The 113,982-nt window shown below is 49.5% G+C and carries 112 protein-coding genes, 1 tRNA gene, 4 pseudogenes and 1 riboswitch (2 of these 118 running past the window's edge); of the genes and pseudogenes, 57 read left to right on the top strand and 60 right to left on the bottom strand.

Annotated features, from left to right (window positions below):
• Together cysW and RIF25_RS03265 are read left to right on the top strand one after the other, a co-directional pair.
• Positions 1-359, top strand: the 3' end of a protein-coding gene (gene cysW / locus RIF25_RS03270) for a sulfate ABC transporter permease subunit CysW (RefSeq protein WP_322877128.1). It extends 490 nt beyond the left edge of the window; only the last 359 of its 849 coding nucleotides appear in the window; the start codon falls outside the window, past its left edge; it ends in the stop codon at positions 357-359.
• A 48-nt stretch (positions 360-407) separates the two neighbouring features.
• On the top strand, positions 408-707 hold the full coding sequence (locus RIF25_RS03265; RefSeq protein WP_322877127.1) for an NIL domain-containing protein: 300 nt from the start codon (positions 408-410) through the stop codon (positions 705-707).
• Positions 708-1,172: 465 nt separating this feature from the next.
• Here the strand turns inward: RIF25_RS03265 and RIF25_RS03260 are convergent, their stop codons facing one another.
• A complete protein-coding gene (locus RIF25_RS03260; protein WP_322877126.1) occupies positions 1,173-1,907 on the bottom strand; it encodes a phosphorylase family protein in 735 nt (244 codons plus the stop codon).
• A gap of 227 nt (positions 1,908-2,134) precedes the next feature.
• Between RIF25_RS03260 and RIF25_RS03255 the strand changes: the two genes are divergently transcribed.
• On the top strand, positions 2,135-3,193 hold the full coding sequence (locus tag RIF25_RS03255) for a phytoene/squalene synthase family protein (RefSeq protein ID WP_322877125.1): 1,059 nt from the start codon (positions 2,135-2,137) through the stop codon (positions 3,191-3,193).
• A gap of 276 nt (positions 3,194-3,469) precedes the next feature.
• On the top strand, positions 3,470-4,711 hold the full coding sequence (arsJ, locus tag RIF25_RS03250) for an organoarsenical effux MFS transporter ArsJ (protein ID WP_322877124.1): 1,242 nt from the start codon (positions 3,470-3,472) through the stop codon (positions 4,709-4,711).
• A 291-nt stretch (positions 4,712-5,002) separates the two neighbouring features.
• Here arsJ and RIF25_RS03245 read toward each other — a convergent pair whose 3' ends face one another.
• The gene (locus RIF25_RS03245) at positions 5,003-5,338 is read right to left on the bottom strand and encodes a hypothetical protein (protein ID WP_322877123.1); all 336 of its coding nucleotides are present in this window, start codon (positions 5,336-5,338) and stop codon (positions 5,003-5,005) included.
• Positions 5,339-5,346: 8 nt separating this feature from the next.
• Positions 5,347-5,562, bottom strand: coding sequence for a hypothetical protein (locus tag RIF25_RS03240; RefSeq protein WP_322877122.1), 216 nt, complete (start codon positions 5,560-5,562; stop codon positions 5,347-5,349).
• A gap of 581 nt (positions 5,563-6,143) precedes the next feature.
• Between RIF25_RS03240 and RIF25_RS03235 the strand changes: the two genes are divergently transcribed.
• From RIF25_RS03235 to RIF25_RS03210, 6 genes are all read left to right on the top strand, one after another.
• On the top strand, positions 6,144-6,599 hold the full coding sequence (locus RIF25_RS03235; protein ID WP_407682317.1) for an NADAR family protein: 456 nt from the start codon (positions 6,144-6,146) through the stop codon (positions 6,597-6,599).
• Positions 6,600-6,605: 6 nt separating this feature from the next.
• Positions 6,606-7,880 carry a tRNA nucleotidyltransferase/poly(A) polymerase family protein gene (locus tag RIF25_RS03230; RefSeq protein ID WP_322877120.1) on the top strand — a complete coding sequence of 425 codons (1,275 nt, stop codon included), beginning with the start codon at positions 6,606-6,608 and terminating at the stop codon, positions 7,878-7,880.
• Positions 7,881-7,939: 59 nt separating this feature from the next.
• Entirely contained in the window at positions 7,940-9,463 is a 1,524-nt protein-coding gene (ftsY, locus tag RIF25_RS03225) for a signal recognition particle-docking protein FtsY (protein ID WP_322877119.1), read from the top strand.
• A gap of 33 nt (positions 9,464-9,496) precedes the next feature.
• Positions 9,497-10,897, top strand: coding sequence for a serine/threonine protein kinase (locus RIF25_RS03220; RefSeq protein WP_322877118.1), 1,401 nt, complete (start codon positions 9,497-9,499; stop codon positions 10,895-10,897).
• 173 nt (positions 10,898-11,070) lie between these two features.
• Complete coding sequence (locus RIF25_RS03215) at positions 11,071-12,351, top strand: glutamyl-tRNA reductase (protein ID WP_322877117.1); 1,281 nt, start codon at positions 11,071-11,073, stop codon at positions 12,349-12,351.
• 9 nt (positions 12,352-12,360) lie between these two features.
• Complete coding sequence (locus RIF25_RS03210) at positions 12,361-13,131, top strand: amino acid ABC transporter ATP-binding protein (RefSeq protein WP_322877116.1); 771 nt, start codon at positions 12,361-12,363, stop codon at positions 13,129-13,131.
• A gap of 7 nt (positions 13,132-13,138) precedes the next feature.
• On the opposite strand, the gene RIF25_RS03205 is transcribed toward RIF25_RS03210, so the two are convergent.
• From RIF25_RS03205 to RIF25_RS03175, 9 genes and pseudogenes are all read right to left on the bottom strand, one after another.
• Positions 13,139-13,633, bottom strand: a complete 495-nt coding sequence (locus RIF25_RS03205; protein WP_322877115.1) for a CRR6 family NdhI maturation factor — start codon at positions 13,631-13,633, stop codon at positions 13,139-13,141.
• A 56-nt stretch (positions 13,634-13,689) separates the two neighbouring features.
• Positions 13,690-14,124 (bottom strand): annotated as a pseudogene (locus RIF25_RS17100) (GDP-mannose 4,6-dehydratase); the annotation flags it as partial.
• A pseudogene (locus tag RIF25_RS17095) lies at positions 14,125-15,489 on the bottom strand (LAGLIDADG family homing endonuclease); the annotation flags it as partial.
• Positions 15,469-15,987 (bottom strand): annotated as a pseudogene (locus RIF25_RS17090) (GDP-mannose 4,6-dehydratase); the annotation flags it as partial. The pseudogenes RIF25_RS17095 and RIF25_RS17090, both read right to left, overlap by 21 nt.
• Positions 15,988-16,089: 102 nt before the next feature.
• Complete coding sequence (gene fabI / locus RIF25_RS03195) at positions 16,090-16,866, bottom strand: enoyl-ACP reductase FabI (RefSeq protein WP_322877113.1); 777 nt, start codon at positions 16,864-16,866, stop codon at positions 16,090-16,092.
• A gap of 85 nt (positions 16,867-16,951) precedes the next feature.
• Positions 16,952-17,554 carry a hypothetical protein gene (locus RIF25_RS03190; protein WP_322877112.1) on the bottom strand — a complete coding sequence of 201 codons (603 nt, stop codon included), beginning with the start codon at positions 17,552-17,554 and terminating at the stop codon, positions 16,952-16,954.
• A 396-nt stretch (positions 17,555-17,950) separates the two neighbouring features.
• Positions 17,951-18,622 (bottom strand): global nitrogen regulator NtcA, encoded by a 672-nt coding sequence (gene ntcA / locus RIF25_RS03185; RefSeq protein ID WP_015123278.1) that lies wholly within the window; start codon positions 18,620-18,622, stop codon positions 17,951-17,953.
• Positions 18,623-18,810: 188 nt separating this feature from the next.
• The gene (locus tag RIF25_RS03180) at positions 18,811-19,491 is read right to left on the bottom strand and encodes a DUF2834 domain-containing protein (protein ID WP_322877111.1); all 681 of its coding nucleotides are present in this window, start codon (positions 19,489-19,491) and stop codon (positions 18,811-18,813) included.
• A gap of 36 nt (positions 19,492-19,527) precedes the next feature.
• Positions 19,528-20,514, bottom strand: a complete 987-nt coding sequence (locus RIF25_RS03175) for a glycosyltransferase family 2 protein (RefSeq protein WP_322877110.1) — start codon at positions 20,512-20,514, stop codon at positions 19,528-19,530.
• Between the two features lie 96 nt (positions 20,515-20,610).
• Here RIF25_RS03175 and RIF25_RS03170 point away from each other — a divergent pair, with 96 nt between their 5' ends.
• The 5 genes from RIF25_RS03170 to rfbD are packed head-to-tail and all read left to right on the top strand — an operon-like array spanning position 20,611 to position 24,688.
• Complete coding sequence (locus RIF25_RS03170) at positions 20,611-21,219, top strand: Uma2 family endonuclease (protein WP_322877109.1); 609 nt, start codon at positions 20,611-20,613, stop codon at positions 21,217-21,219.
• 5 nt (positions 21,220-21,224) lie between these two features.
• Positions 21,225-22,292, top strand: a complete 1,068-nt coding sequence (gene rfbB / locus RIF25_RS03165) for a dTDP-glucose 4,6-dehydratase (protein ID WP_322877108.1) — start codon at positions 21,225-21,227, stop codon at positions 22,290-22,292.
• Positions 22,289-23,203, top strand: a complete 915-nt coding sequence (gene rfbA / locus RIF25_RS03160) for a glucose-1-phosphate thymidylyltransferase RfbA (protein WP_322877107.1) — start codon at positions 22,289-22,291, stop codon at positions 23,201-23,203. Before rfbB ends, rfbA begins: the two co-directional genes overlap by 4 nt.
• On the top strand, positions 23,184-23,735 hold the full coding sequence (rfbC, locus tag RIF25_RS03155; protein WP_322877106.1) for a dTDP-4-dehydrorhamnose 3,5-epimerase: 552 nt from the start codon (positions 23,184-23,186) through the stop codon (positions 23,733-23,735). The genes rfbA and rfbC overlap by 20 nt, the downstream gene beginning before the upstream one ends.
• Positions 23,735-24,688: a dTDP-4-dehydrorhamnose reductase gene (gene rfbD / locus RIF25_RS03150; protein ID WP_322877105.1), complete on the top strand. Its 954-nt coding sequence runs from the start codon at positions 23,735-23,737 to the stop codon at positions 24,686-24,688. The genes rfbC and rfbD overlap by 1 nt, the downstream gene beginning before the upstream one ends.
• Here rfbD and RIF25_RS03145 read toward each other — a convergent pair.
• Together RIF25_RS03145 and RIF25_RS03140 are read right to left on the bottom strand one after the other, a co-directional pair.
• Entirely contained in the window at positions 24,685-26,310 is a 1,626-nt protein-coding gene (locus RIF25_RS03145) for an MBL fold metallo-hydrolase (protein ID WP_322877104.1), read from the bottom strand. The genes rfbD and RIF25_RS03145 overlap by 4 nt on opposite strands.
• Positions 26,311-26,336: 26 nt before the next feature.
• A complete protein-coding gene (locus RIF25_RS03140) occupies positions 26,337-26,471 on the bottom strand; it encodes a hypothetical protein (RefSeq protein ID WP_322877103.1) in 135 nt (44 codons plus the stop codon).
• A 97-nt stretch (positions 26,472-26,568) separates the two neighbouring features.
• On the opposite strand from RIF25_RS03140, the gene RIF25_RS03135 reads away from it, so the two are divergent.
• Complete coding sequence (locus tag RIF25_RS03135; RefSeq protein WP_322877102.1) at positions 26,569-27,207, top strand: DNA-3-methyladenine glycosylase; 639 nt, start codon at positions 26,569-26,571, stop codon at positions 27,205-27,207.
• 352 nt (positions 27,208-27,559) lie between these two features.
• Here the strand turns inward: RIF25_RS03135 and RIF25_RS03130 are convergent, their stop codons facing one another.
• From RIF25_RS03130 to RIF25_RS03120, 3 genes are read right to left on the bottom strand one after another with little or no spacing between them, the layout of a single operon-like run.
• The gene (locus RIF25_RS03130; protein WP_322877101.1) at positions 27,560-28,333 is read right to left on the bottom strand and encodes an ABC transporter ATP-binding protein; all 774 of its coding nucleotides are present in this window, start codon (positions 28,331-28,333) and stop codon (positions 27,560-27,562) included.
• 25 nt (positions 28,334-28,358) lie between these two features.
• Entirely contained in the window at positions 28,359-29,207 is an 849-nt protein-coding gene (locus RIF25_RS03125; RefSeq protein ID WP_322877100.1) for an ABC transporter permease, read from the bottom strand.
• A gap of 49 nt (positions 29,208-29,256) precedes the next feature.
• Positions 29,257-30,285: an ABC transporter substrate-binding protein gene (locus RIF25_RS03120; RefSeq protein ID WP_322877099.1), complete on the bottom strand. Its 1,029-nt coding sequence runs from the start codon at positions 30,283-30,285 to the stop codon at positions 29,257-29,259.
• 424 nt (positions 30,286-30,709) lie between these two features.
• Here RIF25_RS03120 and RIF25_RS03115 point away from each other — a divergent pair, with 424 nt between their 5' ends.
• The 3 genes from RIF25_RS03115 (at position 30,710) to RIF25_RS03105 (ending at position 32,134) form a co-directional block, all read left to right on the top strand.
• Entirely contained in the window at positions 30,710-30,937 is a 228-nt protein-coding gene (locus RIF25_RS03115; RefSeq protein ID WP_322877098.1) for a DNA-directed RNA polymerase subunit omega, read from the top strand.
• A 12-nt stretch (positions 30,938-30,949) separates the two neighbouring features.
• The gene (locus RIF25_RS03110; protein ID WP_322877097.1) at positions 30,950-31,573 is read left to right on the top strand and encodes a hypothetical protein; all 624 of its coding nucleotides are present in this window, start codon (positions 30,950-30,952) and stop codon (positions 31,571-31,573) included.
• 183 nt (positions 31,574-31,756) lie between these two features.
• Entirely contained in the window at positions 31,757-32,134 is a 378-nt protein-coding gene (locus RIF25_RS03105) for a DUF1818 family protein (protein WP_322877096.1), read from the top strand.
• Here the strand turns inward: RIF25_RS03105 and RIF25_RS03100 are convergent.
• Both RIF25_RS03100 and RIF25_RS03095 read right to left on the bottom strand, forming a co-directional pair.
• Positions 32,105-33,079 carry an aspartate carbamoyltransferase catalytic subunit gene (locus tag RIF25_RS03100; RefSeq protein ID WP_322877095.1) on the bottom strand — a complete coding sequence of 325 codons (975 nt, stop codon included), beginning with the start codon at positions 33,077-33,079 and terminating at the stop codon, positions 32,105-32,107. The genes RIF25_RS03105 and RIF25_RS03100 overlap by 30 nt on opposite strands.
• A gap of 3 nt (positions 33,080-33,082) precedes the next feature.
• Complete coding sequence (locus RIF25_RS03095; RefSeq protein ID WP_322877094.1) at positions 33,083-33,652, bottom strand: phosphoribosyltransferase; 570 nt, start codon at positions 33,650-33,652, stop codon at positions 33,083-33,085.
• A 132-nt stretch (positions 33,653-33,784) separates the two neighbouring features.
• Between RIF25_RS03095 and RIF25_RS03090 the strand changes: the two genes are divergently transcribed.
• Positions 33,785-34,153 carry a hypothetical protein gene (locus tag RIF25_RS03090; protein ID WP_322877093.1) on the top strand — a complete coding sequence of 123 codons (369 nt, stop codon included), beginning with the start codon at positions 33,785-33,787 and terminating at the stop codon, positions 34,151-34,153.
• Positions 34,154-34,176: 23 nt separating this feature from the next.
• Positions 34,177-34,356 carry a hypothetical protein gene (locus RIF25_RS03085; protein WP_322877092.1) on the top strand — a complete coding sequence of 60 codons (180 nt, stop codon included), beginning with the start codon at positions 34,177-34,179 and terminating at the stop codon, positions 34,354-34,356.
• 6 nt (positions 34,357-34,362) lie between these two features.
• Here the strand turns inward: RIF25_RS03085 and prfA are convergent, their stop codons facing one another.
• Both prfA and rpsD read right to left on the bottom strand, forming a co-directional pair.
• Complete coding sequence (gene prfA / locus RIF25_RS03080; RefSeq protein WP_322877091.1) at positions 34,363-35,457, bottom strand: peptide chain release factor 1; 1,095 nt, start codon at positions 35,455-35,457, stop codon at positions 34,363-34,365.
• 25 nt (positions 35,458-35,482) lie between these two features.
• A complete protein-coding gene (rpsD, locus tag RIF25_RS03075; RefSeq protein ID WP_322877090.1) occupies positions 35,483-36,091 on the bottom strand; it encodes a 30S ribosomal protein S4 in 609 nt (202 codons plus the stop codon).
• A gap of 323 nt (positions 36,092-36,414) precedes the next feature.
• Between rpsD and recA the strand changes: the two genes are divergently transcribed.
• The gene (gene recA, locus RIF25_RS03070; protein ID WP_322877089.1) at positions 36,415-37,476 is read left to right on the top strand and encodes a recombinase RecA; all 1,062 of its coding nucleotides are present in this window, start codon (positions 36,415-36,417) and stop codon (positions 37,474-37,476) included.
• Here recA and RIF25_RS03065 read toward each other — a convergent pair.
• Positions 37,458-38,411: a glycosyltransferase family 2 protein gene (locus tag RIF25_RS03065; RefSeq protein WP_322877088.1), complete on the bottom strand. Its 954-nt coding sequence runs from the start codon at positions 38,409-38,411 to the stop codon at positions 37,458-37,460. The genes recA and RIF25_RS03065 overlap by 19 nt on opposite strands.
• 246 nt (positions 38,412-38,657) lie before the next feature.
• Positions 38,658-38,957: a DUF3155 domain-containing protein gene (locus tag RIF25_RS03060; protein ID WP_015123303.1), complete on the bottom strand. Its 300-nt coding sequence runs from the start codon at positions 38,955-38,957 to the stop codon at positions 38,658-38,660.
• Positions 38,958-39,208: 251 nt separating this feature from the next.
• Between RIF25_RS03060 and RIF25_RS03055 the strand changes: the two genes are divergently transcribed.
• Complete coding sequence (locus RIF25_RS03055) at positions 39,209-39,382, top strand: hypothetical protein (RefSeq protein ID WP_322877087.1); 174 nt, start codon at positions 39,209-39,211, stop codon at positions 39,380-39,382.
• A 61-nt stretch (positions 39,383-39,443) separates the two neighbouring features.
• Complete coding sequence (locus tag RIF25_RS03050) at positions 39,444-39,839, top strand: hypothetical protein (RefSeq protein WP_322877086.1); 396 nt, start codon at positions 39,444-39,446, stop codon at positions 39,837-39,839.
• Positions 39,840-40,253: 414 nt separating this feature from the next.
• On the opposite strand, the gene RIF25_RS03045 is transcribed toward RIF25_RS03050, so the two are convergent.
• Both RIF25_RS03045 and RIF25_RS03040 read right to left on the bottom strand, forming a co-directional pair.
• Complete coding sequence (locus RIF25_RS03045) at positions 40,254-41,222, bottom strand: heme o synthase (protein ID WP_322877085.1); 969 nt, start codon at positions 41,220-41,222, stop codon at positions 40,254-40,256.
• Between the two features lie 36 nt (positions 41,223-41,258).
• Positions 41,259-42,221, bottom strand: a complete 963-nt coding sequence (locus RIF25_RS03040; protein ID WP_322877084.1) for a COX15/CtaA family protein — start codon at positions 42,219-42,221, stop codon at positions 41,259-41,261.
• A 387-nt stretch (positions 42,222-42,608) separates the two neighbouring features.
• Between RIF25_RS03040 and RIF25_RS03035 the strand changes: the two genes are divergently transcribed.
• A tRNA-Cys gene (locus RIF25_RS03035) sits at positions 42,609-42,680 on the top strand.
• 2 nt (positions 42,681-42,682) lie between these two features.
• On the opposite strand, the gene RIF25_RS03030 is transcribed toward RIF25_RS03035, so the two are convergent.
• Together RIF25_RS03030 and RIF25_RS03025 are read right to left on the bottom strand one after the other, a co-directional pair.
• Positions 42,683-44,947 carry a heavy metal translocating P-type ATPase gene (locus RIF25_RS03030; protein ID WP_322877083.1) on the bottom strand — a complete coding sequence of 755 codons (2,265 nt, stop codon included), beginning with the start codon at positions 44,945-44,947 and terminating at the stop codon, positions 42,683-42,685.
• Positions 44,944-45,141, bottom strand: a complete 198-nt coding sequence (locus RIF25_RS03025; RefSeq protein WP_322877082.1) for a heavy-metal-associated domain-containing protein — start codon at positions 45,139-45,141, stop codon at positions 44,944-44,946. Before RIF25_RS03025 ends, RIF25_RS03030 begins: the two co-directional genes overlap by 4 nt.
• A 166-nt stretch (positions 45,142-45,307) precedes the next feature.
• Here RIF25_RS03025 and RIF25_RS03020 point away from each other — a divergent pair, with 166 nt between their 5' ends.
• The 3 genes from RIF25_RS03020 to pyrF all read left to right on the top strand — a co-directional run bounded on the left by RIF25_RS03020 (position 45,308) and on the right by pyrF (position 47,491).
• Complete coding sequence (locus RIF25_RS03020; protein WP_322877081.1) at positions 45,308-45,898, top strand: DUF3611 family protein; 591 nt, start codon at positions 45,308-45,310, stop codon at positions 45,896-45,898.
• A 260-nt stretch (positions 45,899-46,158) separates the two neighbouring features.
• On the top strand, positions 46,159-46,539 hold the full coding sequence (locus RIF25_RS03015) for a hypothetical protein (protein ID WP_322877080.1): 381 nt from the start codon (positions 46,159-46,161) through the stop codon (positions 46,537-46,539).
• A gap of 226 nt (positions 46,540-46,765) precedes the next feature.
• Positions 46,766-47,491, top strand: a complete 726-nt coding sequence (gene pyrF, locus RIF25_RS03010; protein ID WP_322877079.1) for an orotidine-5'-phosphate decarboxylase — start codon at positions 46,766-46,768, stop codon at positions 47,489-47,491.
• A gap of 18 nt (positions 47,492-47,509) precedes the next feature.
• Here pyrF and thiL read toward each other — a convergent pair whose 3' ends face one another.
• From thiL to RIF25_RS02975, 7 genes are all read right to left on the bottom strand, one after another.
• Entirely contained in the window at positions 47,510-48,508 is a 999-nt protein-coding gene (thiL, locus tag RIF25_RS03005) for a thiamine-phosphate kinase (protein WP_322877078.1), read from the bottom strand.
• A gap of 80 nt (positions 48,509-48,588) precedes the next feature.
• The gene (locus tag RIF25_RS03000; protein WP_322877077.1) at positions 48,589-49,041 is read right to left on the bottom strand and encodes a hypothetical protein; all 453 of its coding nucleotides are present in this window, start codon (positions 49,039-49,041) and stop codon (positions 48,589-48,591) included.
• Positions 49,042-49,113: 72 nt separating this feature from the next.
• Positions 49,114-49,377 (bottom strand): DUF3143 domain-containing protein, encoded by a 264-nt coding sequence (locus RIF25_RS02995; protein ID WP_322877076.1) that lies wholly within the window; start codon positions 49,375-49,377, stop codon positions 49,114-49,116.
• A gap of 71 nt (positions 49,378-49,448) precedes the next feature.
• Positions 49,449-49,901, bottom strand: coding sequence for a J domain-containing protein (locus RIF25_RS02990; RefSeq protein WP_322877075.1), 453 nt, complete (start codon positions 49,899-49,901; stop codon positions 49,449-49,451).
• 146 nt (positions 49,902-50,047) lie between these two features.
• On the bottom strand, positions 50,048-51,268 hold the full coding sequence (locus RIF25_RS02985; protein ID WP_322877074.1) for a type II secretion system F family protein: 1,221 nt from the start codon (positions 51,266-51,268) through the stop codon (positions 50,048-50,050).
• 70 nt (positions 51,269-51,338) lie between these two features.
• Entirely contained in the window at positions 51,339-52,436 is a 1,098-nt protein-coding gene (locus RIF25_RS02980; RefSeq protein ID WP_322877073.1) for a type IV pilus twitching motility protein PilT, read from the bottom strand.
• Positions 52,437-52,510: 74 nt separating this feature from the next.
• Positions 52,511-54,523 carry a GspE/PulE family protein gene (locus RIF25_RS02975; protein WP_322877072.1) on the bottom strand — a complete coding sequence of 671 codons (2,013 nt, stop codon included), beginning with the start codon at positions 54,521-54,523 and terminating at the stop codon, positions 52,511-52,513.
• A 247-nt stretch (positions 54,524-54,770) separates the two neighbouring features.
• Here RIF25_RS02975 and grpE point away from each other — a divergent pair, with 247 nt between their 5' ends.
• From grpE to rsgA, 5 genes are all read left to right on the top strand, one after another.
• Entirely contained in the window at positions 54,771-55,502 is a 732-nt protein-coding gene (gene grpE, locus RIF25_RS02970) for a nucleotide exchange factor GrpE (RefSeq protein WP_322877071.1), read from the top strand.
• A 262-nt stretch (positions 55,503-55,764) separates the two neighbouring features.
• Entirely contained in the window at positions 55,765-57,705 is a 1,941-nt protein-coding gene (dnaK, locus tag RIF25_RS02965; RefSeq protein WP_322877070.1) for a molecular chaperone DnaK, read from the top strand.
• A gap of 17 nt (positions 57,706-57,722) precedes the next feature.
• Positions 57,723-58,859 carry a molecular chaperone DnaJ gene (dnaJ, locus tag RIF25_RS02960; protein WP_322877069.1) on the top strand — a complete coding sequence of 379 codons (1,137 nt, stop codon included), beginning with the start codon at positions 57,723-57,725 and terminating at the stop codon, positions 58,857-58,859.
• Positions 58,856-59,098 (top strand): sulfurtransferase TusA family protein, encoded by a 243-nt coding sequence (locus RIF25_RS02955; RefSeq protein ID WP_322877068.1) that lies wholly within the window; start codon positions 58,856-58,858, stop codon positions 59,096-59,098. Before dnaJ ends, RIF25_RS02955 begins: the two co-directional genes overlap by 4 nt.
• A complete protein-coding gene (gene rsgA / locus RIF25_RS02950; RefSeq protein WP_322877067.1) occupies positions 59,095-60,126 on the top strand; it encodes a ribosome small subunit-dependent GTPase A in 1,032 nt (343 codons plus the stop codon). The genes RIF25_RS02955 and rsgA overlap by 4 nt, the downstream gene beginning before the upstream one ends.
• A 26-nt stretch (positions 60,127-60,152) precedes the next feature.
• On the opposite strand, the gene RIF25_RS02945 is transcribed toward rsgA, so the two are convergent.
• The 9 genes from RIF25_RS02945 to rlmB all read right to left on the bottom strand — a co-directional run bounded on the left by RIF25_RS02945 (position 60,153) and on the right by rlmB (position 69,438).
• Positions 60,153-60,773 (bottom strand): cation transporter, encoded by a 621-nt coding sequence (locus tag RIF25_RS02945; RefSeq protein ID WP_322877066.1) that lies wholly within the window; start codon positions 60,771-60,773, stop codon positions 60,153-60,155.
• A gap of 109 nt (positions 60,774-60,882) precedes the next feature.
• Positions 60,883-62,391 carry a UbiD family decarboxylase gene (locus RIF25_RS02940; protein ID WP_322877065.1) on the bottom strand — a complete coding sequence of 503 codons (1,509 nt, stop codon included), beginning with the start codon at positions 62,389-62,391 and terminating at the stop codon, positions 60,883-60,885.
• A 235-nt stretch (positions 62,392-62,626) separates the two neighbouring features.
• Positions 62,627-63,100: a Tic20 family protein gene (locus RIF25_RS02935; RefSeq protein WP_322877064.1), complete on the bottom strand. Its 474-nt coding sequence runs from the start codon at positions 63,098-63,100 to the stop codon at positions 62,627-62,629.
• A gap of 40 nt (positions 63,101-63,140) precedes the next feature.
• On the bottom strand, positions 63,141-63,380 hold the full coding sequence (locus RIF25_RS02930) for a hypothetical protein (RefSeq protein WP_322877063.1): 240 nt from the start codon (positions 63,378-63,380) through the stop codon (positions 63,141-63,143).
• Between the two features lie 77 nt (positions 63,381-63,457).
• Complete coding sequence (locus RIF25_RS02925) at positions 63,458-65,527, bottom strand: N-acetylmuramoyl-L-alanine amidase (RefSeq protein ID WP_322877062.1); 2,070 nt, start codon at positions 65,525-65,527, stop codon at positions 63,458-63,460.
• A 56-nt stretch (positions 65,528-65,583) separates the two neighbouring features.
• Positions 65,584-66,231 (bottom strand): ribonuclease HII, encoded by a 648-nt coding sequence (locus RIF25_RS02920; RefSeq protein ID WP_322877061.1) that lies wholly within the window; start codon positions 66,229-66,231, stop codon positions 65,584-65,586.
• A gap of 69 nt (positions 66,232-66,300) precedes the next feature.
• Positions 66,301-67,017, bottom strand: coding sequence for a hypothetical protein (locus RIF25_RS02915; protein ID WP_322877060.1), 717 nt, complete (start codon positions 67,015-67,017; stop codon positions 66,301-66,303).
• Between the two features lie 437 nt (positions 67,018-67,454).
• Complete coding sequence (locus tag RIF25_RS02910) at positions 67,455-67,754, bottom strand: DUF1816 domain-containing protein (RefSeq protein ID WP_322877059.1); 300 nt, start codon at positions 67,752-67,754, stop codon at positions 67,455-67,457.
• Between the two features lie 160 nt (positions 67,755-67,914).
• Complete coding sequence (rlmB, locus tag RIF25_RS02905) at positions 67,915-69,438, bottom strand: 23S rRNA (guanosine(2251)-2'-O)-methyltransferase RlmB (protein WP_322877058.1); 1,524 nt, start codon at positions 69,436-69,438, stop codon at positions 67,915-67,917.
• Positions 69,439-69,604: 166 nt separating this feature from the next.
• On the opposite strand from rlmB, the gene RIF25_RS02900 reads away from it, so the two are divergent.
• The 4 genes from RIF25_RS02900 to RIF25_RS02885 all read left to right on the top strand — a co-directional run bounded on the left by RIF25_RS02900 (position 69,605) and on the right by RIF25_RS02885 (position 73,107).
• Complete coding sequence (locus tag RIF25_RS02900; RefSeq protein ID WP_322877057.1) at positions 69,605-70,252, top strand: DUF3318 domain-containing protein; 648 nt, start codon at positions 69,605-69,607, stop codon at positions 70,250-70,252.
• 88 nt (positions 70,253-70,340) lie between these two features.
• Positions 70,341-70,535, top strand: coding sequence for a 50S ribosomal protein L33 (rpmG, locus tag RIF25_RS02895; protein ID WP_322877056.1), 195 nt, complete (start codon positions 70,341-70,343; stop codon positions 70,533-70,535).
• Positions 70,536-70,608: 73 nt separating this feature from the next.
• Complete coding sequence (gene rpsR, locus RIF25_RS02890; RefSeq protein ID WP_015123336.1) at positions 70,609-70,824, top strand: 30S ribosomal protein S18; 216 nt, start codon at positions 70,609-70,611, stop codon at positions 70,822-70,824.
• 270 nt (positions 70,825-71,094) lie between these two features.
• Entirely contained in the window at positions 71,095-73,107 is a 2,013-nt protein-coding gene (locus RIF25_RS02885) for a ribonuclease catalytic domain-containing protein (RefSeq protein ID WP_322877055.1), read from the top strand.
• Between the two features lie 22 nt (positions 73,108-73,129).
• On the opposite strand, the gene RIF25_RS02880 is transcribed toward RIF25_RS02885, so the two are convergent.
• On the bottom strand, positions 73,130-73,489 hold the full coding sequence (locus RIF25_RS02880) for a single-stranded DNA-binding protein (protein WP_015123338.1): 360 nt from the start codon (positions 73,487-73,489) through the stop codon (positions 73,130-73,132).
• A 165-nt stretch (positions 73,490-73,654) separates the two neighbouring features.
• Positions 73,655-74,560, bottom strand: a complete 906-nt coding sequence (locus tag RIF25_RS02875) for a vitamin K epoxide reductase family protein (RefSeq protein WP_322877054.1) — start codon at positions 74,558-74,560, stop codon at positions 73,655-73,657.
• Positions 74,561-74,743: 183 nt separating this feature from the next.
• On the opposite strand from RIF25_RS02875, the gene aroF reads away from it, so the two are divergent.
• From aroF to RIF25_RS02855, 4 genes are all read left to right on the top strand, one after another.
• Positions 74,744-75,811 (top strand): 3-deoxy-7-phosphoheptulonate synthase, encoded by a 1,068-nt coding sequence (gene aroF, locus RIF25_RS02870; protein ID WP_322877053.1) that lies wholly within the window; start codon positions 74,744-74,746, stop codon positions 75,809-75,811.
• Between the two features lie 74 nt (positions 75,812-75,885).
• A complete protein-coding gene (locus tag RIF25_RS02865) occupies positions 75,886-76,788 on the top strand; it encodes a cation diffusion facilitator family transporter (protein WP_322877052.1) in 903 nt (300 codons plus the stop codon).
• A gap of 185 nt (positions 76,789-76,973) precedes the next feature.
• Positions 76,974-77,297: a DUF1825 family protein gene (locus tag RIF25_RS02860; RefSeq protein WP_322877051.1), complete on the top strand. Its 324-nt coding sequence runs from the start codon at positions 76,974-76,976 to the stop codon at positions 77,295-77,297.
• A 5-nt stretch (positions 77,298-77,302) separates the two neighbouring features.
• The gene (locus tag RIF25_RS02855) at positions 77,303-78,163 is read left to right on the top strand and encodes an aminotransferase class IV (RefSeq protein WP_322877050.1); all 861 of its coding nucleotides are present in this window, start codon (positions 77,303-77,305) and stop codon (positions 78,161-78,163) included.
• Positions 78,164-78,181: 18 nt separating this feature from the next.
• On the opposite strand, the gene RIF25_RS02850 is transcribed toward RIF25_RS02855, so the two are convergent.
• Positions 78,182-78,811: a hypothetical protein gene (locus tag RIF25_RS02850; RefSeq protein ID WP_322877049.1), complete on the bottom strand. Its 630-nt coding sequence runs from the start codon at positions 78,809-78,811 to the stop codon at positions 78,182-78,184.
• 174 nt (positions 78,812-78,985) lie between these two features.
• Here RIF25_RS02850 and RIF25_RS02845 point away from each other — a divergent pair, with 174 nt between their 5' ends.
• Genes RIF25_RS02845 through RIF25_RS02835 form a run of 3 tightly spaced genes read left to right on the top strand, consistent with a single transcriptional unit; the run spans position 78,986 to position 80,690 of the window.
• The gene (locus tag RIF25_RS02845; protein WP_322877048.1) at positions 78,986-79,315 is read left to right on the top strand and encodes a hypothetical protein; all 330 of its coding nucleotides are present in this window, start codon (positions 78,986-78,988) and stop codon (positions 79,313-79,315) included.
• Between the two features lie 40 nt (positions 79,316-79,355).
• Complete coding sequence (locus tag RIF25_RS02840) at positions 79,356-80,309, top strand: NAD(P)H-dependent glycerol-3-phosphate dehydrogenase (protein ID WP_322877047.1); 954 nt, start codon at positions 79,356-79,358, stop codon at positions 80,307-80,309.
• Positions 80,310-80,369: 60 nt separating this feature from the next.
• Entirely contained in the window at positions 80,370-80,690 is a 321-nt protein-coding gene (locus RIF25_RS02835) for an ArsR/SmtB family transcription factor (protein WP_322877046.1), read from the top strand.
• A gap of 252 nt (positions 80,691-80,942) precedes the next feature.
• Here RIF25_RS02835 and RIF25_RS02830 read toward each other — a convergent pair whose 3' ends face one another.
• Positions 80,943-81,746 (bottom strand): 7-carboxy-7-deazaguanine synthase QueE, encoded by an 804-nt coding sequence (locus RIF25_RS02830; RefSeq protein ID WP_322877045.1) that lies wholly within the window; start codon positions 81,744-81,746, stop codon positions 80,943-80,945.
• Between the two features lie 800 nt (positions 81,747-82,546).
• On the opposite strand from RIF25_RS02830, the gene RIF25_RS02825 reads away from it, so the two are divergent.
• Positions 82,547-83,635 (top strand): ATP-dependent 6-phosphofructokinase, encoded by a 1,089-nt coding sequence (locus RIF25_RS02825; protein ID WP_322877044.1) that lies wholly within the window; start codon positions 82,547-82,549, stop codon positions 83,633-83,635.
• A gap of 72 nt (positions 83,636-83,707) precedes the next feature.
• The gene (locus RIF25_RS02820; RefSeq protein WP_322877043.1) at positions 83,708-85,648 is read left to right on the top strand and encodes an ABC1 kinase family protein; all 1,941 of its coding nucleotides are present in this window, start codon (positions 83,708-83,710) and stop codon (positions 85,646-85,648) included.
• 4 nt (positions 85,649-85,652) lie between these two features.
• Here the strand turns inward: RIF25_RS02820 and RIF25_RS02815 are convergent, their stop codons facing one another.
• Both RIF25_RS02815 and RIF25_RS02810 read right to left on the bottom strand, forming a co-directional pair.
• Positions 85,653-86,201, bottom strand: coding sequence for a DUF4126 domain-containing protein (locus tag RIF25_RS02815; protein ID WP_322877042.1), 549 nt, complete (start codon positions 86,199-86,201; stop codon positions 85,653-85,655).
• A 12-nt stretch (positions 86,202-86,213) separates the two neighbouring features.
• Entirely contained in the window at positions 86,214-86,426 is a 213-nt protein-coding gene (locus RIF25_RS02810; protein WP_322877041.1) for a hypothetical protein, read from the bottom strand.
• On the opposite strand from RIF25_RS02810, the gene RIF25_RS02805 reads away from it, so the two are divergent.
• Positions 86,425-88,047 (top strand): ArnT family glycosyltransferase, encoded by a 1,623-nt coding sequence (locus RIF25_RS02805; RefSeq protein ID WP_322877040.1) that lies wholly within the window; start codon positions 86,425-86,427, stop codon positions 88,045-88,047. The two genes, RIF25_RS02810 and RIF25_RS02805, sit on opposite strands and share 2 nt — an antisense overlap.
• Positions 88,023-88,970 (top strand): alpha/beta fold hydrolase, encoded by a 948-nt coding sequence (locus RIF25_RS02800; protein WP_322877039.1) that lies wholly within the window; start codon positions 88,023-88,025, stop codon positions 88,968-88,970. Before RIF25_RS02805 ends, RIF25_RS02800 begins: the two co-directional genes overlap by 25 nt.
• Here RIF25_RS02800 and glgB read toward each other — a convergent pair whose 3' ends face one another.
• Positions 88,971-91,238: a 1,4-alpha-glucan branching enzyme gene (gene glgB / locus RIF25_RS02795; protein ID WP_322877038.1), complete on the bottom strand. Its 2,268-nt coding sequence runs from the start codon at positions 91,236-91,238 to the stop codon at positions 88,971-88,973.
• Between the two features lie 349 nt (positions 91,239-91,587).
• Here glgB and RIF25_RS02790 point away from each other — a divergent pair, with 349 nt between their 5' ends.
• Positions 91,588-91,962, top strand: coding sequence for an Npun_F0494 family protein (locus RIF25_RS02790; RefSeq protein WP_322877037.1), 375 nt, complete (start codon positions 91,588-91,590; stop codon positions 91,960-91,962).
• A gap of 21 nt (positions 91,963-91,983) precedes the next feature.
• On the opposite strand, the gene ppc is transcribed toward RIF25_RS02790, so the two are convergent.
• The gene (gene ppc / locus RIF25_RS02785) at positions 91,984-95,001 is read right to left on the bottom strand and encodes a phosphoenolpyruvate carboxylase (protein ID WP_322877036.1); all 3,018 of its coding nucleotides are present in this window, start codon (positions 94,999-95,001) and stop codon (positions 91,984-91,986) included.
• A 171-nt stretch (positions 95,002-95,172) separates the two neighbouring features.
• On the opposite strand from ppc, the gene RIF25_RS02780 reads away from it, so the two are divergent.
• The gene (locus RIF25_RS02780; RefSeq protein ID WP_322877035.1) at positions 95,173-96,897 is read left to right on the top strand and encodes a CapA family protein; all 1,725 of its coding nucleotides are present in this window, start codon (positions 95,173-95,175) and stop codon (positions 96,895-96,897) included.
• A 95-nt stretch (positions 96,898-96,992) separates the two neighbouring features.
• Positions 96,993-98,201 carry a chromate efflux transporter gene (gene chrA, locus RIF25_RS02775; protein WP_322877034.1) on the top strand — a complete coding sequence of 403 codons (1,209 nt, stop codon included), beginning with the start codon at positions 96,993-96,995 and terminating at the stop codon, positions 98,199-98,201.
• Between the two features lie 325 nt (positions 98,202-98,526).
• On the opposite strand, the gene trpB is transcribed toward chrA, so the two are convergent.
• Complete coding sequence (gene trpB / locus RIF25_RS02770) at positions 98,527-99,738, bottom strand: tryptophan synthase subunit beta (protein WP_407682316.1); 1,212 nt, start codon at positions 99,736-99,738, stop codon at positions 98,527-98,529.
• A 180-nt stretch (positions 99,739-99,918) separates the two neighbouring features.
• Positions 99,919-100,155, bottom strand: a complete 237-nt coding sequence (locus tag RIF25_RS02765) for a hypothetical protein (protein ID WP_015123362.1) — start codon at positions 100,153-100,155, stop codon at positions 99,919-99,921.
• Positions 100,156-100,598: 443 nt separating this feature from the next.
• Here RIF25_RS02765 and RIF25_RS02760 point away from each other — a divergent pair, with 443 nt between their 5' ends.
• Entirely contained in the window at positions 100,599-102,374 is a 1,776-nt protein-coding gene (locus RIF25_RS02760) for a P-type ATPase (RefSeq protein ID WP_322877032.1), read from the top strand.
• A gap of 80 nt (positions 102,375-102,454) precedes the next feature.
• Positions 102,455-102,598 carry a hypothetical protein gene (locus RIF25_RS02755; RefSeq protein ID WP_322877031.1) on the top strand — a complete coding sequence of 48 codons (144 nt, stop codon included), beginning with the start codon at positions 102,455-102,457 and terminating at the stop codon, positions 102,596-102,598.
• An 11-nt stretch (positions 102,599-102,609) separates the two neighbouring features.
• Here the strand turns inward: RIF25_RS02755 and RIF25_RS02750 are convergent, their stop codons facing one another.
• Positions 102,610-103,197, bottom strand: coding sequence for a hypothetical protein (locus RIF25_RS02750; protein ID WP_322877030.1), 588 nt, complete (start codon positions 103,195-103,197; stop codon positions 102,610-102,612).
• Between the two features lie 73 nt (positions 103,198-103,270).
• Positions 103,271-103,699: pseudogene (locus RIF25_RS17085) on the bottom strand (M23 family metallopeptidase); the annotation flags it as partial.
• Between the two features lie 1,783 nt (positions 103,700-105,482).
• On the opposite strand from RIF25_RS17085, the gene lpxD reads away from it, so the two are divergent.
• The gene (lpxD, locus tag RIF25_RS02740; protein WP_322877028.1) at positions 105,483-106,496 is read left to right on the top strand and encodes a UDP-3-O-(3-hydroxymyristoyl)glucosamine N-acyltransferase; all 1,014 of its coding nucleotides are present in this window, start codon (positions 105,483-105,485) and stop codon (positions 106,494-106,496) included.
• Positions 106,497-106,620: 124 nt separating this feature from the next.
• On the opposite strand, the gene RIF25_RS02735 is transcribed toward lpxD, so the two are convergent.
• From RIF25_RS02735 to RIF25_RS02725, 3 genes are all read right to left on the bottom strand, one after another.
• Positions 106,621-107,319, bottom strand: coding sequence for a HupE/UreJ family protein (locus tag RIF25_RS02735; RefSeq protein WP_322877027.1), 699 nt, complete (start codon positions 107,317-107,319; stop codon positions 106,621-106,623).
• Between the two features lie 22 nt (positions 107,320-107,341).
• Positions 107,342-107,487: riboswitch (cobalamin riboswitch) on the bottom strand.
• A gap of 206 nt (positions 107,488-107,693) precedes the next feature.
• A complete protein-coding gene (locus RIF25_RS02730; RefSeq protein ID WP_322877026.1) occupies positions 107,694-108,257 on the bottom strand; it encodes a dihydrofolate reductase family protein in 564 nt (187 codons plus the stop codon).
• A 687-nt stretch (positions 108,258-108,944) separates the two neighbouring features.
• Positions 108,945-109,976 carry a glycosyltransferase family 2 protein gene (locus tag RIF25_RS02725; RefSeq protein WP_322877025.1) on the bottom strand — a complete coding sequence of 344 codons (1,032 nt, stop codon included), beginning with the start codon at positions 109,974-109,976 and terminating at the stop codon, positions 108,945-108,947.
• A 141-nt stretch (positions 109,977-110,117) separates the two neighbouring features.
• Between RIF25_RS02725 and RIF25_RS02720 the strand changes: the two genes are divergently transcribed.
• Entirely contained in the window at positions 110,118-110,783 is a 666-nt protein-coding gene (locus RIF25_RS02720) for a GIY-YIG nuclease family protein (RefSeq protein ID WP_322877024.1), read from the top strand.
• An 85-nt stretch (positions 110,784-110,868) separates the two neighbouring features.
• On the opposite strand, the gene fba is transcribed toward RIF25_RS02720, so the two are convergent.
• Positions 110,869-111,948 carry a class II fructose-bisphosphate aldolase gene (gene fba, locus RIF25_RS02715; protein WP_322877023.1) on the bottom strand — a complete coding sequence of 360 codons (1,080 nt, stop codon included), beginning with the start codon at positions 111,946-111,948 and terminating at the stop codon, positions 110,869-110,871.
• A 212-nt stretch (positions 111,949-112,160) separates the two neighbouring features.
• On the opposite strand from fba, the gene gshA reads away from it, so the two are divergent.
• On the top strand, positions 112,161-113,315 hold the full coding sequence (gshA, locus tag RIF25_RS02710) for a glutamate--cysteine ligase (RefSeq protein ID WP_322877022.1): 1,155 nt from the start codon (positions 112,161-112,163) through the stop codon (positions 113,313-113,315).
• 12 nt (positions 113,316-113,327) lie between these two features.
• Positions 113,328-113,795 (top strand): tRNA (cytidine(34)-2'-O)-methyltransferase, encoded by a 468-nt coding sequence (locus RIF25_RS02705; protein ID WP_322877021.1) that lies wholly within the window; start codon positions 113,328-113,330, stop codon positions 113,793-113,795.
• Between the two features lie 17 nt (positions 113,796-113,812).
• On the opposite strand, the gene RIF25_RS02700 is transcribed toward RIF25_RS02705, so the two are convergent.
• Positions 113,813-113,982, bottom strand: partial view of a DUF29 domain-containing protein gene (locus RIF25_RS02700; protein WP_322877020.1) — the final stretch only. The gene runs 289 nt beyond the window's last position; the window shows 170 of its 459 coding nt (coding positions 290-459); the start codon falls outside the window, past its right edge; the stop codon is at positions 113,813-113,815.

Below are 113,982 nucleotides of genomic sequence, written 5' to 3'. Positions count from 1 at the left end.
AAGTCATCCCGGTCTTAGAAGAAGTGGGGCCTGAGCAGGAGGAAGCCGCCAAAATTCTCGGTGCTAATGAATGGCAAACCTTTTGGCGAGTCACCCTCCCAAATATTCGCTGGGGCTTGCTCTATGGGGTTTTGTTAACCAATGCCCGGGCGATGGGAGAATTTGGGGCGGTGGCCGTTGTCTCCGGAAATATTGCTGGGAAAACCCAAAGTTTACCACTCTTTGTTGAAGAAGCTTACAAAAACTACCAGACTGAAAGTGCCTATGGGGCGGCGGTAATTTTGGGACTATTGGCTGTGTTTACGTTGGTGGTACAAGAACTTCTAGAGCGACGGACTAGAATTAAGGAGGTTGAGTAATCTTGATAGTTTTAAGCCCATTCATCATAAGCAGAAGGAAGAAATTTTATGACTACATTTCCCCTGGAAGCTGAAGATTTACCCTTAGGAGAGGAGCGATTAACCCAAAAACACATTCGGGTTAGGATTGATAAAAACTATGTATCTGATCCGGTGATTTGCGAGTTAATTGTCAAGTTCCAACTCACGATCAATATCAAAGGGGCATTGCTGGCTCCCAACTCTCGGGAAGATGGCTGGTTTGATTTAGAACTGACCGGAAAAGCAACCCAAATTGACAACGCCCTTAGCTATCTCAATGATCTCAATCTAGAAATCATACCCGAGACAGATATTGATGGTTGGTAATGGAGTCGGTCAATGATCATCACCGGCCTGGTTGATTAATATCTAGGAGCTACGTTCCTATGCAACTTTAACAGCCTGATTCAGAAAGCCTTGAACGAGTTCCTATAGCGTTACGCAGATTATTCTAAGAGAGTAGAAATCTTAAAAAGACTGCCCATAGAGCATTTCCTGACTGGTTCCCATAAGAGTCCTCAGTGAGTCGCTCTCAAGGAGATGTGGTGATGGCTGGATCATCAATTAATTGCTCTTTTAATGTTGTAATGTTGCCAGACTGATGTTATTGTTTACTGTTCAAAGATTGATTCAAGAGTACGTCTGTAACTCAACTGAAATCAGGAACTACAGTCATTCCAGTTAATAGTGAGACCATGGAAAGACAAAAGCGATAAACTCAACTGTTGTTGCTAGTCTTCCACGACCGTCATGAGCTACAGCCTAGATTTACGTCAAGTGCCCTGAAGCGAGTCAGACTGTAGGCCGAACCAGGAACCCTGATCGCTCCCTGGCAAGAGCTTGCCCAACTTTTTCTAATTTTCCCAGGCCCCGCAATGAGCCAGTAATTAGATGTCCAGCCGCAATGGGTTTTTGGAGAAAGGCCCAGGTGAGTAATAGGGGATTAAGAGAGCCATCGCCCCCAATGGCCTGGGATAAATTTGGTAAATCCTGGGTCGCCGTATCAGAAATGACCCGCACCATCGCCACGGGCAGATTTAAGCTCGCGCCATAGTCCAGAATTGGCCCCCCTTCCATATCCACCACATCAGCCCCGGTTTTTTGGTGTAATGCGGCCTTGGCCTGGGCGGTGGCGACTAATTCTGGGCTGGTAAAGGCTTTGACTAAAGGCGCTTCCAAATATTGACTCAGGTATTGCCTCCAGGCCGGGTCACAAGTCACTCTCCCCCTATCACCAATACAAGATTCATAGACCACCACTTGCCCCAGGCTTAAGGTGTGCGATAATGCCCCGGCCAAGCCGATCACCAAAATGCCGTGAATTTCCGGGCTGGGTTGCCATTGCTCTAGGAATGCTTGCACCGCCAATACACCCAAAGGAATCGGGATAAGCTGGATCAAGTTCCTTGGCACTTGCTTCAGACCCTTGACAATGGCCTGGTGTTCTTGCCCCTGGGGAACAAGAATCGCAAACTGTTGGGGGGGTAGGTTGCCGCTTGAAAAACTGGCCGAGTCTAAATTTGTCACAGAAAAAAGTTCGGTAAAGTGGTGTGAACCAAGTTATCGCCATTATGGGGGTAAAACAACCCTTAAACTCGGCCCAGTCGGGCAGTAGAGGATCTGTAGAGGGGCTTAATTTCCACTCTCCAACCGGGACTTTACTAGATTAGCGGCAAGGTTTATGGTATCTGTTAATTTTACTTAATATAGTTGTCCCCAAGGCTATATAAATTTGTGTGTAGGAGTTAAACCTTATGGTTCAGATGGCATTGGAATCTCCAGTTAATGTGCGGGCAGCCGAGCGGTTCTGTCAGGAGATTTTGCCGGAAGTCTCTCGTACCTTTGCCTTGAGTATTCGCTTCTTACCAGGAACCTTGGGGCGGGCGGTTTTAATTGCCTATTTAATTTGTCGGATTGCCGATACGGTCGAAGATGATCCCGTTGCCAGCATTGCCACAAAAACCCTCCTCTTAGATGACTTACTGGAGTGCTTTGATAGTCCTCATTTAGCGGACAACTACGGCCGAATTGCCCAAAACTTAGAAGGGGAAGCGGCCCACATTCGGTTAGTTGCCAACACCGGCCTGGTGTTTACCCTGTTTCGCACCTTGCCTGTAACCTCCCAACAGCACGTCCAACGCTGGGTGAGTGAGATGGTCCATGGGATGAAGAAGTTTGTCAATCTCTATCCCACGGGGATTCGGATTAAAACCCTGGATGAATATAAAGAATATTGCTATTACGTGGCCGGAACCGTGGGCTACCTCCTCACCGATTTGTGGCATGAACATTCTTTTTCCATTGGGCAAGATGAATATCAAATTCTCTTAAAACGCTGTGGGGCCTTTGGGGAAGCCCTCCAGACCGTGAATATTCTTAAAGATATTGCCTGGGACGCGGAACATGAAAACTCGATCTATATCCCTGAACAGTCCCTTGCGGCCCAAGGTAGTGGTCATCAATTGCTCCTCAGCCCTGAGCTAAAACCAAATAATCATGCTGCCATTAAAGAATTAGTTGCCCTGGCCTGGCATGACTTAGATGAAGCCCAGGAATACCTCCTCTCAGTCCCCAAAGCCGCCGTCCCAATTCGGTTGTTTTGTGTCCTGCCCCTGTTATTTGCCTATGCCACCCTGCGAGATATTACCCAATCTACGGCGATGCTGGAGTCGGGCGGTACGGTAAAAATTAGTCGGGCGGAAGTGAAGTCCCTGATGTTGATGGGGCCAATCTCTGTCTTGAGTAATCACAGTTTGCGCTGGCTGATTGCCCAAGTTCGTCAGAAGCCGTTTATTTTGGGATCTGCAACTTAGGGCTAACCTCAACCCGCTCTCTCTAAATCCGCCCAATATTCCGGGCTGATCCGCTGGACGAACACCAGGCCGGGGGGGCAATGTTAACTTCCATACATGGGACTAGGATTTTTTAGGTTAGTATATATCAATAAAATTTGATTTGTTTTGCCAATATCCTGGTGGTTTCGGGATCACAGATCTGGGCTAAGCCGATGGCCGGGTGGTGTTGTCTGGGCCGGGTTGGGGATGTATCAGGTGAGCAATCCATTCTAGTCCTAAGTCTGGAGCAAGGTGATGGGAGCAGCTAAAACAGGGGTGGCTAATCTCCGCAATTATGTGCTGGTGACGGTGGCCTACTGGGGCTTCACGATTACTGACGGGGCCTTACGGATGTTGGTGCTCCTCTATTTCAACCAAATTGGCTATTCTCCCCTCGATATTGCCCTATTATTTTTATTTTATGAAATCTTTGGCATCATCACTAACTTTCTCGGGGGTTGGATTGGCTCCCAATTTGGATTGAAACTCACCCTCTACAGCGGCATTGCCCTCCAGATTGTCTCCTTGGTGATGTTGTCCCCCCTCGAACCGAGTTGGCCCATCGCCTTTGCAGTCCCCTATGTGATGGTGGCCCAGGCCTTTTCGGGGATTGCTAAGGATCTGACGAAAATGAGTTCTAAAAGTGCAATTCGCTTAGTCGTTCCCCAAACGGCCCAGAGTCAATTATTCAAGTGGGTGGCGATTCTGACGGGATCGAAAAATGCCCTCAAGGGGGTGGGGTTCTTTGTCGGGGCCTTGTTGCTGGGCTGGGTGGGGTTTCAACAGTCCCTCTGGATCATGGCGGCGGGCTTGGCGATTGTCCTCTTGACGGGGCTGTTATTGCCAGCGGGGATGGGGAAAATCAAAGCCAAAGTGAAGTTCCAACAATTGTTTTCTAAAAGTAAGGAGATTAACATTCTTTCGGCCGCCCGGTTTTTTCTGTTTGGGGCCCGGGATGTTTGGTTTGTGGTCGGCCTGCCTGTTTTTTTGCGGAGTGTCTTGGGTTGGTCGTTCTATCAAGTCGGGGGCTTTTTAGCGATTTGGGTGATTGGCTATGGCCTGGTGCAGTCCTTTGCCCCCACCTTACTCAATCGGTTTAACCAGGGCCAGGCCCCCCAAGCAGCCACGATTCGCTTTTGGACATTTACCTTAACCGCCATCCCCGGATTGATTGCCATGGCCTTAGAAACGGCTCTGAACCCCAATCTTGTGATTATTGTTGGGCTGTTAGTCTTTGGCGTGATTTTTGCCTTTAATTCAGCAGTCCATTCCTATCTCGTATTAGCCTTTACAGACGATGACAAGGTGGCCCTGAATGTCGGCTTTTATTACATGGCCAATTCTGGAGGGAGACTATTGGGGACTGTCCTCTCGGGTTGGGTGTATCAGACGGCGGGCCTGGGAGGTTGTTTATGGGTATCGTTGGTATTTGTTTTGGTGGCAGGCTTAATTACCTTAAAACTTCCGAATCCAGAACCGAGGCCCCTAGGAACCTAAAAAACATTCCTCCTTTCATTCTGTTGTTTTTGTAGGATATGACGATCCTCGCTTGGACTGGTACGCATTCAATTTCTGTATATTCTATCTAGTAAAGGATTGACTGTTTCACATGGATACCGAAAGTGCTATGAGCATCTCTTGATTCTGGTAAGGGGCTTAAATGCAGATCTAATTCTTAAAGGAGGAGTTATGTCTGTAAAAAATTGACATTACTTAGAAAAAACGAGTCAATTATTACCCCTAAAGTTGGTTACTTTACAGAATATGTAAATTTCATTTTCATCTTCTTTAATCATAACGTCCTTTTTTAGATTTGATTATATCAAGTACATCATCATGTTTTTGTCCTTCAATAATATCTTTGAGATAATTTTTTCCATTTAGATATTGAATATGAATACGCCAACCTGATATTTTGTCAATATCCGCCCGATAGATCGCCTGTTTTATCCCTTTAATCTTATGCAGCCTTGTCTTTGGAAAAGTTCTTTTTCTATGACATTCATGATCTTCGAGTTCAGCCAATGCCTCAACAAATCTGATTTTTAATTGATCACTGGGCAAAATTCTCATTACTTGATAAATAATTCCATATTCATCACAAAAAGTTAAGGTTTGAGCCATAACAGATATTATGAAACTTGGGCAATATCTAGATCGTCATGAACTACCTGTTGATATAGAGATTGTGCAATATCCTGACAGGCTTTGCCAAAATCATCATGTTTAACAACTCGAAAAAGAGTAAAAATTACTTGCCCAAAAATTGGGTCTTCGTCAATAGTAAGAATAACTATGAATTTCCGCATAACTCTCAATGCGTAAAGAGATAAATCATAGCGACTCATAACCAGCCAGGGATGAATACGCCGTAACTTCCGATACATCACAGACTTATCATTGAGAAATAGACTAGTGCATTCGTTTATTTTCTTGATCGTAATAGTTCTTTCATTCCCATCCAGCTTGCTAATATCTTTCTCGAAACTCTTGGTTGATTCAATTAGAATATCGAAACTTAGAACCAATAAGCTTTATATCACGATAGTTCTTAATTCTTAGAATACAGCGTTTTTGGTGTCGGCATAACAAAGTAAATCTTTTATTAGATACATGATAAAGCACTTTTAGTATCCATTTGCAGCACCACACTCTTAAATCTTTCTGAAATAGGTTACTTGAGGTTTGTAGCTGTACCAGTCTGGTATCGAATCCTCTCTAAGGAAGTCCAGACAAAATCTCCAGGCCAATGACGACAACTGCTCAAGCATCTGCAGAAAGTTGGTAAATCCTCTAAGAAATCACTCAGGTCTGGCCTTACTAAGCTCGGGTTGAGAGTCAGCTATGGAGATTACGGCCAAAGCAATTTAGGATATGAGGGTGAGAGACTGCTTTGCCCAGGCCTGGCCCGACAGCCGAAAACTATCTAATGACGATTTATTTTTATCACATTGATCATCCCTATGGCTGTTTCTCTAATTTTTCTCGACATGGCTTTAACTTAGGCGGTATTTACTGGCCAACCGCAGAGCATTATTACCAGTCCCAAAAGTTTATCAATACCGGCCACGCCTATCTATCCCAAAAGATTCAATTAGCCCCAACTCCCGGTGAAGCAGCCCAAATTGGCCGAGATCCCCGCCACCCCCTCCGGCCCGATTGGGAACAGGTCAAGCTAGAGGTGATGTATGCGGCCATCAAAGCAAAGTTTCAGGCCCATGCCGATATTCAAGGGGTTTTGCTTGGAACCGGCGACGAATATTTAGTAGAAAATTCCCCTGTGGATAGTTTTTGGGGCTGTGGGGCCAATGGTCAAGGGTTGAATCATCTGGGGCGGTTATTGATGCAATTGCGCCAAGAACTACGTCAGGAAAATTCCCCTTAAAACCCTATGATGAATCCCCTCGATCCCACTGATTGGCCAATTGCGGTTGATGATTTGCCGGCCGGGACTTATTTGGTTGGTGGGGCGGTGCGGGATGGCTTACGGGGGATTGTCCAAGGGGATTTAGATTTAGATTTTGTTACTCCTGCCCCAGCTATTCCCTTGGCCCAACAGTTAGCCCGGAAATATGGTGCTAGTTTTGTGATCTTGGATCAGGTGCGCGCCATTGCCCGGATTGTCTTTCCCCAGGCCACCCTTGACTTTGCCCAACAGGTGGGAGATTCCCTAGAAACCGATTTACACCGGCGCGATTTTACGATTAATGCCATTGCCTACCATCCCCAAACTCAAGAGATTATCGATCCGCTCCAGGGATGTGTCGATATAGCCCAGCAACAAATGCGGATGATTTCTCAGGAAAATTTGCGTGATGATCCGCTGCGGGTGTTGCGGGCCTACCGCCAGGCCAGTCAATTGGGATTTACGATTACACCCGCTACCCGGCAAGCCCTCCAAACCACAGCCCGGCAACTAGCCCAAGTCGCCCCAGAACGGATTAGAACTGAACTGAGTTATTTGTTCGCCAGTCCCCAAAGCCATGTCTATCTGCGCTGGGCCTGGGAAGATGGTGGGTTTGCCCATTGGTTGCCCCAAATTGATGAGACTGGTTTACAAAATCTAGCCCGACTGGAAACATGGCAGCGCGATAAAGCTCCTCAGTGGCAAAATTTAGACTCATTTTTAGCCGAACCCTTGCTGACTAATCCCGGGCCTGGGGAACCTCGCAAACGCACCCTTGGCAACCTCAGCAAGTTGGCCTGTTTACTCCACTCCCAACCGGAACCAACCATCATTCAACAGACCCTCAGCTGCCTCACCTATAGCAACCGCGAAATCAAACTCATTCAAGCCCTTTTAGCCAGTCTGTCCCAATTAACCCCCTGCTTGGCCGATGATCGCCGTTGGCAATTTTTCCTGTTTCGTCAGATTGATCGGGCCTGGCCGGGATTAGTCTTGTTGGCGGTTGGGAGTGGTATTGCCCCAGAAAAGATTGAATCCCTGCACCAGGCCTGGCTTGATCCGGAAAACCCGATTGCCCACCCCCCTTGTTTGTTGACTGGAGCAGATTTAATTCAAGACTTTGGCTTAACACCCGGCCCCCTGATTGGTGAAATTCTTCAGTATGTTCTTGAAGCTCAAGCCCAAGGGAACTTAATGACCCCAATGGAAGCTAGGGCCTGGGTGAGAGCTTATCTGGAGGCGGGGGGAAATCAGGGATAACGGTAATTCTTGTAAGCTAAGGAAACAAAGCTGTTCATCCACCTGAGTTGAGGTTGCTCGTGTTTAACTGGTTTCGCCGTGCATTGGGTAAAACTGAGGAAAATGCGACTGTCGAGAACCAACCGGCATCTTCTGTGACAGAGGCTCCAGAAACACCTGACCCAGAGGCAACAACAAAACTTCCCCCTGACTCTCCGATTGCGCCCCCTGAACCAGAAGCTACACCGGAACCGGAACCTAAAGTGGATTACCTGGCCTGGGCTAAAACAGCCTTTCAGAATATCCAAGCCCGCCAGGCCCCCAGCCTTGACACTCCCACAGCCGCCCCTGAAGCAGTTAATCACCCAACAGAAAATTTTCCTTCCCCGGTTATTGCTCCCCCCCCAGATAATCCTCCAACACCCCAAGACTCAGCCACAAACATCCCTGAAGCCCCCTCACAGCCCGAAATTAGCGTCACCACAGCCCCTGACTCCCCACCCCTCCCTTCTCCTGAAACTCCAGTGGGTGAAATAACCGATTTAACTGTCCCAGCAACACCGACACCGACAACTGAGCCAGACGCAATCCCCTTGGCCCTCGATGAAGGCTTTTTGTGGTCAGCAGAAGTCTTGGCCAGCCAGGGTCGCCGTCCCGAAGATGTGGATCTTGAAGAAATTACTTGGTTGCAAAAACTCCGCCAGGGCTTAGGTAAAACTCGTCGGGGCCTGGTGAATCAACTCAAAGCCGTTGTTGGGCGTGGGCCATTAGGGGCTGATGCGGTTGAAGATATTGAATCCCTTTTGCTCCAGGCCGATGTTGGAGTCGCAGCCACAGACAAAATTATTCAGGCCCTGCAAACCAAAATCCGTCAAGATGCCCTCCCCGCCGACCAGGCCATAGACTACCTCAAACAAATTCTCCGGGATGTCCTCGAAGAACCATTCCAAAATGGCTATGATCCCAACTTTGCCCCCCAAAAACAACGGTTGAATATTTGGCTGATGACGGGGGTGAATGGAGTCGGCAAAACCACAACCATTGGCAAAATCGCCCATGTGGCCAGTACATCGGGTTATCCCTGCTTAGTGGCGGCGGCGGATACATTTCGGGCCGCGGCAGTGGAACAGGTGAAAATTTGGGCCGCTCGCAGTGGAGTCGAGGTGATTGCTAACCCTGGCAAAAATACAGATCCGGCGGCGGTGGTCTTTGATGGCATTAGTGCAGCCCAATCCCGCCACTGTGAATTGCTCTTGATTGATACGGCCGGCCGGTTGCAGAACAAACAAAATCTGATGGAAGAACTCAAGAAAATTCGCCGGATTGTGGATAAGAAAGCTCCCGATGCCCACATTGAATCCCTCTTGGTTTTAGATGCTACCCTCGGACAAAATGGATTGCGCCAGGCCCAGGTGTTTGCGGAAGCGGCTCAATTAACAGGGGTAGTGATTACCAAACTCGATGGCACAGCCAAAGGGGGAGTGGCCCTCGCCGTAGTCCAAGAGCTAGGCTTACCGATTCGCTTCATTGGGGCCGGGGAAGGAATTAAGGATTTACGCCCTTTTTCGAGTTATGAGTTTGTTGAGGCATTATTGAGTAGTTAGTATCCCCAACCGCAAAATTTGGGAGTTGAGGCAATGGCTGAAATCTTGGGGGGGCGGTATGAAGTTATTGCAGAATTGGGCCGGCAACCGGGCAAGCGCACCTATCGAGTCAGGGATATAAAAACCTCTGATGAATGTATCCTCAAGCGGCTGAGTTTTGGCGAGGACATGGCCTGGGAAGATGTGCAACTGTTCGAGCGAGAAACCCAAGTCCTCCAGGCCCTCTATCACCCAGCAATTCCTAAGTATCGGGATGGTTTTGAGATCAGCTTATCTTCGGGCCAGGGGTTTGCCCTTGTGCAAGATTATATTCCCGCCCCATCCCTAGCCCAGTCTCTTACTGCCGGCCGCCTGTGGACAGAACCCCAACTCAAAACCCTGGCCAAACAATTACTGGATATTTTGATTTATCTCCACAGCCATTCCCCGCCCGTGATTCATCGGGATATTAAACCCAGCAATATTCTCTGGGATGAAGCCCGTCAACAGGCCTACCTCGTTGATTTTGGGGCCGTCCAGACGGTAATTTCTGGCTCCACCCGCACCGTTGTTGGTACCTATGGCTACATGCCTCCAGAACAATTTGGCGGCCGATCTGTCCCTGCCTCTGACCTCTATGCCTTGGGTGCAACCCTGATTCACTTAGCCAGTGGCCAAAATCCCGCCGACATAGCCCAAGCAAATCAACGCCTACAATTTAGCAATTTGGTCAACCTTTCCCCTGGCTTGATAATTTGGTTACAACATTTGGTCGAACCCGGCCTGGATAAACGGTTGACTTCTGCCCAGGCTGCACTGAGGGAACTTAACAACAGCCAAAATCAGGGGATATTCCATAGTCAACTGAGCCAGCCAGAGCACAGTAAGGTTATCTGGATAGAAAAAAGTGATGAACTAGAGATAATTATTCCGCCAGTGCGTACTCAAGGGGGGGGAGGAGTTGCAGGGCTAGTCTTTCTGGGGGCTTTTGCCTTGGCCTGGAACTCGTTTATTTTTTTCTGGACTGGGTTTGCGCTTCTGGCTCCTTTCCCGATCAATCTGGCCTTTAGCTTATTCTCGATTCCGTTTTGGGCAGCAGGAATTGGCATGGCCGGCGTAGTTTTGTTTGGTTTTTTGGGCCAAGTCCGCCTAAAGATTACCGCTGACACCATTAGCCAAACCTATGAACTCTTGGGTTTTCGCAAATCAGGCACACCTCCTAGCCCCCGCAGTTCAATCACCAAAATTGAGCACCAAGTTCGCTACTACACCAAAGATAGTGATGGAGATCGCGTCACCGTCCAACCAGAACTGACTATTTGGGCCGGAACTCGTCAGTATAATTTGGGGGGTAAGGGCTTACTCAGTGATCCCGAAATTGAATGGTTAGCCACTGCCCTCAGCCAGTACCTCCAGATTCCCCTTAACGTTAAGGACAAATCTCAGCAACCATAACCAGTCTGGGAAGCTAGTCCTACTGCGGGCCGTTACATCCTGGGGCCATGTTTTGGGGCTAAATCCCTAGGGCTGGCTGTCCTTGAGGTGCTGACTAACGCTATAGGATAAAATTAGGCCATAGGCGCAAAACTTTTAAAATTCCAAAGATTTACACCCTGAGATAAAGACTGATGAATATTGCTGTCATTGGCTTGACCCATAAAACGGCCCCGGTGGAAGTGCGGGAAAAACTGAGTGTGCCGGAGGAAGTGCGGGAAAAAGCCACGAGCCATTTGTGTAGCTATCCCCATATCCAAGAAGCAACCATCCTCAGTACCTGTAATCGTCTGGAAATTTATATCGTGACTTCGGATACGGATAACGGTGTGCGAGAAGTTAATCAGTTCCTCAGTGAGTGGAGTCATTGTCCCCTACGTCAGTTGCGGCCCTACTTATTTATCCTCCTCCACCAAGATGCGATCATGCACCTGATGCGCGTTGCGGCGGGCCTGGACAGTTTAGTACTCGGGGAGGGGCAAATTCTCTCCCAAGTTAAACGGGCCCACCAACTGGGGCAGCAGTATAAAGGCGTCGGGCCAATCCTTAATCGCCTCTTCAAAGATGCCATCGCTGCGGGCAAGCGGGTGCGAACTGATACCAATATTGGCACTGGGGCCGTCTCGATTAGTTCGGCGGCTGTAGAACTCGCGGATTTGCGGATTAATAATTTACCCAACTGTCGAATTGCCATCATCGGGGCTGGTAAAATGTCCCGCTTAGTTGTCCAGCATTTACTCGCTCGCAATGTCCAGCAGATGGTGATTGTCAACCGTACCCTAGAACGGGCCCGCGAGTTAGCGCAACAGTTTCCAGAAGCAGAGTTTGATCTCCACGTCATGGTGGATTTATTGCCCGTTGTTGCCAGTGCCGATTTAGTCTTTACCGGAACAGCAGCCACAGAGCCAATTTTAGAGCGAGATGCCTTAGCGCAGGTCATCAACAATGGGCGGCTCTTATCCATCATTGACATTGCTGTACCGCGAAATGTTCATGCCAATGTTACCGAATTAACTCAAGTGCAGTTGTTTAATGTGGATGATCTGGAATCTGTGGTTGCCCAAAACCAGGAAGCCCGCCGCCTCATGGCCCTCGAAGCTGAAGCGATGCTAGAGGAAGAACTAGCTAACTTTAATGCTTGGTGGCATTCTCTCGCCGCAGTTCCAACTATTCGCTGTTTACGGAACAAAATTGAAACCATCCGCACCCAAGAATTGGAAAAGGCCCTTTCACGGTTGGGGACAGAATTTGCCGAGAAGCACCAAGGGGTAATTGAAGCCATGACCCGCACCATGATTAACAAAATTCTCCATGAGCCAACGGTGCAACTCCAGGCCGATCAGGATTTGGCCAGCCGCCAACGGGCCATTCAAACGCTCCACGAATTATTTAACCTGGATGTGGTGGAAACCTAACCCCAACCCATGCCCGATTCTCCTGAAATTTCTGCTCCAGGCCCAATCATTGTTGCCACAGATGTGCACAAGTGGTATGGCAATTTTCACGCTCTTAAAGGCGTGAGTTTAAGGGTCGAACTGGGGCAAGTGGTGGTGATTATGGGGCCCTCTGGTTCGGGAAAATCCACCTTTATTCGGACATTTAATGCTCTAGAGGAGTTTCAGTCTGGGGAGATTGTCATTGATGGGATGGTCTTGGCTGGGACTGTGGAAAACGGAGAGAATATTGAACACATTCGCCGGGAAGTGGGGATGGTGTTTCAGCAGTTTAATTTATTTCCCCATTTGACGATCTTGCAGAATATTACCTTGGCACCGCGCTGGGTCAGGGGCTGGTCAAAAACAAAACGGGAAGAGATTGCCTTGCAACTGTTGGAGCGGGTGGGAATTTTAGAACAGGCTCATAAGTTTCCAGGCCAGCTTTCGGGAGGGCAACAACAACGGGTCGCGATAGCGCGGGCCTTAGCAATGCAGCCGAAAATTATGCTCTTTGATGAACCGACTTCAGCCCTAGACCCGGAAATGGTGCGGGAAGTGTTGGATGCGATGCGGGGCCTGGTTGCCAGTGGCATGACGATGGTGATTGTCACCCATGAGGTCGGGTTTGCCCGAGAGGTGGCGGATCAGGTGGTCTTTATGGATCAGGGGCAAATTATTGAGATGGCCCCACCCCAAAAGTTTTTTTATCAACCCCAAATGGAGCGCACCCAGCAATTCCTGTCCCAAATCATTCCGTAGGAATTATCTAAACTGGCCCACGATCCCGTAACACCTGAAAAAAATCGTGATCGAGCTCATACCCAAACATTTCCGCCAGCGAGCGAATCCGCCGTTCTCCAGGTAGTTTATGGCTTTCTAACCAGTCCCAGAGGATTAGGGCTTTATGCATCACAAAAATATCCAGGCCTTGGGGGTTAAACTGAATGCCCTGTTGCCGACTAAATTGATGGGGAATCAGCATCGCCGCGTAACGCACCAATTCGCCATTGCGCCAATCCAGAAAAAACGGCAACCAGGGATACCGACTATCGAGGGCAATAAACCACAGCCGCACCGGAGCTAATTCTGACAGTTCCAGGCCGGGTTCTTCCGGGGGGCGGGGATAGGTAATCTCAAGGCCAAGTTGCTGCTCATGAACGGTAATATCTGGACTGGCTAACCAGGCCTGGAGGCAGTTGTTCACAGCCCTTAAGTCGAGAGCATCAATTTCTGGGGGGGCTAAGGAAATAATTTCAGGCACGGGTTCAGAAGAGAGAAAAGAGCAGGGAGGAGCGAGGAGTCAAGTCAAGAAGTATTCTAGCCAGGAATTTTACCTAACTTAATCAGCCGCGACCGAAAATCAGGAATGGTCAAATTTAAGCCCGTTTCTAAGGGGACTTGGGGTTCCCAGCCAAGAAATGTCCGCGCCTTGGTAATATCCGGTTGACGGCGTTGGGGATCATCAGAGGGCAGGGGATTAAACTGAATCGCCACAGTCGGATCAATAATGGCCTGGATCTTTTGGGCGAGTTCTAACACGGTGTATTCATCAGGATTGCCAATATTGATCGGGCCAGGCTGTTCACCATTCATCAGCCGGATCATCCCTTCAACGAGATCTGAAACATAACAGAAACTCCGGGTTTGGGAGCCATCCCCATAGACCGTTAAGGGAATTCCTTGCAGGGCCTGGACAATAAAATTACTGACAACTCGCCCATCATTCACCTGCATCCGAGGGCCATAGGTGTTGTGACAGCAGACGCAGCCAGTTCCGCCAATAAAATTCTCAGCATCGGGAACTGAAAAATCATAAACTGCTTCATCAATCTCAAATTCTTGAATGGTTTTCACCTTTGCCCAGGCCAGATTGCCCGTTATCTTTGCTTGGAGTTTTTGCTGCACCCGTCCCAAATTCAAAATATTATAATCATCCAGGCCCTGAACTGTAATGCGATAGGATTTGAACTGTTTTTCAGCCCCTTTATAAACTGTGGTATAGAACTCTGAAACACTGCCAATAATGCCAAACTTGGCCAAAATCAAGACTAGTTTTTCGATGATCTTAAGGCTGGAACTATTAAAGATCAGCAACGAGCCTGTGGTTTTCGCATCATGATTGCCGTCCCCTTCCCAAAAGCCGTGGAGAAAATGAATCAGTTGTTCAGCAGGGAGTTGCAAAATCCAAGTTGGAATGTCTTTTTCCGGACTGAGTTTTTGGCCAAATTGGAAGGCATTAATGACCAAATCTACGATTACTTTGGAGCGAATGTGAACGCAGGGGGCACGTTTCCCAGATTGATCCAAGCGAATATCACAGTCATAGCCGAAAAGGTCTTGGGTCACATGGACGAGTTTCTGCAAATATTTCAGATTCGAGCTAAACAACAATTGACGATCTTTTTCGCTGTGAATGAGACATCCTTCTGCTAAATAAAACCCTAAAAACCAGAGCAAACCAGGGATATTTTCAATGTAGTTATTGATGACCTTGGTGGACTGATAGCCAACAATCTGCTCTTTGGGGGTAATTGGTAGGTCTAAATAGTGCCAAAGCTCCAGGGGAATGCGATTAAATGTTTCGTAGCGTTTAAGATTGGCAAAGCGTTGACGACTGCTAATCCCTTTCTGTTTGAGATAGTCATAGATTTTGTCACGGAATGTTTCCAAATGTGAGATTACATCCTGACTGACAATGGACAAGCGTTGCGAGCTAAGTTGATCCGAAATATAAAAGGGCGTTAACTCTTGCTCCACAAAGGGAATGTAATGGGGCACAGCTACCAAATCGCCCACATTTAAGTCATGGCCAAACACAGGCTGCGGTAATCCCTGCTGATCACAGGTAAAGAGACTATGATCGGCGGTGATTTTAACTTTCTTGCCCCAAGTAGTTGTAATTTCGTAGCCCTTTTTAGTAACTTTATGCTTCCAGATCGCCGAAATTGGCCGCAGTGACATTGCTCCTGTTTTTTGATCGAAACATGGCACAGAGACTTGAGAAATATCCTCATGGATGCGGTTATAACAGTCAGCAAAGGATTCGTAATAGAGTTTATCCCCTTGATAATACAGAACATTTTGATCCCCAGTTAAGCTGTTAAAAATCCGGATCACCCGTACATCTACATTATTTTGGCGTTGGTAATCAAACGTGAGAGTTTCCGCAACCCGTTTTCCTTCGTCGTAACAACTGCGAATTCCGATGGGATTGACATTGCCCCAATAGTCTTCGGTTTGGGGATGCACTTTTGGATCGCCATAGACTTCCGAGGTGGAAGCTAAGAGAAACCGGGCCTTGATCCGTTTAGCCAGGCCAAGCATATTCAGGGTTCCCATGACATTCGTTTTAATGGTTTTCACGGGATTGTATTGATAATGCACCGGAGAAGCCGGACAGGCCAGGTGATAAATTTGCTCAACTTCCAAGCGAATCGGCTCGGTGACATCATGGCGAATCAGTTCAAAATTGGGATTGCCTAACCAGTGCTGAATATTTGACTTGTCTCCTGTAAAATAATTGTCCAGGCAAATCACTTCATCGCCCGCCTCCATCAGCCGATCAACCAGATGAGAGCCAATGAATCCTGTACCGCCTGTAACTAAAATTCGCATTGTTTTTGATCCAGTTGATTGCCAATTATTATAAGGGGCTATTTGAACCAGGCCAGGTTAATTTTAGGACTGACTTACAAAGATACTCAAATCTGGAGGCAGTTACATCCCCATAATCGAATAACCCGCATCTACATAGATCACTTGTCCGGTCATCCCACTAGACAGATCGCTACTTAAGAAGGCGGCGGTTTGACCGACTTCAGTTTGGGTAACAGTGCGGCGTAAGGGAGCGGTGGCTTCAACGTGATGGATCATGTCTAATATCCCGCCCACGGCAGAAGAGGCTAAGGTCCGAATGGGGCCAGCAGAAATGGCATTAACCCGGACCTGTTGGGGGCCAAACTCGGCGGCTAAGTAACGGACATTCATTTCTAAGGCTGCTTTGGCAATGCCCATGACGTTGTAGTTAGGAATTACCCGGACTCCCCCTAAGTAAGTCAAGGTTATGATCGAGCCGCCACTGGTCATTAAGGGTTTGGCCGCCTGAGCGAGGCTAATCAAGGAATAGGCGCTGACATCAAGGGCAAGGTTAAAACCATCCTGGGAGACAGCACTAAAATCACCCCCCAAATCATCCTTATTGGCAAAGGCAAGACAATGAATCAGGGTATCGAGGCGGCCCCACTTGGCCTGGATAGCTTGGTATAGATTGGAGATTAAGGCTGGCTGTTGGACATCTAGGGGCAAAAGCAAACTGGGATTCAAGGGTTCAACCAGTTCTCGGACTTTTTGTTCACTCCGGCCGCGCTCATCGGGTAAAAAGGTGATTGCCAGTTCAGCCCCGGCCTGGTGGAGTTGTTGAGCAATGGCCCAGGCAATAGAGCGATTATTGGCAATTCCAGTTACTAAGGCAAATTTTCCAGTCAAATCGAGCATAGGGGATTCCGGCCAATGAACAAAAAACAAGCCAACCCCAATTGTACCCCTCGAAGTTGCCGGCTCCGAATCTGGAGGGGCAGGGTTAATCGGTGCCCATTGCGTCCATCAGCATTTGGGGAAATTTGGGTAACACCCGCTGACATTGGTTGATAAAGTTGGCTAACCACTGCTTCAGGTGAGTTTCTTGCTCTGGATGTAATGAACTATTCCGGGTTGACGAATAATTTTGTTTATAGGTAATATAGCCTGCTTCCTCGACCTCAAAGTTCATTAACCAGGCCGAGACCGGTTTTGTCCCCCGCCAATAATTACGGACGATGACTTGACCAAGGTAGTGGTGGGCCAACTGAGTCGTACAGTTGAGGGTCTCTAGCCAAGTTTGCAAGTCTGCTGGGGCGGCAATGAGTTCTTGAGTGGGGGAGTGATCTTCAATTTGTAGCAGGGCTAAGATTTGCAATTCTAAATTCTGTAAAGAGGTTATTGCCTGGCGATTTTTCTGGAGGTCTTGATGAATATTAACTAAGGTGGCCAGTTGTTGCTGTTGAGCGGGAGGCAGGGCTTTGACCCGATTTAAGAGGAGCAGGTCGTGAGTAATCAGGAGATTAATTTCTTCGATCAGTAACGAATTAGTCTGTTGTTGGAGCCACCGCCGAAGATAATAAATTTGGGTTGAAGTCAAGCTCATCTTAATCCCCCGACAATCTTGCATAGAAGCAACTTGAGGCAAATCAAAAATACACAGGGCCTGGAGCCGAAGATTTCCAAGAGTCTCTAGTTCATCAATGGGTGACTAGCCCTACGTCTGATAGCCATCAAATCATAGGCAAACAATAGATAAGTGTAGTCTTTATTACAAGCATGGAAAATTAATAAAGAAGCCCACTTCCTTAAAAACTTTATATTGCTTTTGAGATTTATCCAGAAATATCGCCTTACTCAGTTAGGGCACTGATTGGGATAAGTTAGAAAACGCTTTATGGGCCGTCTTTTTCAGATTTCCCCTCTCTCAAAACAGTCTGCGTAACCCTATCTCAGTAGATTTTGATATTTGCTTTTCCCAAGCTGACGGAATGTAGCAAAGTTATGTGAATTGCTGGCTGAGGGTGAGGGGATTATGAACCGTAATTTTTTTCTTCTGAATGGAGATCATGCCCTGATCCCGGAGTTCCCCCAATAAACGAGTCACCGTCACCCGCGTTGAACCAATCGCCTCAGCAATGGCCTGGTGGGATAACTTCAGGTCAACCATCACCCCGGTCGTAGTCGGAACGCCAAAATCCCGGCAGAGAATCAATAAAAAACTGACTAAACGCGACCCCATATCGCGATGGGCTAAGGTTTCAATCATCATCTCGGTTTGGAGAATTCGTGAGGAGAGGCCTTGGATCATCACCATCGGCAGGTCGGGATCTTCTCGCATTGCTTTTTCGACTTGTTCAATCGGAACAGAGAGCAACTCTAGGGGGGTAAAGGCCACCGCATGATAAAACCGGTCGGAGCGATTCCCCGTAATTAAGGACAACACCCCAAAGACACTATTTTCTCGGAGCAAGGCAACGGTGATTTCTTCCCCTGCTTCATATACCCGTGAGAGTTTAACGGCTCCCTTGAGCAAAAAATAGACTCGCTCGGCTGGATCCCCTGGAAAAAAGATTGTTTTACCCCGCTCATAGGTTTCAGTTGTGGCCGGAAACACACCACTACTCATTTGCCGAAACACTGCTGCTAGGGGCTGATCTTTGGTTGCTAACATAGACTCCTAACTAAACGATCCTGATCACTAGCCCTGACAACAACCGAGATTTACAAGTCTGGAAGGCAAGCTGGAGGATAAGGGGTGATCTAAGGTCATGTAATATTCTACCAACATTTTGAATACACAGGCCAGGGATTGTCGGGTTTCCTGACTCACCGGCCCTAAAAACTACCTTGGCATCATACTTAAACGGATTCTAGGGGAGGGGTTTGTATTTCTGGATACACTTTATCGGTGCGTTGGAGGGGAGGACGGCAACAGAGATAAATTAAGGGGCCAAAAAAGGGAATCAGAGCCACCCAGGCCAGTCCAGTCCACCCCAAGCCCCGCCGCTGGAGATCATCCCCCAAAACAGTTGGAAATAGTAAGGTCAAGAGGCAAAAATCCAGACTCATCACATGGATAAAACGACTGGTGTGCCATTGGTGAACAAAATCGGGCCAATTGCCTTGAGTTATCCCATAGCCCAAGAGGGCCAGACCCCCAAATAATAAACTCACTGCCAGACCCCGCGACTCAGCTAGTTTTAAGCCTTTGTCCATTTCCCCGGTAAAGGTCGGGTTGGGGTTTCTGAGGACAAAATAGGGCAGTAAGGCAAAGGCTCCCAAGGCAAAACTGCCGCCGACAAAGGGCCAAGCCGGAATTTTTTGTCCCCGCCCATCCACCAGCAGCACACAGAGATAAACAAGGGGCCAAATTCCCATGATGTTGAACAGGGCAATAATCAAGGGGTTAATTCCATCCCAGGGGCCACCGACTAAGCGTTGAATTAGGGCCAAGGTATCCGGCTGATCGGGGGGGGCAAAACCAAAGGCATAAATCACAAATCCGAGCCAAAGGGCTAAAAATCCTAACCGCCGCACCATGGTGATCCGTTCCCAATCATTGACAAGTTGAGCTTATTATAGGTGTCCCCTGAGCCACTGCCACAGTTGCCAAACTTGCCAAAACATTCCCAGGCCCCAGCGGAGTCCGCACCATTTCAGAGAGTAACCCACTCCTTCCATCACCTGAGTTGAAAATAAGTTAAAGATTTCTTCCGCAGTGGCCCATTGATGCTGTTTGATCAAGCGTATGGTTCCGGCCAAAATGAATTGATGGAGAAAGTTGGCCTCGGCCTGGTTGAGTTGGGCTGGAGTTAAAAGATTTGTCGCCCGGGCTTGGTTGAAAATTGCGCGAAGTTGCTGCAAAGTCTGAACCTTAAACATTCCCATTGTCAGGGCCTGGGGATGAATTCGATAGGCTGCCGTTGCCCTAGGAACACAATAGACCCCCCGATGACTCATGAGCTTAAGCCACATGGCAATATCTGTTGCTGGGCCAAATTCCTCGGCAAAATAGCCGTAGTCTTGAAACAGTTGGCGTTGAATCACCAGGCCGGGGAAACGAACAAAGGAGGATTGATTCAGGAGTTGATAAATCGCAAGCTGAGGTGATAAATAATGTTCGGAACGCGGGGCCTGGACGCGCATGAGTTTTTCTTGATCCGTAACTAGATGGACACCAAATAAGAACAGTGAATACACTGGATTGGCCTGGATTGTTTTGAGAATTATGGCAAGCCCATTCTGAAGCAAAAAGTCATCATCATGGAGAATTAAAACATAATTACCAGTAGCTAGTTCAAGGCTATAATTCCAATTTTTGACCATTCCCAATCGTGTCGGATTGTTAATATAGTTCCACTGGCCTGGCCAACGGTCTAATAAAGCAGACGCGACTTCTTGGCATTCTAAGCTAGTCGAATCATCGGTAATAATAATTTCCAGTTGCTTTGAATAATCATCATTTCCATCAATAATTGAGGTAATATTGCGCCAGAGCCATTCAGGACGATTGTAAGCCGGAATACAAATACTCAAGAGAGGTTGTTTGGCAATCAGAACCATAAAAAACTATGACAGGTTTGTAAACATGAGAAGTAAATGAAGCGATGTGGGTACAATAAATCTCAGCAGCAATAGCTTAGAACCTCAGGCCAAGCCATGATCGCCAATCCCCTCCCTTCTCAATATAGCCCAGAAGAATATTTAGCCCTGGAAGCAGCCAGTGAGATTAAGCATGAATATTTTCAAGGCCAAATCTATGCCATGGCAGGAGCTAGTCGTGTCCATGTCCTGATTACCGTTAATTTAGTCTCTCTTTTTCGTCAGCAACTCCGAGGACAATCCTGTTTACCGTATAGCAATGATATAAAAGTGAATGTGCCAGCGGCCCAAGCTTATTTTTATCCTGACCTAGTGGTTAGCTGCGATTCTCGAGATAATTCTCCTAATTCTGATATTCTCAACTATCCCAAACTTATCGTTGAAGTCCTCTCACCCACGACAGAAGCCTTTGATCGAGGACGTAAGTTTCAGGCTTATCAAAGCATCCCATCGTTGGATTATTACCTCTTAGTCAGCCAAACAGAAATGCGAGTGGACGTTTATCAGCGACAGGGGCCAAATCAATGGCTGTTAACAACCTATGGAGATTCAGATCAGTTACTACTTTCTACCTTTGACTTTAGATGTGAAATTGAAGACATTTATGAAGATGTTCCTGCATTTCCCGATGTTGCTAATATTGTTCCCGATACAACAGGATACTAAATAAGATGAATCAACTACTGGTCACAGGTGGGGGAGGATTTATTGGCAGTAATTTTGTTTTTCTCACTCAGCTAAACTCGAATACTGCAACCATCAATCTTGATAAGCTCACCTATGCCAGTCATCCCCATACCCTCCAGGCCCTGAGTCAAATACCAAACTATCACTTTATTCGGGGGGATATTGACGATCAAAATTTAGTCACAAGATTACTCCAAGACTATCAACCCGATGCGATTATTAACTTTGCCGCCGAAAGCCATGTGGATCGCTCCATTGCCAATCCCAATGAGTTTATTCAAACCAACGTTGTCGGGACAGCCAATCTCTTGGAGACCACTCGGCTCTATTGGCAAGAACTAGATGCACCCCAAAAGTCAGCATTTCGGTTTATTCACATTTCCACAGATGAGGTTTATGGGAGTTTAGGCCCGCAGGATCCAGCCTTTTCTGAAACCACGCCCTACGCCCCCAACAGCCCCTATGCTGCCTCTAAAGCCAGTTCTGATCATCTCGTGCGGGCCTACTTTCACACCTATGGACTACCGACCATTACCACCAACTGCTCCAATAATTACGGCCCCTATCAATTCCCGGAAAAGCTAATTCCCTTAATCATTGCCCAGGCCCTCAATCAGCAACCCCTACCCATTTATGGCGATGGTCTGAACGTGCGCGATTGGCTTTATGTGGAGGATCATTGTCGGGCAATTTTAACGGTTTTAGAACGGGGCGAGATGGGGGAAACCTATAATATTGGTGGCAATAGCGAAAAAACTAATCTCGCAGTAGTTAAGGAGATTTGTGAGTTACTGAATGAATTAGTCCCGAAACCTGGTTTTGATTATCAATCCTTAATCACCTTTGTCAAAGACCGGCCTGGCCATGATCGGCGCTATGCAATTAACTGCACAAAAATCAAACGGGAATTAGGCTGGCAACCCCAAGAAACCTTTAGTTCGGGTCTCAGAAAAACGGTGCAGTGGTATCTCAAAAACCAGGCCTGGGTCAATGCCGTCAACACGTCCGACTATCAAAACTGGCTCGCACAACAGTATGGGATCAAACCATGAAAGGAATTATTTTAGCGGGCGGTTCAGGAACAAGGCTCTATCCCTTAACGCAGGTGATGAGTAAACAGCTAATGCCAATTTATGATAAGCCGATGATTTACTATCCCCTCTCGGTGTTAATGTTGGCGGGTATGCGTGAGATTTTGATTATTTCCACCCCTGAGCATCTCCATCTTTTTGAAGCCCTCTTAGGGACTGGCCACCAATGGGGATTAGAATTTAGCTATGCTGTCCAACCGGAACCCAAGGGATTAGCCCAGGCCTTTTTAATTGGCGAGTCTTTTCTGGATGGTGATACAGTTTGTTTGATTTTAGGAGATAATTTGTTTTATGGTCAGGGATTGCCAGAGGTCTTGGAACGGGCGACAAAATTAGAATCGGGGGCGTTAATTTTTGGCTATAAAGTGGCCCAACCGGAACAGTATGGGGTGATTGAATTTAATCGAGATGGCCTGGTGATGGGCATTGAAGAAAAACCCAAAGAGCCAAAATCAGCCTATGCAGTTCCTGGTATTTATTTTTATGATGCCCAAGTGTCAACATTAGCGAGTCAGTTAAAGCCTTCTGCTCGGGGAGAATTGGAAATTACGGATTTGAATCAGTTGTACCTAGCCAAAAAACAATTAAACGTTGAACTTTTGGGGCGGGGCTTTGCTTGGCTCGATACGGGAACCCATGACTCCTTGCACCAGGCCAGCACCTTTATTCGCACCTTAGAAACTCGCCAAGGGGTAAAAATTGCCTGTCCCGAAGAAATTGCCTTTGCCCAGGGATATATTAACGCTGAGGAACTCTATGGCCTGGCGAAAAAGTTAATTAAAAGTAGTTATGGAGCCTATTTAATGCAGGTTTGGGAAGAATCACAAGGGGCATTACAAGGGGCCTGGGACAATGAAAGTCACACCTACTAAAATTCCAGATGTGCTGTTGATTGAGCCGCAAGTGTTTGGGGATGAACGGGGTTTTTTCTTAGAAAGTTTTAACCTCAAGAACTTTAGAACTAAGACACAATCGGACATCAACTTTGTTCAAGATAATCACTCCAAATCACAGCAAGGGGTGTTAAGGGGTTTACATTATCAACTCCATTATCCCCAAGGTAAGTTGATTCGAGTCGTGAGGGGGAAAATTTATGATGTGGTGGTTGATTTACGTCAGTCTTCACCAACATTTAAGCAATGGGTCGGGTTGAATTTGAGTCGGACAAGTTTCCATCAACTTTGGATTCCGCCTGGATTTGCCCATGGTTTTTTAGTCCTGTCGGATGTGGCGGAAGTGCTCTATAAAACTACCGATTACTATCACCAAGAAGATGAACATACCCTGCTCTGGAATGATCCTCAGTTAAGGATTGATTGGCCCATCACCAATCTAGATCACCTGATTCTTTCCCCTAAGGACCAGGCCGGTCAATCCTTCAGCCAAATTCCTTATTACCCCTAATGTTAAACCTGCCCACCGCCTCTGCTTTACGAGTGATGATCCTCGGTGTCAATGGTCAAGTGGGTTGGCAACTCCAGCAGCAAGGCTTAAATCTAAAAACATTAGGCAGATTCCCCGTAGAAATGATCCCCATTGCTCGCCAAGGAACACCCCTCACCTTAGACTTAACGGATCCTTGGGCTATTCAAATGCTGATCCAAACCTACCAACCTCAAATCCTGATCAATGGGGCGGCTTATACGGCTGTGGATCGGGCAGAATCGGAACCGGAATTAGCAATTAAAATTAATGGAACAGCACCGGGTATTCTTGCCGAGGAACTGGATAAAATCGGGGGCCTATTGATTCACTATTCTACGGATTATGTCTTTGATGGCCAGAGCACAACTCCCTATTTAGAAACCGATCAAACTAACCCCATCAATGTCTATGGTCAATCCAAACGGATCGGGGAACAGGCCATCCAGGCCAGCACCAATAACTACCTGATTTTACGGACAAGCTGGGTTTATGATTCCAGGGGCAAAAATTTTCTGTTAACTATGGGACAATTAGCTCAAACGCAACCGCAGCTAAAAGTCGTCAAGGATCAAATTGGGTCGCCAACCTCTGCACCTTTGATCGCCAGAATAACCTACCAAATCTTAGGGCAACTTTTGAATACTCCTGATTGGCAAACCTTAACCGGGCTTTATCACCTCACGGCCCAAGGGTTCACCAGTTGGTATGGCTTTGCGGAAAAAATCGTTGCTCACCTGGCAGAATCTAGCTCGCATCCCCTGGCAGCATTAATCCCCATTCCTACCCGTGACTATCCAACTGCGGCCCAACGTCCAGCTTTTTCCCGGCTCAACTGCCAAAAACTCCAAAAAACCTTTGGGATTACCTTACCGGCCTGGGAACGAGAATTTGGTATCGTTTGGCAAACCTGGTTACAGTCGCGCCCGACTTAAGGTTCACGTCTGATAAATTCTGGGCAATAGCCTTCTGGAGCCACCTTAAATGAATACAGGGGCGAACTAGTATTCCAACACCGTTGTTGCCGATAGGCTTCACAGTTATTACAAGCTTCTTGCTCTTGGCTGACGGAATCGGGGAGAGGACGCAATAATTCCCGCTGGCTTAAGCCCCGCAACACTAGACTATCCCCTTGCCAAGTGGCACTGACCAGGCCGGTATCTGCAAACCCTTGCCAACGTTTATCACTCGTTAACTCTAAAGGCAAACTCATCACCACCCGGTCGCCCCATTCCGTTACCTCCCCTTCATAGATTTGATTGGTCAGGGCTTGGCTGGCCTGGAGGGGGAGTTCTCCGAGGGGAAAATCCGTTTGACTGCCAATTTGGGGGGTGTGGATGTGGTAGCGATTACTTAACTCTTCCAGGCCAGCTAAATCAGCTAATTCTTCCGGGCGACCGTGGATCAAGACAACGTGCTGGGGGCGGAGATTGTGGATTAACTGGGTTGTCGCGGGGCCGTCGGCATGAAAACTGAGGCTAAATTCCGCTAATTCCAGTTGGTTGCGCGCAATCAGGGGGGCATATTGGGTCTGGGCTGTTCCGATGGGATCTGGATTAACGGGGGTGGCCTGGGGCAAGAGCATTAACCAAGGGCGGCCGGGGGTGGCCATTAACTCCGTAAAATCCCCTTGCCAATCTCCTAAAACAATACTGGGCAAAGTGTTTATGGCTCCAACTGGGGCGGCATGGAGGTGGTGGACATGGGGGCGAATCCGTTCATCCCAAAATAAGGATTGATGTTGGGCAAAGTTCTGCACTGAGGTGGGCAGATGGGACAAAATCGCCAAATAAGCATCACAGGCCTGGGCAATTTCCCGATCCACCCAAATATCAATCGCCTTCCCGGTAAATAGATGATGACTCCGCAGCAAGAGCAACAATTCCTGGGCCATTCCCAACGGCGGCAAGGGCAAGATGACGTTTTGGCCACCCTTGAGGGCCTGGTAAATCATTTCCGCTAATTGGTTTTCCTGTTGACGGCGATGGGGATAGCGCGCTGCGCCTAAACTTCCTTCCAGAATCAACACATCTGGAGCCAACCCCCGCACCGCCTCAAGGGGTAACCCATTCACAAAACGGGCATGGGAAAGAAAAAAGTCACCACTATAAAACACCGTACAGGGGGCCTGGGTTGGATCCTCTGGGGTGTAGGTCAGCAAAAATGCCGCCGCCCCTGGTAAATGTCCGGCTGGAAATAACTCTGCCGTTAAGCCCTCCCCAAATTCCACAGGGGATCGCCAAGGTAAGGCCCGACAAAAACTGGGAACCGCATCCACCTCCAGCCAATTCAAGGGCAGCAGATCAGTCGTGACTTCACTGGCATAGATGGGTAATTGGGGAAACAGTTGATGGAGTTGTAGTAACCCCTGGGCATGATCGGCGTGGGCATGACTACAGAGGACTAAATCTGCAGGGGGGGTGGGCGGGGGGGGCAATCGTTCTAAAGACTTCAGACCACAGTCGAGCAAAATCCGATAGGGGCCCAATCGCAGCCGCAGGCAAACACCTTCCGGGCCACTGCCAATTCCATAGGCTAAACAGTCAAGGGCAACCACTACAGTAATGTCAGGGTTCAGGGAGTTTAGTGGGCCGAGCCATTGCCATGATATTTATCGGTGTCATAAAACCCATTGCGTGTCCCAAAAAATAAGCACATGACAATAAAAATCGGCGTTATCGCTAGCAAAACAGTTTTGACATTAATGACAGCTTCCACAGCAAGCACTCCTGGGGCTTCACCTATAATCAAGGGATGCTCCCAATCGTTGGAACAACCCAAAGAAACCATAACACTTTGCTTTTAATTCGTGCCAATGGCTCAGTCTTGCTCTCAGGATCTTGCAACTAATCTTCAAACTTCCCAACCAGTCCCCCCTCTCTGGTTAGCCCGTCCAGCTCAAGAAGTGGCTCCCGATTTAGTTGGCTGCTGGTTAATCCGGCGCACAGTCATGGGGCAAATGTGGCGGGGCATGATTGTGGAAACCGAAGCCTATGGGCCTGGAGACCCAGCCTGTCATGGCTATCGCAAACAAACTCGCCGTAATCAACCCATGTTTGGCCCCCCTGGCCTGGTTTATGTCTATCTCATCTATGGCATCTATCATTGTCTGAATTTGGTAACGGAAGCTGAAGGGGTTCCCAGTGCGGTCTTAATTCGGGCGGTTAGCTTGGCTCCAGAAACGATCCAACAGTTAGCAGATTCTCCCCACATTGCTCCTTCCCATCAACCAGAACGGTGGGCCGCCGGGCCGGGAAAACTCTGCCGGGTCTTCGAGATTGAGCGGCATCTTTCGGGACAATGGTTGACTCCTCAAACCGGTCTCTGGCTGGAACCTCGGTCACAGCACTGGCAGGGGGATCTGGTTCAAACAACCCGGATTGGCCTGACCCAAGGACAAGATATTCCCTGGCGGTGGTATCAGCAGCAGCATCCGGCGGTCTCTCGTCCCTGAGCAAACCAGGATCAAAGCAGTCCCAGGCCTGGTCAAGATCAACAAGACTGTGGGGAAGATCACAACCCGCTGGTGATTAATGGCTGCGCTTCTCTAAGTTAAGCATCCGAGAATAAAAGTACTAGAAATCAAGAACAATTTGGGGATGGAATGGTTATGTTTGCCGAGAAGTCAATGTCCTTAGCCCTGACAGTGAGTAGCTCAGTTATTCTTCTGATCATAATTTTAGTGCCATTTTTGTGGTTATGCGGTGGATTTCGCGATATCCAATCCAAACCCCCTAGCTCTTTTTCAATCACAATGCCCCCGGAGCAGTTTTAGGACAATCTGGCAGTCACTGGGTTAAGGGGGGTTAAGCGGCCGCTAAGGCTTCTTGACCATGTTGCCGTAATAAATCCATCAACTCATCCCGGTAGTCATGGAAAATCGAGTTCCGTTTAATGGTGTGACCCCGATTGGGCAAATTAATATTCATAATTTTACGCACAGTCCCCGGTCGCGCTCCCAAGGCAAAGATGCGATTGGCCAGAAAAACAGCCTCCTCCACATCATGGGTGATCATGAAAATGGTGATGCCCGTCCGTTGCCAGAGGTCTAACATAAACTCATGCATTGATTCTTTGGTATGGACATCCAAGGCTCCAAACGGTTCATCCATCAGCAACATTTGGGGCTCTGCGGCCAGGGCTCGGGCAATCGCAACTCGTTGTTTCATCCCACCAGACAGTTCCTTGGGCAGAGATTTGGCAAATTGGGTCAAACCAACCACACTCAGATAGTAACTGGCCTGTTCGCGGCGAATCTGTTTTGGAACACCCTGTAACTTCAGGCCAAACTCTGTATTTTGTTGGACATTCATCCAGGGATAGAGCGTGTAATGTTGAAACACCATTCCCCGATCTGGCCCCGGCCCAGTGACGGTTTTTCCCGCAATCCGAACTTCCCCACTGGTGGGTTGATCCAGGCCCGCAATTTGCCGTAGGAGGGTAGATTTTCCAGACCCCGATGCCCCGACCGCACAGACAAATTCCCCTTTTTTTACTCCTAGATTAATATCTTTGAGCACAACCAAGGGGCCTAAACGAGTGGCAAATTCTTTATTGAGGCGATCAACTTCTAAAAACATCAGCTTATCCTTGCAATCCGCAAACTTAACGGCGTTGACTAGCCCAGCGACAACTCAGGCGTAATAGATACTGAAAGAACAAATCAAAACTTAAGCCAATAATCCCAATCACAATTAAACCCACAAAAATTTCATCGGTTTTTAGAAATCGCCCCGCCACACTAATCCGCCGCCCTAAACCTTCAGTCGCCGCAATCAGTTCCGAAACAATCACCAACTGCCAGGCCGCGGCCAAGTTAATCCGACAGGCATCAATCACGCCCGGTAACACATGGGGGACAATCACCTGGGTTAAAACTTCGCGCCGATTTCCCCCCAACATATAGGTGGCTTCAATCAGATCTTTGGGGACAAACTTGACGGTATCCATTGCCATTAAGGCATTAAAGAAAAAAGAGCCAATAAAAATCAGGGCAATTTTGGGTTCCTCCCCAATTCCCAAATACAAAATCAAGAGGGGAATAAAGGCCGGGGCAGGCATATAGCGAATCAGGCCAAACAGCGGCTCCAGGGATGAGCGCACACTGGCAAAACTGCCCATGAGGATGCCAATCGGGACAGAGAAAACAACCGCCAAGAAAAAACCCAGGCCAACCCGTCCCAAACTAGCAAGGGTATCTTTTTGGAGTTCACCCGTTGACCAGAGATGCCCAAAGGCCTCCATGACGCGACCCGGTGAGGGCAAGAACTTGGGATCTATAGGGAAGGCCGCCGTCACTACCCACCACAAAACCAAGGGCAGGAGGACAGAAATAATCACCAGGGTTGTACTCAGGGGCCGGGGAATATCTTCTGCAAGCCGCCAAAAGACTGTAGGACGGAGGGATTGCTGTCTGAGATACCTTTGAATCGGGTGGGGACTGGAGGCGGTCATGAAACTCTCAGCGAAGGGTAATTAACTTAAGACTCTGGCTCCCTAGTCCTTAGGATGGTTGGGCTTTGGCGGCCGCCGCTTTCACAAACTGATCATCAAAGAGTTTACTTAAGTCTGGCTTCTCCTGAATCAGGCCCACGCTCATCAAAAAGTCACTAAACTGCTCAGCTGCAAAGGGAAGATTATTCATGGTGTCTCCAGGTTGGAAGGCGGCAATATTTTCTGTCAGGGTAAATATTTTTGTCCCATCCGCATACTCTTGATATTCAGGAATAGTCACCCCTGCTCGCTTCGCCATGATCTCAGTCGAAACATCAGGGTTTTTAGCCATAAAATCCAGGGTGGCAAACCAAGAATTCACTAAGGCTTGAACTTGTTCTGGGCGTTGCTCCACCATGTCCCGAGTTACGACTAGATGATCAGAAATTGAGCCAGGAAAATCCTTGGAGGTAAAGAGAGTCTTACTGCCGGAACGTTTGAGGGCCTGGGTTGTAAAGGGCGGGAACACCCCCACTGCATCCACCTGACCCCCGACAAATGCCGTAGCAGCCTGTCCTGTTTCCAATGGCACAAATTCAATATCGTCTGGTTTCATGCCCGCTTTCTTCAGGCCTTGGAGGAGGAGAAAATGATCGACAGTGCCTTCTTCCGCGGCCACTTTCTTGCCCTTGAGATCTTGAATCGAATTAATTCCCTCTCGAACAATGATTTTGTCATTTCCGGTGGAGTGATCGTTCACCAAGACAATGACTAAATCCGCTCCACCCGCTAAGGAACTGACTGTATCTCCCAAAGTTTGGCTGTTGGCATCCAATTGCTTGGCATTGAGGGCATTAATGGATTCCAAATACCCATCAAACCATTTGAGATCCACCTTAACTTTGTTATCTACAAAAATTCCCTTGTCAGCCGTGATTTGCCAGGGAAACCAGCCCGGCCAGGCACTAAAACCTAAGCTCACTTTGGGACTGGAGGAGGTGGCATCTGGTGAGGTTTGGGGGCCGGTGGTACAACTGACAATCAACAAAAGACTGAGGCAAAACAGGCCAATGGAAACTAAAAGTGAACGCCGTTTCATGAGTTAGTCCATATAAATACGGGAAAATAATAAAAGCCCTGGAAAGCAAATTGGATTTGGCTAAGTCTGTGGCAGGGGCAGCAGGGTAGAGAGGCAACAACCAGGCCGGGGATAGCATGTCTTTGGCCCTCTAATCTAGGCCAGTATGGAGAGGACTAGGGTCGGCATCTGTTACATTCGCTACATTCTAGACTCTCCTGGGCGTTGGCTTGGGGCCTAAATGTCCCTGAGACGCTTCTCGGTGCGCAAATTTATATCCTGGCAGATCGTGAATCATCGCCTCAAAATCCTAGAAACGTTGCTACAGAAATGCGTTCTAAATTGCCCGATCTAGCCCTAAATAAGTAACCTTAAGGGCAGTGTCTTGGCAAGGCTCAAGTTGATCAACTAAGGTGGAGGGATACCCCTTGAGTCTAGAATCTTCATGCAAAAGCGTCTCACGGAAAACAATGTAGAAGTCATGCGCCGGGCCGAACAATTGGTCGCAGCGTCCTCCAACCGCTATCGAATTACCGTCCAAGTTGCCCAGCGAGCTAAACAGCGCCGAGCCTTGGATAATGAAGAATTTGATGAAGTCACCATTAAACCCATTACTCGCGCCATTCTGGAGATGTCCGATGAACTGACCCAGCCGGAGATTCTCGCTGATTAAGGAGTGTGGCATATGGGGCGGAGGTGGTTTTGGTTAACCGTTGTCTTGGTGGCAGTTGCCCTGATCGGTTTCCACAGTCGGGAGTTGATTCCTAGCAGCCAGGCCCAAACCTATCTTGGCCCCAAACAAGCAGCGAGCCAAATCTATCAAGCTCTCCCGGACTTGCCCCTGGAAAATACCTATCTCCGGCAGGATAGCGGGGCCGTTGCCACAGATAGCACCTTAGTTGAACGGTTTATCCAGTACCACACTAGTGTTAAGGGACGCTCTCCCTTTTATCGCTTCGATTGGCAGTTAACCTTTGCTGATTACTTAGGCTTGAACGATTATTTAGAGCCAGCCGCCTACCCCGGCCGAAACTTTTTAAGCACCAACCCGATGGCCCAGGATATTGCGGCCATTCAAACCCTGACCTATGCCCAACGCCAATCCCTCTTGAAAATCCTGGCCACCTTGTATGGGGATCGGGAAATAATCCTCAGCTCACCTACTCAAACTGCCCCGCCGATCCCCGCTGCGGCACCCCCTACCCGCCAGTTAAAGCCTGCCCCCCGGCCTGGTGAAGCAGATTTATTAGCCCCACCCCCCCAACCCCGCCCCATGCCCACCGGAGATGCCCGATTCTTGCTGCCATAGCTGAAAATAATTTTCAGGATCACTACCTCAAAACTAGAAAATCGTGAGGGAAAGGTTGAAATCCGCGGATGTTCTCAGTGGGGAAGCGGTAATTCCATGGTCTAGGGTTCCAGTTGCTGATTTCTTCCAAGGCCTCTGATTCTTGTAAGCCAACGCTTTGAGCTAGATTTTTCTCAAATACTTATGAGCAGACAAATTCATCAAGGGGCGGGTTGGCGATTGGGCTGGGATCAGTCTGAGCAAGAATTTCAGGGGCTTTTAGGGACAGATGAATGGGCGGTGGAATTAACTCGGAGCGAAATGCAGGATTTTTCTACGCTTTTTCAGCAACTGGCTCGGCAAATGACCGAGATGCAAGCCCATCTGATGCCGGAAGAAACCTTGGCCTGTGAAGCGCAAACGACTCGGGTGTGGTTAGAAGTTGCCGGAAACACCCAGGCCTATGCCTTAAGAATGATCCTGCTGATCGGTCGGAAAGTTGAGGGAGAATGGTCTGTTACCGCGACTCAAGCCCTACTGGCCGCCTGTGACCTATTGCCCGTGACTGCCCATCAAATATAGGAGAGCCATTCGCACCGCTACGCCACTAGTGACTTGGTTTTGAATCAGGCTCAATCCCGGATCATCCATTAAGGCTGAGCTAATTTCCACGCCGCGATTAACGGGGCCGGGATGGAGGATTTTGACCCCTAGCTGACAAAGTTTTAAGCGTTCATGGGTTAATCCATAGGACTGGTGATATTCCCTGAGGCTGGGGATGAGTTGCTGCTCCATCCGCTCCCGTTGCAGGCGTAGGGTCATGATAAAATCAGCATTTTCGAGGGCGGGTTCCAACTGCCAGTGAATTTGTGCCCCGTAGGTCGCAAAACTTTTGGGTAGGAGCGTGGGGGGGCCGGCCAGATGGACTTCGGCTCCAGCGGTTTTCAGGCTATACAAATTTGAGCGCGCCACCCGTGAATGGAGAACGTCCCCGACAATGGCAACTTTTTTTCCCGTGAGACTTTCGGCTTGAGGATTTTCTGGGTTGAGGAGGGTCGAGAGTGTGAATAAATCCAACAGGGCCTGGGAGGGATGTTCATGGCAACCATCTCCGGCATTGAGCACCCCCACCTGCCCCCCTAAGCGATCCATCTCGGCGGCGATTGTGGCGGGAACCCCCGATTGTTGATGGCGGATAACCATAAATTCTGTGCCCATCGCCCAGAAGGTTTTGGCCGTATCGAGAATGGTTTCCCCTTTACTCAGGGCAGAAGTCCCAGGGGCAAAGTTCAAAATATCCGCAGACAGGCGTTTGGCGGCCAGTTCAAAACTATTGCGGGTGCGGGTGGAGGCTTCAAAAAAAAGATTGGCAACAACCCGGGCCTGGAGAGTGGGGACTTTTTTGGTGCGGCGGCTGAGGACTTCTTGGAAACTCTGGGCAGTCTTGAGGACGGTATTGAGTTCCTCCAGGCCAAAGTCAGATAGGGAAAGAATATGGCGGCGATGCCAACTGGTCGGTAAGCTCATAGGTTATTGATTTGAGACCGGAGTAAGGCCTGGCTCAGCGGCAAGTTCCTGGGCAGTCAAGGTTTCGTAGCGTTCAAAGGGTTGATGGATCCAGGGATCATCGGCGAGATACTGGACTACATAATCGGGGCTAAACACCGAACCGGCCTTTTGCCAGAGGACAGCGGTTTTAACTTCCTCCACATAAAAGCCATAACTACGGTCTAACCAGGCTAAGCTTTTTTGCATCGTGATCCCCGAATCCACCAAGTCATCCACAACTAAAACCCGGCTCCCCAGATTTGGGGTAGTCATAGTTAAGTCACGACTAAAGGTGACGGATCCGCGCACCCGATTTCCCTCTCCCCCATAGGACGATACGGCCAAAATCGCCATCGGTTGCTTGAATAAGCGACTCAGTAAATCCCCCACCCGTAAGCCCCCTTTCGCCAAGCAGAGAATCTGATTAAACTCCCATCCCGATTGATAAATTTTGATGGCCAACGCCTCAATCAACTGATGATAATCATCCCAACTCACCCATAGATCGGTTGCTGGGGAGGATAAAGCAGCATTGGTTAAGGCTTGAGACACAAGATCACATCCACGGGAGTGTATAGAGTGAAGCAAAATTAAGCAATTTATCGGTATAGTGCGATTAGAGACCCCAACTGAGTCCAAACCCTCAGCCCTCTTGATTATTTTAGCCAGTTCAGGAACTATCCCATGAGCAATCCAAATCCAGTGGAACTTATCCAAAAAAGCTACTATGCCGCCATTGGAGCCGTCTCTTCCGTGGTGGAATCTGTCCAAGATAGCCAAAAACGGGATGCCACCCTGGCCCAAGTCCAACAACTGATTACCAATCCCTCCAGCGATAAAATTCATGATGTTGCTAAAACTTTGGCCGAAAAAGGTCAGGTGACGGAGCAGCAAGCCCGCAAATTTGTGGACACAATCCTCGATAATCGTTCTGTCCCAACAACCGCCAAACCGGCCTCCAGCACCACCCAACAACTCCAGGCCGAGTTGATTGCCTTGACGCAAACCTTAGCAAATCTGCGCGGACAACTAGAAACCCCCGCCAGCCCTTAGTTTAGAAATCTCAGCCCACGCCGATGCCATTATCAGGAGCCGCACGCCTTTTTTGGGGACTGGCCGGATTGAGCCTAGTCCTTTACCTTCTACGTGGGTTTAATGTTCTGGCCTTACCTGGGGCCTGGTTCATGGGCCTGGGCCTGGTAACTTTTTTTGTGGGTCTGCTGGCTCTGGGCGTTAGTATCCGGCGGCGATATTAATCCGACTTAATTTTGTTCGGCGGCCAGTTGGGCCAGTTGGGCTTGTTGATCTTTGCTAATACAGGCCTGGATGATGGAGTCAATCTCACCCTCTAAGGCAGAACCTAAGCTAAAGTTTTCCCCCAAGCGATGATCCGTTACCCGATCGTCTTTGTAGTTGTAGGTGCGGATTTTTTCAGACCGATCCCCTGTGCCCACCTGTGACCGGCGTAAATCTGTGATCGCCCCCTGCTGTTCTCGGAGTTTGATGTCGTACAACTTGGCCCGGAGAATCTGCATCGCCCGTTCTTTGTTTTTCAGTTGCGAGCGTTCTTCCGTACAAAAAATCCGAATCCCCGTGGGTTTGTGGAATAAATCAACGGCTGTTTCCACCTTGTTCACATTTTGCCCCCCTGCCCCACCGGAGCGAGCCGTACTCATTTCAATATCTTTCGGGTCAATTTGAACTTCCACTTCATCCACTTCCGGCATAATGGCGACAGTCGCAGTCGAAGTATGGACTCGCCCCCCGGCCTCAGTTGCTGGTACGCGTTGGACTCGATGGACACCTGCTTCGTACTTGAGTTTGCTATAGACTCGCTCGCCCTTGATTTCCAAGATGGCCTCTTTGAAGCCCCCCATTTCCGCCAAGGATTCACTGACTAAGCTCACCTGCCAGGCCTGGGTTTTGGCGTATTTAGAATAGAGTCGAACCAAATCCCCGACCCAAATTCCAGCTTCATCCCCGCCGGCCCCGGCCCGAATTTCCAGCATGATGTTTTTGTCATCATTGGGATCTCGGGGCAAAAGGAGGACTTTGAGTTGGCTCTCCAGGCTCTCGACCGTTTGGCTCAGTTCTGTGACTTCTTCCTCCACCAATTGCCGCAGTTCCACATCGGAGGCCGACTCCCGCAGCAGTTGCTTGGCTTCACTGAGTTCTTGGCTGGCTTTTTTCCAGGCCCCATAGGTATCAACGGTTTCCTCTAAGGCCGCCCGATGCCGCGCCACCTTTTGAAACTCATCCGGATTCACAGCCACATCTGGATCGGCCATGCGCTTGGTGAGTTCTTCAAAGGTTTGTTCGACTGACCGGAGTTTATCCAGCAAATAAGCTTCTGCCATGATGACCACCGGAGTTGGGGAGGAATTAAACTTTACGGGAGTAGTATTCTACCACCAGCAGTTCATTGACTTGCAAGGCCACCCATTCCCGCTCGACAACACCATTGACCTTGCCCGTGAAGGTATTTTTATCAAACTCAAGGTGGGTCGGGAGATTAGCCAGGCCAGGGCTTTGGAGATTAGCTTCTACCATCTGCCGTGAGTTATCCCGCTGGCGCACCCCAATCACTTCACCCGGCCGGACTTGGTAGCTGGGAATCGAAACCGCCCGCCCATTCACAGTGATATGGCCATGGTTGACGAGTTGCCGCGCCGCCGGAATTGTCGGAGCCATGCCCATCCGAAATACCGTATTATCGAGGCGCATTTCTAGGAGTTGCAAGAGGGCTGTTCCGGTTGAGCCACTAACCCGCCGAGCTTTGCGGACATAGCGTACCAGTTGCCGCTCCGACACTCCATAGTTAAACCGCAGCTTTTGTTTTTCTTCCAGCCGAGTTGCATATTCTGATTTTTTCTTGCGGGCCTGGCCATGTTGTCCGGGGGGATAAGACCGTTTCGGAGATTTACGGGTCAGTCCAGCTAATTCACCAAGGCGGCGGACAATTCTCAGGCGGGGACCACGATATCGAGCCATGTAACGTTCCTTACTGTGGGTATCCTAAGCAAAAGTTGAGCGATGCCGAGGGCGATAATAACCCTGGGAAGTGCTTAAAACCAGGCCTGGGCTGTGTGAAAAATCCCAATACCGGGTAAGCCTTTCTAGTATAGGGGGCAATGACCACCCAAGCAAGTCCTGAGTTAGGATCACCGTAGAATAGAAGGCCAGCTTGACTTCTGAGGCTAATTCCTGAGTCAGTCCGAGGGCATCGCCCACCCAATTCAGGGAGTCAGTTAGCCTGATGCGATACCTTAAGATAGGTGAATTGACCAGCAATCTAGCAATTGAACGAGGCCCCTATGGCAGATGTGGCAAGCAGTCCTGAGAAGCAAAAAGCCCTCAACTTAGTTGTCAACCAAATTGAAAAAAGTTTTGGCAAAGGCAGCATTATGCGGCTGGGAGATGCTACTCGCATGAGGGTGGAAACCACTCCCACGGGGGCTTTAACCTTAGATTTAGCCTTGGGCGGCGGGATTCCCCGCGGGCGGGTGATTGAAATCTATGGGCCAGAAAGTTCCGGGAAAACAACTCTCGCCCTCCATGCCGTGGCCGAAATTCAAAAAGCCGGAGGGGTGGCGGCCTTCGTAGATGCGGAACACGCCTTGGATCCAACCTATGCTGCGGCTCTGGGAGTAGATATTGAAAACCTCTTGGTAGCCCAACCCGATACGGGGGAAGCGGGCCTGGAAATTGTCGATCAACTGGTGCGCTCAACGGCTGTGGATGTGGTGGTGGTGGACTCGGTGGCAGCCCTAGTTCCACGGGCAGAAATTGAAGGCGAAATGGGGGATACCCACGTTGGCCTTCAGGCCCGATTGATGAGCCAGGCCCTGCGAAAAATTACGGGGAATATCGGTAAAACTGGCTGCACCGTGATTTTCTTAAACCAACTGCGGCAGAAAATTGGCGTCACCTATGGGAATCCCGAAACCACTACGGGGGGTAACGCCCTCAAGTTCTATGCTTCGGTACGCTTAGATATTCGCCGAGTCCAGACCCTGAAAAAAGGCACGGAAGAATTTGGAATTCGAGCCAAGGTGAAAGTAGCGAAAAACAAAGTCGCGCCGCCCTTTCGCGTAGCTGAGTTTGATGTCATCTTTGGGAAAGGAATTTCCAGCCTCGGCTGCATTGTTGATATGGCCGAAGAAACCAATGTCATCACAAGGCGCGGGGCCTGGTACAGCTATGAAGGAGACAATATTGCCCAAGGCCGGGACAACACGATCAAATATCTCGAAGATAATCCCGATTTTGCTCGGAAAGTGGAGAACCTAGTGCGGGAAAAACTGGATAAAGGGGCTGTAGTTTCGGCAAATTCCGTCGCCCATCCCCATGATGAAGCTCAAGTAGAGGAAGATTGAGCTAGTTGCCATTCCCGATAGGCCCCATAAACCCCTTGGACGTTATACCAATTCAGGAAAATCCGGGCTACCTCTAGGGCTAGCTGGGGTTTACCGCGATCAATCAACCATTGCAACAGTGGCCCTAATGTCCGTTCATTGAGTTGCCCACCCAAGGATAAAAGTCCCCATAAAACCCGATGGAGCCAAGTCATTTGAATCATGAGGCGGACATCAAAGGTGGGATGCTTCTGATAAAAAATCACTCCCATACGCCCCCGTTGAATTTCCTGGTCAATCAGGTGGGGAATTTGTTGCAAGCTAAAGGGAGGATGCCAATGGTAGCCAACCGCGGTGGGAGCTTTAATCAGTTTCAGACCCATATTTTTTAGGCGTACCCCCAATTCCAAATCCTCCCAACCGTAGAGGGTAAAGCTGAGATCAAAGAGGCCGGCTTCGATTAACCAATGACGGGCAATGGCAACATTTCCGGTGGCAAAAAAGGCGGCCGAAAAATCCGTAATCTTATAGGGTTCACTGGTTGGATTCTCAAAGTTGCAGGTATTGATCACCCGGCCATAGGTAAAACAGCGATCATCCCCCAACTCTTGTTGGCCTTGGCGGAGAGCCACAGCATGAGCTTGGAGAAAGGTTTCGGTGACAACTAAATCACTGTCAATAAAAATAATTGTGTCCCCCTGGGCCTGGAGCACCCCCAAATTCCGCGCTGCCGCTGGCCCTTGATGGTCTTGCAGGAATAGTCGGACATGGGGGAATTCTGTCGGGTTGGCCTGAAGCCACGAAACGGTGCTATCCGTAGAGCCATCATCAATCACTACCACTTCATAGCCATCAATTCCCAGATTCGCCCCGTAGGATTGGGCTTCCAGGCCCCGCAAACACTTTTCTAAAATTGGCAGACGATTGTAGGTCGGAATGACAACACTGAAAAACATAACGCGCAACCGTGACTATACCTTTAGCCTACAGGCCACCCAGAATAATCAGGTATGAATAATAATTTTCTCTGGGGTAATCTCTGTGAGTAGGTACAAATCTCCACAATAAAATATTGAGCCAGGCCAGGAAATTTCTTGAAACCTCAAAAAACTCCGCAACCGGACTCAAGCAATTTTATTAACATGTTATCAACTTAAAGCGTGCTGGAGAGTGGAGTGAACAGAGACATTAATTCGTAGAAATTAGCCCGCTGCTACCTTTTCTTCTGCTAGCTCTCGGAGACTGGGAAAGAGAAAATGATTCTCTTCGACATACTGAGCCCCAAACAACCCTTTCTCCGCCCAAAAATAGCGATCCGTGGTGTGTTCGTTGCGTTTGACAAGGAGTAGTGCAGGAGGAGGGATTTCCTTTGATTGAATAAACTTGCGGGCCGCCGTTACAGGTTTGTCCTCACCACTTTCAATGCTAAATTGAGGTACACACTCCAAGATTCTCCGTCCCTCAAGACGACGACGACTTTTCCGCTTACGCCTTCTGGCCAAGTTGCTTTACCTCCTTATGCCATGCGAGTTTGTTGTGAGCTATACAAAATTCGACTTCAAGTATATCCGGTCACTCTCGGGAATTTCAACTTTTCTTAATTCTTTGATACACATTTTATTCATTCGACTTATATCTAATAGAATATAAAGACCATCTTAGAGAACTGTTAAGGGATTAGGAGAGCGTTGAGGCGGAGTCGGTTGTGGTTTAGCTGTATTGTTCATTAGAGATTTTGGGGGGCTAGAATTCCATGATGATTCAGCGATTGATTGACCGAGTGCAAAGCACAAAGGTGTTGACATCGTCCCTAACAAACCAAATTAGTCAATTACTCTGGAAGCGAGATTATGATAGTCAGGATATGGAAGCCTTAGCTCAGTTGATGGATGCCCTCGATATGGGTGAAATTCTAGAAAAGTCTTAACTGGGGATCACGGTAAACTTGAATCGTCATCCAGTTTGGAATATTGAGGGGTCATTGATTGATGAATAAGCTGTTCTCGGCCTTGGTTTTATCGGGTTTTGTCTGGATGGGTTCGGCTTCTCTAGCTTTATCCCAATCTGCACCACCGCCCGGCCTGTCTTTAATTGGTTCAGAGGATGCAAACAAACTTGGCCTGACTCCGCCCCAAATCAAGGGCATTATTCAACTCCAAAAACAGATTCATAGCAATATTGAGGGGATTCTAACTCCACCGCAACTACAACAGTTCCAGGCCAGCTTGTCCCAAGGCGCAACCACCCGTGATGCCCTCAAATCCGCTGAGCTCAACATTCGCCAAAAAGTCCGGGTGAAGAATGTGATGGAAGGAGCAATCGCCGAACTGAAAACTATCTTGACCCCAGCCCAATTTGCGGAAATTCAAACCAAATTGCAATAGTTGTTCATCATGGCTAACAACCAGATTAAAATTTCAGCTCTGAAACGCCATCTAAATGATTCATCCAAAGCCGACCTGATCATAGAGATTGTTGATCTTATCTCGACATGGGGGTGAAATCTACCAACGCCTACGGGGACATTGACGAATCTTTTTATAACAGTATGGAGAGTATGTATCTCAGCACAGTTAAGTTTATTGTTAGGCAGGAACTATAGTTTCTATTTCAAGAGAGGTATCAAAAAATAGTCACTGAGACAAGTGGGATTGGTTGGGGCTTCCGTGATATGCGTTCTAAAATTTATGAAGAAGATTTTAACCCCGCATAACACTAGTATCTTTTGAACTGCTTCGTGATGATTGTAGGAGTGGCAATCCGTTTACATGCTATAAAATTAAGAAACAGTCCAGGAACTATAAACAGAGAGCCACAAGGGTTTTTACCTGAGATGTAAGGTTGGCAATGAAAGTTTGGGTGACGGGTAAACTATCCACCACCAGGCCAACACAGAGCAACATCATGTAAAGAATCGAAAACTTAAATAACGCCCGGGCCCGATCCTTATCCCCAGGAGCTTGGATTAAATCCCAGGCCCGGTAGATGAAACCCACACCTAAACCAACGGCCACTAGACCATAAAGCCACCCCGCCACATGACAGGGATACACCAGCAATAGGGTTGTTGGCAGAAGTACAAGAGTGTAGATAAAAATTTGCTTGGCTGTCGGCCCATCCCCATTCACCACCGGCAACATCGGCACATTCACCTTGGCGTAGTCTTCTTGGATCAGCATTGCTAAGGGCCAAAAGTGGGGCGGTGTCCAGACAAAAATGATTGCAAATAAAACCCAGGCCGGCCAACTCAGTTCTCCAGTCACTGCGGCCCAACCCACTAAGGGCGGAATGGCCCCAGCCGCACCCCCAATGACAATATTTTGGGGAGAGGATCGCTTCAGCCAATGGGTATAGACGGCTACATAGACAACTATCCCAGCCATCGCGAGACCAGCACTGAGGAGATTGGCAAAAATGGAGAGGAGGGCAAATGCAGTCACAGCTAAGGCCCCAGCAAATACTAAGGACTCCCAAGGTTGGATTCGCCCGGCGGGTAGGGGACGAGAACTGGTTCGTTCCATGATCTGGTCAATGTCCCGGTCATAGAAGCAATTAATAGTATTAGCCGCCGCCGCCGCCAAAGCCCCACTCACCAAGGTCACTAGCAGGAGTAACGGATCCACAGACCCTTGACTCGCTACTTCCATGGCGGCGGCCGTGGTGATCAGAAACAGCAAAATTAAGCGGGGTTTTGTTAGTTGGTAATAGTCGCCCAAAATGGCAAATAGGTGACGCTGGCCTGGTGTTGTCCAAGTCGTATCTTGCATAGGGAATATCCGTAAAGCTAAATCAGTGAACCAGAGTCATGAGGGAGAAAAAGGAGCCGATTTTTCGAGGGAAGTCGTGGTGAAGTCTCGGGCGACAAAGGTTGTAAAGGCCACTAAAGTTCCTAATAAGGCAGCCCCAACCATTTGATGGGCCACGGTTAGGGCCGGGATGGCCAATTTAAGATTATAAGTCGTACTGCCCAAGAAAATCTGCAACAGCAAACAGAGAAAGATGAGTTGCCCCAGTTTACGCAACAGGGGATGTAGGGCCGCTTGTCGCCAGGCCAGGATCCCCACCACCAAGGAAGCTAAACTTGCCGGAACAACGCCCACTAGATGACTATTCATCACCTCACAAAGCCGCTCACCATAAAGACATTGGTGTAAGGCCCACTGGGAAGACACTAGCCCACCCAAAATGCTTTGACAGTACACCAGAAACACCGCCCCCAGGCCCCAGCCCTTCAACCAGCCCGCTGTACCTACTCCTTGATAGGGCGTTAACCAGGCCGTGAGGACAACCAAGGTACAAAAGAACAACAGGCCGGTTCCAAGGTGAGCCGTGACAATTTCAAAGCGGAGTAATTCTGTCACCGTTAGTCCGCCTAATAGGCCTTGAACAATCACCAGGAGTAAACTAAAGCTCGATAAGACAGCCCAACCCTTGGGAACATGGGCCCGCCAGTACCAGGCCAACCCAGTGAGTCCAATCGCAAACAACCCCATACTGGTGGCAATCAGGCGATGAAACCACTCCAGAAACACTTGCAAGTTCATCTGCTGCTTCGGAATTAACTCCCCATAGCAGAGGGGCCAATCGGGACAGGCTAAACCCGCTTCCATTACCCGTGTAGCACTACCAACCCCCATCAGAAAGAGGGTCATGACAGTCATTAAGACCACAAGGCGATAGAGCCAGGCCTGGGCATTGGTTTTAGCCGCATCTGGGTTTGGGGGTTTAGGAGAAACCGAGGGAGTTAGGGTCAGTCGTTCCAGCATAGGTGGTTAGGCAGTGAGACTCGTCTCGAAATACACTCCCCATAGTAGAGAGGGTTTCCCTGGGGATCAGAAAAATCGTGAAAATCTATAGCTTTTCTTTAAGTTTGAAGCGGAGTATATACTTTTGTAACCAGATTCAAGTTTAGAAATGGGTCTGGCCGAGTTTCTCATCTCTCCAAATGGCCATCCCCCCCATCCTCGGGACTATAGCGTTACTCATTTAGGGCGAGGTGGGGGCAATTCAGAAAATGCTTGATGGTCAATCTTTTTAACAGTTCTACTCTCTCAGAACAGTCTGCGTAACGCTATATATCCTAACTTCTGTGAGTATTTTGCCAGGGCTGTAGAACTGTTATATTAGAGAACCTGAGTCATGAACTCCGGCCTGGCGGCATAGCCAAGTGGTAAGGCAGAGGTCTGCAAAACCTTTATCCCCCAGTTCGAATCTGGGTGCCGCCTTTTCAGGTTAAAGCATTCTTTGATCTTGATGGATATGGGTGGGGTTGGAATCGTTGTAAGCGCAGAGCATTCGTGACAACCGAGACCGAACTGAAGGCCATGGCTCCCCCCGCAAGAATGGGATTTAAGAGCCAGCCCCAGATCGGATAAAACAGCCCCGCCGCAACTGGAATGCCAATGCTGTTGTAGATCAGGGCAAAAAAGAGGTTTTGGTGGATATTCCGGAGAGTGGCTCGGGATAATTGAATCGCGGTGACAATGCCTTGGAGATCGCCGGAAATGAGGGTGATGTCACTAGCGGCAATGGCCACATCAGTCCCTGTTCCAATGGCAATCCCGACGTTGGCCTGGGCTAAGGCAGGTGCATCGTTAATCCCATCCCCGACCATGGCCACAATCTGTCCCTGGGCCTGAAGTTTTTCGATCATGGCCGCTTTGGCAGCCGGTTTGACTTCGGCCAACACCTCCTTAATCCCCACGTCTGCGGCAATGGCCTGGGCCGTATCCCAGCGATCTCCCGTCAACATGACTACTTTTAAGCCCATCCGTTGGAGGGTTTGCACAACTGATGAGGATGAGGGTTTCAGGCTATCGGTAATTCCCACCAGGCCCTGCATTTCGCCGTTAATCGCAATCCCAATCCAACTGTGATCTTGGGTTAAAGCTGGGGGTAAGAACGATGCCGGAATCTGCAGGGATTCTAACCAAGTCAAGCTGCCCACCTGGACAAAATTCTGATTGACGTTCCCTTGCACTCCTTCACCCGGCCAGGCCTGGAACATCTCGGCATAGGGAATAGGAACTGCTTGGGATTGGGCATAGTTGACAATGGCCTGGGCGAGGGGATGCTCAGATAGCCGTTCCACCGCCGCAGTTTGAGCGATCAGGGCTTGAATTTCTGGGGTGGTCAGGCCCGGTCGGGTTAGCCAGTGGGTTACGGTTGGTTTGCCCTGGGTTAGGGTTCCCGTTTTATCCAGAACAATGGTTTGAATCTTGGCAGCCAGTTCTAAGCTATCGGCCCCTTTAATTAAAATTCCATATTCGGCTCCTTTGCCTGTCCCCACCATGATCGAAGTCGGAGTAGCCAGGCCGAGGGCACAGGGGCAAGCAATAATCAGGACTTGAATGAGGGTAAAAATAGCTAAGGTTAGGTTTCCAGTTGCCAACCACCAGGCCAGGAAGGTCAACAGGGCGATGCCGATCACGACCGGAACAAACCAGGCCATAACTTGATCCGCACGGCGTTGAATGGGGGCGCGACTACTTTGGGCCTGCTGCACCAATTGAACCATCTGGGCTAAAAATGTCTCCCGGCCAACTTTTGTCACCTGCACCTGTAAACTACCTGACTGATTGAGCGTCGCGCCAATAACCTCGTCCCCTGACTGCTTCAAAACAGGTTGGCTTTCGCCAGTCACTAGGGCTTCATCAACATTGGATTGCCCCCCTAGAACAATTCCATCTAAGGGAATTTTTTCACCCGGCCGGATCAGGACTACATCCCCCACCTGTACGGCCGTAGTCGCAATTTCAAGGTCTCCCTCAGGACGGACGACTCGGGCTGTTTGCGGTTGTAAGCCAATCAGTTGTCGAATGGCCTGGGAGGTTTGCCGTTTGGCTTGCTGCTCTAAGTACCGCCCCAAAAGCACCAAGGTAATGACAATGGCAGCCACTTCAAAGTAAACATGATGGTCTAGACCCAATTGGGCGGCCCAGGCCGGGAAGAGGGTTAACACGAGGGAATAGCCATAGGCCGCACTGGTTCCCAAGCTGACTAAGGTGTCCATTGTGGCGGTTCGATGTTGGGCCGCTATCCAAGCCTGGCGATAGAATGAACCCCCCACCCAAAACTGGATCGGTGTCGCGAGAAGAGCCTGTACCCAAGCGGATTGTAAGAACTGGGGAATCCCTGGATCCCAACCCAGCATCATCGGCAATGCCCCCAGGACAATCAAAATACTTAAACCACTGCCCCAATACACCTGCTGCCGGAGTTGCCGTTGGGTTTGTCGCCAGGCCTGGTTTTCGGCAGTTAAATCCATGAGCAGGGCGAGGGGGTCTGCGATATAGGTCGCGCCATACCCGACTGCTTGGACGGCCTGTTCTAAATCAGCAATCGTCGTTAAGGCAGGATTCAGTTCCACACTGGCCTGGGTGGTAGCTAAATTGACGTTACATTCTCGTACCCCTGGTAAGGCTTGGATCGCTTTAGTAATGGTTTGGACACAGGCCCCGCAGCGTACCCCAGTGAGTTGGAAGGTGATCATTGGACAACATACCCGGCCTGAATAATTGCCGCCCGAATTGCCAATTCCTCGGCCTGGGAGATCACTCTGACTGCTTTTGTCTCCAAGTCGGCGGCAATTTCGGCATCGGCATCAAGGGCCTGGATGGCCTGGCGAATCAGATCACCGCAACCTTCGCAGACCATATCGGTTACATAAAACTGATAGCTCGGCATGATTCCGCCTCCAGCCTCGAAAACTCCTATTCCCATGCTAGGGCCTTTGACAGGGGGTAAAAACAAGCCAAGGAAATCTACACCAACTAATGTTTTACTTCAGCCATAGGGCGCGGCTATGATCGGGGCAAGAGCTTTACAATTATTGTTTGAGGCAGTTACTAGCATGAATCGTCTGCCAGGCCAAAGGAAAGCAAAAGGCAAGGTCACAGAACCGATCCATCGCTTGGGCCAAGACCTACAGCGAATTGGCTGGATTGGCTTTTGGATTCAGGTAATTTTTGCTTTTTTGTCATTAATTATCATCTTGACGGTATTCTTTGGTCGCAACTTTAATGCCAGTCAAATCCAAGCTCCCAATCGTTCCAATTTTGGCCTGATTTTAGCCTGTATTGGTTTGATTTTTCTCTCCATTGGCATTTATTGTAACTTTCGCTATCCGCAACTGGGCCGTCAAATGGATAACCCGGAAAAACGTCCCGCTAAAGCAGAAGTTCTCAAGTATCTCAAGCTGGGCCTGTGGGTCAATGTCTTGGGAATGGTGTTCACCGTCATTGCTGCAGAATGGAATGTGGGGATGTTGCTACTAAGAGTTCTCTCCCTGCCCCAAGGTGCCGCAGTTTATGCCACAGGGCTATTAGTTGAACCCATTGATATTTTTGTTGTTCAATCCAAAATAAACATTATTGCAGCTCAACTCACGGGAATTATTTCGGCTCTGTGGCTACTCCTACGGGTCAATCAAAATCAACCCTAATTCAATCAAAATCAACTCTAATTCAATCACTAATTTAAATTCAAATCAATCTCTTATTGTAGGGATATTTCACATTAGGGTATTAAGTTACAATGCAAAATTCATTATTATTTCTCATGTCATCTTAAGATAAGAGATACTATCTGAATAAGAGATACTTGCAATGCTTGCGAGATAGCCTTAATCAAAAAGGTTATCAGCTTGCAAACATCCCTTGTTAGAGTGATTCGCTATCAAAAAATACGAGACAAGGGGTATTTATGAAACTTTTAAACTGCTTTGTTTTAACCATAGGAGCTATCCTACTATCTTCCCAGCTTGCAAGTGCGGATATTGGCAATACGGCAACTCAGCAGATGTGTACTCAATCAGGGAGCGATTCGGCCCCGCTGCCACCAAATCCAAATACAGATTGGGCCAATGGGGGACTCAATCGAAACCTTGATCGAATTGTTTACAAGCGTGAAATTATTGCCTATAAAATTAAGTGGAGTTCGGGCTGGAGTGTTTGGTATGTCAAGGGAGTTAATGATCTCTATTCGTTAACCACGCCCAGTGCCTCTCCGCCAGGGGCAGTTAATGCACGTCTCGCATGGATATATTTTGTTGATCACCAGCATCAATTTATTTCCTGCGATTGATAAAAGACTTAGCTGAGGGATAAGCGATGGGGCGAATCCAACTTAATGCGGACAAGCTCTCTATGTTTCTCTATGGGGTATTTTAGTCAAAACAAGAGAATTCACTGTCACTCCGATTATACTATTGAAAAATAAATTTATATCATGAGAGAATTATCTTTGTGGTGTGACGCTTCTATGCTCGACTAATGTCAAAAATCATCTCTGTTAGACATATCTGATATTTATGTCAAAAATAATTCCTCAAATGATTGCCGAAAAAATTATTATTGCCCTTGATGTCCCGACAATCGAGGCTGCATTTAGATTAGTTGACCAAATTCCCCAGGCCAGTTTTTGGAAGGTGGGTTTAGAGTTATTTCTCAAGGCCGGACATGAGGTGCTGCCGGAACTGAAAAAACAACAAAAACGGATTTTCTTAGATCTCAAACTCCACGATATTCCCAATACTATTGCTGCTGCCTGTCGCATCCTCGCTGACTATGGGGTGGACTTGTTAACCATTCATACAACCGTGGGTCGATCGGGCTTAAAAGCGGCTCAAACTGCTCTCAAAGAGTCATCTCAACGGTTGGGAATTGCACCTGCAAAATTGTTGGGAGTCACCCTCTTAACCAGCTTTTCTCCTCGTGAACTAGCCTTTGACTTGAAAATTCCCCTCGAGTTACCAGACTATATTTTGCAAATGGCCCTTTTAGCTCAGAAATCCAGCTTAGATGGGGTGATTTGTTCGCCGCAAGAGGCCGCCCTGATTCGCCAGGCCTGTGGAGAGGATTTTTTATTGGTCTGTCCGGGAATTCGTTTACCCAGTCAAAAGGGAAAAGATGATCAACAACGGACGATGACTCCCCAAGCCGCTTTCCAGGCCGGCGCGAACTACCTCGTGATTGGCCGCCCGATCACTCAGGCCCCAGATCCTGCCCAAGCCTTCCAAGAATTACTAACTGCTTAGAGATTAAGAACAGGTTGATCAGACCTCAAAATGTTGCCAACGTTGCTGGGGATCAAGGGTGATCGTTTCCGTGTCAGATACTAAGGTAATTTCAGTTCCCGATGTAATTTCGCCAATGATCGCTGCCTGAGAGTTGAGGTGTGAAATCAGAGTTTTGGCGGCCGCTGGGGCAAGAGTCAGGACTAGTTCAAAATCTTCACCCCCATAGAACCCCCAGGCCTGGCCTAATTCCGGCGGTAATTCTTGCACTAAAGGAAGCTGCTCAGCCCAAAGTATCGCTCCGGTTTGACTTTGCTGACAAATTTGGATCACCGCATCCGCCAGGCCATCACTGCTATCCATCCCAGCAATTCTTTCTGTTGGTAAATAGCGGCGAATGATCTCAATCACATCTAAACGGGGGCGGGGGCGTTGATGGGTCTGAATCAAGGTTTGGCGTTGATAGGTGGTTAAGAACTCTCCCCAAGCGGGTTTTAACAATAGCTCCAGGCCCGCTCGCGCCGCCCCATGAATGCCTGTTGCCAAAATCACATCCCCCGGCCGGGCCCTATGTCGATAGATTGCCGCTTGCGGATCCACTTCTCCCAAGGCCGTAATCGCTAAACTCAAACTATCTGATTGACAAACATCACCCCCTAAAATTGGCCCACCAGCAAACTCTCTTAAACAGACTGCCAAGCCCTGATAAATCCCCTCAATCCAGGCCACGGGCACATCCGGCGGCAGACTTAAACCAACTGTAATCCCTAAAGGCCTGGCCCCCATGGCTGCCAAGTCGGATAAATTTGCCGCCGCCGCCCGCCACCCCACATCCTCAGGAGTCATCGTCACGATCCCCGGCTGGGCCAACCCTAAGCTAAAATGCACCCCATCGACCAACAAGTCCGTTGTCACCACCACCTGTTGACCGGGGGAGATTGAAACTAGGGCCGCGTCATCCCCCACCAGTTGGCCTGGACAGAACGTTTGGACAATGGCCAGTAGGCCAGCCTCGCCAATATCCTTGACTAGGTGCATGGGAACATCAACCTCAAACTCTCACGATCCAATTAGACCTAAAATGCCAGGCGGACTAAATCATTACTGTTCCAGAATGGCTATTTTCCAGGCACTTCAACAACAACTGTGGCCGCAACAGGTTTACCCTGATAAACAATCTGATCATGGTTATTGCCATTCAGAGTAACCTTAATTTCATTCCGGCCTGGAGCCAACTGGGGGAGAAAAAAGTCTGGACAATAGACACGGGTAAACATCTTGCCATTGATATACAGATGTGCATGACCGGTATTAACGTTACTAGGGGTATTGATTGCCCTGGGCGTAAACTGAAAATTTGTTGTGTTAATCCTGAGGTTATAGCCCCGTTTTTTATCAGGAGTAACTTCCAAGGCAATAGTTGGCGCAGGCTGTCCCGGCGGAACTTCGATAGTTTCATGGCTATGCATTGCCTCATGGCCACCTCCAGAGGTCGGCATTCCGAGAGATGCTAAAGGCAACAATCCTAAACCGAGGATAGTCAACCCAGCTAAACAACTAATTTTATTCATGATCTCAATAATTCAACGACCTCAAATATCTTATATAAACTAGCTAGCTTATGGGCCTCGGCAAGCAAATACTTAGGGGCCGGCAAAGACCGCCGACTCAACATCTTCGCGACTGAGGGAATACTTAAAAGCCCGTTTAACCTGATGCCCCGGTGCTTCATAGAGAACAGTGAGTTCCTCAATATCCAAGCTAATCCAGGCCTGCCATTGGGGTGTTTTAAGCTGCCAACAGTGTAATTGTTCCCGATGTTGGACACAGCCATGCTCCCGTAACCAGGCCTCGATCAGGGGCAGAGGATGATTGTAGAGGGGTGTATCAGGGGCAGGTAGGTTCATCAGGAATTTACTCAGACAAAAGCCAAGACAAAGCTCTCTGTAACCTAGCAAGATTATCTCAGTTCAAGCAACTAACTCCAGGCCTGGAGCATCAACTCTCCCCGACTAATGCCCACGACAATCGCCAACACTAAGCAACCCAAAAACGCCAAGCCCAAGATAAACAAGGCAAAGATTTCCCCAGCGGATAAGGGCCGCTCTACCCCTTGCACCCCCAAGCCACCTCGCCATGAATCCTTTTTATCTTGAGCCTTAGTCCCAGAGGGCGTAGTTTCAGCGTTTCCCCCCAAACGTTCTTGGCGCAGGTCGTATTGCTGCCGTAGGATTGGACTGTTTAAGACGGCATAGGCTTGGTTGAGAGCCTCAAACTTCTCGCGCGCTAAGGACAACGGCAACTGGGTCGTATCTGGGTGATAGAGCTTACTTTTTTCCCGATAGGCCTGCCGTACTTGCACCCCAGATGCCGAGGGCTGAATTCCCAGAACATCATAATAAGTCAGCTTACGGGTAGAGGACTGAGACATATCGCAGTGGACAGAGGAATGCAGGCAATGTGAATAGAATCAGGTTAAATCGGGTCAGTCAGCTTGAGTTGATAGTTTCTCAACATCATAGGCAAGTGAACTCAATCTGTCATGGGCAAACCAAGCCGGGTCAGCTAACCTCCCCCCTATTTAATCAGATCGAAGATCTTGAACATCGGCAAATACATCGCCACCAGAATCGAACCCACCATACCCCCCAAGACCGCAATCATCAATGGCTCCATCACACTCGTTAAGGCTTTGACCGACTGCTCCACCTCATCCTCATAAAAGTCAGCCACCTTCATCAACATCTTATCCAGTTCACCTGTTTCTTCACCAACATTGATCATCTGGGTGGCAAGGACAGGAAACACCCGCGCCCGTTGAATCGCAATACTCAGCATTCCCCCCGTTTGTACCTCTGCTTTGGCCGAGTCGATGGCATTGGCAATAACTTGATTTCCCGCCGTCTGGCTCACAATATCCAAGGAACGTAAAATAGGGACTCCAGAGCGGGATAATGATCCAAAGGTTCGACAAAATCGGGCTACCGCAGTTTTTTCCACCAACTCCCCAAACAAGGGCAATTTCAATAACAATTGGTCAAACATTAACCGCCCAGGGGGAGTTTTATAATAAGCACGAATGCCAATCACCAGGCCAACAATGGAAACAATCAACAAAGCCATGTACTGGGGAGTCCGTAGAAACTCACTCAAGTCCACCATGAACTGGGTAAAGGGGGGCAAATCTCCACCGAGTTGCTTAAAGATGCCGTCAAAAACCGGAATTAAAAAAATCACCATCCCTAGGAAAATCCCCACCGCCAACAGCCCAACCACAACTGGATAAGCTAAGGCTGATTTAATCTGGTTATCCAGCCGGGCCTGGTCTTCCAAGAGCTTAGAAATGCGGTTCAACACCTCATCCAAAACCCCCCCAGTTTCCCCGGCCTGGATCATCGCGACGTAGAGATTATCAAAGGCCTCCGGATGAGCCCGCATCGCATCAGCCAGAGTCCCCCCCTGTTGAATATCGTTATTGACCGCCATCAGGACTTTTTTCAGCTTGGGATTCGTACATTGATCCGCCATTACCCCCAGGCCCCGCACCAGTGCCACCCCCGCATTCACCAGAGAGGCAAACTGGCGTGAGAAAATCGCCTTATCCTTCACTGTAATTTTGCTGAGAAAGGTGAGGTCAAGGTCGGACTTGAGAGTAAGCTTCTGAGCTTCCTTGACCTCTAAAACCTGTAAGCCCTGGCTCTGGACAGTAATCCGGGCATCACGAATCGAATCGGCGGTCTGCTTAACGGTCTTAAACTTACCCTGAGCATCTTTAACCCGTAATTCATAGGTCGCCATGGCTAAATTCCCTTTTTACCCCAGTGATGAATCCGACTTAAACACCCATAACTACAGTTTCAACCTTGACTTAATGCATGCCGGCCGCTGCAACTCCACTGCCAATTAACCGCTGCAACTCATCCGCCCGAGACGACTTGGAAATGGCCGCTTCGTAGCTAATCAGGCCCGATTTATAATAATCCGCCAAGACTTTCTCGAGGGTTTGCATCCCCAATTTGCCTCCAGTTTGAATCGCTGAGTAAATCTGAGAGGTTTTCCCTTCCCGAATCAGGTTAGAAATAGCTGGAGTCGTGATCATAATTTCCTGGGCCATGACCCGGCCGAACTCCCCTGGTTTAGGATTTTTCTTAGGAACCAAGGTTTGGCTGAAGACGGCCACCAAGGAGTTGGATAACTGCACCCGAATCTGAGTTTGCTGGGCCGGGGGAAACACATCCACCATCCGATCCACGGTTTGGGGAGCCGAACTCGTGTGTAACGTTCCAAAGACTAAGTGCCCCGTTTCGGCAGCGGAAATCGCCAACTGAATCGTTTCCAAATCCCGCATCTCTCCCACCAAAATAATATCGGGGTCTTGCCGTAACGCCGCCCGTAAGGCATTGGCAAAATTCTTAGTATCCTCTCCCACTTGGCGTTGGTGAATTAAGCTTTTAATCGGTTCATAGACAAATTCAATCGGGTCTTCCACAGTCAAAATATGCTCGGCTCGGGTTTTATTGATCAGATCGATCATGGCCGCTAGGGTTGTGGTTTTTCCCGATCCCGTTGGCCCCGTCACCAAGATCAGCCCCCTCGGTCGCTCAGTCATTTCCCGAACAATATTAGGTAAGCCCAGTTGCTCAAAGGTAGGAATTTTAGAACTGAGGGCCCGCAAGCAAGCCGCATAAGTGCCTCGGTCTTTATAGACATTGACCCGAAACCGGGCCAGGCCCCGCACCCCATAGGAGCAGTCCAATTCCCAGTTCTGCTCCAGATGCTTCCGTTGAGTATTGTTGAGCATACTAAAGATCAGCCGTTGGCATTGCTCTGGGGTCATCGGCTCGTATTCCGTAGGGGTTAGCTTGCCACTAATCCGAATATAGGGGGGTAGTCCAGCCGAGAGGTGTAAATCGGAACCACCACTGGCGACCACTTGTTCCATCAAGTCTTCAATCATTAATTCCATCGTGTTTATCCTTGCAGTAGTTTTCTAAATGCCTTGCCATCCCAACCAACAGTTCATGCCCCGACTCCCATCACTTAATTCTCAAAACGAGGAGTCATACAGAAAGGACAGTCTAGCCACTCCTGCTGTAACCCAGCCCCACAAACTCGACAGGTCAGAGCACTTTTCCGTTTCGCCTTTAATTCCGACTCCAGGCCGGTATCCGTAAAGGTCACCCGCTCCACTTCTTCAAAGGTGGTATGACCTTCTTGGACAAGTTGCAAACTATAAGCCAGCAAGGTTTTCATCCCCTCTTCAACGGCAGCTTCTTTAATTTGCTCTGTCGGGGCTGCTTCAGTAATCAGAGATTGCAGTCGTTCTGTCACCCGGAGAATTTCATAGACCCCGATCCGCCCCTTATAGCCAATCCCCCCACATTTGCTACACAGTGGTGCACCAGATGCCTTTGCTACCTGAATTTCTTCGGCGGTGAGGCGGTTAGCTTTGTAAATCGTGGCTTGTAAACTCTGGGAACTGGATAAACCAAAGCGGGCCAATTCTTCACGAGTAGGCTGATAGGCAACCCGACATTCTGTACACACCCGCCGCATTAACCGCTGAGCCACCACCCCAATCAACGAAGCCGAGACCATAAACGGTTCTACTTCCATTTCCGAGAGTCGAGCGACGGCACTGGCCGCATCATTGGTATGGAGTGTGGTTAAAACTAAATGCCCAGTCAAAGCAGCTTCAATGGCGGTTTTAGCGGTTTCTTTGTCCCGAGTTTCCCCCACCAGGATCACATCCGGATCTTGGCGCAAGAAGGCTCGGAGAATTTCGGAAAAGTTCATATTTTTTTCCCGAATCACCTGCACCTGGGTCAGACCGGGTAGGGTATATTCAATCGGGTCTTCCGCCGTACTGATGTTGACACCGGGGCTATTACATTCCGCCAAGGCCGAATACAGCGTGGTCGTTTTTCCCGAACCCGTTGGCCCCGTGACCAGAATTAACCCGAAGGGTCGCTTGGTCATATCCCGGACAATGGCTAAACTCTCAGGATCGGAAATCAACTTATCCAGGCCTAATTGGGTCGAGGAGTTATCCAAAATCCGCAGGACGACCTTTTCACCCCAACGACTGGGTAGAGTGTTGACCCGGAAATCAATCCGCCGACCCTGGAATATCTTGCGGATCCGGCCATCTTGGGGGGCCCGCCGTTCTGCAATATCTAAATCGGCCAGAATTTTAAAGCGAGAAACTACGGCTGGGATAATTTTCTTAGGTAGGGGATCAAAGGCCTGTTGAAGAACCCCATCCTTGCGAAAGCGAATCCGTAAAAACTCTTCTTGGGGTTCAATATGAATATCCGAAACTCCATCCTGTAAGGCTTTGGCTAAGACTTTGTTGACCAAGGCAATAATTGGGGCATCTTCAGCACCTTTGAGGGCATCAACAAGGTCAACTTCCTGCTCCCCATCAGCATCCTCCAGGCCCCCAATGGCATCCAAGTCTTCCTCAAGATCAATAGCCCCCAAGGCCGCCGGGCCAGTTTTGACGGATTCCTCTTGGAGTTGCTTTTCAAGAAATGGGGTGATCAGGTGTTGATAGTCTTCAAGAGTGATCACCATCCGCCGGAGGGTGAGGCCCTGGCCCCGTAACGCCTTCCCTAAGTTATCCACCGCTTCCAAATTATCCGGATCGACCATCGCCACTAGCAGATAGGGGGGATCACTTTCCCGGTTCATGGAAATTGGGATGGCCTGGTAGGTGCGACAAATATCAATAGCCAAAACCGTGCCAATTAGCTGCCCAATTTGATCTATCGGAAAGCGATTCAAGTCCGGATCAAGACAGTCAATACCGTAAATGACTTTTAGTTCAAATAATTGCTGCTTTTTATATTGACGCAGAATATCTGGGGGCATCGCTCGCCCAGTGACATCTTGTAGTACCTGTACCAAGGATCGTCCCGATTTCCGACTTTCGGACATCGCCTCCCTGACTTGTTCAGAACTGGCATAACCGGACTCAACCAAAGCTTTTTGGGTCGGGGTATCATGCCGCCGCACGGTTAAAGCACGTCGTTGGGGAGGGGTATTGACCATAGGGAAACCGGGGAATAGGAGCAGTGGGATCGAACTTGCCTCTATATTAAACAAAACTCTCTGAGAAAGTGCCGTTCTATGGGATACTCGGCTGGATTCTTAATGGTTTTCGGATTCCTGGGGCGGCGGTGGGTTAAGCTAAAAATCAAGTGAGTTCAGGGAAATTAAGCAGTGCTTGCTTCAATCCTCCCAATTAGTGAACCCAAAGCATCCAATCTTGATGAGTTCAAGGTCTTCAAGTTTAACTATGGCAGCAGAAGTTACCCCAGCCCAACCTGAACCCGAATCTCCTGAAATGGTCAATCCCCATCATCCCGAAATCTCCGACAACACCCCCCCAGTGGTGAATGCTGATTCAGAATCCCTCACCCCAGAAGCTACGGCTGATGCAGTCGAAAGCATATCTTCAGATAACTCAGATGATCCCACTCCAGAAGTCATCATCGCTCTCCAAGAGGCCATTACCCGGCTGTCCACAGAGGCTGATTCTTTTCGGCAACAATTAGAAGATCGGGATCTTCAATACAAACGTCTAGCGGCAGACTTTGATAATTTTCGCAAACGGACGCAGCGGGAAAAAGACGAGTTAACGGAACAGATCAAATGTTCTACCATCACGGAATTATTACCTGTGGTGGATAGCTTTGAGCGGGCCCGGGCCCATATTACCCCGCAAACCGAGGCCGAAGAGACCATTCACCGCAGCTACCAAGGGGTTTATAAACAATTAGTCGATTGCCTGAAACGGGTTGGTGTGGCCGCAATGCGCCCTGAGGGCAAACCCTTTGATCCCAATCTCCATGAGGCGGTCATGCGGGAAGTTTCCAGTGAATATCCAGAGGGAACGGTATTGGAGCAGTTAGTCCGGGGTTATATTTTGGGAGAGCGGGTTCTGCGCCATGCCATGGTCAAGGTGTCCATCCCTGGGGAAAGTCATCCTCCTGTTGATCCGGAAAACTCAGAAGCCAGTTCTAATTAGCGGCAAAATTATTGCTTTTTGTAATCGTTTTGTTTGCGATTCCCCAGGCCTGGGACAGTCCTAGGTCTGGCTACGGCTTCATAAATTTTTGAGAGTTCCAATGTTAAGATGACCTCATTAATGGGGTATTCTCCATTAGAAGCATGGTTAATTCAAAATAACCCGATTGGGTTTAAGAGTCCTTTCGACAAAGGATAAAAGCCAGCTTTTCATAGTACCAATAGTTCATCACATAATCGTCCTAACATCACAATTTATAGTCATGGGCAAAGTCATCGGCATTGATTTGGGGACTACTAACAGTTGTGTGGCTGTCTTAGAGGGGGGAAATCCAATGGTGATCCCCAATGCCGAGGGAGGACGAACGACTCCGAGTATTGTAGCTTTTGGTAAATCCAGTGAGCGTCTGGTTGGGCAGTTAGCTAAACGCCAAGCGGTGACTAATGCAGAAAATACCGTATTTAGTATTAAACGCTTTATTGGCCGGCGTTGGGATGAAACCCTCAATGAACGGGGCCGAATTTCCTATGGTTGTGTCCAGGGCAAGGATAACACCGTTAATGTCAAGATTCGCGATAAAGAATATACTTGCCAAGAAATATCGGGGATGATCCTGCAAAAGTTAAAACAGGATGCCGAAGCCTATCTGGGAGAAACCGTAACCCAGGCCGTGATTACAGTACCAGCCTACTTCAGCGATGCCCAACGTCAATCAACAAAAGATGCAGGGGCGATTGCTGGCCTGGATGTGATGCGGATTATTAACGAGCCGACCGCCGCCGCCTTAGCCTATGGCATTGATAAGCAAGATCAAGATCAGGTGATTCTCGTCTTTGACCTCGGGGGGGGCACCTTTGATGTCTCCATTCTTCAGTTAGGAGATGGGGTCTTTGAGGTCAAATCCACATCCGGGAATAATCATCTGGGGGGAGATAATTTTGATGAGTGTATTTTAGATTGGCTCCTCGCAGACTTCCAGGCCCGTGAGGGCATTGATCTTTCGCAAGATAAAATGGCTCTGCAACGGTTACGGGAAGCTTCTGAAAAAGCCAAAGTTGAGCTATCTGGGACGTTAACCACAACCATTAACTTGCCCTTTATCACTGCCGATGAAACAGGCCCCAAACATATTGAAGCGGAACTGACTCGCTCAAAGTTTGAAGAATTAGTCGCTCACCTTGTCCAGGCCACGGTCGAACCCATGAATCAGGCTTTGGCCGATTGTGGCCTAAGTGTGGAGGAAATTGATCGGATTTTATTAGTCGGTGGCTCAACCCGGATTCCTGCTATTCAAGAGGCCGTGAAGGCCTTTGCGGGCAAATCCCCCGACCGGGCCATTAACCCGGATGAAGCCGTGGCCCTAGGGGCTGCCATCCAAGGGGGGATTTTAGGGAAGGAAACCACCGTTAAGGATTTATTACTCCTAGATGTCACCCCTCTATCCTTGGGGATTGAAACCCTAGGGGGCGTTTTTAGTAAAATTATTGATCGCAACACCACCCTACCGACTAGCAAAACTCAGAGCTTTTCCACTGCCGCTGATGGGCAAACTGTAGTTGAGGTTTCTGTCTATCAGGGGGAGCGGCCCTTAGTAGCTGACAATAAAGAACTAGCCCGCTTTGAGCTTTCGGGGATTCCGCCAGCCCCCCGCGGTGTCCCTCAAATTGATGTCAGCTTCGATATTGATGCCAATGGCATTGTCAGTGTCTCGGCGGTGGATCGAGGGACTGGGCGACAACAAGCGATTACAATTACCAATCGGGGTGGCTTGAGCAGCATGGAAATTGAACGGATGCGCCAAGAAGCCCAAATTTACGCCCAGTCTGACCAACGCAAAAAAGAGGTAGCCGAACTCCGGAATCAAGCCGATAGTCTGCTTTATAGTTATGAGTCCACCCTCCAAAGTAATGCCGCCCTCTTTACTCCTGAGGTCAAGAAAAACATTGAGCGGGTAATTGCCGGTGTCCAGGCCGCAATGGTGAACCCCGACGTAACCCCAGAGCAAATGAAGCGGCAACTAGAGGCCCTCCAGCAGGCTTTGCTCAATATTGGCTCCATGGTGTATCAGCAGAGTGCTAGCCCGACATCCTCTGGGTCTTTTCCCCTCGGCCATGACCAATCTACTCAAGTCCTTAGCGATGATGCCACGGTGATCAGTGATAATGAAGGCACGGTCGTAACAGACTATGAAGCGGTTGATTAAATTAGGATTAAGGTTTTATGGCCCGTGACTATTACGAGGTATTAGGTGTTTCTCGCAGTGCGGATCAAGATGAACTGAAACGAGCCTATCGCCGATTAGCCCGCAAATACCACCCCGATGTTAATAAGGAACCGGGAGCTGAAGACCAGTTCAAGGAAATTAATCGTGCTTACGAAGTCTTATCCGATGCCCAAACTCGGGCCAATTATGATCGGTTTGGGGAAGCTGGGGTGAGTGGGGCCGCGGGGGGGCCGGGGTTTTCTGACTTTGGCGACATGGGCGGCTTTGCCGATATTTTTGAAACCTTTTTTGGCGGTGGCTTTGGGGGAGTTGGGGGTAGTCAACGCACAGCCCGCCGCCCCGGCCCGACTCGGGGGGAAGATCTGCGCTACGACTTGAAACTGGAGTTCCGAGAAGCTGTTTTTGGTGGGGAGAAGGAAATTCGCCTGACCCATTCCGAAACCTGTGGCACCTGTAATGGAGCCGGGGCCAAGCCAGGCACACGTCCAGTCACCTGTTCAACCTGTAATGGAGTGGGGCAAGTGCGGCGATCTACCCGGACTCCCTTTGGCAGTTTTACCCAGTTGTCCGTTTGTCCCACCTGTAATGGCACGGGGCAGATGATTGAGGAACGCTGCGAAACCTGTGGCGGTCAGGGGCAAACCCAAGTTAATAAAAAGCTGAAGATTACGATTCCGGCGGGGGTGGATACGGGGACGCGCCTGCGGGTTTCCAATGAAGGAGATGCCGGACAACGGAATGGGCCGCCGGGAGATTTGTATGTTTATTTATTTGTCCAGCCGGATCCAGAGTTCCAGCGCGATGGCAATAATATTCTCACGACCCTAAAAATTAGTTACCTCCAGGCCATTTTGGGGTGTCGGATTCCGGTAAACACGGTGGATGGCGAAGAGGAGTTGACGATTCCCCCAGGCACCCAACCCAACACCGTCTTAACTCTGGAAGATAAGGGTGTCCCCCGCTTAGGCAATCCTGTGGCTCGGGGGGATCATTTAATTACAGTCGAGATCGAGATTCCGACCAAAACCAACGCTGAGGAACGGGAACTGCTGGAAAAACTGGCGAAGATGCGCGGCGACCGGATCGGCAAAGGGGGCCTGGAAAACTTCTTAGGTGGGTTGTTTGGGGGATGAGTACACCAGTCGAAACCTTGGATCTGCGGGGAACGCCCTGTCCGTTAAATTTTGTCCGCACGAAACTTCGCTTACAGCAACTGCCACCAGCCCAGATGTTAGAGGTTTGGCTAGATGCGGGTGAGCCGATTGAGCAAGTCCCGGATAGTTTACGGATGGGGGGCTATGTGATTCATGACCTCCAGGCCCAGGATGATTTTTATCGGTTGTCTGTATCTCGCCCTGCTGATTTGGTATGAGTGGGACACCTTCATCGCCACCGATGCGGGAATTAACCGGTACAGTCATGGCTGCCCAGGCCAATTATTACCGCGTCCAACTCCATGCCCCCACCGCCCCGCCTGGTCAGTTATTGTGCTTACGCCGGGGTAAATTAAAAAAACAAGGGCAACAGGTATTAGTCGGGGATCAGGTGATTGTCAGTGAACCGGATTGGCAGTCGCAGCGCGGGATGATTGATCAGGTGTTGCCCCGCCATTGTGCCTTAGCCCGCCCGGCCATTGCCAATGTCAACCAGATTTTATTGGTCTTTGCCCTCCATGATCCGGAGCCGGAGCCTTGGCAAGTGAGTCGCTTTTTAGTCACAGCGGCAGCCAGTGGTTTAGAGATTACCGTTGTTTTAAGTAAGGCGGATCTGGTGGGGCCAGAAATGCACCAGGCCTGGGTGAGTCGCCTAGACCAATGGGGTTATCGGGGGATTTTACTGAGTATTCGGACTGGCCTGGGCTTAGTGGGTATCCAAGCACTGCTTAACCATAAAATCACGGTCATCTGTGGCCCCTCTGGGGTGGGCAAAAGTAGTTTGATTAAACAGTTAATTCCGGAGCAGGAGATTCGGATTGGAACGGTTTCGGAGCATTGGCATAAAGGCAAACATACCACGCGGCATATTGAACTGTTTCCCTTACCCACTGGGGGACTATTGGCGGATACCCCCGGATTTAATCAACCCCATCTGGAGTTCTCCCCTTCTGCTTTAGCTGCCTGTTTCCCGGAAATTCAGACCCGCTTACAAACCCAGGCCTGTCAATTTCATAACTGCCAGCATCTTGCCGAGCCGGATTGTGTTGTCCGCGGGGCCTGGGAGCGGTATCCCCACTATCAACTCTTCCATCAAGAATTAACTGCTGCACAAGACGCGGCGGCAACTATGCCCCATTTAGCCACAAAACACACTCAACGCCTGAGCCAACTCCCCCGCAAAGCCCAACGCCGCCAAAGTCATCAAACCACCCAAGGTCTATGGCTCGATGATGCTGATCGTTGAAAGTTTATATTGGGTACTGGAATTTCTTATCCGACTTGCTGCATCTCCCGCCAGGACTGGGAAAGCACTTTACCCGCCGACTTGGCAAAAACAACGGTTAACAATAAACCAACAGCTAAATCAGGCAAGCTGGAATGAAGTAGGAAAACAAGTGCCGCTGCGCCCAAGACAGAAGTATTGGCAATAATATCGTTACGAGAGCATAACCACACCGAGGACATATTCAGATTGTCGTTGCGATGACGAGTTAAGAGAAACAGGCACAGCAAATTTGCCAGTAACGCGATGACTCCAACCATCCCCATCATGGTCGCTGCCGGACTGGAACCTGTAAACAGTTGATAACTGGCCTGGGAAAAAACCGCAATTGCCGAGCCAAACATCATCAGTCCCTTAAAGAAGGCTGCCCCGGCTTGCGCTCTCACACTCTTGTTAATCACATATAAACTACTCCCATAGGCGAGAGCATCACCCAGCATATCCAAAGAATCTCCCGTCAAGGATAGGGAATTTGCCTGAATACCAGCCCCAAGTTCAACCACGAACATCACAGCGTTAATCAGAAGAACGATCCACAACACCTTGGCTTGTTCTTTTCTGAGTTTTGATAACTCGCAAACCTTGGCCTGGCAGCACTGATCTCCCATGACTCCTCCCTCAGAAAGACATTCCTTCAGTCCTATCACAAACTGGCTTGAGGTATCGGAACGCCGTAAACAACAGAGTCACAGATTGGCTGAGGATCCCACCTGAAAATTAGGGAATTTCATAACCAAAGCAGTTACTATCCACCATTGCCAAGTCAATATCACCCAGGCCATACTCGGCCCAACGCCGCCCCACCATGGCCGCCACATCTGGATCCGACTCGAGGGCATCACCCCAGGCATGATCGGTTTCCGGCGGAATTTTTGTGGTGGCATCAATGCCCATCCGCCCCCCCAGGCCAATTTTTTCACTGGCAAAATCCAGGGTGTCAAAGGGGGTTTCCGGCAAGATAAAGACATCCCGCACTGGATCCACCTTCGAGCTAATGGCCCAGACCACTTGGCGCGGATCTCGGATATTGATACTTCTATCCACGACAATCACAAACTTGGTATAGGTAAATTGCGGTAAGGCGCTCCAAAAGGCTAGAGCTGCCCGCCGGGCCTGGCCGGGGTAGGCTTTGTCAATGGAAATAATCGCGGCTTTATAACTTAGGGCTTCCATGGGCAAAAAGAAGTCCACAATTTCTGAGACCTGTTGCCGCAAAATTGGCGTATAAATCCGGTTTAATACCAGGGCCATCATCGCCTCTTCCTTGGGTGGGCGGCCGCTAAAGGTGGTTAGGTAAATGGGATTTTTCCGGTGGGTCAGGCAATGAAAGCGAATTAGGGGCGAATCCTCTACACCGCCGTAATAGCCCATGTGATCACCAAAGGGGCCATCGGGGAGCATTTCACCGGGGGTAATTGTGCCTTCTAAAACGAACTCGGAGTCAGCCGGAACCTCCAGATCCACAGTTTTACATTTGGCTAAATTAATTCCTCCCCCTCCGTATAACCCGGCAAACAGCCACTCAGACAAATCCACCGGAATCGGCGTTGCTGCTGCTAAAATCACCAAGGGATCCACACCCAAGGCAATCGCTACTTCTAGTTTCTGGCCCCGTTCTGCCGCCTTGCGTAAATGTCTGGCTCCTCCCCGGACAGATAACCAATGTACTGTCATGGTTGTGGGCGATTGTAATTGCAGCCGATAGACACCAACGTTGGGGGTTCCGGTTTCACAGTCTTTCGTAATCACCAGGCCAAGGGTAATAATTTTGCCAGCATCCCCTGGGTAGGGCCGAATCATCGGAATTTGATTGAGATCTAAGTCTTTTCCTTGAATTACCACTTGCTGACAGGGGGGCAGAAGGTCGCGACTGGGTTTGGCCTTCAGGACATCAAATAAGACCTTGCCAAAATCTATGGCCTGGCTAATTTTCTTCGGGGGTTTGGGTTGCTGTAAAAGGGCGAGCTTCTGGCCTAAGGCTTCTAACTCCTGGGGCTGTTCCATATTCATCGCCCAACAGGCCCGCTCAATGGTTCCCAATAAATTCACCGCCACCGGATAGGGAGAGCCTTTCACATTTTCAAACACCAGGCCTGGGCCACCACATTGCAGTAATCGTTGGGCAATTTCGGCAATTTCCAAATCTGGATCAACCAGGGCTTTAATTCGGCGCAGTTGTCCCCGTTTTTCTAATAGTTGAATAAATCCGCGTAAATCTCTGGCCATGATGTTTGATGAGTGAGTTATGTGTGTTAAAAATCTCTGAAAAATCAGCCGTGTTGGATCATACCTTGTCTGTCAAAAAGATGACTTTCGCTAACAATCCCAAGGCCGTTGCAAATCCAGTCAAGACAAATCCGAGTAATTGATTATCTTTAGCCTGCGGCGGTTGGGAGAGGTCTGATACCTCAGTTTTAAGATCATCAAATTTGTTGTTGAACAGAACCCGGTAGATATAAAACTATAAAACCTGGCTTTTAGTCGCGTCTGAAATCGTGGGCAGTTCTGCATAAATGCCCCGTACGGACTGCACGATGGCAAAGATTACCCCTGCCAAGACCCCAATAAAGACAAAGTTTGAAAATACCTTAGTGACAAAATCAAAGGAGCCGAGCAGATTCAAGACCATCATCACTAACTGCAATAGGAAAATCACAATTCCCATCAATAACGCTTGCATGGTGTTATAACGGACAAAGTAACTAATACGGCTATTGCGGACAACCAAGAGATACAGTCCCATAAAAACAATAATCCCAGCCAGGGGAATCGAATAAATAAGGGCAATGGGCAAAATCGGAATCAATAATAACTGCAAGACTGGAAACATCTGCATCAGCGAGCCACCAAATTGCATCCCATAGAACAGGGGAAGTAAATAAGCTAAAGCCCCAAATATCCGATCCCAGACCGTTGCTACTGCACGCCAACTCACAAGCTTGTCCCCATCACGACAACATTAAAACCTGAAATCCTCAGGCCAGCCCCTCGGATTCTGTTTCTAGCCTAACGGGGAGATCATTAATTTGGGCCAAGTAAAATCCCATCTGGCAGCGAAATTTTGGACAACCACTGTCCAGACCACAGACCACCGATTCCCCACAACCGAGTTGTCCCTTTTCCCAGCGGGGCTGCCCCGATCGATTAGCCAAGAGGCAGGATGGGCAAACTTGCTGAGGCATTAGAACTTGACTTTGGGTGAGCATCACTAACATTGGCCACCTCTAGGGATCAACCCATATTCTTTATTTTACGAGGCTGTGGTAGTGAGATTGTGCGTCAGCAAACATCCTTAACCGCCATAACGCAAAAATTGCAAAATACCGCGGGCAATGGCCTGGGACATTTGCGACCGCCAGGCCGGGCTATTAAAATTAGCGGCATCTTCTGCCCCGGTGACAAATCCAGTTTCCACCAAGGCGGCGGGCATGGAGGTATTCCGAATCACATAAAAACGGGCGGCTCGAACACCGCGGTCACGAATATTAACACTCGACAAAATACTATTGTGAATCGCAGCGGCCAACCGACTGGATCTACCCGGAGCGTAATAGGTTTCCAGGCCATTAACATCGGGGCGACTCAGGCTGATGGCATTGGCATGAATACTGACAAAGACAGCCGCTCTGGCCCGCTCAGCCATGGCCACACGAGGAGGTAAGTCTAGCTCAACGTTGGGAGGCAAGTCACTCTTACGAGTCAAAATCACTTGTACCCCTTGTTGTTGAAGAATGGCAGCTACCTGCAAACCAATGTCCAAAACAATATCTTTTTCCCGAATCCCCCCAATCCCAATCGCGCCGGGATCAATCCCCCCATGGCCGGGATCAATCACCACAACATTTGCACCCCGAGGCGTGGGCAAGGGCTGATCTGGCTCAAAAGGGCGCGGGGCCGGAACGCTAACTTGGGATGGGGATGTGGGCGGGGCCTGGCCTGGACGTTGCAGTTGGACCACAATGGAATCCCCAGTGGTTCGGGTTACTCCTAAAACCTTGACATCGGCAGAGGGGGTCAGTAATACGGAAATTGTGCTCTCATTATCTTGGCGAATTTGTAAATTAGCCGGACTCCCCTCACCAGTCCGAGGTGGACGAATATCCCCTAAACGAGCATCTCGAAAGCGAATTCGATAGGCACTACCTTCCCAGCCAACCGTATAAAATAACGTCCGATCCCCCTGAATAAAGAGTTCTTGCCCCCCTAAATCTACCCGTTGAATGGTGGTTAAAGGACGACCAGGGGGCGCAGGGCGAGGAATGGTTTGGGCATTGGCAGGGGGAATGGCGTTGATGGTAATGCTTTCACCGGACATTGGCGGGGGATTTTCTGGGGCAGGAGCGGGGAGTGGATTGGTAGCAATGTTACTAGGAACAACTAAAAACCCGCCGGTAGCACTGGAGCCAATTTGCCAATCGGGGCTATTCGGTTCGACTTGGAGCGTCAGCCGGACTGAGGGAGGATTACGCTGCTGTTGGCCAAAGCGTGCCCGAACCCGCCCAATGCCAAATCGCTCAAACCGGACTTCCCGGTTATTAAAGCCATTACCAAAGCGAATATTAGTCAGGTCAATATCAATCCGGCGGCGATCACGACTGCGCTCAATTCGGGTGACAGTGGGCAATGTCCCGTTAGTAGCGACAAAAAATCCTGTACTCGTACTTTGAATCGCCCTAATCTCGGCCGGTTGGTCGCGGCTGGCGAGGGGTTGGCCGGGGGCGGGGTTGGGGGGGGTGGGTAAACCAGGGTTGGGGGTTGTGGCTGACATCAGAGTCGGCTCCGGAATCTGCACTAGCCAGTTTTGGGCCGTTAGCCCCCGGAACTTGACATCATTGGGATTGAGGGTATAGCCGGGAGCCAGTTCAACGACAATGCGTGTGGTTTGGGGGTCAAATTGGGCCACTCGCACCTGCCGAATCGCTCCAGTCCCGGATTGGTTAATTTGTGGGCGACCAAGAATCACCCCTGGTAAGTCGATCACCAGACGCGTGGGATCAAAAACTAATTGGGCCTGGGGTTGGACAGGCGCATCCGTGCGAATTTCCAGTTGATTCGTCCCGGAGTTAAACCGCCAAGATTGTAATCGGCCGGCTTGGGCTGGTAGCCCTAAGAGAAGAACTCCTAAAACCCCAAGGAGCCAACTTTTAGGAAGCTGAGATTGCCACCGATGTACCATGCTGCTGCTCCAACCGGATGAATCGTGCCCTTGAGTCCCAGTACCATTCTGGAGGCCAGGCCAAGGCCCAAAGGCAAACTTGGGTAGCTTACTCCAGTCTGGGCTATTTCGTAAACTGGCACATACCCTAGGGTTAATCTGCGCTCTCAGCGGGCCTGGGATGCAAAAATTAGCCAGTTTGGTCACTGAGGGCCCGACCAACAGAGCCAGGGAACTCCCCCCCAGACGCAAACCACTATCTCTCAGGTTCCCTGATCTGGGCCGAATCTGATCACTCGCATTGGTGCAAAACTTTGCCGATGCCAAGGGGTCACCCCTAACTGCTGGAGGGCCTGCTGATGTTGACGAGTGCCATAGCCTTTATTTCTTTCCCAACCATATTCTGGATAGCGATGCCCCAACTGGGATAACCATTGATCGCGGGCGACTTTGGCTAAAATGGCAGCGCAGGCAATACTGTAACATTGGGCATCTCCACGGATGATGGCCTGGCAAGCCCCAGCGAACTTGGTTTTGGCGGACAGTATCCCATCCACTAGGGCATAATCCCAAGGTTTGACTTGCCCTAAAGCTCGCGCCATTGCTAAATCGGTGGCCTGTTGAATGTTGAGTTGATCAATTTCTGCCACTGTCCCGAGTCCCAGGCCCCAACGCTGACATTGAGCCATAATTTGGGGCGCAAGAGCCTCTCGTTGCCGAGCATTGAGGGTTTTGGAATCCCGAACGAGGGGAATTTTTGCCGATTCAGCCAGGCCTGGAGGAAGCACTACCGCCGCTGCCACGACCGGCCCGGCCCAACAGCCCCGCCCAACTTCATCAACACCAGCAACCCACGAGAGTCCCTGCTGCCAGAGCCGTGATTCCTGTTCTAACGTTGGCGTAATTGGCACGGATTAGAGCTAGACTCCGAAGATCGGGGTCTCCTAAAGTTGAATTTTAAATTTTGACCAGGCCTACAGTTAACGCCGCCCACCCAACTCATCCATATCTAGGAACGTAGAGCGATTTTGATCAATGAACGTGGCTCGATCTAAGTTCATATTATTGGGAGAAGTTGTTGATTTAACGGGTGTACCTTCAGAACTAGCTTTGGGATGGCGAGAAGTCCGCTCTGGTACCACAACCTTTTCCATAATGAATTCAATGGTGCCAGGCTTAAGCCAACCGCGGGCCACCAAGATATCCCCCAGGCGCGAACCTGTTGCTCGCTGATCTGCTAATGCCACTTCAATTTGGGCCGGCGTGACTAATTCCGCGTCAACTAAATAATTACCGAGCCGCTTCGTAAAACTTTCATCCCCAGGCCGAGGCATAAAAGGGCGAGTCACAGATTGGGGTGGGGTTGTGATCCGAGGTGGCAGGGTTGGCTTACGGCGGGGAACTAAAGATAGTTCACTCTCAGATTGGCGCAGAGCAATGATTGCATCTTTTAATTTAACGAGGCTCTTCGTCGCCTGCTGAAGTTGCCCCCGTTCTGCTGCCTGCTCTAACAACCGGGCTTGAACACCGATCAATGTTTGGTTCCCAGTGTTCGCCAAGACTTGTAACGTCCGAGCATATCCAGCTAAACCCAGAAAATCATGCCCGGCCAAGGCTTCGCGAGCTTGATTAAAGGATGTTGTCAATTGCTTGAGTAGAGACTTGGCGAGTTGCTCATCCGGGGCAGGGTGGGGCATAGGATTTATAGGATTAAATAGAAATTATGGTATGTACAAAAAATTTAAGTCTTTAAACTTTAAATTTAACTGTATTGATGACAGGATGGATTGTCTAATAGACCTCAAAACCATAATTTTGAAGAGTTGTCGCTACTGTGGGGCTAACATCCTCAAAGTCTTTAGACCTAAGTCTCATTTTAAGCATAATCTTTGAGATGGGCAGGTTTAGTTACAATAAACTTCAAGACTACTTCAGCAAAAGTTACAAAAGCTGCCACTGCTCTAAATCTAGATAAATTTCAATGACTTAATTTTAGAGTTACTATTTCTTACTTAGATAGTTTTCTTCCATACGGCTACACAGGCGGCTTTGACTGATTAAAGATCATATAAATCATAGTTAGAAAAAGCTAACCTTGGATTTCCTTAAAACTGCAAGTCCATAATTTTTAGGTTTAACGGAGTTGACCACTGAGGGAACGCCCCACGGATGGACTCTCATCGTAAATCGTGAGTTCCTTGGGTTTACAGCGCTTGACCTCACAGACAATCCCTTTGGCATTTTCTTGTTGCAAGTCCTGAATGTAACCCACTTTTTCAGCTTCAGCTTCTGCTGGACTCAAAAATGGGCCAAAGTAATAAGTGCAGCGGGGGGATTCTGTCTTAATTTCAATCCACCAGGCCAGGCCCACATCATTGACGAGCCCCGCCAACCACTGACTGAATCCTGATTGCGCTGTTTCATGATCCTTCACCGGCACAACCTCCTAAACCACCACCAACTCGTTATGTCTCTGCATTGTGTATAACTGATCCCCCCACAGATGTGTGGACTCGAAGTTCCAAATTGCGAATTGTTACATACCTTAACATTTTGCTGCAATAAGTAACATCTCTCTCCGATATCAGGCTAAATCAAGGAGTGGGGGGTATCCCCAGGTCAATCACCGTGCGGGTTTTCGGGCGTTGGCGAAACACTTCATAGAGGGCAACTCCAGCCGCCACAGAGGCGTTCAGGCTTTCTGTCTCACCCAATAAAGGGATTGAGACCAACTGATCACAATGCTTTTGGGCCTGGAGACTGAGACCATTTCCCTCAGCACCAATGACTAAGACTACGGGGCCGGTCAATTTTGTTTCGGCAAGGGGCTGAGTGCCATTCACCGCCAGGCCATAGAGCCAAAAACCAGCCTCTTTCAGGGTTTCCAGGGTTTGATTCATATTCACAACTCGGGCCACGGCAAAATGATCTAAGGCTCCGGCCGCAACTTTGGCCACGGCTGGGGTAATCCCAACGGCCCGACGCTGGGGAATAATCATTCCTTGGGCCCCAAAGGCTTCGGCACTGCGAATAATTGCCCCTAGGTTTTGGGGATCGTTAATCCCTTCAGCCGCAATTAAGACGGGTTGATTCGTTTTGGCCTGGGCCTGGGCAATCAAATCCGCCAATTCTAGATAGCTATAGGCCGCCACCTGGGCTGCTACCCCTTGATGTCGTCCCTGATCCGTTAAATAGTCCAACCGGGGAGGCAAGACAACATCAATTACCGCCCCATTGGTTTTGGCTTTTTCCAACAGTGTCAAAAAGCGGGGATCATGGCGCAGTGGGGCCGTAATCCAAATCCGATTAAACCGCCGTTCTCCGGCCAAAGCCGTTAACACCGCATGCCGACCATAGATGAGATCAGTTTCCGCATCGGCCCCAAAAGCTGGGTTGCCTGGGGTTTGATCCGCTGCCAAATCATGGGGGAGTGTAGGTATAAGTTCAGAGGGGGCTACAGGGCCAAGCAACTGGGGGGCAAAATCAGCACTTTCACGACTCCAGGCCCCGTTTAACTGGAAAGACTCATCCTCGCTGGAGGGATAAGCCTGCTTCAGTCGGGGTGGGGTTGGAGCAGAACGGGGAGCATAATCCCGCATCGGGGCAGAACGCGGCCCATCTTGCCGATAACGGGGGCGATCTTCATAGCGATCACCTCTAGCCTGTCGATTGTCTGGACGATAACTGGAACGTTCTTGAGACTCAGCACGGCCATAACCACGCTCAGGGCGGAGACGATCTTGGCGGTCTTGATACCGTTCGCCAGGATACCGACTGTCTCCATCAGAGTGACGATCCTGATACCGAGGTTTTTCCCTGGGTTCATAACCGGAACCACGCTCTCGTTCCCCTCGTTCTCGGTTAAAGTTACCCCCAGGCCTGGGGCTAGGTCGTCTGGAACCATAGCTGGCATCTCCCTCAGCTGGCCGGCGCGGACGTGTAAAATCCCGTTGCGGATCCGCTCGGTTTGGCCGATCCCTGTCCTTAAATTCCCCATTATCCCGTTGCCGATCTCGAAACTCTGCATGGCCTGGCCGGGGTTGGGATGACCGTAAACGGGGGGCGGCAGGACGGGAAGGGCGATCACCACCGGAAAAATTACGACGAGCTTTGGGCATAGAAATGGCTTAACCAGGCCAAGGGATGAGGAAAGGCACTTTCGCAATTCTAGTCTTTAATTCTGGTCGGCTGCTGGAGCGGACTGTTCCGGGGTATTAAAGGCACAGATGAGGGGCATTCCATCGGCTAGGTTGCGGCTAATAAGTATGGCACACTGAGGGGGTAATGCAGCACAACCTCAACTCCATGAATCCCGAACCGGAAATTCGCCACCTCTTGGATTTAATGCCTGCCTCGGGCCGGATGCATTGCAAAATTGTCTCCCGCCAGCTCCAATCCCAAGTGATTCACTATAATCCAGCCTTACCTTGGGTAGATCGGGTGATTGAAATTAACTTTAATCTCTGGAGTCAACTCCCGCGCCCCTGCCGAGATTTGCTGCTGTTGCGAGCGGTGGCCTGGTTTAACTTAGGGCAACTAATCAAGCTCGATCTTTATCAAGGCCTGGCGGTGGCAGGGGTGGTGGCAGCCGTTGTCGAATTTGTCCAACTGGATCCCGTGGGTATTGTCGTCTCCGGGGGGTTAGCTGCATTTAGTGGACTCCAGGCCTGGCGGAATACGCGGGGATTGGCCGTTGAGATCGCTGCTGATAAAGAAGGGATTCGCTTGGCCCAGCGGCGCGGCTATGGCGAGGATGAGGCTGCTGATTATCTCCTCCAGGCCATAACCGAAACAGCCGCGTTGGAAAGTCGTCCGACTCTGGAGTTTGCCGAACTAGTACGGAGTCAAAACCTGAAGACCTTAGCGGGGAATCCCCAGACCATACCTATGACCAGTCGCAGTCGGCAACGGGTTGAATCCCGATCTCGATAAATTAAGGGTTTCCTTAAGTCTGATACTTATGGCATAATTAGAGACCGGCCCACTGATTATCACTTTAGGGAAACACTAGGCAGTCACCATGGCAAAGGCAAAAGGAGCCAGGCTCATCATCACCCTGGAATGCACGGAATGTCGCACTAATACCGATAAGCGGTCGGCAGGGGTATCCCGTTACACCACGATGAAAAACCGCCGGAATACGACAGCCCGCCTAGAACTGAAAAAATTCTGTCCCCACTGCAACAAACACACGATTCATAAAGAAATTAAGTAGTTTTTGTTTCTCCTCGTCCGACTTACTCCAGCTTTTTAACCTTTACCTGATCTTAATTACCCAAACTTGACCTATGGCATTCTTTCGGCGGCGTGTTTCTCCCCTCCAACCCGGTGAACCCATTGATTATAAAGATGTGGATTTACTGCGGCGATTTATTACTGAACGTGGCAAAATTCTGCCCCGGCGCGTCACAGGTTTAACCGCTAAACAACAACGTCATCTCACCATTGCGATTAAACGGGCCCGCGTCATGGCTTTGTTGCCGTTCCTGAACCCTGAAGGTTAACTATTCACGGGGATGGCTTTCGGTTTCTCTGAGATTGAGGACAAATGGCTCTATGGGGATTGAACAGTAGGGCCAGGATCGTTAAATTTCTCAATCCCTAACACCCGAATATCGCCCAGAGAGTCCGCAAACCCAGGTAGTTTCTGGCCTATCTTACAGCTATCTATATTTAGTCTTTGTCCCTGCTCACAGGTCCTTTCAAGATTAGAGTTGGCCTGGGACAAGTTCATTTAAGCTAGGAAAGGACTATCAGCCAAGTTGGATTCGCTCGTGGAAAAGGGCACTTTAGTTGAATTTCGGGTCAACAATCAGCGGCGGCTGGGAGTGGTTGAGCGACCCGAAGGGAAAAAGCACTGGATCGTCATTGATAGCAATCACCAGGCCCACACGCTTCATCCCCGGCAAATTACCTATACCGTCACGGGTGAGCGTTACCAGGCCCAGGAAATTCCCCAATTCCAAAAGGCGGTTGAACCATTCCTGGATCCGGAAAGCCTCGAGGTGGCCTGGGAAATTCTCTTAGAAGAAAATCGGTCCGTTAGTCCTGAAAGTCTGGCCCTACTCTTATTTTCTGGACAAACCCCACCCCAATGTTACGCCGCTTATTATCTACTTTCCGAAGACAAGATCTATTTCAAACAAAAGGCTGAACTCTACGAAGCCCGTCCCACCAGCCAAGTTGCCGAAATTAAACATCAACTGGAAAAAGAACTACAGCGTCAACAGGCCAAGGCCCAATTCTTCGCTAAACTTAACCAGGCTCTGGCCCAGGAAACTATCACTTGGGAGCTAGCAGAGCGACATAAGTTTGAACCCTTGGAACGGTTTGCCGCCTTGGGAGACCTGGCCACTCAGAGCCAAATCAATGCTGCTTCCGAACTCTTAACCCAACTTAAACGCCCAACGACGGCCCTAGCTGCTTTTCAACTCTTGGTAGATTTGTCACTATGGAAGCACCATGAGAATTTAGCTCTCCATCGGAGTCAGATTCCGACAGCATTTAAGCCGGAGGTGGTGGACATGGCCCGACACTGTATCAGTAATCCGCCCCCAGATCTGGATGCCCCCATTCGGCAAGATCTGACCCATCTCAAGGTTTATACGATTGATGACGAAAGTACCCAAGAAATTGATGATGGCATTAGTTTAGAAACCTTACCAGACGGTCAAGAACGCCTCTGGATTCATATTGCCGATCCGAGTCGCTGGTTACTGTTGGGAGATGGCCTGGAACTCGAAGCCCGCCGCCGCGCCACCACGGTTTATTTGCCCACAGGCATGATTCCCATGTTTCCCCCGGAACTGGCCACGGGGCCGATGAGTTTAATCGCCGGTCAAACCTGTTGTGCCTTGAGTTTTGGGGTAACGTTGCAACCCGATGGTAGTATTGCGGACTATCAAATTTGCCCTAGCTTGATTAAACCCACCTATCGCCTCACCTATGAGGATGTGGACATGATGTTGGAATTGGCTGTCCAAAATGAACCGGAGTTGTTGGGAATCGGGGCCTGGATGCAGAAACGCCTGACCTGGCGACAACAACAAGGGGCGATTCAGATCAATATGCCAGAACCCGAGATTAAAGTCGTGGATGACGAGGTGGATATTCACCCCTTAGCGGATTCGGGGGCGCGCCAATTGGTTGCGGAAATGATGATCCTCACGGGAGAAGTTGCGGCTCGATTTGGTGAGTCGGAGAATATTCCCCTGCCCTTTCGCTCCCAGACCCAACCCGAATTGCCTCCTGAGGAAGAATTACAACAACTCCCCCCCGGCCCTGTTCGCCAATGTGCCATTCGCCGCTGTATGCCCAAGAGTGAAATGAGTCCAACCCCGAATCGTCATGCCAGTCTCGGCTTAAATGCCTATTGCCAGGTAACTTCTCCAATTCGTCGCTATTCAGATTTGATTGCCCATATGCAGATCAAGGCCCATTTGCGAGGAGAGGCGGTTCCCTTTGCGGCTCCCGATTTAGGAGAACTGTTGTTAGGAGTTGTCTCAGCGGTTCAGGAAACGATTTTGGTTGAGCGACAAACTACCCGTTATTGGTCTTTGGAATATTTGCGGCGACATTCATCCCAAGTGTGGCAGGCCTTGATGTTACGGTGGCTGCGGGAAGATGACCTTTTAGGCCTGGTGTTGCTGGAGGATTTGGGGATCGAACTGGCTGTGCGCTTCCATCGGGTTGTGGGCCTGGGGGAGAGCTTAAATTTGCGGGTGAGTCGGGTAGATCCAAGGGCGGATCAAATTTCATTGGAAGAAGTGATATTAGCCCAGGCCTAGGCAAAAAGATTCAAGCTCAAATCTACCATTCATCCGAGGGTGGAGAACCAGCCGCAGCCTCGTTATCCCGTTTACTGCCCAGCAAATCTAGCTTATCTACCTTGATGGTGGGAGAGGATCGATTTGCACCAGTCGCCCGATCCTGCCAATGGTCAAATTTGAGGGAGCCGGTCACGCCAATTAAACTCCCCTTATGGACATAGTTAGCTGCAACTTCCGCTGTTTTTCCCCAGATTTCTAGGTTAAACCAATCCGGTGGATCGTCTTTTCGCATCCGGTTCACGGCCAGGGTTAAGCGACATTTGACCGAACCCGACTCAAAATATTTGACATCCGGCTCGCCACCAACTCGGCCAACTAGGGTGACAACGTTAATACTCATGGCTGGGGTAGTCCTAGAATTTTGAAGTTAAGCGTATTTACTCAGTTCTGACATTGAGGATAATCCTGGCCAGTCAAACCTTGGACATTAGTATAAAACAGGTTTTAGCGGATGACACCAGGCCAGGACGAGGGCAGCACCAGACCCTAGTGCAATCACCCACAGTTAGTTCTTAAAGTTCATATCCCCTTGATAACCGGATAAATCCGCCAGTTCGGGGAGAGGGCGAGTGCCGCTGTAGTTTTTTTGGGCAATTTCCCAGGTCGGATAACTTTTCACATCCTTAGCCCGACAGAGATCAGGTTGGGGATTTTGCCCCCCCGGATCACATTCCACGTAGTTAATTTGCTTAAAGGCGGTCTTGCCAAATAATTCTTTTTGATCATGGCAATGGGAACACCAATAGGCTCCATACATCACCGCCCCGGACTGGGTTAAATGCTTGGCCAAACTCATTTCTGCCGGGCCTGAGGTGTTGACCACCGGAATCCCCGGCCCTGTAGCCACATCCGCCGTCCGAAAGTTATAAATGCCTAGAGTCCCAATCAGGGTCATGACAATCACAATTAACCCAGTAAAAAATAACTGCCCCCGATCTGGCCAATCACGGCCGGTCAAGGTCAGCCCCAAAAAAGTTAAGCTAAAGGCCGCCGAAGCAATGCAATATAAACAGGCGGCTTTAATGGCTGTGGTCAGAACATACATGAGGTAACCACTAAAGACCGTCATGGCCACGGCCCCGATAAAGAGGAAGAGCCAGGTGATGTTTTCAAGTTTTTGGCGAGTGTCTTTTTGCTCAGGACGACGGAGCGCAAAGGGAGCCAGAGAGAGGCTAAACATCCCGCCATAGGCCATCAAGCCGAATAACGCTAGGGGTAAGCCAAAGACTTTTGCCCAAGGGCTACTCAAAACCACATCACAGTCAGCCGTGGGACAAGCAACCGATTGATCCCCAAAAGCATGAATCGTTAAATATCCAGTCACGATCATGCCCAGGCCAGCAATGATCCCAATTAAAACCCGTGACCAACGGTGTAACCAAGGTGTAGAACGACGACGCGTGACCGGCATAGCACATCTAACCCAATCGCAATAAGTAGCAGTCAGCCCCACCTAAAGCAGAACATCCCGATCCGATTCTAAACGCAATGATCAAATCTCCAACGGCCCAGGCCCGATCCGGATTGGTGGCACAATTTGAAATAGCAGCTTGAATATCGCCAGGCCATCGCAACCAAAATTTGAGGTTGACCCATGATTATTGTTATGAAAAGCGGAACTCCTGAACCAGAAATTGAACAGGTGTGCGAAACAATGGTGGCCTGGGGCTTTTCACCGGAGAAGATTGTCGGTAAACATAAGGTGGTGATTGGCCTGGTGGGGGATACGGTGGATTTAGACCCCTTGCAAATTCAAGAAAATAATTCTTGGATTGAGCAGGTGTTACGGGTGGAGCAACCCTTTAAGCGGGCCAGTCGGGATTATCGCCACGGGGAAGCCAGTGAAGTTGTGATTGAAACGCCTAATGGGCCGGTTGCGATTGGTGAACATCATCCGGTGGTGGTGGTGGCAGGCCCTTGCTCGGTGGAAAATGAGGCCATGATTATTGGGACAGCCCAACGGGTGAAAGCGGCCGGGGCCAAGTTTTTACGGGGAGGAGCCTATAAACCGAGAACATCCCCCTACGCGTTTCAAGGTCATGGGGAAAGTGCCTTAGAGTTGTTGGCAGCGGCCCGAGAAGCAACTGGCCTGGGGATTATTACAGAAGTCATGGATGGGGCGGATCTGGAGAAAATTGCCCTGGTGGCCGATGTAATTCAGGTGGGGGCGCGGAATATGCAAAATTTTTCCCTGCTTAAACAAGTGGGCCAGCAGGATAAACCCGTGCTCTTAAAGCGGGGGATGGCGGCCACCATTGAAGACTGGTTAATGGCAGCAGAATATATTTTGGCAGCAGGCAACTCCCAGGTAATTCTCTGTGAACGGGGGATTCGTACCTTTGACCGCCAATATACCCGCAATACCCTGGATTTAAGTTGTATTCCCGTCTTACGCCAACTCACTCACTTGCCAATCATGATTGACCCCAGTCATGGGACGGGTTGGGCGGCCTATGTACCAACCATGGCCAAAGCTGCCTTAGCCGCCGGAACCGATAGCCTGATGATTGAAGTCCATCCCAACCCCCCCAAGGCCCTTTCCGATGGCCCCCAATCCCTGACACCGGATCAATTTGACCAGTTGATGGCCGAGCTAGCTGTAATTGGTAATGCTGTCGCTCGTTGGCCCGAGAAAGCTCCAGAACTAGCCGGGGTGTTGTAGCGGCTAATCCAGGCCAAGAACTAATCGGGCTAAAATCAAACTGACCATACTCAGGCCAGGTCGGTAAGTCCTTCATGAACCTTGTTGACAATCGCAAGCCGGTGCAACGCGTCCTTTGGCTGACGTTGTGGCTGAATATTTTTGTCATGTTGCTCAAGGCAGGGATCGGAATTGCCACCAACTCCCTCAGTCTCCAGGCCGATGCCCTCCACAGCTTAACGGACGGGGCGAGTAATGTCTTAGGTCTGTTCACCATGCGTTTGGCCAACCCCCATCCGGATCGGGATCACCCCTATGGCCATCAAAAGTTTGAAGCCTTGGGTGCGTTGGGAATTGCCGCATTTTTGGGTATGGCCTGTTTTGAGATTCTCCAAAGTGCGGTGGAACGGATCACTCAGCAATCGAGTCAGGTTAAGCTCTCAGCGTCCGAATTGTGGTTACTCCTCTTGGTGTTGGGGGTGAACATCTTTGTGACAGTTTATGAACGGCGGGAAGGGATCCGCTTGGGCAGTCGGATTTTGGTGGCCGATGCTTACCATACCCTCAGTGATATTTGGGTGACGATTGCGGTTTTAACGGGCTTGGTGGGAATTTGGGCCTTTAACTGGCAGTGGTTAGATATTGCCTTGGCGTTTCCGGTGGCCGGGCTGGTTTTTTATAGCGGCTGGCGGGTGTTACGGGGAAATATTCCTTGGCTTGTGGATGAGATGGCGATTGCCCCAGAGGCGATTCATCAGGTGGTGATGGGCGTACCGGGTGTTGTCAACTGTCATGATATTGCCTCGCGGGGCCTGGTGGGGCGGCAAGTGTTTATTGAAATGCACCTGATTGTCGAGACCAATAGCCTAGAGGACGCTCACGAAATTACCGAAATTATTGAAGCCCGTTTACAAGAGGTTTTTCCCCCAGCCCGGGTCATGATTCATATGGAGCCGCAAAACTACAGTTCAGATCAGATTAGTTACCCAGAGACATAGATTTTTGCTCTGTTTAATTAATTAAACCATCAACCTCTGCCCTCTTTCCACTCTTCTCCTGCAATAGATTCCGAATCACCCAGGCCATCCCCTCAGATTCGGTTTTCCCTCTGGTTTTCCCCCAGGCCTGAACTGGACACTAAGGGTAGGATGAGTCAAGACACATTAGTCATGAGACCAAACCTATGGGATTCTTTGATTCTGAAATTGTCCAACGGGAAGCCCAAGACTTATTTGTTGACTACCAAAGTTTAGTCCAGTTGGGTGGTGATTACGGCAAGTTTGATCGGGAAGGGAAAAAACTCTACATCGAAAAAATGGAAGAGATGATGGAGCGTTTTCGGATTTTCATGAAGCGGTTTGAACTCTCGGAAGACTTTACGGCCCAAATGACGGTCGAGCAACTGAAAACCCAACTCAACCAGTTTGGCGTAACGCCCCAGCAAATGTTTGACCAAATGCATACTACACTAGAGCGCATGAAACGTGAGTTAGAGCAGAAGCCATAAACTGCATGGGTATGTTGATCAATCTCGATGGTGAAATTTCTACTGATGCAACGATTTCGGTCTTAGATCGAGGTTTTTTGTACGGAGATAGTGTCTATGAGGTTGTCCGAACGTTTCAAGGGAAACCCTTTGGCCTGGTTGAACATTTAGCCCGCTTAAGACAATCTGCAACCTATTTGTATCTAAATTTGCCTTGGCCGGATGAGTATTTGATCCAGGAAGTGAATCGGACTTTGGCAGTGGCAGGGCCTGGAGAATATTACATTCGGATCGTGGTGACTCGTGGCGCAGATCCTCGCATTGGCCTGTTACCGCAACCAGAAACGAAGCCGAGACTGTTAATTGCCTTGCAAGCCATTGATCCGGAGCCTAAGCTTTCTGCGGCCGGCCTCAAAGTAACAATTCCGCCCCGGCAGCGAGTTTCTCTGAAGGCCCTAGATCCAGCCGCCAAAACCGGGAATTATCTCAACAATATCTTGGCCCTTTTGGAAGCCCAGGCCAGTGGATGTGATGATGCGATTTTGCTGAATCCCGAAGGCGCGATGACCGAAGCCACCACCAGTAATTTATGGATCGTCCGCAAAGGGATTGTCGAGACACCCACCAAGGAATCAGGAATTTTACATGGAATTACCCGGCAGTTTCTTTTAGATATACTCCATGAACAAGGCATTCCCCACCAGGAGAGCGAGTTATTCCCCGTAGATTTAGTCACATCCGATGAGGCGTTTTTAAGTTCTTCGGTGCGGTTATTGATGCCCATTGCCCAAGTAGATGACTATCCGTTCCCAGAATGCCCAGGCCCCGTTACCCAACTCCTGTGGACGGAACTCCTTGAGAAAATGGCCCAGGCCAGTCAAGTCTGAATTAACAACTCAATTAAATTAAGTCTCAGAATTTGTTTTGTGTTTGGGAAATAATTCACTTAAGGGGCGGAGTTTAGCCGGGGCCTGCAACACTTCAAAATCCCGTAACCAGGCCTGGCCGGGAGCGATAAATTCTAGGGCAAGTTTAATTAACCCTGGCTCAGTTTCGGGGGCGGCTAAATGCACACAAACCTCTAATAAATGCCATTCCCCATCGGCCGGTAACGTAACTCCCTGCGTCCAACCCCAGGCCTGGTGACGACCGAGAGATAATTTGGGGGGCAAGCTGTGGGGATCCGCCTTGGCCCAGGCCCGACAGAGGAGTAATTGATCCCCTTGCCGCATTGAGGGAATTTCTAGCCAGAGATAATGTTCCGGCAACTCTAATAGGGGAATGGTTTGGGGCCAGTGGGCTGTGATTTGCCAGGCATGATCATTGAGAGGCCAAGTACCGCTGGGAAGACTCTCCACCCCGGCCTGGTAAACATAAAGACGTTGCCAAGGGGCCGCTGGTTCCGGAATTTTGATCAGGGGTAAAAGCGTTTGCTCGATGGTGCTATTTAAGAGTTCAATTCCGTGAGCTAACCCCACCTGTAATTCTGTTTCCAGGCCCTGAAGTAGCTCATCCCACCACTGCACGATATTCATAATTGCCCCCTACCTTGATCAGCATTTGCCCCGACTATCTTTTGATCATAGAGGTTGGCTTGGGGCAAGTAGAACCATCAAAATGAGCTAGAGTTAGATCCCCATTCGAGTTCCAAGCTAGGATAAGGGTAATTTTCGGTTTAGTTTTGTTTCAAGTTCGTGCGAGGAAAACCGATGAAATTTCAGCAATCTCTTTCCCTAGTCCTAGGTCTGGCTTCTCTGACTCTGGCTCCGGCGGCCTTGGCCCAACAAGCAGATCCCCTCCAAGGCTGGCAAGAAGGGCAAAAATCCAATGATATTGGTGGCCTGCTCAATGGCGGTGGCCAAGGCGGTAGTCTCTCGTTGCCCAGTCTCATGAACCAAATTCGGAACATGGATGCCCGCAGTTATAGCGAAGTGGCCCAAGATCAAATGGAAAACCTTAACTCGGAAGCGGCCCAGTTCCGACTTCGCCAGCAACAACTCCAGAACCAAACCCAACCGGCAATCACTCCGGCACCCTAATCGGTTTAACTTGGACTTAGGGTTGTTCATGTAAGCATTTATGGTAGCGGCGGATTGGCCGGTTCATTCAGTCCAAGACAAGATCCTGCTGTTGGGCTTAGGGGCTTGGGGCAAAACTATTTTAAGTGTGTTGAATCGGCAAGGGTTTTCCGTCCGCATCTGGCAACGTCACCAAGGCCCTTTGACCCCAGGCCAGCTTGAGCCAATCCAAATTATTATCTCTACCTTGCCCATTCAGGGGGTGCGGGGGATTGCCCAACAAGTCCAAGCCTTAAATCTTCCCCCCGGCCGGGTTTTAATTAGCGCAACGAAGGGACTGGAACCCCAAACAGCGGCCACGGCGACCCAAATTTGGACAGAACTATTACCCCAGGCCCAGATTGTGGTTCTCTCTGGCCCTAATTTAGCGGCTGAAATTAATCAGGGTTTACCGGCCGCCGCGGTGATTGGGGGCGATTTAGAGATTGCGGCCCAGGCCCAGAGTTTATTTGCCATGCCCACCTTTCGGGTTTATACCAATCCAGATCGGCGGGGGGTGGAGTTGGGGGGGGTTTTGAAAAATGTCATGGCCATTGCCTGTGGGGTCAATGATGGCCTGGGCTTGGGGGTGAATGCGCGCTCAGCCTTGATTACACGGGGGCTGTTGGAAATGGTACGGGTGGGAACCCATTGGGGTGGTGATATTCAGACTTTTTATGGGTTATCGGGCCTGGGTGATTTATTGGCTACCTGTACAAGTCCCTTAAGTCGCAATTATCAAGTGGGTTGGCATTTAGCCCAAGGAACTGCCCTCAAAGATGCTTTAGAACGAGTGATTGGGACAGCGGAAGGGGTGAATACGGCCCTAGTTTTAAGCGACTATGCCCAGGCCCATGATCTAGATGTCCCCATTACCCAGGCCGTAACTACCGTATTGCGGGATGAGGTGACTCCCCAACAAGCCCTGACCCAACTCCTGGAGCGGCCCTTCAAAGTGGAAACCTTAGATCACTAATGCACTAATGCAGGGAGCCTGTTTGCATCCCCAACCTGGAGAATTTGCTAGGATTTGAGGATGATTGCTCAGATTACCTCTCCAGATCAGACTGTTTTACTCAGGTTTCATGCCCTTTCCGATCCCATTCGCTTGGATGTTTTAACCCTCTTGCAGCGAGAAGAACTATGTGTTTGTGACCTTTGTACCCGTCTCCAAATTAGCCAGTCTAAACTATCATTTCATTTACGGACTCTCAAGGATGCGGGCCTGGTCTTAGCGCGTCAGTCTGGACGGTGGATTTACTATCGGCTGAACTTACCTGCTTTTGCGGAATTGGAACAGTATTTGGCCGAATATCGCCATCTCCAACCCCGAACCTCACAGCGGCAATGTTCCTAGTCATTTCAACAGGAATATCCACGGGTATCCTAGTCTTAAGTTCTGATTCTGTCTCATTTGGCTAACACAATTTTGCAAAAACGGATATAGGCTACTCCACCTCCTCTGCTGACCTTTTGGGATGCGCATAGGGCTACTTCATTTAGGGTGAGGGGGGAACAAGTCGGAAAATCCTTGATGGGCAGTCCCTTGGAGATTCCTATTCTCTTACAACAGTTTGCGTCACCTTGTCTGTAGAAATTCACGGATAGATTAAAGCTGATGCAAAAACTTATGAGTTTGGGGAATGACTCGAACTTGAGATAAATATTGCTTCAGTAAGCCTTGCCAGGCCAGGACTTGGGCCGGGGTGGGGGGGTGGGTCAAACGACCTGTGCCAATGGGGGTAATAGGTTGCAATATGAGCGGAATATCGGGGTTAATTGCGGCGACTAAGGCCCCGGCCTGGTTTAGGTCTTGGGTTGTGGTCTGGGCAGAAATAATCACCTTACAAAATACATCTTTGTTTGCGGCATGACAGGCCTGGAGAAAAGCGCGATGGGCTGGCCAATGGGATTCACCAGAGACACTGGGTAACTTAATGTCCATGCCGATACTATCTAAATAGGGGAGGAGTTGCCCTAGGGCCTGGGGATGATGTCCACCCGATTCGAGATAGATGGGTAAGCTAGTGCATTGTTTCAGGATCGGTAAAAACTCTTGCAAAAACTCTAGGGCTAGGAGGGGTTCACCACCAGTGAGGCTAATGCTGTCATGGAGACCCGTGATATTCAATTGGTCGGCCCAGGCCAAAATCTGCTTCAAGGATACTGGGTTATTAACTGTGATAAAGTCTCGCTGGCCTGGAGTTTGTTCAATTCGCCCCTGGGCCTGGGGATGCCATGTATGGGCACTATCGCAATAGATACAGCGTAAATCACAGCCAGCAAATCGGATAAATAACTGCCGCGTCCCCACGTTCATCCCTTCCCCCTGAATTGCTGAGAACATTTCAACAAGGGATGTAATTGGCTCTTGAGAATTGGGAACAGTCGTCATCAAGGTAACAGTAGTCATAAACAGGTTTAGAGTTATGCCAGAGATCCTGATCTGGGACTAAGAAGGCTGAGGGCCAACTCATCAACTATAGCGTTACGCAGACTGTTCTGAGAGAGTGGAAATGTTAAAAGACTTCCCATCAGTCACTTTCTGACTTGTTCCCCTCTAACCCTAAATGAGTAACAACATATAAAGACTCAATTACTATGAAATAGACAAGCTCCTGATCTGCAATTGCCACAATCCCGCAACCTGAGATGATCTAACCCGATGCCTCTTGATTCTCATGCCCATGATCAATAAAAGATTCTTAGCCGGATGGGACAGGAGCAATTTTTACCCCAACAGGGTGGAGGCCCACAGCAATCTCAGATGCTTTTAGGAGCGCAACATTTTGATCATTCATGGGCAGATATTTCTAAAATTAAATTCTTAATAGCTACTAGAGAAAAGTTTCATCTGCTTTCTAAGCCATTGCTAAATTTCACTTAAAATTAGCCAACCCTCGGCACAGCATCGGTGTCTTCAGCAAGATACTTCTCACCAGTCCCCAAGTCTTAGTTAGTTCATTGAAACAGTTAAAACCATGGTAATCGTTAATATTTAAGATTATTTCCATACAAATATCCTAGATGACTCGGCTTAAGCTCAATCATTGAAACATGAATATTCATGATCCTTAATAGCAGATCATTAGGCTGAGATTTTTAATTTAGCTTAACAAAATCACCGTAGAATTTAGGGTAATCTAAAAAGGATTTCTAAGTTTTCTCTCTTCAATTGTTACTCAGGCATCCCATTTTTAAGGACTCATTCCCATGGCTGCTCAGAAACGGATCGGAATTTTAACCAGTGGTGGAGATTGTGCTGGCTTAAATGCCGCTATTCGGGCAGTTGTTCATCATGCTATTGGAACCTATGGTTGGGAAGTGATTGGCATTCAGGAAGCCACCCATGGCCTGATGCACCGCCCCCCCAAATCTACCCGCTTGGATATTGAGGGTATTGATCAATTACTCCTCCAAGGGGGAACAATTCTGGGGACAACCAATAAGGGAAATCCCTTTGCGTTTCCAATGGCTGGCGGGACGTTTCAGGATCGCAGTGCCGAGATTATTGCTGGGTATCACGAATTGAAGTTAGACGCGTTGGTGGGGATTGGTGGGGATGGCAGTTTGGCCATTTTGCGGCGGATTGCGAACCAGGGAAACCTAAATCTTGTCGCCATTCCCAAAACAATTGATAACGATGTTGGGGCGACTGAGCTTTCCATTGGATTTGATACGGCCACCAATATTGCCACTGAGGCCCTGGATCGGTTGCACTTTACGGCCGCTAGTCACAGTCGGGTCATGGTCTTGGAAGTGATGGGGCGCGATGCCGGGCATATTGCGTTGTCGGCGGGGATTGCGGGGGGGGCTGATATTATTTTGATTCCTGAAATTCCTTACAACTTGGATAATGTCGCAGAGAAAATCCGTCAACGCCAGGCCCAGGGCAAGAAGTTTTGCTTAGTCATGGTTTCGGAGGCGGTTCGGACTGAGTTAGGGGATCAAGTCACCCAAATTAGTCAACAAGGTGAAGATCGCTACGGGGGGATTGGGAAATATATTGCCGAACAGATTGCGACTCGCACAGGGGCAGAATCACGGGTGACGGTCTTGGGGCATATTCAACGGGGGGGAATTCCTTCACCCGCGGATCGGCTCTTGGGGACTGTGTTTGGTGTGGCAGCGGTCAATTTAATTGCCGAGGAGAAATACGATCACATGGTGGCCTGGAAAAACCGCGAGGTGGTAAGTGTCCCGATTGCTGAGGCGATTAAGACCTATCGAAATGTGGACTTGCATGGCACGCTGATCAAAACGGCGCGGGGAATGGGCATTTGTTTGGGGGATGATTATTAAGGCCTAGCCCAGCAGCCAACCTAATGAATTCAGTTACAATACTTAACATCACTGCCTCAGCGGGGAATTGCGATGAAGACTGCCTTACCGCCTGTTCATTCCGGCTCAACTTTTCGTGACTTTCCCGCTGATTCAACTGAAATTGCGGTGGACGCTGTGAGTTTACCCGATACTCCCTTGGCTGAAGTCTATAATCCCGAAGAAATTAATGCTCGCTATCGGCAACAGCCCCTGCGGGTTTTCTGGCGGTGGATTCAAATCCTAGTGCCGGTGATTAGTATTTTCTTGAATCGTTGGTGGGATACTGTCACTGGGCAAACCAAGAAAAATTTACGACAACGGGCCATCCAACTCCGGGAAACCCTGACTCAATTGGGGCCGGCCTATATCAAGGTTGGGCAAGCTCTCTCTACCCGGCCAGATTTAGTCCCTGCCATTTATTTAGAAGAATTGACCAAACTACAGGATCAACTGCCAGCCTTTTCCAATGACATTGCTTTCCAATTTATTGAGGAAGAACTGGGGGCTAGGCCCGAGGAACTGTATGCGGAACTGAGTCCAAACCCGATTGCGGCGGCTTCCTTGGGACAGGTCTATCGGGGGCGATTAAAAACTGGGGAAGAGGTGGCTGTTAAAGTCCAACGTCCTGGCCTGGCAGAGCAGATTACCTTAGACATCTACATTGTCCGGGGCCTGGCGGAGTTTATCCAAAAAACTCGTAAACTTCGCAGTGACTTAGTCGCAATTTTGGATGAATTTTCTGGCCGCCTATTTGAGGAGATGGACTATACCCAAGAAGGCCGGAATGCTGAGCGGTTTGCCCGTCTGTATGGCTATCTACCGGATATTTTTGTCCCCCGGATCTTTTGGCAATATACCAATCGCCGTGTCCTGACAATGGAGTGGGTGAACGGGACAAAACTCAATCAGCCCAACTTGATTCAGGCCCAGGGGATTGACCCACGCTATTTGGTGAATGTTGGTGTCCAGTGTTCGTTGCGGCAATTATTGGAACATGGTTTCTTTCATGCGGATCCCCACCCTGGCAATTTGTTGGCCATGCCGAATGGAAAACTGGCCTATCTCGACTTTGGGATGATGAGTGAAATTGAGCCCGCCCAGCGTTATGGGTTGATCAATGCCATTGTCCATATTGTCAATCGGGAGTTTGAGAGCCTGGCTGAGGATTATGTGCATTTAGGCTTTTTGACTCCGGATACGGATTTGCGCCCCATTATTCCGGCCTTGGGAATTGTCTTTAACAATGCCTTGGGAGCCAGCGTTGCGGAATTAAATATTCAACGGATTTTTGATCAACTCTCTGAGGTGATGTATGAATATCCGTTCCGCGTCCCGGCTTATTATGCCCTGATTGTCCGTTCTTTGTTGACGATGGAAGGCATTGCAATGGGGGTCGATACCAATTTCAAAGTTCTCAATGCGGCCTACCCTTACATTGCCAAACGCCTGCTCACAGACCCGGCCCCAGAATTACGGACAAGCCTGAAAAATCTGCTGTTCAAGGATGGAAGTTTTCGTTGGAATCGTCTCGAAAATCTGCTGCGGAATGCGCGGGATAGTCGGGATTATGATTTTGATATGGCTTTAAACCAGGCCATTGAATTTTTATTTTCAGAGCGGGGGGAGTTTATTCGCAATAAATTAGCCGATGAACTGGTGAAAAGTTTGGATCAGTGGGGACAACAGGCCTGGCATCAGTTCCCTAACCCTTGGCGTACCCCCAGCCCGATTACCGCCGTTCCCGCTGTTACCCCGGATCAACAGGGCCTGGAGCATATTCGCCGGATTGCGGGCATTTTGCAGGATACTCCTGGCTTTGATGCGGCAAAACTCTTCCCCATTGTCTCGCGGGTTCTCTTTAAGCCGGAAACCCAACAACTGGGACAACGGATTGCGACAGGCCTGGTGCAGCGGGTCTTAACTCGCTTTATTCGGGAATTTCTTTTAGGGCGAGATCAAGCTGAGGAGCGGGTCTATACCCCGGCCCTTTAGGGATTTATCTCTGTACTCGCCGGCTGTAGGCCTGTTGTCGCCAGTCTTTGGCACTCCGAATCGCTAACCAGAGCAAGAGTAGGGCAATCAGACCCCCCGGTTTTGGAGCATGAACGCCAAAAAGAACTAGCAAAATACATAATAAATCTTGCCCAATAATAAACCAATGGGGCAGTTTACCGAGGCGAAAAAACCAACCCACTTGCACCAGTTGCAGGAGCAGGGCCAATAGCCCCCCAATCAGGCCAATCAGCCAAACGGGGGTATCGGTTAAATCGGCTAAGGTCATCCCTAAAATTGCCCCGACTGCTGGACTAAAGATCAGTTGGATCAGCATTAAAAACCGTTGCCCCCAGGGATGGGTGATGATGAATAGCTCCAGACCTGACCAGGCCGCTAAGACTCCCACCACCCAGGCCGGGTCAAAGCGCGCCAAAATTGGGACTTTCGACCAGAGAGACTCCCCTTGGACTAAACCAATGACCAATAGGGGTAAGGCCAACCTCAGTCCGCCCGCCGCTGAAACCGACAAAATTGCCAGCAGTTCTAGCATCGTGGTTTGAGATTAAGGACATAAGATGGGGAAATGCTTCACCCAGGCCAGGGCTGTGGACTGATCCTGACCAATCCGATGATCTATGGCGATGGGTAATTTCTTGCTAATTCCATCTCCTGACATCCTCACTATAGGACTCCCGACTAAATAAACCCCAAGATTATTGATGAGCAACAGGTTGAGAATTCTTGATGGTTCAAATTGTGGTGTGTAATCTGCCATGACTGATTTCCCCAGGCCAGTTTGGTCTAAACATCCCCTGTTCCCTTACCTGCTGTTGATGGTGTGGAGCGGGATTTTGTTTCTGGCCAGTTCCGGTGAGCAAAGTTTGATGGCCCACGATGAGGGTTGGTACGGGATGCAGGCCCGCTGGATGGTGCTCAAAGGGGATGGGTTGACCCAATGGTGGTGGGATGCGCCGATTTTTGACCGGATGGTGGGGGTACATTGGCTGATTGCTGGGGCTTACCAACTCTTTGGCGTGAGTGATGGGGTGGCCCGGTTGCCGAGTTTCGTTTTGGGGATGGGCATCGTCTTGTTAACCTTTCGTTTGGGCTGTGTGCTGTTGCCGAGAACCGTGGCCGGCCTGGGGGCGATGATTTTACCGCTGTGTCCGTTGTTTTTGTCCTATGGGCGAATGGCGACTCAGGATATCCCTTTAGTTTTTGTCGAAGTTTTGCTGGTTTTGGCGTTGGTTTTAGCGGATCGGCAGCGGGATCATCAATGGGCGTTTTGGGGTTGGGGCCTGGTGGCGGGGGCTTGTGTCGGCCTGGGATTTTTGATCAAAAGCGTGATGATTTTTTTGCCCGTTATGGCCCTGCTACCGTTCTTTTGGGTTCACAAGCATTTTTTTCGGAATCTCGGCCTGTATCTTGGGTTAATTCTTGGCTTTCTATTGCCGGGGGCCTGGTTGTGGCAATCGGTACAGATCTATGGCGGGCGGGTCTTAACGGAAATGTTCGGCAAGTTGGTCATGCTCGGCGAAAAATCCTATCACGGCGATGGCAATATTTTTTACTATTTCTGGAACATCCCCGCCAATGGGTTTCCTTGGGCCTTCTTTGCGGTGGGGGGGTGGCTCTGGTGGGGGCTGCACGGACGGCGGATCAGTCTCTTTCGCATCAAAACGCCAATGGGCCTGGTGCTGGGTATTTATCCCCTGGTCCTATTGATGTTACTGACGCTCTTTTCAACTCGGATTTCCTATTACAGTTTGCAGCTTTATCCCTGGCTGGCCTTGTGGGCGGGGTTTGGCCTCTGTGAGCTTTATCGGCAATGGCAAAGGCGTTGGCTGTGGATTCGAGGCATGAGCGGGATATTAGCCTTTCTCGGCCTGGGCTTGTGGGGGGCAGCCATTGGTTTGGGAACGGGGTTGATTCCGGCAGCTGATGCGGTGCAGGCCTATATTCCTTTGGGGGTAATTATCGGGGCGGGCTGGTTGGTTTTGGGAATAACTTCTGTACAAAACTGGCGGCGGGCCTGGGTGGGGGCATGGCTTTTAACCTCTTGGCTGGGCCTGGTAACGGCAGGATTTTTGGGCTTGATTGGTAACTATTCTCCCGATCTTAAAGCCGAGCTAACCCAGGGGCCAGTCGCGGCAATTTTAACCAATCACCCAATCAACTTTATTGTTCAAGAACCTGTCACCGGAGCCGAACATCAAACCTGGGTACTGCTGAGTTTTTATACCCCCAACTTGGGAACACGCCTACCTTTGCCCTTAAATAGCGTCCCGACTGGTTATGCCTGGGTGAGTCCGAATATCCCCGCGGCCGAGATACAGAAATTCCAGGCCAAAACTATTGCTACTGTAGAACAATGGCAACTGCTCCGGTTTCCCTAACCCCCAAATTTCCCGGCCAATATGGTGAACAACGGGACTGGGCCTGGCGCGGTTGGCAGATTCGCTATACCTATGTCCAGCCAGAAAATCCTGACCCGAGCGCGATCCCAATAATTTTGCTGCATGGTTTTGGGGCATCTCTCGGGCATTGGCGACATAACGTGTTTGTTTTAGGGCAATCTCACCCGGTCTTTGCCTTGGATTTAGTTGGTTTTGGCGCGACTGAGAAACCCCAGGCCCCCTATGATGCCTATTTTTGGGCCCGGCAAGTCCATGATTTCTGGCAAACGTTTATCCGTCAACCTGCAATTATTGTGGGAAATTCCATTGGTTCTCTGATTGCCTTAACCACTGCTGTTGAGTATTCCCAAATGGTGGCTGGCCTGGTGCTGATTAGTGTTCCCGATCCCGCTGTGCGTCAAGAGATGATCCCGGCCTGGTGTGGGCCTGTGGTGAATTGGGTCGAGGGAATGGTGGCGGCTCCCTGGTTATTGAAAGCAATTTTTTATGGGGTGCGGCGGCCGGGAATTGTCCAACCTTGGGCCGGAATTGCCTATGGAGACAAATCAGCGGTGGATCAAGAATTAGTCGAAATCCTCTTAACTCCAGCCTTTGATCGCGGGGCCGCCAATGCCTTTGTCCAGATTATTAAGTCCATGACCAGCCTCAACTTTGGCCCCAAGGTTAAACCTAGCCTCGCCCAACTGGAGATTCCAACCCTGATCCTCTGGGGAGAACAAGACCGGATGATCCCACCCCAATTTGCGAGTCAATTTGCTGCCTGTAACCCCCGAATTAGCCTTAAAATGCTCCCCCAGGCCGGCCACTGCCCCCAAGATGAACAGCCAGAATTAGTGAATGAGTTGATCTTGGCCTGGATAGAGAGCAACCTTAGGAAAAAACACACTGAAGTAAAACGTTAATTACTCATGAGCGCGATCAATCTTGAACACTAGAACCGCCAAGGGGGGTAAGCAAATATCGAGGGAATAACGGCGATTGTGGAACGCCCATTCATCGGCCCATTTGCCTCCTAAATTACCCATATTACTTCCCCCATATTCCCGCGCGTCGCTGTTAAAGATTTCCGTGTAAAACCCATGCTCTGGCACACCAATCCGGTAATGGCTGTGGGGTTGGGGGGTGAAGTTGCAGACCACAACGGCAAAATCGGCGTAATCCTTAGCCCAGCGCACAAATGCCACCACACTATGGCGATTATCGTTACAGTCAATCCATTCAAACCCGGCTTCCCCAAAGTCTTGGCTGTAAAGGGCTGGTTCTTGGCGATAGAGGCGGTTTAGGTCAGTGATACATTGCTTCAACTGTTGATGGGATTCATATTGGAGTAAGTGCCACTCTAAATCACCCCACACATTCCACTCATTCCATTGTCCAAACTCCATCCCCATAAACATGGTTTTCTTGCCGGGGTGGGTAAACATATAGCTAAACAATGCCCGGACATTGGCGAATTTCTGCCAGCGATCTCCCGGAATTTTGCCAATAATATTGCTCTTGCCATGTACCACCTCATCGTGAGAAAGCGCGAGCATAAAATTTTCGCTGTGGTGATACCAAATACTAAAGGTCAGATTGTTTTGATGGAATTGGCGGAACCAGGGATCCATGCTGAAGTAATCCAAGGTGTCGTGCATCCAACCCATATTCCATTTCAGGTTAAAGCCCAATCCCCCCGCGTAGGTCGGCCAAGACACCATCGGCCAAGAGGTAGATTCTTCCGCAATCGAGAGGACTCCCGGAAAATAGCTAAACAAAACATGATTGACTTGCCGGAGGAAATTTGCTGCTTCTAAGTTTTCCCGACCACCGTACTCATTTGCTACCCATTCGCCATGTTCCCGTTGATAGTCCAGGTAGAGCATCGAGGCCACCGCATCCACCCGAATCCCGTCAATGTGGTATTTGTCAAACCAAAACAGGGCATTAGCGACGAGGAAATTGCGGACTTCATGGCGGCCGTAGTTAAAGACCAGGGTTCCCCATTCCTTGTGTTCGCCTTTGCGGGGATCTTCATGTTCGTAGAGGTGCGTCCCATCGAAAAAGGCCAGGCCATGGCCATCTTTAGGAAAATGTCCTGGGACCCAATCCACAATTACGCCAATCCCGGCCTGGTGACATTGGTCAACAAAATACATGAAGTCTTCTGGCGTGCCATAGCGGGAGGTGGGTGCAAAGTAACCCGTGACTTGATAGCCCCAAGAGCCATCAAAGGGATGTTCGGCAATTGGCAAAAGTTCAATATGGGTATAGCCGAGGTCTTTAACGTAGGGAATGAGTTTAGCGGCTAGTTCTCGGTAGGTTAAAAAGCGGGCCCAGGGTTTGAGGTCGGCGACAGGAATTGCCAGCTCAGGTTCGCCATTGGGGAGTAGGGCTGGGGTGTCCATTGAGCCATGAAGCCAAGAGCCTAAGTGGACTTCATAGATCGAAACGGGTTGAGTTAAAGGTTCACTATTTCGCCGTTGTTCCAACCAGGCCTGGTCTGACCACGGATAGGTATTTAAGTTGGTGACAATCGAGGCGGTTTTGGGGCGGGGTTCCTGTTGAAAGCCATAGGGATCGGATTTTTCGTAGATATGCCCGGCTTGGTTTTTAATTTCATACTTGTAATGCTCACCGTCCTGTAGGCCTGGGATAAATAACTCCCAAATGCCACCATCGCGCCGGGCCATCTGATGTTGCCGCCCATCCCAGGAGTTGAATTCCCCCAAGATTGAAACATTGCGAGCATTGGGGGCCCACACGGCAAAATAAACTCCGGCCACACCATCTACTGTTAACAGATGTGCGCCAAGTTTTTCATAAATGCGGTGGTGATTGCCCTCGCAAAACAGGTGAATGTCAAAGTCTGTCAACAACGAGGAATGAAAGGCATAGGGATCGTAAATGACCCGCTCATGGCCGTTTTCTTTAACCTTGAGTTGGTAGTTGGCGAGTTCTGGGGTCTCAATCACACATTCAAAAAAGTTGGGATGGTGCTGAGGCTGCATCGGATATTCTTTTCGTTCTTCTGGACACAACACCGTGACTTGCTCAGCATTGGGTAAATAAGCCCGGACAACCCAGGCCTGCCGCCCATTTTCTTCATAACGATGACAGCCTAAAACTTGGAACGGATCATCATGGTGATTGGAAACAATACGAGCAACTTGATCGGCGGAAATCGTCATAGGGATTAACTATCTCAGGGTTTATAAAATTAAAGTTGGGCTAACCAGATGGGCAAGATATAAAAAAGTTAACAATTTATGGAACTAACTTGACACCTTACACCGATAAAGTTTTCTATGGCCTGTCCGAAATAAACTCGATCGGGAGCATCTTCCCGGCTTAACGATGGGATGCCTTGAGAGAAACGGCCGGATTCTTGGTCATTTAGCCCGAAAATCTGGCCACAACGACTGTTAAGCGACCTTGGATCTGTTTTTGCTCGGTTTGATATGGATATGGCTCTCTGGTGCTATGAATAAAAATAAACCCAGTCAAGTTCGGGGCTTCTATTCAGCACATCAACTCCCTATGAACTACTCTCCTGAAACCCTTGCCAGAGCCTTGCGCGCCGTCCGCTGTAGCCCATTTTTACCCCAATTATTTCTCGATTTACAACAGCAGCGGGTGGCGTTGGGGGAAATTAGCGGTTCCTTGGGGGTCACGAAGGGCTATACCAAACAGGCCTTGCCGGAATTAGTGGTGGAAAACTCCTTAATGTGGTTGACCCAGGTGGGCCTATTGCGGCGGGAAGTGGATGGCCAGGGCTTAACTGATAGTTTTCGACTCACGCCCTTAGGCCGCCGACTGACGGAATCTGGACAAGTTCTTAGGCAGACCCCACCCTCATGGTCAGAACGCTGTCAGGATTTTGTCAGTCATTGGTGGCATGGGATTTTAACCTAAAAACACCACCTGGCCTGAAAATCAGCCCGTATTACGCATCCCGGCGGCAATGCCGTTAATCGTTAGCAAGGCTCCCCGTAACAACTCACTCCGGCTATAGCGAGACCGAAGAATGGCTCCAGAGGTGCCGGTACTGTTGTGTTGGCGCAATCGCTTCAGGAGGGAGACCTGTAAAACCCCCAGGGGCACAATCGTACTGTTGCGTAAATGGACAGACCGTTGCAGGGGTAAATCTCCATCTAAAAGCCGTTGATGGCCCGTAATGGTCAAAATTAGCTCAGAGGTGCGGCGATATTCCTCAGCAATTTGAGCAAAGAGGGTTTCAAAGCTTTCCCGGTCTTGCTCATGACTCAATTCTTGAACGTAATGGTGGGCAATTTCCAAATCCACTTTGGCGAGGGTCATTTCGGCTTTAGAGATCACCATCCGAAAAAAGGGCCATTTGTAATAGAAATAGCGCAGGAGGGATAAATGTTCGGCGGGCTTTTCATCAATAAACTCTTTAATGGCTGTGCCGACTCCATACCAGGCCGGGAGCAAGAATCGAGATTGTGTCCAGCTAAAGACCCAGGGAATCGCCCGCAAACTGGCCAGATTTTTCTTACCGCCGCGGCGGGTGGGCCGAGAACTAATTTGTAGTTGACTAATTTCTTCAATTGGGGTTACTTGATGGAAGAAGTCAATAAATTCTGGTCGTTCGTAGATTAAATTCCGATAGCATTGTCGGGAACGGGTGGCCAACTCCTCCATAATTTCATGCCAAGGCTCAATCTCATCAATGCTGGTGCGCAAGAGGCTGGCCTGGATCACCGCCGTGGTAATGGTTTCCAAATTATAGAGGGCGAGATCGGGGAGGGAATATTTCGAGGCCAGGACTTCCCCCTGTTCCGTAATCTTGATCCGTCCGTTGATGGTTTGACCGGGTTGAGCCAAAATTGCCGCATAGGCCGGCCCACCCCCGCGACCGACTGATCCCCCCCGCCCGTGGAAAATCCGCAGTTGGAAGCCATATTTTTCGGCCGTTTTTTGGAGGGATTGTTGGGCTTTATAGATTTCCCAGTTGCTACTTAAAAAGCCCGAATCCTTATTGCTGTCCGAGTAACCGAGCATCACCTCCTGCAGGCCTGGGCAATCGTTACTGTTCAGGTAGGGCTTGTAAAAGGGCAGTTCAAACAGTTGGGTCAGGACATGGGGAGCCTGCTTTAGGTCTTCGACAGTTTCAAAGAGGGGGACAACGTGGAGCGTACTTTTGCCTGTAGCCGGATCGTAGAGGCCCGCCTCTTTAGCCAACAGCAGCACTTCCAACAAATCACTGGCCTCGTGGCTCATAGAAATAATATAGGTAGTGCAGATTTCCGGGCCAAATTCCCCTTGGAGCCGTTTCACCATCCGCAAGGTTTCAATAATTTCCTTAGTCCGCTCGGAAAAGGGTAACTCGGAGGGAATTAAGGGGCGGCGGGTGGCCAATTCGGCAGCTAACCAACGCGTCCGCTCACTTTCTGATAACTCACTGTAGGGACAGGGGAGAATCTGGAGATATTCGGTAATTTCGGCAATGGTATCGGCGTGACTTGTACTTTCCTGACGAATATCCAGAATGGCTAAGTTAAACCCAAAGATTTCCACTTGGCAGATCAGATCATCCAATTCTCGACAGGCCAGGCCGGTGGCGGCTAAATTCCGTTGAATTAGGTTTAACTCGGCTAAAAAATCAGCCCCAGTCCCATAAAATTGGCCGTTGTTCAGAGCATCAGCCGCGGCGGAGGGGGCACAGTTGGCCTGGATCTGTTGGTTGCGTTGGCGGGTATTTTGCAGCCGTTTCAGGACGTAGGCTAATTTCAGGCGATAGGGTTCTTGGCGAAACCGGACCGAATGTTGTTGGTAAATATCGGGGAGTTGTTGTTGGTCTTGCTCCAGAGATTCCAACAGTTCCGGTAAAACATCACACCAATGTAAAGACAAACTCAACAGGGTAATCAGGCGTTCTACCGAGGAAACATACTTCTCTAAAACCAAGTTACGCTGATAACAAGCAGTTTGCCAGGTCACTTCGGGCACAACGGAGGGATTGCCATCTCGATCGGAGCCGACCCAAGAGCCAAATTTACAGAAGTTATAGCGGGGGGGCTTCAGTTGCGGGAAACTCTGGTGCAAGGTTTTTTGGAAGCGGCGATAGAGTTGTGGAATCGCATCAAACAAGACCTCTTTGAAATAGTGGAGGCTATATTCCACCTCATCTAAGACTTCCGGCTTGAATTGATGGAGTTCATCGGTGCGCCACCAAAGCCGAATTTCTTCTGTGAGTTGGGCCGTGAGTTCTTCAGCATCGGTGGTGACAATTTGCCCAACCATATCCAGTTGATCCAGTTGTTCGAGGATATGGGCCACCCGCCGTTGTTTATCCCGAATGGTTTGCCGGACAATTTCGGTGGGGTGGGCGGTGAAAACCAGCTTAATATCCAGTTGATCAATCAGCCGTTGAATATGTTGGGGCGGGACATTGAGCGCTTTTAGGCGAGGAAATAACCAAGAGAGCTTCCCTTGGGGCTGGGTTTGGGGCGCAATTTCATAAAGACTATGCTCTAATCGCTCACTGGGGCCACTCCGCACATCCGCAGAACCACTTTGCACCGGAAAAGACTCCCCACTCACCCCCGACAAGTGATCCGCAGTTAAGGCCCGCATCGGCGAGGTTTCAATGACGGTGCGCTGGCGATTTTGCTCTTGCTCATAGTGCTGCTCAACAATATTAATTAACTGGAAATAGATGTTGAAGGCCCGCGCTGCGCGGATGGCCTGGTTCAGTTCTAAAGATTCAATCACCTGTAAACATTCGGTCTGGACTCCCGGAATGACTTGCCCCTCCGAGGAGGATAACGCCCCTAACTGTCGCAATAGTTCGACCAGTTCTTGCCCAGATTCTGCCGCCAAGACCACCGCGAGAACATCCTCGACCAATTGCAGACGCTTGTGTAGAGCTTGATCTGTGCTTGTCTCCTCGATCCGCTCTTGATTGGGAACGTTCAATAGCGATGTCATAATTTACCCCGAACGGCAAACGTCTTTGATAATTCTAGAGTCTTCAGCCCGATTTGCTCCAATTTAAGCACTGTCCACTTCTAGCGCGATAAGAAAATTTGATCTCGTTAACATATCTTTGAGAGATTGAGAAACCGTTGAAGCGTCCCAGGCCCCGCAAGGATTCAATTTATGCAGGCAACCCTTGAGCAAATTTGGCACGCTGCCCGTCAAGGAGAACCCACCGCCATTGCCACCTTAATTAACCGCAGCTTGCATCCCAAGGGAATTCATGTCCTCGCCCGTCGCCAAGGGAGTTGTCTGCAAATTATGCTAGAGGCCACCAAATCATTGCCCCCAGACCGTTGCTTACAATATATTCTCAAAGGCTTACGAAAACTTGACCCCGATGGGATTCTCAATGTTCGCTTGCATGGCCGCCTCTTGGGGGATGAATGGCCAGAATGGACTGAAACTCTAGAACTCAAAACCACCTTACCCAGCTCAGCCCCCCCTGCTGTTCAGTCAACAGCGACTCCGGTTTTAAAAATTCCTGTCGATGCGGCGATTGTGGCTAACGGCATTGAGAAAACAGTCACTCCTGCAATGATTGGTACATCTCCAGCAATTCAATTACCTGCAACCGCCTTACCCATCGTGCCGGAGCCAGCTACCCCTGTCCTGAAGCGCACCCACCCCGGATTACTATTGCTGGGCCTGGGGACTTCCCTCATTTTGGCCTGGGTTTGGTATGTCCAAAATGTCTTACCGGAGGGCCTGAGTGATTTACCCAATTGGGCCAGTTTTGCGAGCAATCCCAGTAGTAATACCCCCAGTCCAGCCCCCGAAGCTGCACCAACCGCCACCCCAGACAGCTCAACTCCGGCCCCTGTGACAGTCCCAGAACGGCAAACAATCCGGCTCAAAGCCGTTGGGGATATGGTTCCGGGGACAAGTTATCCAGTCCGCCGCAAACCCCAAGACCCAAACAGTCTCTTAGCCAAAATTAAGCCCTATTTACAGGGGGCCGATATTCTCTTTGGTAACTATGAAAGTACGCTAACGAATCACCCCTATCCCTTCAAAAACACCAGTAAGGGGATGGTTTTTGCCTTTCGTTCCCCACCCGAGTATGCCAAAATTTTCCAGGCCGTAGGCTTTAACGTTCTCAATATTGCCAACAACCACAGCTATGACTTTAATGAAAAGGGCTTCCGGGACACGATGCGTAGCATTGAACAGGCCGGGATGAAGGCGGTTGGGGATAAGGATCAAATTGTCTATATCACCGCCAATGGCATCACCACGGCCTGGATTGGGTTTGCGACCTATCACGGACAAAATAGGGTGCAGGATATCAAGGCGGGCCAGGCCCTGGTTAAAAAAGCGAATCAAAATGCCGATGTGGTGGTGATTTCCTTCCATGCCGGGGCAGAAGGAGCCGATGCTGTCCGTACACGTAACAAGGTGGAATATTTTTATGGGGAAGATCGTGGCAATATTGTCCAGTTTTCCCGCGCGATGGTGGATGCTGGAGCGGATTTAATTCTCGGCCATGGGCCCCACGTCCCGCGGGCCTTGGAACTCTACAATGGGCGTTTGATTGCCTATTCTCTGGGAAATTTCTTAGGGTATAAATCCTTTTCGACCGTGGGCAACCTGGGTAAGTCTTTGATTTTAGAGGCAGAGTTGGATGCCACAGGCCAGTTTGTCGGCGGCAAGGTGATTCCGGTCAAACTTGATGACAGTGGCATTCCGCAATTGGATAATAATTTTGCCACAGTCAAATTGATCCGCAACCTCACCCAATCAGACTTTCCCCAAACTCCCTTGACCATTGGCCGCTTTGGCGAACTCTCACCCCCAGAGCCTATAAGTCCTAGTCCAAGCTCCCCATCACCTGGAGAAAAACCATAATGAGTGATTGTTTTGAATATCTCAGTTTTGGCAGCAATGACTATCGTTACTAGTACCTGAGAATCTTGTAGTTTGTGCCAGATTAGTGGTTTGCTATGTCACCCTCCCAGGAAATTCCGCCCCCACCCCGCCCCTATCAAGACCTATCTCCACCGGAGCAACGCCAACGCCTACAAGAATTGGCTCTAGTCTTTTTAAAACTGGGCACCTTTGCCTTTGGGGGACCGGCAGCGCACTTGGCGATGATGGATGAGGAGGTGGTCGGGCGGCGGCAGTGGTTAACCCGCGAAAAACTTTTAGACTTAATCGGGATTACGAACCTGATTCCCGGCCCCAACTCCACGGAACTGGCCATTTATATCGGGGCAGAACGGGCCGGTTGGCGCGGCCTAATTGTGGCCGGATGCTGTTTTATTTTGCCAGCGATGCTGATTGTCTGGGGCTTGGCAGCACTCTATGTCCAAACGGCCCAAGTGCCTCAAGTGGAATGGCTTCTTTATGGCATTAAGCCGGTGATCATTGCCATTGTCCTCCAGGCCCTTTGGAAACTGGGTCGGAAAGCGATCAAGGACAACGTAACTCTCGTGGCGGCGGGGGCGGCGGTAGGGGCTTATTTCCTCGGGTGGTCAGAAGTTTTAGCCCTCGCAGTGTTGGGGTTAGGGGTCATGCTGATCAAGGCCTGGCAAGGAGGCAACCAGATCACGCCTGGCCTGGTGGGGCTGCCCATGGGGGTATCGGCCCAAGTTACAACTGCGACTCCAGAACTGCCCGTGGGTTGGGTCAATGTTTTTTTAATTTTTCTGAAAATTGGACTAGTCCTGTACGGCGGCGGCTATGTTTTATTGGCATTTGTCCAGCGAGAATTTGTCGAGCAAACCCATTGGCTCACCTCTCAGCAGTTATTGGACGCAGTGGCCATTGGCCAAGTGACTCCGGGGCCACTATTTACAACCGCCACATTTATTGGCTATCTCCTGGCGGGGAATTCGGGGGCGGTGGCAGGGACGGTGGGAATTTTCTTACCTTCCTTTCTGCTGGTGGCACTGATCAATCCCTGGGTCAATCACTTAAGACGCTCGGCCTGGGTGGCTGGGGCTTTGGATGGGGTGAATGCAGCGGCGTTGGGGCTTATGGCTGGGGTGATGGTGACTTTAACTCAGGCGGCAGTGGTGGATGCGGTCACGATTGGGGTGGCGGTTGTCAGTGGGATAATTTTATTTAAGTGGAAAGTTAACTCGGCCTGGTTAATTTTAGCCGGGGGCCTGGTTGGTTTTCTCACCCAGGATATAGGAACCACGGGTTAACTCTGCTGACCGTGAACTGATAGTCATCCCCTCTATTAAAAGAGCTTGCACATCGGAGCGTGTCTTCATCTACTAAGGTTAACGTTCCCTGTCCAGACGCAGCCTCACATTCGTCATTTCCTTTCCATATAAAGTTAAATTCTGATTTCCCACTGGCTTTTTTTCTCGCGGATCTTGGTCTCAGCAAACCGTGGCCTAAAATGAACTGAAATGAACTGCAATTCTCCCTTATCGTCTTCATCAATCCGAATGTCGGCCTGCCAGATTAAGGCGTAATACCGCAAAATCAGGACTCTCGGTAATAGGCTACAGGCCAGTAAAGGAACTACTCACTTTTTTCAGTTAAGTACTTAGCGACTGTTTGGACATCCTTATCCCCCCGCCCAGAGCAGTTAATCACAATCCGCTCACCATTAGTCAGTTGGGGGCAGAGAACCTCTAAATAGGCGAGGGCATGGGCTGTTTCTAGGGCCGGAATAATCCCTTCCAATTGGGATAACCGTTGCAGTGCCTCTAAGGCTTGATCATCGGTGACACTGTAATATTCGGCTCGACCCAAATCTTTCAAATAGCTATGTTCGGGGCCAACTCCCGGATAATCCAGGCCAGCACTAATGGAATGAGCCTCGAGGACTTGGCCATCATCATCCTGGAGAAGGTAGCTCATGGCTCCGTGGAGAACCCCAACTTGCCCTTGGGTGAGAGTGGCGGCATGATGTCCCGTATTAATCCCTGAGCCAGCCGCTTCCACGCCCATTAACCGCACTTGAGTTTCGGGGACAAATTCATGGAACAATCCCATCGCATTAGAGCCACCCCCGACACAGGCCAGGAGAATATCCGGTAGCCCGCCCCATTTTTCTAAGCACTGTTGCCGGGTTTCTTGGCCAATCACCGCATGAAAGTCTCGCACAATCATCGGATAGGGATGGGGGCCTGCCACGGAACCCAAAATATAGTGAGTCGTTTCCACATTGGTGACCCAATCCCGAATGGCCTGGGAGGTGGCATCTTTGAGGGTTCCAGTCCCACTGCTGACGGGTTCAACGGTGGCCCCTAACAGACGCATCCGAAAGACATTCAAGGCCTGGCGTTCCATATCCTGCACCCCCATATAGATGATGCATTCCAGGCCAAAGCGGGCACAAACTGTCGCAGTCGCAACCCCATGTTGACCGGCCCCTGTTTCGGCAATAATTCGCTTTTTCCCCATCCGTTTTGCCAGCAGGACTTGGCCAAGAGCATTATTAATTTTATGTGCGCCCGTATGATTCAAATCTTCCCGCTTTAAATAAATTTTGGGGCCGTTACCATCGGCCGGGGCATAGTGCTGGGTTAAACGTTCAGCAAAATATAACGGCGTGGCCCGCCCCACATAGTCTCGTAACAATTGGGAGAGTTCGGCCTGAAATTCCGGGTTGGTTTTGTATTGACTGTAGGCTTGCTCTAATTCTGTCAGGGCTGGCATCAGGGTTTCAGGGACATATTTACCGCCAAATTGCCCAAAACGACCGAGGGAATCGGGACGCTGCGACAGATCAAGGGCTTCAAGTGTGGGGGTTAAGGTCGGGGCAACAGCAAGAGTCACTGGGAAATTCCAACATCAATTCAGGTATAGCTTTAATTCTAAAGCTCTTAATATCCCGCAACCACTGGCCTGGGATATCTCCTACGCAGATCAGGCCCCAATCCGCAGTCAAGCTCCAAAGAGGTAGCCCTACGCTAAGCCAATCAGAAAATTCTGGGAACGATCCTGAGCCATATCCCGAATCAGATTAATGCGGGCAGCGGCATAGTCCCGTAAACAGGCGACTTGGCTTGGTTCCAATGGCTGCTGTCTGGTGAACTGGACAACCAACCACTGACAGAGGGCTGAATCATCCAGGCCAAGCAGGATTCCCGTTTGGGTTTGCTCAACAAAATTCCAAAACTGGCGGAGGAGCGTGGGAGGCATAGGAACCCTCACTTAAGAATTTCTTTATATTGTTACCCTAGCTGGTGATTTTTGGAAATGGATCAGCCCGTAGAAAGACGCAACTAAAGTTACTGAATCCTCATGAACTTTTATCACGAACTAATACGGAAGCTAACAAATCATCAGACTTTACCCATTGATCTGGGTGTTCTAGGCAACCAGTTTCCCAATTTCTTAGTTTAGGGGCTGTTAGCAGGAAGATAATCGCTGTTTATCAATCGTAAAAAACGTATTTTCAAGCAAAATGTTATGTAATCCTATTAGTCCTAAGCAAAATATCGACTCTATATTGCTCTGTATTTGCCTGTGGATCGGTGCAGATTGGCTTTTGATCATCATCGTGGTTTCAGCCCGCCAATTTGAAATAGTATCGGACATACTAATGACGATTCCCTTGCTTGTGCCCCTCAGTCAGACTCCCTATGGATTATCAGGTTCTTCACCATAGCCCCGGCCGACTTCGACTCCATATTCACCGATTACGGCACGATCGGGCCTATGGGCAAACCGTAGAGAATCTGGTGTTGGCCTTACCCATAGTCCTAGGAGCGAGGTTAAATCGGTTGGCTGCATCGTTAGTGGTTCATTACTACACCCCAGGCCTGGCCCCCGGCCATGCAGAAACCCTTGTGGCCAAATGCCTAGACCAAGCGGACATCACCCATCCCCTAGTTCCCACAGAACCCTTTCCCACCCCCAGTGCCACTGCCATTCGGGATTGGGAAGCCGAAGTTGAAGCTGAACGCCCTCCAGAATCCGATTGGGAACGGTTGGGATTTCCCTTGATGAGCTTGACCTTGGCCCTGTTAGCGGCTCCTGGGGAGATTCCCCCCCTAGTGGTCGGTATTGCGGTTTTGGCCGGGGCCTGGCCGTGGTTCCAACGGACGCAAACGCGGTGGGCAACAGAACAGTCGGTTTCCGTGGACTTGTTGGATACCCTCTGGCTGGGCTTGCATACCTTAAATGGAGAATTTATTGCACCTGCATTGAAGACTTCCCTCACCTCTGCCCGAGCAGACTTACGCGATCACGGCCAGGAATTTAGCCCCTACCCTAGTTTTTTATTAAATCCCGAGCAACTTCTCACCATCGAGCGCAACCAAGAACATATTGAGTTAACGACTGTGGAACTTCAGCTAGGAGATCGGCTTTGGATTGAAGCTGGACAAATTATCCCCGTGGATGGGCCAATTGTGGCTGGGGCGGGAATGTTGGGTCTTGTCCATCAGGGACAAACTCTCACTACCATTTCTGTAGCACCAGGGCAATTTGTCTATGCCGGTTCGCAACTTTTGAGTGGGCAAATCCAAGTAACCACAACTCGCATCGGCTGGCAAACTCGCATTGGCCTGGTGACAGAACTCCGCCAAGCCGAGCCTGTTTACGATAGCCAGCTAGCCCAGGCCCAGGCCCAATTTGCCCATCAAGCCGTATTGCCGACCTTGGTCTTATCCGGATGTGTATTAGCGGCAACTGGCAATTTAGCCCCAGCTTTAGCCCCCTTACAACTGGATTTTGGCAGTGGGATTCAACTCTCCCTACGAACAGTCTTTTTATCGGCCCTGATTGCGGCGGCCCAGGCCGGGGTCTATATTCCCAGTGCTGCAAGTTTAGAATGCCTGGCCCATCTGGAGGTTTTAGTCGTGGATCAACGGGGCCTGGCCTTAACACCTCTGGAAATGAGGGAATTAGAGCACCTCGCCGCCCATAATGGCTTACAACTCTTCACCATCACCGGCCTGGCAGATCTGGACTCGCTCATGGCCTTAGATCAGACTAGGGGCATTGGAGTCATAACAGGGCCTGGGCAAGCCTTCGACTATTCACCTGATTGGTTAAGAATCTTCTGGGGTAGTCACACCATCCATCCCCAAGAACCAGAGATTGTTATTCTTGAGCCTACGGTGAGAAAACTACACTGGGCGATAACAATTGCTCACCAGGCCCTAGCTCGCGCCTATCAAAATACCACTTTAATTTCTCTACCCAATCTAATTATAGTGGCCGCAGGAGTCATGACCGGGTTATCACCTGTTGTGAATGTTCTCACCAACAATGCCACGGCTTTTCTGGTGGAGTTTCTACCACAACCTCCCTTTTTGCCACCACCTGCAAGGACATCTCTCCTGCCATTACCTGGGCCAGGTACAGTTGCTCAGAATTTGCCCGAACATAAGAAAAAGGTTAAATTATCGTAAACCCAGGCCACATCAGCCCCACAGACCTAATTGTAGGCCTTAGAATTTAAGCGAAGTGCTGTGAAGGAAGGCATTAACTTATGGCTGCTGATTTTGATCGGGGCATCATGAAATTCAAAGGGGCAGATAGCCGGCCGATGGTGGCAATCTCTGCTGTCCTCGTCCTTGGGTTTATCGGCCTTTTAATTTGGTGGGGGCTACAAACCGCCTACGCCTTTAGTTAATCTTGGCCGGCCTAACTTTTGGTAAACTTAGAGCCTTTAGATAAGCGGCGGAGATAGGTTAACCCCTTCTGTTGGCGTTCGGGGCTGTAGTCGAGTCCAAGCATTTTATAGGCATCCTTATCGTGCAAGACCCGAAACTGAGGATAATTAATCAAAAACTTCCCATCTAGAGTGCGGACTTGTGAGGTACTGTCTTCGGGAATACCGCCCAGTTCCTGAAATGCTTCTCTGGGGTATAGCCAAGGTTCCTCTGGGGGTTCATTACCCGTTGGGATAGATTCCTCCAGTTCGTGGAGCTTTTCGGAAAGTCCCTTGAAAATTTCCCCAGTTTTAGGGCCAGTTGTTTGAAACTTCCACAAGAACCATTGTTTAACACTATTGAAAAAATAGGCAAAAATTCGCACCGCAACTCGGAAAAATTGCTTCGCCACTGCCCCAACTCCAGCGGCCGCAGGCGGCTTCAGAAGTTGTTGCGGAACAGATTCGGGTGGTGGTTCAATGACCACAATGGTTGACCAGCCACAATGAGGACAAACTTGGCGGCCAGATTTTAATGGCACACCCAGCCGGGTCGCGCAGCGGGGACAAGTTTCTAGCATCTCACCCAAGTTCCAGAGGACATCCTGCCCAATACTCTATCAGGATTGCCCCAGTAACTTACGGCTCAAGCCCTTAGCCCCGAGTGAGAAACAACATTGGATTGATGGCCCCACGCCCCATAGGCCGAATTTCAAAATGCACATGGGGGCCAGTGCTACGACCGGTGCTGCCCATATCGGCAATTAACTCACCCTGCTGGACATACTGGCCTTCCCGAACACGAATCCGGTGATTGTGGGCGTAAAGGGTTAACGTGCCATCATTGTGGCGAATTTCAACTAAATTACCAAAGCCACCACTGTTCCAACCAGCATAGGTCACGACTCCGGGTGCAGAGGCAAGCACGGGTGTACCCACAGGGGCAGCAATATCAATACCTCGGTGCATCCGACCCCAGCGTGGCCCAAACCCTGAGGTCAACACCCCCTGGGCTGGCCAAATGAACCGTAAGGTAATGGAGTTAGGTAAGTAGCGATCAGAGGGTTGGAGGGGGGGTAATTCAATATTGGGTAAGGTTGGGGCTGTGGACTGGCGGGCAATCAGGGCGATGGGGGCTGCTCCAGTTAGGCTAGGGGTCGGCTGGGGGTTACTCCGATTTGAATTAGCCGAGTTTGGGGAAGTCCCAGTTGTGGCCATGACAGGAGGGGGAGTACCCGGCAGAGTGCGGGGGAGGGTAACTGTCCGTGCCAAGCGAATACGTTGATCATTGCGACCAATACTGACTGCAGTAGTCCGGGTAACGGGGGCCTGGGGCAAGACAGTTGAATCAAGGGTCGGAAGGGTGGCACTAGCGGGGTTAGTCCCACTATTTTGGGGAGCCAGGGCGATGGGTTGTGTCGGGGGGGTGTTGCCGTTGAGGGTTGTGACTGGGGCAGATTCGGGGGTGGCCTCGGTCTCGTTCATTAACTCCTCATAGACATTACCACCAACGGCCTTATAGCCAGGGATGGCGAACTCGGGAATTGAGGTTAAGTCTAGGGTGAGGTCTTGGTAGGGGCTGCCATGACGCTCCCGGAGATCAACAACCTTGAATGCAGTAGTTGTAGCCTCTGGTGCCACATCCAGGCCAGTTACAGAGGGTAATCCAGCTAAGGACAGTTGCAAAGCCTGGAGGGTTGAGGCAATCAGGGTCGTCCCAGAATTATTGGCCGGCATCTTGGCGAAATCTGCACTAACGGGATTAAAACCGCTAGAACTCTCCCCGGTCAACACAGAGAAGGTCGTTTGAGGCATCAGTGAAGCCGCAGGGGTTATCTCCATCAGGGAGAGGGGGGCTGAGTTACTCAAACCGGTCAGAACAGGTGTCAAAGTAAATGCTGGTGAGGCAAGGGGAGCCAAGGGTGACTGTTCAGGTAAGGACCGTATGGCGGCTTGTGCGGAAGGTAACCCGCCGAGGGTCAGTGTAGTTATCCCTACTGCCAGGCCTGTCACAGTAGTACATTTTTTGCTAGTCCAGTTAAGAGCTTGGGCGACCCGATTACAGGTTGAGGCAGTCACCCCTAGGCGGTTAGTGGAAAGCATCAAATGGAACCTCCTCATACAGTGATTCGTCTCTAATAGTTAACCCTGACAGGGGTACTTAACCTTAAAAAGAGCGATTAAGAGCAATATGTCTAGTGACTACGCCCATTGCAGCAAGCTTATCCTACTGCTAGACGTAACATATCTAAACTTCTAGGTGACTTTACCGAATCTCTAGGGGGAGATCAACCCTGTGACAGTTATCCCCTAAATTAGATATTTTGTATGAATCAAGGAATTTTGCAAAAAGATTCTGGCATATTTTATTAAAGATTTTCTGAGCCGTTACCAGGCCTGGGATTTCGGCGGATATGGAGTTAACCCCTAGCGTTAAAATTCAGGGTAGGTTAATCAGATTATTGAAACCTTTGTTTTAGTTGTATAGGTTCTTTTAATAATGTAGCGATGACTACTTTAGTTGAGAGAGAGGGCAGCTTATCCAAGAAAAAACCGAAACTACCTACCCAGATTATGGGTTCAGGGAGAGCGAACCATGCCAATTTAGTGGTGCAGTCTTCAGATTGGCACAGGGTTAGGGGTTGGGAAAGACCATGAATCGTTTCTTTAGAAAAACTTATGCAGTCTTTGGCAACCGTTATTGGTTCTTGGCAACCCGCCGTCATTCTCCATCAGCACTATCCCCAGATGGCCATAACAAAGGAGCTACACGCGTAGGTCGCCGAAAGGCGAATGGTAGGATGCAGATTAGTCTGGCATATATCACTTATATATAGCCTGTAATCTTGATTGGACGTTTTATTCTATGGAAATTGTCGAATTGGCCACGCGACTCCAAGCCCAGCTTGACCCAATGACAAATCTAGAAATTCTCGGAGTTGCCCCAATTGACCAGGCCCAGGAGAGCGATATCACGTTTCTCGTCAATCCCAAATATGCCCATAAGCTCCAGGATTGCCAGGCGGGAGCAATTCTTGTTAATGAAGATTTTGATGCCCCTGCCCCCTGCCCCCTCCTACGGGTCAAACATCCCTACCTCGCTTTTGCCCAGGCCATTGAATTGTTTTATCCGCCCACACCGTTGCCAACCCAAATTCACCCTACCGCCGTCATTGGCCAGAACGTGAGTGTTGGGGAGGATGTGGCAATTGGGGCCTATGTGGTAATTGGTGATGATGTGGTAATTGGCCATCGGGTCACGATCCATCCCCATTGTGTGATTTATCGGGGGGCCAGCCTGGGTGACGATACGCTCCTCCATAGTCATGTGGTGATTCGCGAGCAGGTCAAACTGGGCAATCAGGTGATTATTCAGAATGGAGTCGTAATTGGGGCGGATGGCTATGGGTTTGTCACCTTACCCAATGGACAACATCACAAAATCCCCCAAGTCGGGACGGTGGTGATTGAAGATCAAGTGGAAATTCAAGCCAACACCACCATTGATCGGGCTACCCTTGGGGAAACCCGCCTAGGCAAGGGCACAAAGGTAGATAATCTGGTTCAGATTGCCCATAACTGCACAGTGGGTCAGCATTCACTCTTATGTGGACAGGTTGGCCTGGCGGGTTCAACCCAAGTCGGTAATCATGTAGTTCTGGCAGGACAGGTGGGGGCGGCGGGGCATTTAAGTATTGGGGATGGGACAATGGCTGGGGCCAAAACGGGCATTAATAATTCTCTCCCAGCTGGAAGTCGGGTCAGTGGTTATCCAGCGATGGATCATAAGGTGTGGTTACGCGTGGTCGCTGAACTTAAGCAATTGCCCCAATTAATGAAGCGACTCCGCAAACTCGAAAACCAGCTTTCCCAAGATTGACTCCCATCTGCCTATCCAAAGCACTTGACCAATTCAGAATTACCCCAGGTTTCAACCCACAAGCTAGAAGTGTTGTCTAAGGGTCATTGCTTGAAATAACGTTAGACGGCGGTTTTACTCACCTCTAACCTCCAGGAACAGGAAATATAACTGCAATGACTTGAGAAGCGAAGAAAGCGAGCCCAACACCACAAATCACTAGACCAGCAGAACGCAGCTTGGCTGGAGATTGTAGCTCCGCTTCTCGCCTAAGAATGGTTGCCTTGCCAACCCGGAACGCAAGGAGTGACACAAAAAGTTGAACAACTGTAAAGCCTATGAGATATGCCAGTAAAGGGGTCATCTCCGCACCGAAAATGGACTCACCATAGGCATAACCATGGAATAAACCGGCAACTGCTGACAAACCTGCAATGACACCAGTATTGGGGCTATCCTTTATAACCAACAAAATACCGAATAACAAGATTGATCCAGAGACAAATAGCTCTACCCCCGGAAAATTGATGCCTGCTAGGTGCGCCCCTGTGCCAAGCATCGCTGTTAACACAAACGAAATCGGAATCAAGATTCCTTGCCGTTTGATTGCACCAAGCAAACCAATTGCCACAATAAACGCAAAATGGTCAAGTCCAATCAGGGGATGGGCTATACCAGATATGAAACCCTCGAAGAAGGTGGATGGCATTCTACCCCCCATTCCATGATGGGCAGAAGCAGGAGTTGCTGTCAGCAACAAAACACTTATCAAAACAGCCAATGCGCCTGCTTGTTGGGAAACCTTACTAAAACAGGAAAATCGAAAATCCTTAAACTTATCCATTCTCTGTACCTCGCAGATATAGAAATGAGTTAGATCATCGGCGGGCATCCTGACTCAGAGATTTTCATAATCTCATTACAGTTGCGGGACAGTGTTGGACTCACACCAAACTTTCCCCGTTACCTCTGGCGGCTGAACTCCGGCAGAACCGACTGAATAAACATATCACACCTGAGAAAAAACTTTTCTGGGTTCAAAACTAACTTAATGCTGAGTGTCTCATCAACAATCATCAGTAACGCCTCAACAAAGGACTCAAGCCGTCTAACGACCAAGCTCACCGGACGCAGATAAACTTTAAGACCAAACCGACATACTAAGGCGTTCCGGTGCAGCACCTGGTTGGGCCCGCACTGAGCTGCACCTTAGACACTTTAGCGGCGATTTCTGTCCGGCGAGTCGCGAGATTCAGCAGGTACGTAGGTCAACCTGATCACATCGTCGCCAATCCGGTCATGAGTCGTGAGTTGGAGCGGCGGTCGAGGTCCGGCGAAATATGGTTTACCGTGACCAAGCACGACGGGGTGCAGGTAGATTCGATACTCATCGATCAGGCCAAGTTCGGTGAGGCTGTGCGCCAAGTCCGGGCCAGCAACTTCGATCTCCCCGTCGCGCTCGGCCTTCAACGCGCGGATCGCGCCCTCAAGATCATGCTTAATAAGCATGGCGTTGGGGCCGACCGATTTCAACGAGCGCGAGACGACCCATTTCGGCTGGTTCCGCCACGCCACCGCAAAAGCATATTCCTCTGCATCCCATTCAGGGTGATCGTCGTCCCAGGAACGCATGACCTCATACATTTTGCGACCGTACACACTACCCGCCTGCCCTTGAGCCTCCTCAATGAAGTGGCGGAAGAGCGTGGGGTTTGGTGCAAACTCAATAAAGTCGACGTAGCCGTCCAGGGACTGGTTCATTCCGAACACGAGCTTGGCCATACCCACATCCCTTCTTTGCGCGCTGAACGTGTTCTTTGCGGTCTAACGGCAGTAAGTTTAGCCGCTGCCAAATAACTTGGACACACACAAACTATACTAGTTGCAGTCGGCTACAATACGTTTGTTCTACAGACGGCTCGATTCCTCCAAGCTCTTTCGCTGTCATTTAGAACATCTCTCGATTATCCTAACGAAACATCTTGAACCGCTGTCTGTGAAACTAGTATATCTACAGCAAAAAGCTAGATAACTAAGTCTGAGGTATATTTGTAATTCCTTTTGCCTGAAAATACCCCAAATTTAATCATTATTTAATATTTTACTAGATAATCATCTATATCAGTTGTTTATCAGTTTTTATGAGTATTAACGTCCCACCGCCAAAACTCTTAGTGCAGGCCAGTCATGCTCTGCGAATCAAACATTACTCCTATCAAACTGAGAAGTCCTATATCTACTGGATATGGGAGCCGAGTAGATCACAGCCTTTTTGGCTCACTTAGCGGTTGAGGGTAAAGCCTCCCCTTCTACTCAGAACTAAGCTTTAAGTGGATTATTGTTTATTAATTGAAATGTATTAAATCATAAATTAGAGTTTATATTTATTTACCTAGGAATTAAATACTAACCTACCTGAAACCATTACAGTTAGCAGTTTTTACTGTCTCAGTTTTGATAGAAATGACTCTATTTTGGGGATAACTCTAGATGACATTGGCTTAACATATTGGCCGCAAACTGCCCCATGTAGGCCTGGTTAAAGGGGAAACTTTGGTCGTAGGTTTGGGTTTGACCTAAATCCAGGCAATTTTGGAAATAGGCACTAGCCCCTAGCGGAAACTGTAGGGAGTTGAGGAACAGGCCAGCTAAATAATTCAAGGGTGGGTAGTGCGGATACCAGGCCAGGCCCCGCTGTCCAATCAAGCGGACTGTTTCCCAATCTTCTAGCTCTAATAGTTTGCGCCCGAGACGATATAAAGCTTCTGGCAACGCGGGAAAGTTGGTGATCGGGGCATTATCCAGGAGGTGGGGCAGAATGCGTTCAAAAAGTTCTTCCTGGCAGGCCTGGGCCGCAGCAGGTTGATCCGTAGCTTCATAGAGATCGCTGAGGGCAAAGAGGAGGGTTAAACTCAGGCCAGTGGAGGCCCGAATTGCTTCCAGGATGGGGATATTCCGCGACTTAATTTTGCTCATCATCATATCGGGGCCATAGCCATAATGATCAATCACCAGGCCAGGTAAATGGTCAACCTGGGGAATTTCCGGTCGGAGGGAGACCAGTTGCTCATGGAACGGCTCGGCATAGCGCAAATAAGGCTGATTCCGAAACAGGCGGATAATTCGGAAGGGGGAAAACTGGCTTTGGGTAGCGACTTCTTGACGGGTGAGAGTATAGACTTCAATTTTCGGGTGGGCCTGGAGTCTAGCTCTAAAATCAGGAGTTTCCACCCGTAAGACTTCATCGGCATCGAGGACTAATATCCAAATTCCGTTGGCCTGGTCGAGAGAATAATTCCGGGCGGCTGAAAAATCATTACACCAAGCAAACTCAAACACCTTGGCCCCAAACTCCACCGCAACCTTCAGGGTGTCATCCGTGGAGCCAGTATCCACAATAATCAATTCATCGGCATAGGGCTGCACACTCGCCAAACAGCGTCCCAACTGATGCGCTTCGTTTTTGACAATCATGCAGAGGGATAACAGGGGAGATTTCATAGTTGTGGAAGATTAGTCGGGTAAAGTGTTCGGGCGACAGTAGATAAAGAATCTGACAATGACAGGATTATGGCAGGATTGAATCAGCCGCAGAACCGTATCGGGCATTAATCTTAGTTTTGCCGTGATCATTTATAGCCAATGACTCGTGATTCCGAACCGCCAAAATACGCAGTTGGAGAGCAAGCCCAGCTTTTTTCCCGCCAACAACTCCGAGAAGCTGCCGCAACCTACACTGTTCAACCAGGCCTGGGCCTTTTCCCATCCCAACTCTTGGCCTGGCAGCAAAAAATTTATGACTATCAACAATCCGAAGCAACCCAATCTCCCAGCGCGCAATTGTCATTATTTGCCCTCGAACCAGCCAACCTTGAGCAACCGGAAAACCAAACCAATCTTCCAACTAGAGAATCAACAACGGATCAACCCCTCACTCAAATCCTCAATCCCTTTACCCTCCCGCAACAAAACACGGAATTTTGGCGATGGCAAGCTAATACCTCAGGTCAGCCGGCCCTTTACTTTGTGATTGATTACCAGTGGCCCATTTTGCTCTATGTCGGGGAAACCCTAGATGATCAAAGTCGCTGGCGGGGGGAACATGGTTGTAAACGCTACCTCCAAAACTATGTCACCGCTTTAAGGACGGTTAATCTACAGGTATCCGTGGGGATTGGCTTTTGGCCTGGGGCGGCGGCTGACCGAAAACTGCGCCAACAACAGGAACGAGAGCTAATTTTCCATTGGCGTTCCCCTTTCAACAAAGAAAACTGGCAGTATTGGCAAACTCCCTTTGTGGAGAGTTGAGATGACGAACAAAAAACCAGGCCACTATTTTGGAGCAACCTGGTTTAGTGTTTGAGATAGTCAGTCGAGTTAACGAGAGTGGGGCTTAGACGGCCACCGCTTTCTTGGCCACTTGCTTCAGATCACCTTTGGCATATTTGGCAGCGTACTCTTCCAAGCTGACCTGTTTGATCTTGCTGGCATGGCCGGCGGCCCAGAATTGCTGATAGCGGTCGGCACAGACTTTTTCCATGTACTTGATGGAGGGCTTTAGGAAGTGGCGAGGATCAAACTCTTTCGGATTACCGGCCAAGGCTTCCCGCACCGCCGCCGTGATCGCCAACCGGTTGTCAGTGTCAATATTGACTTTCCGCACGCCGCTCTTGATCCCTTTTTGGATTTCTTCCACGGGCACGCCATAGGTTTCGGGAATAGCCCCGCCAAACTCGTTGATCAAGGCAATCAAATCTTCCGGTACAGAGGAAGACCCGTGCATAACCAAGTGGGTGTTGGGTAAGCGGCTGTGGATTTCTTCAATCCGGCTGATGGCCAAAATTTCCCCGGTCGGTTTGCGGGTGAATTTATAAGCTCCGTGGCTGGTTCCAATGGCAACGGCCAAGGCATCAACCTGGGTGCGCTCAACAAAATCCACGGCTTCATCAGGATCGGTTAAGAGCATTGAGTGGTCGAGTTCCCCTTCAAAACCGTGGCCATCTTCCGCTTCCCCTTTACCCGTTTCCAAGGAGCCTAAGCAACCCAGTTCACCCTCCACCGATGCGCCGATGGCATGGGCCACTTTCACCACTTCACTGGTGACAGCGACATTATATTCATAGCTGGCTGGGGTTTTGGCATCGGCTTCTAAGGAACCATCCATCATCACACTGGTAAAACCATTTTTAATGGCGGAATAGCAGGTGGCCGGTTCGTTGCCATGATCCTGGTGCATCACAATGGGGATATGGGGATAGGTTTCCACAGCCGCTAAGATTAAGTGACGCAAGAAATTTTCACCGGCATATTTCCGGGCCCCCCGAGAGGCTTGTAAAATCACTGGGCTATCAGTGGCGTTGGCAGCCTGCATAATGGCCTGGATTTGTTCCATATTATTGACGTTAAATGCGGGGATGCCATATCCATTCTCAGCCGCATGATCCAAAAGCAGCCGCATGGGGACGAGTGCCATAAATTCCTCCTAAGGGTAATTTCCTGGTGTAAACAACCTTAAATCTTATGGTCAATCTTAGGATACTTTGCCAACTGATGTTAGGGCCTGGGCCCTGAGAGGCTGGAAAAACCTAATTTGCCCATAATCAGCACCATTCCTAAGGTAAACAATTTAGTTGATTCCGGTTCAGTGGCATAATCAAGATTAACGCTGGGGCGAGAGGCATTGCTGTGTTATCGAAAGGATTTGAGGTTGAAATCTATACCGGCAGGCCCAATGGCAAGATTGTTGGCTTATCAGATCAAATTGTCCAGGCCCTAGATGGCTTTGTCCGTGAACCCGATAGCCGCAATGTGGAATACACCACTCCCCCTGTTTATCTTTATGACCAAGCCCTCTGTGATTTATTGCGGCCGAGAATGCGCTTACGGCGATATTTACGGGGCCTGGGGGACTATACCTTAATTCCGGGGAGTACCCTGTCTTTAGGGGAGAGCCAAACATTCTATCGCTCAGATCCCCAAAATCCCTACCACGACTATATTGAGCAGACCTATCACACCAAAGTTGTTACGGCTAGCATTCACATCAATGTTGGAATTTCCGATTTAGAAACCTTGATCCGGGCCTGTCGGTTAATCCGGGTTGAAGCCCCCCTCTTTTTAGCCTTAAGTGCTGCCTCCCCCTTTTTAGATGGTGAAGTCACGGGCTACCACTCCACCCGTTGGGCTGTATTTCCGAAAACCCCGGCCATCGTTCCTTTGTTTACTTCTCATCAACACTTTATTGCCTGGACAAAGGAACAACTTGCCTTAGGCACTATGCAAAATGTCCGCCATCTCTGGAGTGCCGTCCGGCCCAATGGTGATCGTCGTCCCTACGATTTAAATCGCTTAGAACTGCGCATTTGTGATTTGGTCACTGATCCGATTTCGCTGTTAGCCATTACCGCTCTATTGGAAGCTCGGTTACTCCAAGTGATCGAAAATCCTGAGCTTGATCCTCTGATTCAAAGTGATTTAGCTCGCTCTGGCCTGGATTTAGCAGCGTTGGCCGATGAGAATGAAATAGCGGTGGCCCAGGCCAGTTTGGGAGCACCCTTAAGACATTGGCAAGATGGCCGGGAAATTTCAGCCTCGGATTGGATTGGGGAGCTTTATGACCAGGTGTATCCCACAGCCAAACAGCAGGGGTTTAGTTGCTTCCTCAATCCAGTTAAGAAAATTCTCCGAGAGGGTAACCAGGCCCAGAAATGGTTGCAATCCTATGCTCAAGGGCAATCTGTCACCAGTATTATCCAAGAGGCAATTGTGCAACTCCAGGCCGAGGAAGTGGATTTAGAAGATAAACTCTGTCAACCCTTGCCTGATTTAATTCCTGTTTAGTTACTGTCACCTATGCCCCGTGTGGTTTTAATTTACCCGGAAATTCCCCCCAATACTGGCAATATTGCGAGATCCTGCGCGGCAACGGGCACGGAATTACATTTGATTGAACCGTTGGGCTTTCGGATTACGGATCGGGATTTGAAACGGGCGGGGATTGATTATTGGCCCTATGTGGATGTTACCTGTCACCGTTGTTGGGAGGAGTTTCATCAGATGGCCCAGGCCAGGGGAGGTCGTTATGTCGGGTTTATGGCCCGGGGCAAAACAAATTATTGGGATGTCAAGTATCAAGAGACCGATTGGCTGTTATTTGGCAGTGAAAGTAGTGGCATTCCCGCGGAAATCGCCGCCGTTTGTGATCAGTCCGCCTTTATTCCCATGCCCCAGGCCAAGGTACGGAGTTTAAATTTATCGGTGAGTGCCGCCTTAGGATTATTTGAGGCCTATCGTCAGTTAACGTTTAGCAAAGATCAGTAAATCATTTTCAGATTTTTTTAATCGCATTCAAATTCAATCGGAGCATCAAAAATCTCATCAACTGAAAATGGACAGACTTCTGGGAGTTCTGATAATTTTAGGGGAGTTTCTCGATCAACTAAATCTAGGGCATTCAAATACCCTTCAGCCATCGCTTCTGGCCAATAGGATTTCAGGCTCGGGTTTT

It is taken from the genome of Pseudocalidococcus azoricus BACA0444 (genome assembly GCF_031729055.1).
Lineage (GTDB): Bacteria > Cyanobacteriota > Cyanobacteriia > Thermosynechococcales > Thermosynechococcaceae > Pseudocalidococcus > Pseudocalidococcus azoricus.
This window is presented reverse-complemented; position numbering and strand designations above follow the sequence as displayed.

Bases quoted from the DNA above. Each gene is read 5' to 3' on its own strand.
- rlmB (WP_322877058.1), bottom strand. From the start codon at position 69,438: ATGCCCAAAGCTCGTCGTAATTTTTCCGGTGGTGATCGCCCTTCCCGT.
- RIF25_RS02945 (WP_322877066.1), bottom strand. From the start codon at position 60,773: ATGGGAGATCAGTGCTGCCAGGCCAAGGTTTGCGAGTTATCAAAACTC.
- RIF25_RS02725 (WP_322877025.1), bottom strand. From the start codon at position 109,976: ATGAAATCTCCCCTGTTATCCCTCTGCATGATTGTCAAAAACGAAGCG.
- RIF25_RS02810 (WP_322877041.1), bottom strand. From the start codon at position 86,426: ATGGCAGATTACACACCACAATTTGAACCATCAAGAATTCTCAACCTG.
- rfbA (WP_322877107.1), top strand. From the start codon at position 22,289: ATGAAAGGAATTATTTTAGCGGGCGGTTCAGGAACAAGGCTCTATCCC.
- RIF25_RS03255 (WP_322877125.1), top strand. From the start codon at position 2,135: ATGGTTCAGATGGCATTGGAATCTCCAGTTAATGTGCGGGCAGCCGAG.
- RIF25_RS02840 (WP_322877047.1), top strand. From the start codon at position 79,356: ATGGTAGCGGCGGATTGGCCGGTTCATTCAGTCCAAGACAAGATCCTG.
- RIF25_RS02990 (WP_322877075.1), bottom strand. From the start codon at position 49,901: ATGTCTCAGTCCTCTACCCGTAAGCTGACTTATTATGATGTTCTGGGA.
- rfbB (WP_322877108.1), top strand. From the start codon at position 21,225: ATGAATCAACTACTGGTCACAGGTGGGGGAGGATTTATTGGCAGTAAT.
- RIF25_RS02880 (WP_015123338.1), bottom strand. From the start codon at position 73,489: ATGAGTATTAACGTTGTCACCCTAGTTGGCCGAGTTGGTGGCGAGCCG.
- RIF25_RS03055 (WP_322877087.1), top strand. From the start codon at position 39,209: ATGATGATTCAGCGATTGATTGACCGAGTGCAAAGCACAAAGGTGTTG.
- RIF25_RS03090 (WP_322877093.1), top strand. From the start codon at position 33,785: ATGAGCAATCCAAATCCAGTGGAACTTATCCAAAAAAGCTACTATGCC.
- RIF25_RS02955 (WP_322877068.1), top strand. From the start codon at position 58,856: ATGAGTACACCAGTCGAAACCTTGGATCTGCGGGGAACGCCCTGTCCG.
- chrA (WP_322877034.1), top strand. From the start codon at position 96,993: ATGTCACCCTCCCAGGAAATTCCGCCCCCACCCCGCCCCTATCAAGAC.
- arsJ (WP_322877124.1), top strand. From the start codon at position 3,470: ATGGGAGCAGCTAAAACAGGGGTGGCTAATCTCCGCAATTATGTGCTG.
- RIF25_RS03175 (WP_322877110.1), bottom strand. From the start codon at position 20,514: ATGGTTCTGATTGCCAAACAACCTCTCTTGAGTATTTGTATTCCGGCT.
- RIF25_RS02975 (WP_322877072.1), bottom strand. From the start codon at position 54,523: ATGGTCAATACCCCTCCCCAACGACGTGCTTTAACCGTGCGGCGGCAT.
- grpE (WP_322877071.1), top strand. From the start codon at position 54,771: ATGGCAGCAGAAGTTACCCCAGCCCAACCTGAACCCGAATCTCCTGAA.
- glgB (WP_322877038.1), bottom strand. From the start codon at position 91,238: ATGACGATTTCCGCCGATCAAGTTGCTCGTATTGTTTCCAATCACCAT.
- pyrF (WP_322877079.1), top strand. From the start codon at position 46,766: ATGTCAAAAATAATTCCTCAAATGATTGCCGAAAAAATTATTATTGCC.
- RIF25_RS03015 (WP_322877080.1), top strand. From the start codon at position 46,159: ATGAAACTTTTAAACTGCTTTGTTTTAACCATAGGAGCTATCCTACTA.
- RIF25_RS03000 (WP_322877077.1), bottom strand. From the start codon at position 49,041: ATGAATAAAATTAGTTGTTTAGCTGGGTTGACTATCCTCGGTTTAGGA.
- RIF25_RS02815 (WP_322877042.1), bottom strand. From the start codon at position 86,201: ATGCTAGAACTGCTGGCAATTTTGTCGGTTTCAGCGGCGGGCGGACTG.
- RIF25_RS03190 (WP_322877112.1), bottom strand. From the start codon at position 17,554: ATGAGCTTGACTTCAACCCAAATTTATTATCTTCGGCGGTGGCTCCAA.
- recA (WP_322877089.1), top strand. From the start codon at position 36,415: ATGGCAGATGTGGCAAGCAGTCCTGAGAAGCAAAAAGCCCTCAACTTA.
- RIF25_RS02790 (WP_322877037.1), top strand. From the start codon at position 91,588: ATGAACTACTCTCCTGAAACCCTTGCCAGAGCCTTGCGCGCCGTCCGC.
- RIF25_RS02980 (WP_322877073.1), bottom strand. From the start codon at position 52,436: ATGGAATTAATGATTGAAGACTTGATGGAACAAGTGGTCGCCAGTGGT.
- RIF25_RS02705 (WP_322877021.1), top strand. From the start codon at position 113,328: ATGCCCCGTGTGGTTTTAATTTACCCGGAAATTCCCCCCAATACTGGC.
- RIF25_RS03240 (WP_322877122.1), bottom strand. From the start codon at position 5,562: ATGAGTCGCTATGATTTATCTCTTTACGCATTGAGAGTTATGCGGAAA.
- rfbC (WP_322877106.1), top strand. From the start codon at position 23,184: ATGAAAGTCACACCTACTAAAATTCCAGATGTGCTGTTGATTGAGCCG.
- RIF25_RS02825 (WP_322877044.1), top strand. From the start codon at position 82,547: ATGGCTGCTCAGAAACGGATCGGAATTTTAACCAGTGGTGGAGATTGT.
- rpmG (WP_322877056.1), top strand. From the start codon at position 70,341: ATGGCAAAGGCAAAAGGAGCCAGGCTCATCATCACCCTGGAATGCACG.
- rpsR (WP_015123336.1), top strand. From the start codon at position 70,609: ATGGCATTCTTTCGGCGGCGTGTTTCTCCCCTCCAACCCGGTGAACCC.
- RIF25_RS02850 (WP_322877049.1), bottom strand. From the start codon at position 78,811: ATGAATATCGTGCAGTGGTGGGATGAGCTACTTCAGGGCCTGGAAACA.
- RIF25_RS02845 (WP_322877048.1), top strand. From the start codon at position 78,986: ATGAAATTTCAGCAATCTCTTTCCCTAGTCCTAGGTCTGGCTTCTCTG.
- ppc (WP_322877036.1), bottom strand. From the start codon at position 95,001: ATGACATCGCTATTGAACGTTCCCAATCAAGAGCGGATCGAGGAGACA.
- rsgA (WP_322877067.1), top strand. From the start codon at position 59,095: ATGAGTGGGACACCTTCATCGCCACCGATGCGGGAATTAACCGGTACA.
- RIF25_RS03215 (WP_322877117.1), top strand. From the start codon at position 11,071: ATGAATATTGCTGTCATTGGCTTGACCCATAAAACGGCCCCGGTGGAA.
- aroF (WP_322877053.1), top strand. From the start codon at position 74,744: ATGATTATTGTTATGAAAAGCGGAACTCCTGAACCAGAAATTGAACAG.
- RIF25_RS03100 (WP_322877095.1), bottom strand. From the start codon at position 33,079: ATGAGCTTACCGACCAGTTGGCATCGCCGCCATATTCTTTCCCTATCT.
- ntcA (WP_015123278.1), bottom strand. From the start codon at position 18,622: ATGTTAGCAACCAAAGATCAGCCCCTAGCAGCAGTGTTTCGGCAAATG.
- RIF25_RS02780 (WP_322877035.1), top strand. From the start codon at position 95,173: ATGCAGGCAACCCTTGAGCAAATTTGGCACGCTGCCCGTCAAGGAGAA.
- RIF25_RS03125 (WP_322877100.1), bottom strand. From the start codon at position 29,207: ATGACCGCCTCCAGTCCCCACCCGATTCAAAGGTATCTCAGACAGCAA.
- fabI (WP_322877113.1), bottom strand. From the start codon at position 16,866: ATGCTCGATTTGACTGGAAAATTTGCCTTAGTAACTGGAATTGCCAAT.
- RIF25_RS03020 (WP_322877081.1), top strand. From the start codon at position 45,308: ATGAATCGTCTGCCAGGCCAAAGGAAAGCAAAAGGCAAGGTCACAGAA.
- RIF25_RS03030 (WP_322877083.1), bottom strand. From the start codon at position 44,947: ATGATCACCTTCCAACTCACTGGGGTACGCTGCGGGGCCTGTGTCCAA.
- RIF25_RS02995 (WP_322877076.1), bottom strand. From the start codon at position 49,377: ATGAACCTACCTGCCCCTGATACACCCCTCTACAATCATCCTCTGCCC.
- RIF25_RS03085 (WP_322877092.1), top strand. From the start codon at position 34,177: ATGCCATTATCAGGAGCCGCACGCCTTTTTTGGGGACTGGCCGGATTG.
- prfA (WP_322877091.1), bottom strand. From the start codon at position 35,457: ATGGCAGAAGCTTATTTGCTGGATAAACTCCGGTCAGTCGAACAAACC.
- RIF25_RS02765 (WP_015123362.1), bottom strand. From the start codon at position 100,155: ATGCCTCCCACGCTCCTCCGCCAGTTTTGGAATTTTGTTGAGCAAACC.
- RIF25_RS02940 (WP_322877065.1), bottom strand. From the start codon at position 62,391: ATGGCCAGAGATTTACGCGGATTTATTCAACTATTAGAAAAACGGGGA.
- RIF25_RS02985 (WP_322877074.1), bottom strand. From the start codon at position 51,268: ATGGCGACCTATGAATTACGGGTTAAAGATGCTCAGGGTAAGTTTAAG.
- thiL (WP_322877078.1), bottom strand. From the start codon at position 48,508: ATGCACCTAGTCAAGGATATTGGCGAGGCTGGCCTACTGGCCATTGTC.
- RIF25_RS03065 (WP_322877088.1), bottom strand. From the start codon at position 38,411: ATGTTTTTCAGTGTTGTCATTCCGACCTACAATCGTCTGCCAATTTTA.
- RIF25_RS03045 (WP_322877085.1), bottom strand. From the start codon at position 41,222: ATGCAAGATACGACTTGGACAACACCAGGCCAGCGTCACCTATTTGCC.
- RIF25_RS02805 (WP_322877040.1), top strand. From the start codon at position 86,425: ATGACTGATTTCCCCAGGCCAGTTTGGTCTAAACATCCCCTGTTCCCT.
- fba (WP_322877023.1), bottom strand. From the start codon at position 111,948: ATGGCACTCGTCCCCATGCGGCTGCTTTTGGATCATGCGGCTGAGAAT.
- RIF25_RS03265 (WP_322877127.1), top strand. From the start codon at position 408: ATGACTACATTTCCCCTGGAAGCTGAAGATTTACCCTTAGGAGAGGAG.
- RIF25_RS02755 (WP_322877031.1), top strand. From the start codon at position 102,455: ATGGCTGCTGATTTTGATCGGGGCATCATGAAATTCAAAGGGGCAGAT.
- RIF25_RS03230 (WP_322877120.1), top strand. From the start codon at position 6,606: ATGATGAATCCCCTCGATCCCACTGATTGGCCAATTGCGGTTGATGAT.
- RIF25_RS02730 (WP_322877026.1), bottom strand. From the start codon at position 108,257: ATGGCCAAGCTCGTGTTCGGAATGAACCAGTCCCTGGACGGCTACGTC.
- RIF25_RS02735 (WP_322877027.1), bottom strand. From the start codon at position 107,319: ATGGATAAGTTTAAGGATTTTCGATTTTCCTGTTTTAGTAAGGTTTCC.
- RIF25_RS03040 (WP_322877084.1), bottom strand. From the start codon at position 42,221: ATGCTGGAACGACTGACCCTAACTCCCTCGGTTTCTCCTAAACCCCCA.
- RIF25_RS03120 (WP_322877099.1), bottom strand. From the start codon at position 30,285: ATGAAACGGCGTTCACTTTTAGTTTCCATTGGCCTGTTTTGCCTCAGT.
- RIF25_RS02875 (WP_322877054.1), bottom strand. From the start codon at position 74,560: ATGCCGGTCACGCGTCGTCGTTCTACACCTTGGTTACACCGTTGGTCA.
- dnaK (WP_322877070.1), top strand. From the start codon at position 55,765: ATGGGCAAAGTCATCGGCATTGATTTGGGGACTACTAACAGTTGTGTG.
- RIF25_RS02865 (WP_322877052.1), top strand. From the start codon at position 75,886: ATGAACCTTGTTGACAATCGCAAGCCGGTGCAACGCGTCCTTTGGCTG.
- RIF25_RS03050 (WP_322877086.1), top strand. From the start codon at position 39,444: ATGAATAAGCTGTTCTCGGCCTTGGTTTTATCGGGTTTTGTCTGGATG.
- RIF25_RS03235 (WP_407682317.1), top strand. From the start codon at position 6,144: ATGACGATTTATTTTTATCACATTGATCATCCCTATGGCTGTTTCTCT.
- RIF25_RS02760 (WP_322877032.1), top strand. From the start codon at position 100,599: ATGGATTATCAGGTTCTTCACCATAGCCCCGGCCGACTTCGACTCCAT.
- RIF25_RS03135 (WP_322877102.1), top strand. From the start codon at position 26,569: ATGGCTCAGTCTTGCTCTCAGGATCTTGCAACTAATCTTCAAACTTCC.
- RIF25_RS02820 (WP_322877043.1), top strand. From the start codon at position 83,708: ATGAAGACTGCCTTACCGCCTGTTCATTCCGGCTCAACTTTTCGTGAC.
- RIF25_RS03025 (WP_322877082.1), bottom strand. From the start codon at position 45,141: ATGCCGAGCTATCAGTTTTATGTAACCGATATGGTCTGCGAAGGTTGC.
- RIF25_RS03110 (WP_322877097.1), top strand. From the start codon at position 30,950: ATGGGGCGGAGGTGGTTTTGGTTAACCGTTGTCTTGGTGGCAGTTGCC.
- RIF25_RS02855 (WP_322877050.1), top strand. From the start codon at position 77,303: ATGGGTATGTTGATCAATCTCGATGGTGAAATTTCTACTGATGCAACG.
- RIF25_RS02830 (WP_322877045.1), bottom strand. From the start codon at position 81,746: ATGACTACTGTTACCTTGATGACGACTGTTCCCAATTCTCAAGAGCCA.
- RIF25_RS02720 (WP_322877024.1), top strand. From the start codon at position 110,118: ATGACTCGTGATTCCGAACCGCCAAAATACGCAGTTGGAGAGCAAGCC.
- RIF25_RS03130 (WP_322877101.1), bottom strand. From the start codon at position 28,333: ATGTTTTTAGAAGTTGATCGCCTCAATAAAGAATTTGCCACTCGTTTA.
- RIF25_RS03115 (WP_322877098.1), top strand. From the start codon at position 30,710: ATGCAAAAGCGTCTCACGGAAAACAATGTAGAAGTCATGCGCCGGGCC.
- dnaJ (WP_322877069.1), top strand. From the start codon at position 57,723: ATGGCCCGTGACTATTACGAGGTATTAGGTGTTTCTCGCAGTGCGGAT.
- RIF25_RS03170 (WP_322877109.1), top strand. From the start codon at position 20,611: ATGATCGCCAATCCCCTCCCTTCTCAATATAGCCCAGAAGAATATTTA.
- RIF25_RS02915 (WP_322877060.1), bottom strand. From the start codon at position 67,017: ATGCCCCACCCTGCCCCGGATGAGCAACTCGCCAAGTCTCTACTCAAG.
- RIF25_RS02835 (WP_322877046.1), top strand. From the start codon at position 80,370: ATGATTGCTCAGATTACCTCTCCAGATCAGACTGTTTTACTCAGGTTT.
- lpxD (WP_322877028.1), top strand. From the start codon at position 105,483: ATGGAAATTGTCGAATTGGCCACGCGACTCCAAGCCCAGCTTGACCCA.
- RIF25_RS03105 (WP_322877096.1), top strand. From the start codon at position 31,757: ATGAGCAGACAAATTCATCAAGGGGCGGGTTGGCGATTGGGCTGGGAT.
- RIF25_RS02750 (WP_322877030.1), bottom strand. From the start codon at position 103,197: ATGCTAGAAACTTGTCCCCGCTGCGCGACCCGGCTGGGTGTGCCATTA.
- rpsD (WP_322877090.1), bottom strand. From the start codon at position 36,091: ATGGCTCGATATCGTGGTCCCCGCCTGAGAATTGTCCGCCGCCTTGGT.
- RIF25_RS02930 (WP_322877063.1), bottom strand. From the start codon at position 63,380: ATGTTAGTGATGCTCACCCAAAGTCAAGTTCTAATGCCTCAGCAAGTT.
- RIF25_RS03245 (WP_322877123.1), bottom strand. From the start codon at position 5,338: ATGGCTCAAACCTTAACTTTTTGTGATGAATATGGAATTATTTATCAA.
- RIF25_RS03210 (WP_322877116.1), top strand. From the start codon at position 12,361: ATGCCCGATTCTCCTGAAATTTCTGCTCCAGGCCCAATCATTGTTGCC.
- RIF25_RS02900 (WP_322877057.1), top strand. From the start codon at position 69,605: ATGCAGCACAACCTCAACTCCATGAATCCCGAACCGGAAATTCGCCAC.
- RIF25_RS03180 (WP_322877111.1), bottom strand. From the start codon at position 19,491: ATGGTGCGGCGGTTAGGATTTTTAGCCCTTTGGCTCGGATTTGTGATT.
- RIF25_RS03220 (WP_322877118.1), top strand. From the start codon at position 9,497: ATGGCTGAAATCTTGGGGGGGCGGTATGAAGTTATTGCAGAATTGGGC.
- rfbD (WP_322877105.1), top strand. From the start codon at position 23,735: ATGTTAAACCTGCCCACCGCCTCTGCTTTACGAGTGATGATCCTCGGT.
- RIF25_RS02800 (WP_322877039.1), top strand. From the start codon at position 88,023: ATGGCAACTGCTCCGGTTTCCCTAACCCCCAAATTTCCCGGCCAATAT.
- RIF25_RS02860 (WP_322877051.1), top strand. From the start codon at position 76,974: ATGGGATTCTTTGATTCTGAAATTGTCCAACGGGAAGCCCAAGACTTA.